Below are 115,343 nucleotides of genomic sequence, written 5' to 3' on the forward strand. Positions count from 1 at the left end.
TTGGTAAAACCATTACTTTGTCGGTTTTACATTGTCCGGGCCATACACCTGGCCATATTATTTTTGTTAATCACCAAAATAAACTTATCTCGATGGGAGATGTATTATTTCGTGAAAGTATTGGTCGTACTGATTTCCCTCGTGGTAATCATGCCGATCTGATTGCCTCTATCAAAAATAAAGTATTACCACTAGGTGATGATTATCTATTTATCCCCGGCCATGGCCCTATGTCTAATTTAGGTCATGAGCGTCAATATAATCCTTTCTTACAAGATGAAATGCCCATTTGGTAATTTAAAATAAAGCAAACTCTTTAAGCCCTTTATATTAAAGGGCTTTTTTATAGATAAAAAATTAAAAATGATATCGCTCATCGTCGGTAAAATTAAATATTTTTGCTGATACTATAACCTGATGTTCCTGCACAAATATGGTTCCAAGAGATACTTTCATATCGAATAGTAATATCTTCATAAGGCTGGGCATCTGCATGCGTCAGTGAATTAGGGTAATGTGCTGATATATTGGTAATGCTGGCTTTTGTTAGCTTAATGGTATAAAACTTTTCTTGATTGCCGTTTGAACTTGTTCTATAGAATTCTAGCTCGCACTCTAATAATTCATTATTTGTTATTGCAACCCCAAGTAAGGGTGAAGATTTATCTATAGGTTTTGAAATTACCACAGGAGAATGATTTAAATTTTGTGCTCGAGTTAAATCATAATCAAATGAATACACAAATATCTGATCTTCATGTCCGTGCTGATATTTATTGCCTATAGATCCTAAAGTAGAGCACCCTTTGGATATATCACCTTGAGATTTCCCTATTATCTTTAAATATATTGAATTAGCCATTATTTATAACTCCTTTTTGATATTTCTTCATATGATATTATCAACTTTATAAACACTTTTATTATGTGCCATAGTTAATACTACTAATTATTAAATCATTGATTTATAGCCCCTTAGTGGTGAGGGAGATAAATACCAAGTGGTGTTTTTCTGATCGTTGAGTGTAACTGACATTTCCAATAACATATTTTCAGATAAACAGAACGGGAAAAAATGGTAAAGATGTGTAGTAAAGACAAAAGCTTCACCTCTATTTTCATATTGTGTTTCGTCAATGAATAGCGATAAAGATAAACAACGATAGGGTTTACCTTTTAAAATATAGTCATATAAATGTGTTTTTAGTTCAACGAGTCCATTTAATAATCGCTCACATTTTCGAGTGATCTGCCTATCAGTATCTCGGTAAAGAATATAATCAGAAATCATATGTTTAATAGTATCTAATGACATTAACATTGAACCATTAGCACTGTAATGAGATAACAATTTCCAAAAATGGTGATTATTTACAATAGGTGGATAACAAGATGATAATAATGTGATATTTCCTGTTTTTACTGCATCAGGCATTTTTTCGCTGTGTTTATTTAATAGACCTAACTCATTTCTTTTATATTGTTCAAAGCCAATATAAACACATGCAAAATGTAAACTAGGCGGTGTGACCATAGGATCACCTTTATTATCAAAGAAATTCAAATAATAAAGTGTATGCCCAGTAATATTTTTCTCCATTGTTAATGAATAGAAAATGGCTTTATGAAATTGGGGCATTAAACGAGAGGCGGCGGTTAATTCTGTCGTAGGATAAAAATGACAGTATATGCCACGCGCTAGCTCATGAGGCTCTAGTGATAACTCAATTTTATCAAGATCGGCCAAATAGTGATGGGTTGGAATAGGGAGTAAATAACTTGATTTATTCTTTTTAAAATCAATTAAAAGTGTATGTTTTGCTTCACTATCAATCGCTGGAGCACAGTTTAAAAAAAAGCTCTGATTACACTCTTCTTGAGTTAAAGGAAGTTGCTGACTGAAATAGATATTCACAACAAACCGCTGCTGTTGTTTCCAATCTAATTGAGTCACTATTTGTGGTATATCTAACTCAATAAAATGGTGAACATGGGGTAAATAAAGACCTTCTAATAAACGTTGTGGTGCAGAAAATGAGTTATTTTTCTGTGGGAAGATTTTATAGTCATTGCCAATTTTGGGTTCAAAAGCATAATTAAGAGGATCGCCTTCATAACGTTCACCGTTATGTACCACCTCAATTTTTTCAAAATATTGACTAAATGCGAGTAATAAAATGTCTGAGGTGGTTTTATTTTCCCCTAAAAAAACATTAAGTGCATTTGTTTGAGTTAATTCCACATCACCACGATATAATATTTCAAGAGAGATACAAGAGCGGTTTGGATGCTGAGTAATTTTTCTATCCAAAATGCTATAAGGCATGATGGTGAAATTATGGCAGAAACTAAATTGTGCCCCGTTGTCGCCAATCACCAAATGTTTTTCATTAATCTCCATGGGATAGGGGAGAATTTCACTTTGGTCAATTTGGATAATTGTTGTTGATGGTAGGCCTTTAATGGCTTGGGAATTTAGTCGTTGCAGTAGGGGTAATGTGATCTCAGGAAAAGCATCATCAATTTTATCTTGTAAACGAGCAGATAAAAAAGCAAAGCCTTCTAAGAGATAACTTGTTTGTGGATCTTGAGGATCAAGTACGCTCGCTAAATGTGGCGCTTTATCTGCATACTCACTGAACAGTTTTTGTAAGTACTGCTTTTCTTTAATATATTTAATTTCACTCATGATCTAATCCAAAAGATGAATATGAGCCGGGTTTTAAACCTTGTTGTTCAGCTTGTTTTTGTAAATCATAATAACGAGCTAATAACCCATTAATTTTATTATCAATATTATTAAGAGTTGCAGGAGAAATAGGTTGCCCTGTTTCAATTTGTACAGCGAGTTGTCGCAGTTTTTCTTCGATTGGCTCAACTTTATTGTGCTGTTTTTGAATATCATAAATTGCCGTTTTTAGATAAGAGAGTGTAAAACTGCCTCTATTTCGTTCTTGCTGAACTATTTTATTAGAAAGTTGTTGTAATAATGTCGCGGTTTCAGACCAGCTATCATTAATTGGCATATTCTCTAAGCGCGTTTGATAAAGATTTTGCCAATTACGTGTAAAATAAATTTGCTCTGCATCTGTAGGCCAAGCGTTTTTGGCTTTTTCTTGCATCGTATCAATTAGCCGTAAATTAGAAAGAGGAGAACGTTTTTCTAATAATGCTAAATGATACTCGTAGCTATTTAACTGTGGTTTAAACAACCATTTGGCAGCCGCACCTTCAGGTATTGAAGTAATCGCATTCATCTCTTGTTTTAAATAGAGATGTACACCAAATCCGATAGCTAAAAACAGTATGCAACTGAGCACACAGCCCCATATAAAACCTCGGGTCGCACTCATTTTTTTTGCTACTACAGTGAAAGAAGAGGCGGGTTGAGGTGTTTCAATCACAAAAGTGGGGGCTGCTTTGTCCGTTGTTTTCGACGGTTGTTGAATACAGACTAATGGCGGTACGCTAACGGGTTCGGCACTATCTTGTTGCGTCTGTTTTTCTTGCTTTTCAATTTGTTTGGCTAAGTTTTGGAAAAACCACAGTAAGTTTTCAATTTTAGGCAGTTTTTCCCAAGTTGTTTTAGCCAGTTTATCGATTATTAACTGTAACGCGCGCTCTGAACGATAGATTAATCGTAGATCTTTTGCTTGATAGGATTGTTGTCTTAATAAAGCGCTGGCTTTGGTATTAAACCAGTTTAATACCTCTGTACGTTGATTTGGCTTTTCCGGCCACAGGCTATCCCAATAAGTCACAATAACATTTGCTAATAACTCACATCCTTCAGTAAAACCGCTTAAACCATGCTGTTGTAATCTTGCAATGGTATAGTAAGCACCGCTTTGTAGGTCGATACCATGATTTTTAAATAGGGATAAGCAAAGTGACTCAATAAGTGTCCAACTTATTTCTGGTCGAGCAGGGTGGCTCAATTTATTAAATTCGGTTTTCAGGGCAATAAATTCAGGGGTATCAAGTGGAGATCCCCCAATTTTAATCACTAAACTTTCTGATTTCATCGCACTCAACATCCTTTTATTCCCCCACTATAAAGTGGGGGAAATCACATTAATAAAGCGTTTCAGGTAAACGGAATTTTGTGAATAATCCACCGAAGAAAGGATTATTAGATTCATCAACTATAACTCGATAAGTCATATCACCACCGTCGATTGTGAAGCGAATATCGAATGAGTTAGATTTGATATTGATGAGTTTTGCATTATCAACTAATCGCATTTGTGCCCATGGCCCAGAGAAACTGATTGAACGTGGCGATTTATCACCGGAAAGAGGCACTAAAGTCAGTTTACTTTCAATATTGGAACGCATTGAGTTTGGCCATACCAAGTGTGTCACATGGCTGCGACTATGAGCGTAATCAATCAATTGTCCATCAAGATTTAAGATGCTACGACGCTTATTACCACTTAATGACAGTGGCTCAATAGCATATTGTGCTTCTAAATTACCTTGGGCATTAAAGAAGGTTTCTCTAATACGATTGGCTATTTCAATTTGTGCTAATACATCAGCGCGGATCAATGATTGGCTATCACTATCGTTAACTAAGTTATTCTCAACGAATAAACGCAGATTTTGTTGATAGAAGCTATCTAATGTTCCATTTGGTTTGAAGAAACGTTCAAATTCACTTAAAGGAACATCTTGTTTAGCTGCTGGGTTAAATGGATAGCGACCGGCAATATAAGTATTGTATTGTTTGACAACATTTTCATTCCATTCTACTTCCATATAACGAATAGCTTCTTTTTGGACCACATTCCATGCTTGCACTGATAACTCATCGACCCAGCGGTTAAGCGGCTCTGGTAATGTTTTCGCCATTTGTGATAGCTCAAAAATAGCGTCGCGATTATTATCGTTTAAGCGCATCGAAACTGCTTTAAGCGCCGCTTTCCCCGGCACTGGAGAGTTTTGGATCCCCAATAGGTAACGATGTAAGTCATTTAGTTTTTGATTCAGATTCTGTAAATTTTCCCCTTGGTTACTGACTAATATCTCAGTTTGAGGAGTAAATTCGCGATCTAAGCGGGTTAATAAACGGTAAGATGGCTCAGCCATCAGTGTTTTTTGTTCATCAAGTGGTAAATTTTCATCAATAGTTGGAATAACCGTGTTATCACGTAGAACTTGTAATGCTCGGCGTAATGGTTGTTCACCACTAATAATTTGCTCAAGAGCGGTAATTTCATCTTGTATTGAATCAAATTGACGAATTTCTAAATTGCTCATGGCATTACGCCATTGAGCCGTATAGTCACTAAGATATTGTTCACTGATTTGACGCTGAATTTCTTTACGATCACTTTCACTATATTGTGTGTTGGTGGTTAGATTAAGAACCCAAGCATCAAGTAATGTTAGCTCGACCAATTTATCATTTTGGCGGATAAAATAGTTTAATAACCCTGAGCGCGTTAAGAATTGTGGAATTTCTAATTTATCATCATCAATAGCCGTAAAGACCGTATTAAAACTTGGGCCAATTTGATGTTGTAAATTTAAAGGCGCTGAAAGCTCTTGATTAGCCTTTAAGCGTAAGGCTTGATATACACGCTGATAAAGTGACAATACACTTAACTCTGCTTGTGCATTTTTTATAGGTCCAGCAAAAGGCATAAAGGCTTTAGTGGCTGAAACAAATCCTTTTTCACGCTCTTGTTTCCAATCTGTGTGCTCAAGGGCATAGCGCAAATGGGCTTTTAGTTGCAGTTGTTTTTCACGTTGACCAGTGAACAGTTGGCTCCAATAATCGGCCATAAAATCTTCTACCATGCCATTATTACGGCCACTTTTATCTTCTAACATGCGCATAATACGCAATATCTCTAACTTATCTTCACTTCCTTTGTCGGCACTGTTAAGTTCATTTAACAACCCAGACATAACCGCAGGTAAAAAACGATCGGTGAGTAGTTGTAAATAGACTTGTTCAACTTGTGGGCCAACTTTTTGACCTTGGTAAAGACCCATATCAGAAAAGAGCACATTTTTATCACGATGATTACCATAAGCTAAGGTTGCTTCACGTAATGGATTGAGCACCGGTAATTGTAGGCTACCATCAGTATCTTTCTGAGCATTGTTCTCAATAGCACGGAATGCTTTTACCTCATTAAGAACGTTTTCTCCAGCACGATAGTTTTTGTCGTAATAGTGGCTCCAACCATTCCAAATTGCGATTAAGCCGACAAAGCTAACAGCAGTGGTGACTAATAGGCGAGTCCGATGTTTTTTAACCCAATAATGGTTTTCTGCTGCAATATTAGGCTCACTAAATAGCACTTGACTAAATAATTGGGTAGTAAAATAAGGGTGGCTATCATTAATTGGCCATGTAGTAAGAGGTGCTGTCGGTAAATGATATTGTTCGGACGCTGTTTGGCTAAACACATCATCGATTTGACCGATTTGCAATGCAGAAGTTAAATAAACCCCTCTTAAACAGATATTATGTTGCTCATTATTGATGAGCAATGCATCAATTAATGTGCATACAGAATGTTGTAACCCTTCAATTTGGCGCACGAAACTAAATAGATCACTACGCTGGTTACCTTCTGCTCTTTGTAGCATCATTTCTGGTAATGCGCTGTTCATTTGGCCTACCCATTGTGACCAAAAATGATTTAATTCCTTTTTCCAATTACTTTTTGCTTTCTGGTTGAAAGAAACACCTAGTACTTCATTACGTTGTTGAACATCTAATGATTGATACATTGAGTCAAAACCACGTAATAGATCTAGCTTGGTTAAGACGATATATAAAGGCAAGCGACTATTAAATGTCATGCGTATTTCTTCAATACGCATTTGTAAATCAGCAAGTAGCTGACTATTTTGCTCCTTACTATTGGTTAATAACGATAGGGTATCGACAGTTAAGACGATGCCATTCATTGGTTGTCTTGGGCGATTAGTTTTGATCCAATTGAGTAAATCGCCCCACAAACGGTGATAAAGTTGAGGTTTATCAGCCTGATTTGCCGGCTGGGTTAATAGATCACCATTAGGGACAAAAAGTACAGCATTGTCGGTTAATAGACATTGAATATTTAATGCAATATTTTGTTCGTTAACAATATTGTCGCTAGGCGCAATATCTAATGGGTTTACCGTATTTTTTAATAAGCTATGCTTTCCACTTTGGTTAGCACCTAAAACAAAATACCAAGGGCGTAAATAAACCGCTTTAGTATGACCATTTAAGTGGCGAATAAATTGTGATTTCCAATAGTTTAAATAACGTTTTTGAAAATCAAGATCTTGTCTTACCGGATCAACTACAGCCAATTCGACATCAAGTTTTAATGCTTCCAATTTTTTAACTCGACGCCATGTTGCTAGACCAATCCAACTCACAACAAGCAATACAATAACGACGGTTGCTAACCAACGTGTGGTGACCTCGCTAAACGGTATGGAATCTTGATAACGAAATGTTGGCCCCCACCACCAGATCCAAATAATGAGCAAAGCGGGAAGTAATGCCAATAAAAATAGCAAAAAGGAGGCAATTTTAGATTTATCAGCAAAAAAGAGTTTTTTTACCGAACTCGTAATGTTTGAAATGGAGAAAACCGGTAATTTCATTATTATTGATCCCTATCCATAGTCATTGTTATTTCTGTCTTTTTGTCTATTTTTTGCATGAGTTGTCGTATTAAGTTGGGTTCCCAATCTGCAAGTGAATAATGTGAGGCAGAGGTATTAAGTTGTTGGTATAACTGTGTAGCCATATAATCCATACCTGACAATTCAAATAGTTGTGCAGACAATAATTGTCCATAAAATCTATCTCTAGGCTCTGATCTGCTAGCAAGGTTTAATTCAATAAGCTTCAGGGCTGCTTCAAGACCTTGTTGCTCATAACATTGCAAGACCTCTTGCTCTAGGATTGCAGTATTCGTATTCGATGGTGGCAATTGACCGTTTTCAGTTTGGTTATATTGCTCTAACCACTGTTGTACACTTTCAGGAAAGAAGGGTGTCATATCCGAAAAGTGCAAGTTAACAAGTTCAGGAAGACGCGCTAAAAAAATACGTAACTCTTCAATAATGCCACTTTCTACTTCCCCATAACCTAATTTAGCTGCTACTTGTGCAGCTAACATATGGCCTTCTAACCAGTAAGGAGAGAGTGAGAGACTCTGTTCAATATTGTTTAATAGCGTAATGGACGCTTGAGTCAGTTGAGCTTTGTAATCCATTACACGGTCAATTGATACGGGGGCTAAAGGCGTTTTACCTTGAGCATTAGCTTGAGGTAAGACCGTAATAGCGTGCCAAATTGCATAACGCCGTATACGATATCCTACTGAACTTTCAGGGGCTTGTTGGCAGATAACATCAGCTACTTGAAGTAATGTTTGTTTCCATTGTCTTTCATCTTGATGGTTAACGTTAATAGTTGGTGTTAAGCTATTTTTTGTCGGTGTTTCTATAGACTCGCTAACCGGCGGAGTCTGTACTTTTTCTTCTTTCTCGACAGGTGAAGCAACAATAATCGGCGCATCGTTATTTTCAATACGATTATAATCTCTGCTTAAATCATCAATTTGTTCTGCAAGTGCCGGGCTTTGTTCATGCCAAAATTGCGCTAGAAAGGCGAACGAGCCTAGAATATCATCACGCATCGCGCTGTTGGCTGCATGACAAAAACTCTCACTCGCTGTTTCAAAACGTTTCAAAACTTGATTGGCTAAACGTGATTTCAATTTCATATTGGTTGGGTAGCAACTTTGCCAATATTGACGATTAAAATCAGTTAGGATCTGTGCTGCCAATACTAATTCTTTTGGCTCTCCAGCATGCTGTAAAGTACGTAATAAATGGACTAAGATCCGAAAATCTTTAGTCTGCGTTTCAAATAGGTGTAAACAGCGACGCTGGATCTCTTTAATATCTAATTGACCATGACTAAGTGAGCCGAACTTTATCATTTCACTGTCAATATATTCCCAGTCGGCATCATTATCATTGACAGCACTACTGACTTGCTGTTCATCAAGTGCTGTCAGTAGCTGTTGTTTCCATGCATAAGAAGTATTGTTCATCATGATTTCTACCAGTGGCAAGCCGCTCTTAAAGGGATTATTTGTTGTGAAATACCTGAAATATTGAAGGTGAGTTTTTCGTTATTAGATAATTTCAATGTCAATCTTTCAGCATTTAACAAGCGTTTAATTTCATCTATGCCCGGTATACCGCGGCTTGATTCCAATACATAACCGTTTTCACGTAAAAACCATTCTGCAGTAAATTGTGTTTTATCCGTTGAAACCATCACACTGCCAGCATCTTGTTTTGTTGGCAGGATAATTTGCATCCGAGTAATGTTATCAATACAGCTCAGCATTAAGATGGGGCGAGGCGGTTGAAAGCCAATCGCTGGAATGGTCATTAATACGGGATAATCACCGGTTTCTGGTACTGAGACGAGAAAACCTGCACTGTTTCCCGTCCGTTTCATTTCATGCTCTGTTGCTTGGCGCCATGTTTTACCCATTTGAGTAACATCAGGCAGTGCATTGGAGGAAGATGTTGAAGAAAGCGCAATTTTGTCATAACAATCTAAACGAATTAGCTGAGATGATTCCAAACGGCATTGAGTTAATTCCTCAATCATTTTCTGATTAAGATTATTTTCGGCCTTTCCCGGTGAAGTGAAGAGTAAAGGGAGTAATGTGCAGAAAAAGATTTTCAATACGTTCATTTTATACTCCGTATTTCTTCAATTTATATATTAACGCTCGTTTAGAAATACTAAGCTGTTCTGCCATGGCGTTAATATCTCCTTTCAATTCTTGCTGTTTATCTAATAAAATTTCTTTTTCATAATTTTCTATAGCAACTTCTAAATCATTAACTCCTTTGATTTGTATGGTAGGAAGTGCAATAGTCGCTACAGATGCGGTTAATTTATCTAACGTTTCATTAAGCGTGGTTTCTTTTTCCCTTTGTAATTGATTGATATATTGCAAGTAAGAGATTTTTTGTTGCATATTTGATAATTCAAAAAGATGCTTTAATTGATGATTAAATAGTTCACAATAAATAGGGAAAATACCTTGCTCGATATTTTCTAGCTCTTCAGCTTGCCCTAAAAGAATAATCGTGCCACATGCTTTATGGTTAACATCATAGATAGGCAAACTATACAATCCGGTGTTCACCGGAAGCTGTGAAATAAAACCGCGCATAGCAGCATTATTAATATAACTACCTTGTTGTAAGTTTTGCCAAAATACAGGTTCACCCTTAAATAGCAGTTGAATTAAAGGGTGATCTGCATCGGTAATATCGGTATCTAAAAAATGGCTTTGCACTTGAAGCGTTAAGTCGATATTCCAACTTTCCAATTTATTTTCAGCTTTATTCATTAACGAAATAATTAACCCACTCAGTGAGCTACGAAAAAAGCTATATTTTAGAAATTGAACAGCTAGCGTCTCTACATCATGACATTCTAGTAGTGCAAGCGCATTTTTTAGTCTCGCTTTCATTGCTTAATTAACCTCCGCAATAAACTCATCATTTTCAGTCGCTAAGCGGATATGAGAGATAGCTTCATTACGTGCACTATATTGTAGAAGTAATAAAGAAAGAGGCGGCAATAACGCACCATCAATAATAGATTCCAAAATACGCGCACCATTTTCAGCACGAGAAGCTCTGCGTAAAATTTCCGTAGCAACACTCTCTTCTACATTGATTTCTGCGTTGAAACGCTGTTTTAACAGGTTAATAAGACGAGCTAATTTGCCATCAACAATTTGTCGTAAAACCTCTGCAGGCAACGGTAAATAAGGGATCACTTCCATTCGAGCAAGTAATGCTGGTTTAAAGAAAGTTGTTAATTCAGGGTAGAGTGCATCTTCTAGTTCGTCCGGTTTATCCGCGTAAGCAGTAATGACATGGTCACCTAAATTAGAGGTGAGGAAAAATGCGATATTTTTACAATCAATGACTCGTCCTTCTCCATCGGCTATCTCTCCTTTATCAAAAGCTTGATAAAATAGATTTAGCACATCAGGATGCGCTTTCTCTACTTCGTCGAGTAAAACAACTGAGTAAGGTCTTTTACGAATAGCTTCTGTTAAGATCCCTCCTTCACCATATCCCACATAACCGGGAGGTGAACCAATAAGGCGAGAAACAGTATGTTTTTCTTGAAACTCAGACATATTAATAGTCGTGAGATATTGTGTGCCACCGAACATTAATTGGGCAATTTGGATAACCGTTTCTGTTTTACCCACGCCACTAGGACCTGCTAATAAGAACGCCCCCAGCGGTCGACCCGGTCGACGTAAATCAGCCCGCGCTGTGAGTAAATGTTTGTGTAAACATTGAATGGCTAATGATTGGCCTTTGATACTCTCTTCCAAGTAGGTAGGCAACTCAGTGACAATTGATAATGCATCTTGTGATAATCGATTTAATGGTACTCCGGTCCATTCAGCAATTACCGCCGCAATTTGTTTTTTATCGACGTGAGGCGAAACCAGTAAATGCGTGTCGTGTAACTGAGCAAGTTGTTTATCTAATTGTTGTAACTGTTGCTTTAATTCTTCAGATGAGCAGGGGGGCTGTGCTGCTATTTTTTCATCATTATCTTCAGCATCTTCTGCTTCACTATAAGTTCTTATATCACTTACCACTTCATTATTTGCAACATCATTTGCGACATCGTCATTAGTCGCTTCGGTAGCATTATTAAGTAATGTTGCTCGTAAGGTAATAATTTGAGATACAAGCTCTTTTTGTTGCTCCCATGCTTGCTGTAAATCAGTTGCTTGTTGCTCAATAGCACTTGCTTGTGAGGCTAACGTTTCAAGACGCTCAGAATGATCATCTAAACCTAAATAGTGTTCTCTTTGTAATACATCCATTTCCATATTGATTTGGTGGAGTTCTGTTTTCAAAGAGGATAATGCCTTTGGTGGCGAAGATAGATTAATCGCGGCTCTTGCACAGGCTGTATCTAATACATCAATGGCTTTGTCTGGTAATTGACGTCCAGAGATATAACGTTCACTTAATTCAGCACTGGCTCGTAGTGCTTCATCATCAATAAAGACATGGTGGGATTTTTCATAGATACTACGTAAGCCACGCATAATGATAATGGCTTCTGCAGATGATGGCTCTTTGACTTGCACTAATTGGAAACGGCGCGCTAACGCGGCATCTTTTTCAAAATATTTTTTGTATTCGCTCCAAGTCGTTGCTGCGATAGTTCGTAGTTCTCCACGCGCCAAAGCCGGTTTTAATAAATTAGAAACATCTAAGCCACCTTGCTGGTTACCTGCACCAATGAGGGTGTGTGCTTCATCAATAAATAGAATGATAGGGTGAGGAGATTGAGTGACTTCTTGCATAATGCCTTTAAAGCGTTTTTCAAATTCGCCTTTGACTGCAGCACCTGCTTGTAATGCGCCTAAATCAAGAGTAAGAAGTTCACAACCTCTTAATTTATCAGGAATATCTCCGGCAATAATACGTAGTGCTAGTCCTTCAATTAACGCACTTTTACCCACACCGGGCTCTCCGACTACTACAGGATTGTTTTTACGGCGACGGCACAGAATATCAATCATTAAGTCGATTTCATTATCGCGACATAAGACCGGATCTAACTCACCATTTCGCGCTTGTTCAGTCATGTTATGAGTAAATTTCGCTAACAATGAATCAGCGGCAAGGTTACCTTTTTCTGATACTGTTTTTTCGTTAAAAGGCGATTCAGCAGAGCCTTCAGTCCATTGATCAAAATTGAGTTTTAATTGGTCGCGGTTAATCTGCGCAAGCATATCGGCAACAGGTTTCGCAAGATAACGCAAAGGCATTTGTAGTAAAGTTAAAAACAATGCACCAGAGCGAAGTTCACTGTGATTTAGCTCAGTTGACGCTAATAGCCAGCTATCTTTCATCCATTCGACTAATAAGGGTGAAAAACTAGGATAACTTTGTGTAATAACTTGATGTGGCGGAATGTCGATATCTAATAACTCTGATAACGCATTAATATCTAATGCGCTTTTTTGACTGATCATACGAATGTCAGTTAATGGCGTTTCTATCAGTTTTTGTAGAAACTGAGCAATCGTAATTTCAGGTTGCTGGTGGCTTACACAGTAAGCGGCTGCACTTTCTAAGGCATGCTTAGCTATTGGGTGTAATCGATTAACGAGAGTAGAGAGATCAATTTGGATCATAATGCGTCCTAGCCAAGTAAAGTATTAAGTTGTTCCACAATACTGAGTGTTTGATAATTCAGTCTGGATGAATAAATGCTATAAATAATCAACGCGAATACCGCTGTACCTATGAGAATATAGCGAGCCCCTAAACGCTTACCTAAACGATAACGGCTTTGTTGGTTATCACCTTTTTCAAATAGAACTATTGGCTTAGCGTTACCTCTTAGCTGTTGGATCTGTTTTTGTAAGCGTCTTAATAAATGATTAAATTCATCATTTTGTCCCGCAGAGACTTTGTAGCGCCCGCGGTATCCTAGGCATAAACAAAGGTAGATAAATTCAATCAGATCGAGGTAACGCTTAGGTTCACCTAATAATCTTTCAATTAAGACAAAGACTTTTTCACCACCCCATGATTCATTATGAAAATGAACCAGTAATGATTGTTTTACCCAACCATTATCTTGATCCCAGCCTAATCCAAGGGCGGTTTCATCAATAAAAGTACATAGCACATAACGAAATGAAACAATGGCACCTGGCTCGTAACCTTGGATCTGTAATTGTTGCTCAATAGAGGTAATATCCATGACAACTTGTTGGTACAGCTTTTCTGAAAGTGGGGTTTCAGACATCGCTTTCATGCGCAATACCATGCCTAATAAAGGTGTAGCAGCATCTATCATTGGATTGATGTTGTTTCCTCTTAGCGGCAGTTGGTAATTTTTCTTTGTAATGCGCTCTTCATCATCATGATTCAGTAAAATATCATCAGTCATAGAGTGCTCCATCTCTTATTGCCCATAACTGAATATCGAGATCGGGGAAGTTTCCTGAAACGTGGAATGCGATGTTGCCATCCTGCTGGATCCCTTTCCATTCATTGCCTTGTTGATCAAAATGGAAATAGTTATATCCCGAGTGATAAGGTAATTGTCTTGGTGCAGCCGAAAGTGGTGATAAAGGAACACCCGGTATTTGCACACTAACCAAGCTGCGAATGTTATTGATTGTTGTCACCTTAGTTTGTTGTGGGAATTGGCGACGTAGTTGCTCTTGCGGCATTTGTGATTTCACCGCAATAATAAATTCAGCTCGTTGTAGCAGTTGTTTGTCATGAATGGTTGCTACACGAATACCATGCTCTTGAACTTGTAGCGGGATTGGGATCGCTCTTGGTGTTAAGACAACACTGAGTGCTTCGCGGATACTGGCTATTAATGGAATATAACTTTCTGTTAATTTAGCATGTTGATATTTGGCAATATTTTCAGGTAAACGTGAAGTATTCGTGAATGTTTGTAGTTCACCACAAAGCTCTAATAAATCTCGAAATAGTTTTTCAGGATGGATCACCGGCTCTTGAGCATAATGCGAATAGAGTGGATAAGTGCGATTAAGCACTTGTAACATCATAAATTCTGCCACATCCGCAACACCTTGCTGACCTGGGGCACCAATGCGAGAGGCAATTTGTTTTCCTCTTTCATATAGCGTTCCTTCAAGCTCGGTGAGAAATTGGCTCAATAATGTTGAGGCACGGATATTTAATAGGCTGGGAATATAATCATTATCTAGCGTTAAATTACCATTAGCATTACGCTCTCTAATACGACAGATAGGTAAAGCAACATAGGCATCTAAACCATGTTTACCTTGTTTGAGTATTGGTGTGAGCTGTGCAACATGAATAGCACTGATATCACCATTTTCAGTATGTAAATCACGAATATTTTCGGTGCTTTCGCTGTAGCGAGAAAGTAAACGACTACCGTTATGTTCAGTGGAAATTTCACTGACATTCTCGTTCATTAAAGGAAAAGCTAGATAAATAATACTGCTGTCACTATCAGTAATATTCGTTATATCAATAGGCTGTGGTAGTAAATCTTGGTTTGGTATAGAGAAAATGGTGCCGTCTGGCATAACACCAGAAGCTTCTTTAATACCAATACGACCTAAAGCATATAAATCGTCACTCAATTTTAAGGTACTAAATCCCCAAAAGTGTGAAAAAAAGTTATTTAAAATACTCACCGTCATATAATCTTGATGACGTTGTTGTTGTTGAAAATGTTGAGGTTTGATAAATAGCCCTTCACGCCAGATCACTCTATTTTTAGTTGACATATTAATCATCCTCTTCTTGTCTAAATTCGATTTCATTTTCCCTAATGTGCACTAATAGGAAGTAGTGGCGTCCTTTACCACGCGCTTTGACTATTTTCTTCCATTCTGCTTTATCAGGATCTGAGTAATAGGCAATAATGCCAATGTAACGGTTAGATGGGTCTAACGTCATAGTAGGGAAGGGTTTATATTGGCCAGGTAAAATGGTGTAGTCTTGATGGTCAATATAATTTTTCTTTAGAACTTTCTCTAAGTCACCCTCTTTTGCATCTATCTGATCATGATCAACAGAGCCAAATACTGAATCTTCGTTAAGATAAACAACTTGGATATTTATCGGCGCAGCTTCACCTTCCTGATTAGGATTAATATAGGGCTCCGCAAGGATGGTTAATGCAACGGTAGAGGGCTGATCTTTCGGTTGCCCAACAGGAGTTGAGGGATCTAATAAGATTTTCCCCATTTTACCCGCGGCTTCAAAAGGTTTACTACATCCACTCAATATTAAAAAAGAGCTAAATAACAGTAATATTGAGAAAGTTCTAAGCTGCATATTAAGCTTCCTCTATTCCTTTTCTCAGCGCTCTGTCATAAGCATGGCTGTATACTTCATAGAATAATTTTTCAAAACCCTGTTGCCGAGATGAAGAGAGTTCTTTGTAATAGTTGTTGTACATTTCCCAAGCCCAGCCATCATTCATTGGTGTGTTATCTGAAGCTCGTCGATACTGAGAAAAGCGGTTTAATAAATGTTCAGGAGAGAATGCTGCCAACATGGTTGATAGTGCGGTTGAAATAGCTTCTTGATTCGCTTGATAATGCAATTGGATGTTGTGCAAGCTTTCTGTTACTGCCGCAGGTGCTGAAAGATGTACAGGGCTACGTTCATCGGTAAACATCAACTTCATTGTCTCTTCATAGCCACTATTAAGACGTAGAGGATTATCTTCAATTGGGCGTAATTGCTTATCTTGTAAGCTTTCTTGTTGTTGTTGCAAAATCAGTAAACCTTCAATAGCCGCTTTGACGGTTTTACCCAGTTCAACAAGAAAATCATTAGCATGCTGTGTATTTGTTAAATTAAGGTGGATACCTAATCCCTTCATCAGAGGGTTAACCGCCACATGATCGACATCGGTCATATGTTCGTTTTCATTAGGTGTGATTTTAGGTAAATCAATAAATTCTTGGACCATAGTATTCTCTTGATTATCTGATGTCGGAAAGGCAGATGAATACGAGTGGGGGTCACTCAATAAAGGATCGTCTGAAGTAGCTTGTGTGTTTTTAGAAATTAAGCTTAGATTTTCGTTTTCTAAAGCCTGTAGTGGATCTGTTGTTAATGCACCCTGAACGGTTGGTACAAACGGAGGCTCTTTCCGCTCATTTTTGACTGTTGTATCAACATCAAATAATGAATCTAGCGGATTATGATCTTTTGCGATAATAGACTGAGGCGTCATCGCCATCATATTTTGTACCGGCTCTCCGGTAAGACTAATATTGGTGGCAATAACTAATTTACCCACTTTTATCTGATCACCTTGGGTCAGTCTAACGGCATCAAGATGCAATGGAATAATCGCATTATTAATGTAAACAGGACCTGAATTTACTTTTAAGCAAAAGTGTTGATCTTTCCAAAACACCGTACATTGCCGATCGGCAATAGCACCTTCATTATCTTGGATTTTCCAGTCACATTGATTGCCACTACCAATCTGTCCGCTACTTTGAGTTAAAGTCGCATTTGGCAGATAACCACTTTCTAGCTGTTCACTATTTTTGATGCTAAAAGAAATTGTTGGCTGATATTTATCCATCTCTTTATTCCAATACCGTAATGGTGACATCCGGTTTCTTTGCGGGTTGACCTAAAAAGCTTTGCCAGCCTAATTGGTTGTGTTGTTGGTGACCCAAACGGAACCCTTCGGCTTGCTTTTCAGCAATGCTAAGACGTAAATCCCAAGCTAATTGCTCATGAAAAATGTAAGAAACAAAGGCAACTAATGGTGCGAAATCACTGCCGTTAGGTAAAAAACGCATATAGCGTTCTAAACTTAATTCACTGATTTCGATGGTGCATTTTCCATTGCAGTCATATATGTGTGAGCCCAGACTAAAATTTTCCCCTAATAACATTCGTGGGCGAGATTTTTGTCCGGATTGATGAGAAATCGTACCTAACTTGTTTTGTTGTGATTCAGGAATAGGAACACGGCGTGTCTCCCAACCAATTACTTTTACATTTTCTAAGTCGAAACAGTGAGATATAAGACTACTAATCACATCAGAAGAGCGACTTGGACTCGCCAAAAGACCAGCATAAGCGAGCATTTTGCTATGGTTGATTTTGATCCGACCGCGATTAGCTCCATTACCTAATCCAACGAGAGAAAACATATATTGTGAAAATGAATCCTGACCTTCATTTTCAAAGCAAATGTAGTAACGATATTTGCGCCAGATCCGATAAAGTAACGCTATCAGACGATGATTGAAGATATCGAGAAAAGCGGAGATACCTTCTATCTGTTGTGCATCTTCCCAAGCAAACTCATCCAGATAATAGCCTGGTAGGGGGGACTGACTTCCTTGTAAGCCTAAAAAAGCGACTTCTAATTCATATTGTTCGACATTATTTTTTTCAATGGAAATGACATCTCGCGTCGGAAATGCAATATTTGAATAAGATTTAAAGCGAAGAATACCGCTGTCATCCTCCATCGAGTTGACATCTTGATGAATTATTTTATTTAACAATTCAACGAGTTGATAAAAATTATACTCTGTTACCGATGAGCCAGCTTGTTCCAGCCAACGATCGATTACTTCAGTATGTGCTGGTTGATTTGTGCTGGCCATCGATAAACTTCCTTATTATCAAGGTTAATAACTTCCAACTCATGAAACATATTAATGCTGGTATATAAGGTGAAAAATTGAGCGATAACGGTACAAAATAGGAATAAACTTCCTTCTGAAAGAAACGCATTTTGATGAACAACTAACGTTGTCTTCAGACCGCGAACAGGAAGGCCTTTGTAGATATGCTCAATATGCTCTGAATGTAAATCAACTAATGCATCTAGGCGTTTTTGTGATTGCCTTGCAACCTGTGTGTTATAAACAGACGGTAAATCATAGAGTTGTAATATTTTTTTTAATGAATCAAGATTGAGCAAAGACTGATAATTTAAAGATAAATTAGTTAATTCAGACCAATATAATGTTTTATCTAATAATGGATATAAAGGCAGTGTTGGTGCGAATAAATTCTTAGCAGATAAAGCCCCATAAGGCATTGATGCACTATCTAAATCGATAGAACGCGTCGATAACTGGGAAGCGATATAGCGGTTAGTACAGTTGAGTGCAACAGAAACGGTTTCTTCACACTGTTGTAACTGAGGCTCTTGCTGACGAACAAAAGAAAGTCGATGGGAATAGCCGTATAACTGTTCATTTTGACTTATCTTTAAACGGTAATAGCCATGATTTTGAGTCTGATGGTTTTGATGATAAAAACTTTCAAATGCTGTATAGGTGATCGGATAAGGTTTAGCATCATTAGGATAACGTAACCCTCTAACCTCATTAATCGAAAAAATATCAAAACATTCAGTAAGTTGGTAATTAGGACTTAAAACATACTCCTCACTTTTCCCCGTCAAATTTATTGCTTCACTATCAATAGGAAATAAATTCACAATAGGGGTGCAATTAAGTTTAATACTGTCGTCGTAAAGAATAACGCCATCAGGAATTTCTAGATCAAAATTGATCACCAGTTTGAATTGCTCTGCTTCGATAGCCAAAGGAATGTCATCCAAACCATGAATATCTAGAAAGAGAAAGGCTTCAGGAAAACAGAAAAACTCTTGCAGTATACGATAGCCATCATAGCTATTTTTCGGGTATGGAAGTAAGGCATCCTGCTTTTGAAAACCAACAGGCGTAACTGAAAAGTGAGTAAGAGGTAGCGTATGTACATCTGTGACTAAAGAGGCACTCTGCACATGCTGGCTTAATAAAAAATAGAGCTGATTTGTAGTAAATGGCGCACCATTTAAGTAAAAACACAATTTATCTAAGCCAATATTGGCAAGTGGCTGTTTTGTTGCTAACTCAAATGTTATTTCAATGGCGGTTGTTTGCTGCAAAATGTTACTGATTTTTGTCGGCATTAACCAGAGGTCGCGACTTTGACTAAATCGACATTGAAATAACGTCTCGTGGTTTGTTTCCTCACTTTGCACATAAAGTGGAGCGGCACTAAAGGGTTGTCCTGCTGAAATTTTTGTTGCGTGTTGGCACTGAGCATAATTAGGATGATATTCAACAATCGTCATGCTTGGCACAGGGCGTGCGTAGTTTGGCCAAAGCATATTGGCTAAACTATTAGTTAATTCAGGAAATTGTCTATCTATTTGCTGGCGTAAATTACCCGATAAATAAGATAGCCCATCCATAATCCGCGAAGTATCAGGATCTTTAACATTGTGCGAAAGCAAATTAACAAGTTGCGGTTTTTCTTTGGCAACTTGTTCAGTCAGCTCATTTAAGTATTCTGATTCATTGGTAAAGTAGGATTTTGATGACATATTAATGCTATTTAAGCTGATATCTACGGTTATTATCTAAATACACATTAAATTCAATAAGTTGCTGCTTATTTTCTAAATCAATAAAAGCATTAATATTAAATTGTAAAGATAAACTATCTGCATCTTCTTCAAGAAATTTCACTACAACTTTGCTGATCCGTGGTTCATACGCAATAATGCAACTACTAATGCTATCTTCTAGGTGAGATTTAAAATCAACCGTAGATTGAGTCGCATCATTTAAATCAGGGATCCCTAAGGGTGGCGTTCCTTGGCAACCATCAGGTCTAGCATTTAAGATGTAATTTAAATTCTGTTTTATTGATTCAATGAGTGTATTTGTTCGCGAACGATGGGAAAAACCTAAGTTTTTCCCTCGGATCCGTTCAAATAAGCTGGCGCCAGCATTAGCCTGCCAGCCATAATTGGATGCCATCACCGTTACTCTTTATCAAGACGACCAACAAGTGATAATTCAAAGTTTGCACCCATATATTTAAAATGTGGGCGAACTTGAATAGCGACTTGGTACCAACCTGGATCGCCATCAACATCAAGTACTTTGATTTCAGCTGAACGCAATGGACGTTTACTACGAACATCTGCTGGTGGGTTTTCTTGATCTGCGACATATTGCTTAAGCCAAATATTGAGTTCACGCTCCAGATCTTGACGCTCTTTCCATGAGCCAATCTGTTCACGTTGCAATACTTTTATATAATGAGCTAAGCGATTGATAATAAACATGTATGGCAATTGAGTTCCTAACTTATAGTTAGTCTCTGCCAATTTGCCTTCAGGAGTATTTGGGAAGACTTTTGGTTTTTGAACCGAGTTTGCGGAGAAGAATGCAGCATTATCACTGCCTTTACGCATGGTCAGCGTGATAAAGCCTTCTTCTGCTAGTTCAAATTCTCTACGATCGGTAACTAAAACTTCAGTTGGGATCTTAGTTTGTAATTCACCCATCGCTTCAAAAATATGCACAGGAAGATCATTAACTGTACCGCCGCTTTGTGGGCCAATAATGTTTGGACACCAACGATATTTTGCAAAACTATCATTAATACAGCTTGCTAATAAGAATGCGGTATTACCCCATAAATAGTGCTCATGGTCTTGTTTAACATTTTCTGAATAGTTAAACATTTTTACAGGGTTTTCTGTTGGAGAGTATGGCAAACGTAATAAGAAACGCGGTGCTGTTAACCCTAAATAACGGGAATCTTCTGCTTCACGCAGTGAGCGCCATTTAGTATGTGCAGGGCCTTCAAAAACAGATTTTAGATCTTTAATTGCCGGCAGTTCAGCGTAGCTATTAATACCAAAGAAATTAGGTGAAACAGATGATAGGAATGGCGCGTGAGCCATTGCACCAACAGTACTAACATACTGCATTAACTTCATATCTGGCGCAGTATTGTTAAAGGCGTAGTTACCAATAACTGTTGCAACAGGTTCACCACCAAATTGGCCGTATCCTGAAGAGTAGACGTGTTGATAGAAGCCTGATTGAACAATTTCTGGAGAAAATTCAAAATCTTCTAATAACTCTTCTTTAGTTGCATGAAGAATATTGATCTTAATATTTTCTCTAAAATCAGTGCGATCAACGAGTAATTTTAAAGAACGCCATGAAGCTTCAATTTCTTGAAATTTAGGCGCGTGAAGAATTTCGTCAACTTGAGTACTTAGTTTATTATCAAGTTCAACAAGCATTTTATCGATTAATAATCGATTGATCTGTTGGTCTTCAGATTCACTGGCGAAAATATTACTAATAAAAGCAGCAACACCTTGTTTGGCAATATCGTATGCTTCTGTTTCTGGAGACATACGTGATTGAGCCATAATTTCATCAAGTAAAGAGCCTGTAGATGCGGGGGCTTGTTGCTCTTGAGCTTCTGCATTTAGTGACATGAAATAATCCTCTATAAACATTATTTTTGATTAGCAGCAATATCGAGCTCTTTTAGAAGCTGTTCGCGAGTTTCTTGATTTTCAAGTAGTTCTTGAAGACGCTTTCTAAAAGCTGGGACATTGCCTAGAGGACCTTTTAATGCAACTAAAGCTTCACGCAATTCGAGAAGTTTATTTAATTCGGGCACTTGGCGAGCGATACTATCAGGAGAGAAATCCTGTAAAGATTTCACATCAAGATTAACATTAAGCTCTGAATCACTGCTTTCTTCTAAGGTATTGCGAACATTAATATTTAAATTAATGCCAGCACTTTCCATAACAGAATTGAAGTTGTTTTGATTGACTGAAATCGCTTTGCGATCTTCAATGGGGGTCTCTTCCGTTTTACCTTTCATATCCCCAACAATCAACATATTCAATGGAAGTTCGACTTCAGCCTGAGCTCCGCCAGTATTTGGCGTATATTTAATATTAATCCTTTCTTTAGGGGCAACACTACCGAGATTTTTCTTACTCATTTAAGTTAAGCTCCTTGTATGAGTATGCAATAACTTCTTAATTCCATAAATAAAATGCCTAAATTAAAAATTAATAATAAATTTAGAGCATGCACTTCCCTACACAGAACAAAACAGGCTCTGCGTTAAGAATTCTTTTCCCAGTAAGGTGTTTAAATATGTTTAATATTGTACAAAATTTATTTTTTAGTTTTGGTCATAATATACAAAATTAACTTAGGGTCAATAGGTAATTTATTATATGAGTTCTTATTTTTATATTAAATAAGCTGAGAGCAGTATCAATAGGGCATCTTATCGGGATAAGAAATAAGTTTGACTATAATTATGAAAGCTAACTTATTCGGTGGTTACTCTAATAATGAGTATCTAAATGATATAGCTAATTGCAATATAAATTAAACTCAATTTAATAAATATAGAATATATTAATTTATAAAATTCTGTGAGCTAAGTTCATATTTTACAATTAGTAATATAATTTCATCTTTTTCTAGCATAATTACTTATTTTATCTATTTTGCTTGAAAGGTTATTTCAATTTTAGGATAAGTTAGCTTTTACTCATTATATTTGTATCACGATGATGGATACATATTAAACAAGCCTTTTTGGATATTGGTGATGTTTTTATATTTTGCTTTATTTTCAATATCTTATGGTTTTTTAAGTTAAGGCGTTAATCTTGATTTAAGAGCAATAAAGAGGTTTTTTTGAGATATCAATTTATTCATAGGAATATAACGTGTTAGAAAATAAGAGGGAATAATAGGTTTTCAAGCCCTTTGTGACGCTACATATTGATATATTAAAAATAACATATATATAACGAGTATATGATAAAAAATAAAAACGCAATGAAACTATTTAGGTGTGAATTAGTTTTTTATGGCAACAGAATTGCAAACATAATACAGCTATATTTGGTTTAACTTAAGGGTATGGTCTGAAAAATATTCTGCTTTAATAAATGGATTTTTAATTTTTTAGTACGATGTATCTCTTATAGTGAGTAAGAAGATGGTGCTATAAGCCAAAAAAGACTAACCATAAATAGCTAAATAACTATAGAGATATCTTTATTGTTATCAAATAAGAGGATTACCTATTTCAATCAAGGATAAATACTAATATGGCTCAAATAGATCTTTACCCTAATATGATATGAAAAATCTTCTCTCAATATTGCTACTGTAATGAGTATCGCTTCTTAATTTATACTGGAATAACAGCATATCTTTATCATCAATAAGCAAAGACCAAGATAGTTAAACTAAAACTTTTGTGTCTCCCTATCCTTATTTTCTACTTGTTCATTGTATAGTTTTATAATTAGCCTCCATAAAATGAGTATTGGTACGTAAAAATAAGACTGAAATATACGCATATTGAGTGTGTTAAATAAAAATAGTGGCTTAATTAGCATGATATTTTAATTAAATTGAGCTTAACAGCTAAATATATTGACCAATTTGGACTGCTCATGGAGAAAGGACAGTATAATTCAATGTAATTGATTTTTAATACTTTAAAATCAATGGATTATATGCGCTATTTTTGATTTAACATTTCCGTTACAAAATATATTTTTATGTACATAGTGTTTCTTGGGTTGCGAGCAATTTGTCTATTTATTCATCATATTTTATGCTGATAAACACTTTTTATGACTGTTTTTACAGCATGATATAGCGATATTTCAACCAGTTTACGCTAAGTGACTTATCCTAGAGAGATACAAAAAAAACGGGCTGTTTACAGCATATTGATAAGATTTTATTATCCTTTACCGAAGTCTTACCGTGCGCACTGGCTAAGATGACAGACATGACTAACGGATTGTTTTTAAGACAATCATTTAATTTAATTTGTCGTTTTTGATAAAAGGATATTGTTATGCCAACTCCTTGCTATATTTCCATTGAAGGAAAAAATCAGGGCAACATCACTGCAGGCGCGTTTACTGCAGATTCTGTCGGCAACATTTATGTACAAGGTCATGAAGACCAAATGTTGGTACAAGAATTTTCTCACGTAGTGACGGTTCCGACTGATCCGCAATCAGGCCAACCTTCTGGCCAACGTGCGCATAAACCGTTTCGTTTTACCGTGGCATTAAACAAAGCCGTTCCTCTGCTGTATAACGCATTGGCTTCCGGCGAAATGCTGCCAAAAGTTGAGTTAAAATGGTATCGCACGTCTGTTGAAGGTAAACAAGAGCACTTCTTTACCACCACACTGACTGACGCGACGATCGTGAACATCGATTGCCAAATGCCTCATTGCCAAGATCCGGCTAAAGCCGACTTCACGCAACTTATCGAAGTCTCCCTCTCTTACCGCAAAATTGACTGGGAGCACACTGTTGCTGGAACGTCTGGTGCGGATGACTGGCGTGCGCCTCTCGAAGCGTAATACCGTTATGACGAGTCCTTGGGGGCTCGTCCTTATTTTGTATTGTTCCCTTTTCTTTATCCATTTTTGCATGGAGGCAGATTATGCTTAGCAAAGATCCGAAATCAACGCCCATTGACCCGGCATCCGTTTTAAAAGATGAAGCCATCAATCAAGTAAAAAATAGGGTGCAATCCAAAGTGAACGAAACGCTATCGACACCCACGCAAAAGGTGGCCGGGATGGCCTCAGCAGCGGCCTCGCTCACGCAATCAGCCAGCGCATCGGCCAATAGGGTGACGGCTCATCCCCTGATCCACGGTGGCGGTTTTACCGGTGGACAAACATTCGCTGAAAACCAAGCACTCCAAGCGGCCCATGGGGCGTTACTTGATGCATTAGGCATGGACAGCCTCGAAAGTGGTTTGGTGTTCACTTGCACCATTGGTGGATTGCCTGACGACACCTTTCAAGTCACCGAATTTAATCTTACCGAAGGATTATCCTCGCTATTTTCACTGTCCATCAGTGCGGTCAGTGCCTTACCCTTTATCGATTTTCAGCGCCATCTTGGCTTAGCCTCATCATTAACGGTCAAACGTGATGGGGTGTTGATCCGCAAAGTCAACGGTATCTTAGCCGGGGCAGTACAAGGCAATACCGACGGAGTGAAAACGTGGTATCACTTCGATATTCGCCCTGAAATGTGGGTGATGACCCTCAATCAAGACAGCCGTATTTTTCAACATCAATCGGTGCCGACCATCTTAAAAACCTTATTGGATGAGGCCCATGTTAAAGCGGATTGCCAATTCTACCGTGAAGATCTACACCCTGAACGTCTCTACACCACCCAAAAACGCGAATCGGCATTTGATTTTTGGTGTCGACTGGCGTTTGAAGAGGGCATTAACTTCTGGTTTGAAGAAGAACAACTGTTTTACAGCGATGAACATATGGGGATGACGGCGGGTATTCACCTCACCTATAACCCGCAGGCCGACACCGATATCAGCGATAGCACTGCCATGACTTGGCAATATGGCGAATATTTGTGTGTGGATGAAACTATCCATAAAGACAACAACTTTGTGCGTCCTTCTTATCCGTTGTCTCATGAAAACAAAATTGAGCAGGGGGGACAGCACAGTGTGTTTGAAAGTTATGGTCGTTTTCAATTAGACGATGAAGGTCGACCTCTGACACAGGTGCGCTTTGAGCAATTACGTAACGGCAGCAAAGTGGGGCAAGCGACAACAAACTGTTTTGCGCTGATGCCCGGCAAAATCTTCACCTTATCTCAGCATCCCCATCAGCCGATGAATGATCGCTGGCAAGTGATCAGCGTCAGCCATCATGGTGTACAGCCACTGGCGGACAATAGCGGGGGCGAAGGCACACAACTGTCGAATAGCGTCTCCTTTATTCCGGGCACGCAAGAGTGGCGTCCCCCTTATCGTTATAAACCGACGGCGGACGGCGATGAAATGGCGACGGTGGTAGGACCACCGGGGGAAGAAATCTACGTCAATGAATATGGCGCCGTGAAAGTGCATTTTCATTGGGATCGTCGGGGAAGTGCCGATCACAGTGCTTCATGCTGGGTGCGGGTTGCCATGGGTTGGAGTGGAAATGGTTATGGTTTTTCTGCGGTACCGCGCATCGGCACACAAGTGCTGGTCAGTTACCTGAATGGGGATATCGACAGACCGATAATTACCGGTTGTACCTATGATGGTCGTAACGCACCACCGATTAAGTTCCCAGAGAATAAGACACAAACCACTTTCCGTAGCCAAACCCACAAAGGGGAAGGTTTTAATGAACTGCGTTTTGAAGATGCGGGCGGTAAGCAAGAGGTGTTTCTTCATGCGCAGAAGGATATGAATACTAAAGTATTAAACAATAGAACAACGCATGTACTTGCAGATCATTTTGAAGTAGTCGAAAAAAATCAAATGATCAAAATTACACAAAATCAAGATGAAGAAGTGGGTGAAAATAAGAAGTTATTTGTTAATAAGGATTATCAGCAAAGAGTTGGCGCTAATAAAACATCTATAGTTAAACAAAACATTAAATATGTTGCTGGGGATTCATTTGAAATTGTATGTGGTAAATCAACATTACAAATGGATAAAGAGGGTTATATTCGGATCCGAGGACATGAAATCATAATTGAAACATCTGGAGATCAATATATTAAAGCCGATGGAGATATCACCCTTAAAGCCAAAACAATTTTAGGTAATTAATCATGACAAAATTATTAACTGATAATAAAATACCATCACAAAAATCATCCTTACTAGATGAGATAATCGAAAGGACAGAACCTCAACCTTTATCGGGTGAGCCTTCAATGCTTCCCTCTATCCAATTAGCAAAAATTGTTAGTAACAGTAACGAAGGTATTTCTATTACATTTAATGACAATGAACAACCTATTTTAGCATTGAGTTTAGCGCCAATCACTGAATCTGATGTAGGCAAAATATGTGCGATCCAGTTTATTAATGGAAATCAGAATAACCCATTGATCGTAGGGATGATTTATTCAAATAACTATTTAGATAAATTATCAAAACAAATAATAAATAATGCGACATTATCATGTGTTGAACAAGACCAATTACATATCCAAGCGAGTGAGTCTATTACGTTACAGTGTGGAGAATCTAGCTTAACAATGACTGCTGATGGGTTTGTTCAAATTAGGGCTCTTTATATTGATAACTATGCATTAGCCACAAATCGTATTAAAGGTGCATCAGTACAAGTGAACTGAAGGAAGATAAACACATGGAGTTGATAAATAATGCTAAACATACAGTTGCTAAAGCGACAGTAATGATTGATAAAGCTGGGTTCGAGTATCTGGTTGTTGTAATAAAAGCAACTTATCATATTCCAGAAAATAATCAGCTTCCACGTCCTATTATTCCATCTCAACCCCTAGTCTATTCAGATATATATTATGGAGAGGTGGGGAAATCTGCGCCAATTTATGATGCTGACTTTGTTTTAAAGAAACAAAAATGTGATGTAATTTTTAATGCTAAGGCATTTGCACCGCATAAAAAACCTATTAGCCAACTGATTATATCTGTTCAAGTTGGAGATATGATAAAAAAGATCGCAGTTTTTGGTCAACGTAATTGGTGTAAAGAAGGTGGCCTTTATAAACCTGGAGTCGCAGAGCCTTTTACTGAGGTTCCCTTACACTATGGGGTTGCATTTGGAGGAAAATATTATTACAAAGATGAGCAGATATCTCACTCTATAAATCCACTGGGAATAGGGTATTTTTTATCTCGAAAACCGAATAATAAAGAAATAAAAATGCCTCAACTAGAGTGCATTGATGAACAAATAAATACACCTGAAAGTCAAATTAATCCCATTGCATTATCCGTATTACCTCGCCATTATGGTGAACGGGTAAAATATGCAGGTACTTTTGATGAAAAATGGCGTAACGAAACAGCCCCCTTTTTACCAAGAGACTTTGATGAACGTTATTTTCAATCTGCACCAGCTGATCAACAAATTGATTTTCCTATTGGCAATGAAGTGATTGTTTTAAACAATATACACCCTTTGCGTTCGAAAATTAATTTTAAACTACCAAGATTAAATAATATCCCAGTAAGATTTTATCAGCGTCAAGGGGAAGTCGTGTTATTCACCCCAAGCGTTGATACACTTTATTTTGAACCAGAAAAGGATTTTTTTTCTGTAACTTGGCGGTGCCAATTACCTATTCAAAATATACTCGATATAGAGCAAATTCTTATAGGACCAAGACTAGATAGTTATGTTTCTCGTCAAACGTATCAATCTATTTGTAAGGGATAAAGATGAAAAATAAAAATTATTTATCCATTGTTGCTGCTGGGTTATGTACTCCCGTTGGTACAGATATTTATTCAGCAACAGCAGCCATTCGTTCAGGATTAGATCATTTCCGTGAAACTCATTTTCGAGATACGCTAAATCAGCCTATTGTTGGCTCTTTGTTATATGATTATCAGGTATGGGGACCTGCTCGATTAATTGCGTTATTAAATAAAGTCATTGATGATTCATTGGCGAATATTGCTATCAATAAAGAAAATATTGTTATCTGTTTACTTTTACCAGAAGAAGAACGTCTAGGTATTTTCCCACAATGGTTAAGTATAGTTACTGACGCTATATTGCCTCGCTTTCATAAAAGCTCTATCGCGTTATGTCGTGGAAAAGCAGGTATTGGGGAAGCGTTGCCTTTTTTACAGCGAATATTATCAGAAAAAACCACTCATATTGCATTATTAGTTGGTTGTGATAGTTATTTTAATGCAGAAACGATTCGATATTATACGAATACAAATAGATTATTGCATTCGGAAAATAGTGACGGTTTTATTCCAGGCGAGGGAGCGGCTTCTGTTGCATTTACATTAACAAGCAATAATAATAGTAAAGAATACGTTACTATTCTTGGTTTTGATACTCAATTAGAAGTAGCTCATATTTTGCAAACTAAATTGCCTTTAAGAGTGAAAAGTTTATCAAATGCTATTGAACAAGCTTGCCAACGGTCAAATCTTCTTTTACATGACACTCAATTTTGTATGAGCAATGCAAATGGTGAAGCTTTTTACTTTAAAGAAGTTGCGTTAGCTATTACGCGGACATTAAAAGAAAAAGTAGAACATTACCCCCATTATTTAATTGCTAAAAGTGTCGGTGAAACAGGTGCTGCGAGTAGTGTGATTATGTTAGCGATATTATCGGAGTGGATGAAGCACCCTGAAGGACCCGGGAATACTGGATTGATAATATCAAGCGCGGATAGCGGAGAACGAACAGCGATCATTTTACAATATCAAGAGGTAAAGTAGATGGATACGCGAGTTTATGTTAACGGACGAGAAATTTGCTCTAAAGCATCCGATGGTGTATCAACGGCCGCGTTTCCAGATCCTTGCTGGTCTCCTGGCCCCTCAGTGGTTCCTTATCCTAACACCTCTAGCGCAGATGCTTTATCAAATGGTACAGCGACTGTTTTTATCCGAAATAGTATGGTTGCACAAGAAGATCGTTCATTCTTTTCTATTAGTACAGGAGATGAGCCAGCAACTAATGGGTTAGCCAAAGGCGTGATAACAGGCGTTATTAAAGGTAAAGCCTATTTTCGGTCATGGTCACTTAATGTGAAGTTTGAAGGATATGGTGTTGCACGTCATCAAGATCTTATGTCACATAATCATGGCTCTTTTCCATCTAACACACCGACATTTCCGTATATTTCTCGAGGGGTTTTGGGCGGTATTAAAGATTGTAGCAAAGAAAATACACAGATTGAAAAGCGCTGTAAACCCGATAAGGATAACTCGGATGTCCAACAAGAGTTAAAAAAAGAAAGTGCGCTTAGAAAAGCATTAGCAAGAAGAAAAAAAATACAAAATAAAAAAAATAGCAATAAATGGCACTGGACGGAGGATCATTGTGCTGGGTTAGAAATAAAAATGTCAGGGAAAGATCCTAAAAAAGTTGCTAAAGAGTTTATGGATGATATTTCTGATTCGATAGACGCATTAAAAAGCGAATTAGATTATGTTAGTGCATTAAAAAGTAAACTTACTGATATGGCAAAGGATGCCGCATCAAAAGCATTCGGTAAGGTAATCACAAAGGCTGGAATAAAACAAGTAGCAGGTAGCTCAGTTCCAGGTTGGGGAAATGCGGCAATGGCCGCATGGACACTTGGTGATGCAGTCTATGCAGGTTTTGAGGTTAGCACTATTAAATCAGCTGCTGAAGAGGGACTAGAACAAGTTAAAGTCTTATCTGAAAAAGCGGATGATATAAAAAAATTGATCGAACAAACTGAAAATTATAAAAACTTATCACCTGAAGAGCAGCTAGAAAAAGCACAAAAATTGGCTGAAGATGCACAAGATATTCTTGCTAGCTTAAATGCTTGTGTTCGAGCAAGAAAATGCAATTTAGTCCCTTATTCTGTAAAAAATGCGATAAAAAAAGGTGCCAGAGGAAGTAAAGTAGAGACCGCGAAAAAAGGAGGATGTTGCCAAGGACAAACGGGGCATCATTTAATTTACTCTCATTTGTTAAGAGAGACATGTAAGAATTATGAGGAGTCCATAGCCCCTACTGTTTGTGTGGAAGGTACGTCTTGGCATAGTGGTAGTCATGGGCGTATTCATATGGCGATGGATGATGAAATTACTTATTTAGTTGAAAATAATCGATTAAATAATAACACTATGAGTATGCAACAAGCTATTGATGCTGCCGTTAATGCCCATAAAAAAACGTTTCCATATGCTGATTGTTCCAATAGATGTATTAGAGCTCAATTAGAAAGTTATTATTTATCAATATGCAAAGATGCAAGATTACCCGCGAAAGACTCGAGGGGTAATAACATAAAATATAACGAACTAGATAGGTGATTTATGACATATATAAAAGAAAAAACTTGGAAAGAGGTTCTGAAAGGTTGGATAATTACTGGTTGTGCAATCCGAAATAAAAATATTGTGTACTTTTGTTTGCGCAAAGATATTCCATACGAAAAGGCTCGAAACTTATGGAACAGTGAAATACCTAGTATGTTATTAGCTATCTATTTAGATACACCAGTCACACCTACAGGGTATGCGAGTATTACTGGATTTGATAATCCTAAAGTAGGTGTTTGCTTAAAACCGAAAGAACAAGGGATGCTTGCATCTAGAGGTGATGATGGTGTTGTGGTGTGTGTAGGCAGTGGTGCTAATTTGCCACCAGAAAAAGTTATGGATGGTGACTATGCAAACCCTAAAAATATTAAATGTGTTGGTGGATATGCTTATTATGTTGGCTCTGCACGCAAAATTTATAAACGTGTGGATATTGGGAAATGGCAGAGAATTCAACATGGGATACCAGGAGGAGAAACCAATACAGATATGGGGTTCACTGATCTCGATGGTTTTTCTGAGCAGGATATGTATGCCGTTGGCGGTGAAGGCGATGTTTGGCATTATAATGGCGAAATCTGGATCCCCTGTGGTTTTCCCTCTAATGAGCAATTAAGTGCAGTTTTATGTGCCCCTGATGGTTATGTGTATATTGGCGGTGAAGGGGGCAGTTTATGGTGTGGGCGTGAATATCAATGGGAAAAACTTTATCACGGCAGTTCGACTATTTTACTGAATCAGTTACGCTGGTTTGAAGATAAAGTGTGGGCATGTGATGACTACCGTTTACAGTGTTGGAATGGTAAAGAAATGGTCCGTCCCAAGGATGGTGATAAAAATGTTATCGCCTCAGGTCATATGGATGTCCGCGATGGGATTTTAGTTGTAGCTGATGATTATAATGTTGATCTGTATGATGGAACCGCTTGGCATAAGATAGTGAGACCTTATAAATAATAGGATTATTGAGTGGATAAATTATGTCAACAATTATGTTTCCAACCCCACCCCCGATAATTAGACAGCATCTGAACAATGCAATCTTTTATTATAAGACTTTGTATGAAAGTCGTTATTCGTCATTAATTAATGTGGATAAATTTAATTATTTTAATGCATTATTAAATGCTAATGTTGATGGCTTATGTTGTGCAAAAGAAAAAGGTTTAGATGAAGCTCGAATCGCACTATTACGTTGGAAAGGACATGAGGAAGCTTTTATCTATACTTTACTTTTTAATGAGTTAGATAGTGAAAAAGAGTTTGATCGTTTTTGGTTGATGATAAAAGAACTAGGATTTAATGCTGTTATTGGTTCGTTGGAGGCACTGCTCCGTGTTGAGATAAACGCTAGAACTGCACAATTAGCACTACTGAAAGAACGAGAGCCTGACATATTCATTGTCGCTTTATTAAAAATAAAAGCACATCATCAGGAGCTAATCCATCATGATAAATTATTATATTATTTAAATCTTCCCTCAAAAGAAATTAAAATCGCATTATGTTATTATGTAAAAAAAATGAAGCTAATAAGCTTTTCCGAAAATATTAGAATGTTAGTAAATAGCTCGACAGATATTGCTGTAAAATATGCTGCCATAGATGCGATGTGTTGGCTTTCAAATGATAATGAATATAATTATATAGCGTTATCTCAACTTTTACCATTATATTTGGAAGAGAATACACCTAAAGGAAATCAAAGCTTAATTCATTCTCAAAAAATAGAAAACTTAGTCCGTTTAATGGGATGTATATCGTCCACTAATAATAAATTAATAGCACCTCCGAGTTTGTATCCTGAATATTTGAATATTATTTATTATACTCATTCATGTCATGCAGAATATCTTCCTGATCTTATCAATTATTTAGATAACCCCGAATTATCGAGGCTGGCTTATAAGGGAATTTGTATTCTTACAGGTATTGATGTCAATTCGCCTGAATTAACATACTCTTCTCCTGAAAAAGTTGAATTAGCTGTGGATAGTCGAGTTCGTTTCCTTTCTTCAGGTGTTAATAATATTAATATTAAAAAGGTTAAAGAAACCATAAAGTTATTGAACTTAAAAGGAAAAATTATTCTTGGTAAACCAGTATCTATTCAACATTGTGAAAAGATTATTAAAAAGGGTTATCAGCTTGAAAGGCATATAGCAAATTGGCATTTATGTCATATGAATAAAGAAAATAAATATAATGATTTTTGTTTTTTTAATCGAATTAAAAATAAGGAGTTGATATGATTAATTATCCAGATTTAAATAAAGATAATATTCGCTATCAATCAGCTTTTGGAAAAAAATTAGTAATAAGCTTTTGTGCATCTTGGTGTAATAATTGTGAATCATGGAAAGATACTTTTACGCTACTCTCTGAAAAGTTTATTGATGACTGTTTTATTTGGATTGATATTGATGAATATCCAGAGTTAGTCAGTGAGATTGACCTTGATATAATCCCTGTTCTTCTTATACAAAAAAAAGAGGATATCCATTTTTTGGGCCCCATTAGGCCAGGATTGGAAACAATTGTGAGTATTCTAAATTCAGATAAAGTAATGAAAGTTGAATTTGATCCCGGAATTAGAGATTATTTAATTGCCCCCGACCTCCCTAAAAGGACGATATATTAATTTACTAAAATGAATAATAGGGGAAAGTAACCAAGTGATTGACAATTGACGACACGGGTAAAGGGCTTGAGAATGAAAATATTTATCCAAAGCACCGTAAAACCCCGTCCTTCAGGTCGGGGATAGGGGATATAAGGCGCGGTTTTTTAACTAACGAGGTGTTTCCTGTTGCTCAATGTACTGGCGGATAATGGATATTGCTGCGCCACCACAACTCCCCGCGAAATAACTTGGCGACCAAAGAACCCCCTTGTAGTAATCACGTTGGGCAATATCAGGACGATCACGTCGAAGTAATCGACTCGATACCCCTTTAAGGCTGTTAACCAGATTAGATATCGCCAGTTTTGGCGGGTAATTAATCAGTAAATGAACGTGATCCCGTTCCCCATCCATTTCAACCAGTTCAACATCAAAATCAGCACAAACACTGGCAAAGTAGCCTCGCAATTTTTCAATGGCATCCTGATCAAATATTTTTCGCCTGTATTTTGTGACAAAGACCAAATGGACGTGCATCAGGAATACACAATGTCTGACACGGCGAATATTAGTTTCATTTTTCATAGACCAAAGTATAATAGATAATATGAAACGTCTACAAGCCTTTAAATTCCAGTTAAGACCCAATGGTCAGCAAGAGCGTGAGATGAGACGCTTTGCAGGGGCTTGTCGTTTTGTTTTCAATCGGGCATTAGCACGTCAGAATGAGAATTACGAAGCAGGGAATAAATACATTCCCTATACAAAAATGGCTTCATGGCTCATTGAGTGGAAATCTGACACAGAGACACAATGGTTGAAGGAAGCCCCATCACAACCGTTACAACAGTCACTTAAAGATTTGGAACGGGCTTACAAGAATTTTTTCCAGAAGCGTACCGCGTTTCCTCGATTCAAGAAACGCGGTAAAAATGAGGCTTTTCGCTACCCGCAGGGCGTGAAGCTCGATCAATCCAATAGTCGTATATCATTGCCAAAGTTGGGATGGATGCGCTACCGCAACAGTCGTGAAGTCGTCGGAGAAGTAAGAAACGTCACGGTCAGTCAGTCATGCGGTAAATGGTACGTCAGCATTCAGACTGAGTATGAAGCGACAGAACCACAACATGAATCAACCTCAATAGTCGGGCTTGATGCAGGCGTTACAAAACTGGCCACGCTTTCAGACGGTACGGTATACCCGCCCGTCAGCAGTTTTAAAGTAAACCAGCGAAAGCTGGCAAGGCTTCAACGGAAATTAAGCCGTAAAATCCAATTCAGTGCCAACTGGCAAAAACAAAAGCGCAAAATTCAACGTCTGCATTCTCATATTGCCAATATCAGGAAAGACTACCTTCACAAAGTCACCAACGAAATCAGCAAAAACCACGCAATGATTGTCATTGAGGACTTAAAGGTCAGTAACATGTCTAAATCGGCAAAAGGTACGACAGAACGGCATGGACGGAACGTAAAAGCTAAATCTGGTTTAAACCGCTCAATACTGGAGCAGGGCTGGTATGAAATGCGCCGTCAGCTTGAGTACAAGCAGCTCTGGCGAGGTGGTCAGGTACTGGCAATACCTACACCAGTCAGAAGTGCGCTTGCTGTGGTCATACAGCAAAGGAAAACCGGCAGTCACAAAGTCAATTCGAGTGCCTTGAATGTGGATATACAGCGAATGCTGATATCAACGGGGCACGTAACATTTTAGCGGCAGGACATGCCGTGATTGCCTGTGGAGGGAGGGTGCAGTCAGACCGCCCGTCGAAGCAGGAACCCGCCGAGGTGATTCAGACATCAGTCTGAACGCAGTAGGGATCCACGTCCTTTAGGGCGTGGAGGATGTCAATATCATGACATGTCAGGGAGGCGTTTAGCGTTAGGAAAAATCGCCCTTGGACAGAAAGTGTTCTATCAAGATGAAGGCTTTACCGTCTATCGCACGACAAACAATCTTTTCCTTGTTGAATCGGCGGAAGGTGATTATCAACTTTTCGAAGCCAATCCACATAAAATCAATACACTGCGCTTAATGAAAAGTGCTGATCGTCATAATAACGCTTTACACTACCGCTATGCTAATGACGGTGAATTGGTACAAATTCATGATGATGCGTATCTGACCGATATCCGGTTACATTATGATGAAATCACCCAACGCTTACAGTCGGTGACCCGCCACCAAGGACAAGAAGAAAAAACGCTGGTCACTTATACTTATGATGCACAACAGCGTTTAGTGCAAGTCACTAATGCGGATAAGCGAGTGACTCGTCGTTTTGGCTGGGATGATGAATCGGGTTTAATGGCCATGCACCAATATGCCGCAGGGGTCAGTAGTCATTATCGGTGGCAACGTTTTGATGCCTTTACCATTGAAGACAATGAACCTGAGTGGCGAGTGGTTGAGCACTGGCTTAAAGACGGTAAACGCTGTTTAGAGCATACCGAACTGACGTATGATTTAGCTCAACGAACCCTCACCACCGTGGAAACGGGGGGCGAAACCACCTTCCGTCGCTGGAATGAACAACAGCAAATTATCGAATACACCAATGCATTGAATGAAACGTGGTGGTTTGAATGGGATACCAGCCGCTTATTAACGAAAGCAATAGCCCCAGATGGCAGTGAATGGGGGTATACCTATGATGAGCGCGGTAATTTAACCCAATCGACCGATCCCGAACAACAATCGACTTGCTATGATTGGGACAAAGATTTTGCGTTTCCCACGGCACAAACTTTGCCAAATGGGGCGGCTTGGCATTGGGAGTACAATGAGCACGGCGATATTCGTCGTGTGATTGACCCGCTTGGCCATATCACGCGCTTGGCGTGGGATGACCAAGGCCTGTGTCTGGGGCAAGTGGATGCTAAGGGTAATGAAACCCACTATCGCTATAATGCCCGCGGTCAGTTAATCGAGCAACGGGACTGTTCGGGTTACCCCACCACCTTGACCTACGATGATTGGGGACAACTGCGCTCGTTGACCAATGCACAGAATGAAACCACGACTTACACCTTTAGTGAAGCGGGGTTGTTGTTAACAGAGCGCTTACCGGATGGGACAGAAAACCGTTATGACTATGATGCCACCGGGCAATTAGTGGGAATAACGGATGCCGGAGAGCGCCATATTCTGTTGCGCCGTAACCGTCGTGGGCAAGTGATAGCCCGACGCGATCCGGCAGGGCATTGGTTGCATTTTCACTATGATACTTTCGGGCGTATGCAGGCGCTGGAGAATGAACAGGGCGAGCAGTACCGCTTTGAGTATGATGCCTTGCATCGTTTAACTGATGAACATGATCTTATCGGACAACAAAAGCACTATCAGTACGATGTGATGGGGAATGTCACCCAGATAAAAACCACCCCGGGGCCTTGCGTTGATACGCCGATACCCTTATCCCCGCAGGTGACCACTTTCGGTTACGATAAAGTGGGACGGTTGCTGTTTCGAGAAAACGCCGATTATCGCACGGAATACCTTTATCAACCTTTGAGTGTGACGTTACGCCGAGTCCCCATGGCGGTATGGCATGAAGCCGAACGCACCGGCACCACTGCCCGCGTAGAGTATCAAGACGCCCTGACCTTTACCTACGATAAAGTGGGGCAGTTGGTTCGAGAAGCCAGCGCCCGCGGTGATTATCAGCATCACTATGATGTGCTGGGTAATATCACTCGCACCGAGTTGCCCCATCAACGGGCATTTGAATACCTGTATTACGGCTCTGGGCATTTACAACAAACGCAATGGCGAGATAATGAGCAACTGACGGTATTGGCGGAATACCAACGAGACCGTTTACACCGAGAAACGTTGCGCACCAGTGGCGCCTTAGACAATGAAACGGGCTATGACTGTCGGGGACGTATTACGCACCAAGTGGCGCGCCAAATGAATACCTCACAGTTTGTGACCCCGGTGATAGACCGTCGTTACCGTTGGGATAAACGCAACCAACTTATCGAGCGCAGTGTCAGTTATGGTCAAACGGGCGAGGTTTTTACCGCCGGACATTGGTACTACCACAGTTATCAGTACGACCCACTGGGGCAGTTGACGGCGCATTTAGGGTCGGTGCAAACCGAACACTTTCTGTATGATGCGGCGGCCAATTTACTGACCCGTCCGCACACCGAAGCACCGCATAACCAAGTACAAGGTAGTGATAAATTTGATTATCGCTACGACGGTTTTGGTCGCATGGTCTCCCGCTATGAAAAAGGCAGTAGCTCGGGGCAACGCTATCACTATGACAGTGACCACCGTATTATCGCAGTGGATATCGACCAAAGGCTCTTAGGGTATCAGCGAGGGGAATACCGCTACGATATCTTAGGGCGCCGGATTGAAAACGGTTATGGAAAGCCAGTGCGATTGCCAATACAATGACCTATCACCAACATGAGCCGGATAAAGTGTACAAAAGGCTCTAGATGAGATCCTATAACAACTGAAAAAGGGAAAGAAAGATAATGGAGTATATAACTAATAAACATTGGGCCAAATATATCAAGGGATATATTTTTACTGGTTGTGCAATCCGAGATAAAAATATTGTGTACTTTTGTTTGCGCAAAGATATTCCATACGAAAAGGCTCGAAATTTATGGAACAGCGAAATCCCCTCACAGTTATTATGTATTTATTTAGACACACCAGATGACCCGATTGATTATATTAGAATTGAAGGGTTCGATAATCCTAAAGTAGGTATTTGTTTAAAACCGAAAGAACAAGGGATGCTTGCATCTAGAGGCGATGGTGGGTTTGTCAAGTGTATGGGCAGTGGATCTAAATTTCCGCTAGAAAAAGTTATGGATGGTGACTATGCAAATCCTAAAAATATTAAATGTGTTGGTGGATATGCTTATTATGTTGGTACTTCGCGCGAAATTTATAAACGAGTGGATATTGGAAAATGGCAGAGAATTCAACATGGGATACCAGGAGGAGAAACCAATACAGATATGGGATTCACTGATCTCGATGGTTTCTCTGAGCAGGATATGTATGCCGTTGGCGGTGCAGGTGATGTTTGGCATTATAATGGCGAAATCTGGATCCCTTGTGGTTTTCCCTCTAATGAGCAATTAAGTGCAGTATTGTGTGCCCCTGATGGTTATGTGTATATCGGCGGTGAAGGGGGCAGTTTATGGCGAGGGCGTGAATACCAATGGGAAAAACTTTATCACGGCAGTTCGGCTATTTTACTGAATCAGTTACGCTGGTTTGAAGATAAAGTGTGGGCATGTGATGACTATCGCTTACAGTGTTGGAATGGTAAAGAAATGGTCCGTCCCAAGGATGGTGATAGAAATGTTATCGCCTCAGGTCATATGGATGTCCGCGATGGGATTTTAGTTGTAGCTGATGATTATAATGTTGATCTGTATGATGGAACCGCTTGGCATAAGATAGTGAGACCTTATAAATAATAGGATTATTGTGAACATCAAGGCCTTATTGGAACTTACCCCTCCAGAGTTCTAAAGCCTTTTCACCGGAGGAAAAACCTCCAGCATATGGCCTATTTTGAGTGGTTCAGGTGCTGTCAGTTTCAATGTCATTCCTCTTAAGGGGATTTAGACATCACTGTTTTTCGTAATGTCTCGTTGCTTACAAGTGTTGCATCAAGCGGGTTGATAAATTCCTGATAAACTTCGGGATTAACATTTATGACTCGCAGATCTTTCAGTGTTTCTTCAGCTGAACGTCGAACGGCTTTCAAAACAAATTCAGTATGGTTTTTTCCCACAGCACGAATAAAACAATAAAAAACCCAACAACGTATCTAATTAAACGCTGTTGGGTTATAAAACGTGTTATTTAACTGTATGCTTTAAAACGATGAAAAAGCCATTAAAGTACAGCGACAATGGCTTCACACAATGGAACCATATTTTCCAGTGTTAAGCCTGCGACATTAATACGACCAGAGCCGACAATATAAATACCATATTCAGCACGTAGACGTTCAACTTGCTCTTTATTAAGGCCACTAAATGAGAACATACCATTTTGGTCAATAATAAAGCTGAAATCTTGTTTTGCGCCTTTTTCTTGTAAGGTTGTCACCAGCAATTGACGCATACGCTGAATGCGCTCACGCATTGTGGTGAGCTCTTCAATCCACTCTTCTTTTAACTCTGGGTTAGATAAAATAGTGGTCACCACAGATGCACCATGTGCCGGTGGATTAGAGTAGTTTGCGCGAATAATCGCTTTGGCTTGGCTAAATGCTTTCTCAGCAGTATCGCTCTCTTTTGCGACAATAGTGCAAGCACCTACACGCTCATTATAAAGGCCAAAGTTTTTTGAATATGAGCTTGCAACAATCAGCTCAGGATTGCTTTCAGCAAATAGGCGTAAGCCTTGCGCGTCTTCTTCAAGGCCATTAGCAAAACCTTGGTAAGCAAAGTCAAATACTGGTAACCAACCTTTCTCTGCGGATAAGGCAGCCAATTGACGCCATTGCTCTAACGTTGGGTCAATACCACTTGGGTTATGGCAACATCCGTGGAACAGCACAACATCACCTGCTTGTGCATTTTGTAGGCTAGCTAGCATACCTTCAAAATCTAAACCGTGGCTTTCGGCATCATAATAATCATATTGGCAAATCTCTAAGCCTGCAGTCTGAAAAATATTATTATGGTTTGGCCAAGTCGGGTTACTTATCCATACACGTTTAGCATTAGTTTGCTGAGCAATAAAGTCCGCAGCAATACGTAATGCCCCAGTACCACCCGGAGCTTGTGCTGTACGTGCACGTTTTTCTGTGATGATAGGGTGTTGTTCACCAAACAACAGTGCTTGAGTGACCGCACCAAACTCAGGAATACCGCTAATAGGAAGATAATTTTTAGTGGATTCGTTTTCTAATAAATATTTTTCTGCTTTTTTAACGGTGGTGAGTACAGGTGTTTTACCTGTTTCATCCTTATAAACACCAATCCCTAAGTTAATTTTGTTTTCACGAGTATCAGAACGGAAACTATCAGCTAAACCCAGAATAGGATCGGCTGGTGCAGCAATGATTTTCTCAAACATAGTGTAATTATTCCCTAAGCTCAAAACGAAGCCGAATTATGAGTAACAAGAGTAACGCTATAGAATCGGTTTGCCAACAGTTTGTAGAGAAATTAGCAAGAAGTTGTGAACTAAGTGAGAATAAATAGCAAAACAAGATGTAAATAAGTAAATCTTTCGTGATTACATTAACATGTAAATATAACCACTAAAAATAACCAATAGTTTAGTATAATAAACTGTTTATCTTGGTATTAGAAAAGGAGGAACAGAAAAGCGAGCAATATAAATAGGATAGGCAAATAAAAAAGCAACACCGAAGTGTTGCTTTTCAAATCAATTAACTTGACTGTTTAATTACCTTAAAGGGTAATTAGAACTGATAAGTCAGACCTAAACCAACTACGTTGTCAGTTGCAACGCCGTTAGCTTTAGTGAAGTCATCTTCATCTAACAGGTTGATTTTGTAATCAACAACTGCAGTCATGTTTTTGTTAAATTTGTAGAAAGAACCTACAGAGATATATTTAACTAAATCATGGTTGTTGTCTTTCAGACCGCCAACACCATTATTCAGATCTTTACCTTTAGATTGAACATAACCTAAAGATGGTTTGATACCTAAATCAGCAAAGTCATACTGTGCAGTTAACTCGATATTTTGAGTTTTGTTTGCAATTGCACCGTCACCATAGTAGTTCATGTTACGGGTTTCACCGTACATTGCTGCTAAGTAAACATTGTTAGCTTCGAATTTACCACCAACGTTCCATGCTTCAGCACGTTTACCAGTAGCATCACTCTTATGTTCTTGCCAGTTAGTACGAGCAGAACTTGAGTAACCACCACCCAGTGTTACGCCCCAGCCTAAGTTATAAGCTGTAGAGAAACCAAAACCGTCGCCATTTGCTTCAGCGTTGTCTTTACGTTTATTGTTGGTGTTTTCGTTATTTTTGCCTTGATATTGCAGAGCAAAGCTTAAACCATCAACATAACCGAACATATCGGTGTTACGGTAAGTTAATACGCCAGTAGTACGGCTAGTCATATAAACGTCAGTTTGCGCCATGGAGTCACCACCCCATAAAGGCAGAACGTCAGTCCATGCGTTGGTGTCATAAATTACACCGTAGTTACGACCGTAATCTAAAGAACCGAAGTCAGCAAATTTCAGACCAGCATATGCTAGACGAGTTTTAGCTTTGTTCTCGCCTTCAGTAGTGTTTGTTTTAACTTCGTATTCAAAACGACCGAAACCAGTTAAATCTTTATTGATTTGAGTTTCGCCTTTGAAACCGATACGTGCACGAGAAGCGTCACCGCTTTCATGATCGCCTTTAGTATCAGCATCAGCGAAGTAATGACGAACGTCAACTTTACCGTAGATATCTACTTTGTTGCCGTCTTTGTTGTACATTTCAGCTGCGTTTGCTGCACCAGCAAACATTAAAGCTGGGATTACCACTGCAAGAATATTGCGCTTCATCATTATTATTACCCTCATTGGTGTTATTCAGACACCTTTGCCACTGCCAGAAATAGTTTCTTAATTTTTATGGAACTATTTATGAGAGTTAAGTGTCGTCTGTGTCGGGTGACAGTGTTCCATTGGTAAAAAATTTTATCTACCCCGAATTTGCTACAAAATCGAAAAAAGTGTAACAAATTGTAACAATGTATTTCAAAGTGTGTATTTGGGGGAACTTTTCCATCAAATTGTAGCCATGCATAAAAAAAGCCAACCCTGAGGTTGGCTTCTGGTATAACTAAAGTTAGTACAATTAATCAGCAACACAAATGTTTTTTGTTGGCTACTAATTAATCAAACTATTAGAAATCGACATTTCTTGGTGTACGTGGGAATGGGATCACTTCACGAATATTTGTGACACCAGTCACATAAGCAACTAAGCGTTCAAAGCCGAGACCAAAACCAGAGTGTGGTACTGTGCCATAACGGCGTAAATCACGATACCACCAGTAGTCTTCTTTATTCATACCCATCTCAGCTAAACGTTTATCAAACATCTCTAAACGTTCTTCACGTTGAGAACCACCAATGATTTCACCGATACCTGGTGCTAACACATCCATTGCCGCAACTGTTTTACCGTCTTCATTCATACGCATATAGAATGCTTTGATATCTTTCGGGTAGTTCTTCACAACCACAGGGGCTTTAAAGTGTTTCTCAGCAAGATAGCGCTCATGCTCGGAGGAGAGGTCAACACCCCAATAAACTGGGTTTTCAAATTTCTGGCCGCAATTTTCTAACACAGTAATCGCATCTGTGTAGTCAATTTGTGCGAAATCAGAAGCGATAAAGTGCTCTAAACGTGTAATGGCTTCTTTATCAACGCGTTGAGCAAAAAACTCCATATCATCTCTGCGCTCAGCTAACACGGCAGAAAAGGCATATTTCAGCATTTTTTCTGCTAATCCGGCGATATCATTCAGATCAGCAAAAGCCACTTCAGGTTCAACCATCCAGAATTCAGCCAAGTGACGACTAGTATTTGAATTCTCAGCGCGGAAAGTTGGGCCGAAAGTATAGACTTTACTTAATGCAGAGGCATAAGTTTCGCCGTTTAATTGTCCTGATACGGTTAAGAAAGCTTCGCGACCAAAAAAGTCTTCGCTAAAATCAACTTCACCTTTATCAGTACGTGGCAGGTTGTTCATATCTAAGGTAGAGACACGGAACATTTCACCCGCACCTTCGGTATCCGCCGCCGTAATTAATGGCGTAGAAACCCAGAAAAAGCCTTGCTCATCGAAGAAACGATGTAGTGCTTGTGCCAAGGTATGGCGAACACGTGCAACAGCACCAATTAAGTTTGTGCGTGGACGAAGATGAGCAACTTCACGCAGATACTCAACGCTGTGACGTTTAGCGGCCATCGGATAAGTTTCCGGATCATCAACCATTCCTACTACCACAACTTTGGTCGCATGAATTTCAAAGTTCTGACCTTGACCCGGAGATTCAACAATTTTACCGGTGACTTCCACAGAGCAACCTGTGGTTAAGTGCAGCACTTCATCTTGATAATTCGGTAAATTATTATTAATGATGGCCTGTACTGGATTAAAGCAGGAACCGTCATAGACGGTAAGGAATGAGATACCAGCTTTTGAATCTCTTCTTGTACGTACCCAACCGCGAACGGTGACGTCTTCGCCAACCGCGATACGGCCTTGCAGTACGTCGACTACAGGCGCAACGATCATAAATAAATCTCTCTTCGTTTAATTAAAATAATTGTTTAGTAAATTCATTCTGCCCCTGTCGGACAGTTTTTCTATGTTACTTGCAATAGCGCAGGAAACAAGTAGGAAATTTCAGTTTAAAGAGGGAATCAGCAAGAGAAAAGCCTTTATAGAAAATATTTTGCTAAAAATAGGTAAAATCAGTCGAATAGTGGGGGTGATAGCAAAAAGAAAGGGCAATATTGGCCCTTTCTTTATAGATAGAATAGATAGAGTGAATAAATAGCGATTTAATCTTTATTAACAAGCTTGCCTAACAAGAGGAACATCAAAGGCTTTACGTAGCTTGTCGACAAACTCATCATCTTCACAAATGGTTTTACCTGGACTATCTGATAATTTAGCAACAGGTTTACCATTACACTCCACCAGCTTAATCACAATATTAAGAGGTGTAATATTCGGGATATTACAAGTCAATCTGGTGCCGATACCAAAAATTAAGCGGATACGCTTATGGAAATGCTTATAAAGTACTAAGGCTTTCTGAAAGTCGAGGCTATCAGAGAATACCAATACTTTACTCATCGGATCGATACCGAGCTTTTCATAATGAGCAATGGCTTTTTCACCCCATTCAATCGGATCACCTGAGTCATGACGTAACCCTTGATAACGGCTGGCGAATGGCATATCAAAGTCACGCAGGAATGCATCCATAGTGATACAATCAGTGAGTGCAATACCGAGTTGATCTGGGTATTCATCTAGCCATGATTGCAATGCAGCCCGTTGACTATTGGCAAGCTCAGGACTAATTTGCTGATGTGCTTGGAACCATTCATGGGCTTGTGTGCCTACGGGGGCCAGTTGCATACGTTCAGCAAAATGATAGTTACTAGTGCCGATAAGATAAGGGAAATGATTTTTTAATTCATCGACAATGGCACGTTGCACATCATAAGAAAAGCGACGACGAGTACCAAAATCCATCAATTTGAAATCCGCTAAATCAATCTGTTGTTCAGCCGCATCACGATAGAAAATATCGATAAGTTTGCGTAATTGAATAACGGCGTCATCAGCGGTGATTTGTGGCGAACGAGCACGGTGGACAATTTCACTCACCAATGCTAACAAAGGAACTTCCCATAAAATAACTTCACGCCAAGGGCCAGTTATCTTAATCGTCAATTGATTGTCAGCAGTGGTCGCGATATGCACTTGCTCGGGTTTAAAGCGAAAATGTTTAAACCATTGCAGATAGTCATTTTTAAAGAAAGGCAGGCTTTGAAGATAGCCAAACTCTTCATTAGTTAATGACAAGTCTGCCATCATATCCACTTGATGGCGTAAGGTTGTTGCATATTCACCTAGACGTTCATCACTCCGGCAGCGGAATTCAGCAACGACAGGAATATCACTATAATGATGGTAAACCGCCTGTTGCATGTGGAGCTTGTATGCATCGGTATCCAACAGTGATGTAATAATCGGTGTAGCGTCTAAAATCATAGCGCGTCAAGCATCCTCACGGAGCGTTTTTATGTCAGCTAAATCGTTAAGGTTGGAGAGTATACCCGAATATGATGATAATGCGTCACTATTCGTTAATATTTCTCTGCGACATAAAAACAAGCTGTAAATCTCTATTGAGTTTACCACGTTAAACATAATTTGGGAGTATGTTAGCATCAATTAGCAAATAAATTAGTTACACATATTAATACCCCATTAACATTCTATTGACTTTTAATGTGCTCAATTGAATATTCGACTAGCTAAACCGTTTTTTGACGAGTAAGCTTTGGTTATATAACCGTAAAATAGTCGTGTTAACTAAAAGGCTTTTTTCTATGACACAACAAAGAATTGCTAAATATCGTAAAGATTACCGCGCCCCAGATTACACCATCACTGATTTGCATCTTGATTTTATCTTAGATAAAGAAAAAACACAGGTTACTGCTATTAGCCAATGCAAGCGCTTAGCGACAACGGTAACGCCGTTGGTGTTAGATGGGGAAGATTTAACATTAAAATCTATTTTTGTTAATGATGTTGCTTGGACACACTATAAAGAAGAAAACGGCAAACTCATCATTGACCAATTGCCTGAACAGTTTACGTTAAAAATTATTAATGAGATTAACCCATCAGCTAATACCGCGTTAGAAGGGTTATATGTTTCTGGCGATGCGCTATGTACACAGTGTGAAGCGGAAGGTTTCCGTCATATTACTTATTATTTAGATAGACCGGATGTTTTAGCGCGCTATACCACCACGATCACTGCAGATAAAAAACAGTATCCTTATCTATTATCTAATGGTAACCGTGTTGCACAAGGTGATCTTGAAGATGGTTGTCATTGGGTGACTTGGGAAGATCCGCATCCTAAACCAAGTTATCTCTTTGCATTAGTGGCGGGAGACTTTGATGTATTACGCGATACATTTAACACTAAAAGTGGTCGTGAAGTTGCTTTAGAGTTATTTGTCGATAAAGGTAATCTTGATCGTGCTGATTGGGCGATGACATCACTAAAAAATGCCATGAAATGGGATGAGTCACGCTTTAATTTAGAATACGATCTCGATATCTATATGATAGTCGCCGTTGATTTCTTTAATATGGGAGCAATGGAGAATAAAGGGCTTAATGTCTTTAACTCTAAATATGTTCTTGCTAAAAGCGAAACAGCAACAGACAAAGATTATTTAGGGATTGAATCTGTTATTGGCCATGAATATTTCCATAACTGGACAGGTAACCGTATTACTTGCCGTGACTGGTTCCAATTAAGCTTAAAAGAGGGACTAACGGTTTTCCGTGATCAAGAATTTAGCTCTGATTTAGGCTCTCGCTCAGTTAATCGTATCAATAACGTGCGTGTTATGCGTACAGCACAGTTTGCCGAAGATGCAAGCCCAATGGCTCATCCAATTCGTCCAGATAGTGTGATTGAAATGAATAACTTCTATACCTTAACGGTATATGAAAAAGGGGCGGAAGTGATCCGTATGATCCACACGCTACTCGGTGAAGAGAAATTCCAAGCGGGTATGCAGATGTATATTCATCGTCACGATGGTAGTGCTGCGACCTGTGATGATTTTGTACAAGCGATGGAAGATGCCTCTAATGTTGACCTGACTTTATTCCGTCGTTGGTATAGCCAATCAGGTACACCGGTATTGACTGTACGTGATAGCTATGACGCACAAAAACAGCAATATACATTAACCGTCAGTCAAATGACGCCACCAACGGCAGATCAGGCGGAAAAACAAGTTCTACATATTCCGTTAGATATTGAATTATATAATCAACAAGGGGAGGTTATCCCTTTACGTTCACAAGGTCAGCCGGTTTCTAATGTATTAAATGTGGTGAGAGAAGAGCAGCAGTTTATTTTTGATGATGTTGCTCAACAGCCAATTCCTTCATTATTGCGAGAATTCTCTGCGCCAGTAAAACTTGATTATCCTTTTACGGATGAGCAACTCTCATTCTTAATGAAACATGCACGTAATGCTTTTTCTCGTTGGGATGCGGCGCAATCTTTATTAGGTCGTTATATTAAAGAAAACGTTTCGCGTGTTCAAAAAGGGCAACCATTAATTTTACCTGAAATGGTAATTGATGCTTTCCGTGCTGTATTGCTTGATAAAGATATCGATCCTGCCTTGGCGGCACTTATTCTGACATTACCTACCGATGTTGAAGCGGGCGAAGCTTTTGCTATTATCGATCCTATTGCTATTCATCAGGCCTTAGGTTTTATTCGTAAAACTTTAGCCACTGAAATGGCTGATGAGTTCTCTGCGGTTTATCACTCAATGCATATCGGTGCTTACCGTGTCGATCATGGTGATATTGCTAAACGTGATTTACGCAATGTCTGCTTGGGTTATTTAGCCGTTGAAAACCAGCAAACGGGTAATCAATTGGTTGAAGCGCAATATCACAATAGCGACAACATGACCGATGCACTCGCGGCCTTAAATGCCGCAGTAATGGCACAATTACCTTGTAAAGAGGCACTATTACAAGAGTTTGATGATAAATGGCATCAAGATGGCTTGGTAATGGATAAGTGGTTTAGCTTACAAGCAATGAGTCCGGCAACTGATGTATTACAAACAGTACGCAGTTTGCTATCACATCGCTCTTTTACTTTAGCTAACCCAAATCGTACTCGTGCTTTAATCGGTGCGTTTGTGAATAATAACCCTGTGGCTTTCCATGCAGAAGATGGCTCAGGTTATTTATTATTGACAGAAATTCTGACTGACTTAAATAGCCGAAATCCACAGGTTGCATCTCGTCTTATTGAGCCGTTTATTCGTTTGAAACGCTATGATGCTAATCGCCAAGAGAAAATGCGTGCCGAGTTATTAAAGCTAAAAGCCCTTGATAACTTATCAGGTGATTTATATGAGAAAATCACTAAAGCATTAGCGGATTAACACTATATCGCTATCACTAAGTAAGTGATAAGAAGGTATTAAGTTAGCATGATAATTAGATCCCCAGCATATTCTGGGGATTTTTTATGGTAAGTATTTCATACAAAAAATTATAATGGTTTAATAATATGTATTGAATAAAAGCTAAGGGGTTATGACTATTATTCAAATAATTTTTGGCGTTCTTTTTCTAATTGTAAAATTAATTCTTTTTCGCTTGGTAATTCAAGCATATATTTTGAAGCGAATAGCTGTTTACTTTCATTTAGAATGGAGTATTTGGCTACTGTGTGATTTTTTTCAGTGCAAAGAATTAGCCCTATGGTTGGATTATCATCATGACGGCGTTTTTTCTCTTCATACATGCGGACATACATATCCATTTGCCCAACATCTTGATGGGTGAGTTTATGCATTTTTAAGTCTATTAACAAAAAGCATTTTAAGTGAAAGTTATAAAAAACTAAATCAATATAGAAATCACCATCATTAGTACTAATACGTTGTTGTCGTTCGACAAAAGCGAACCCTTTTCCTAATTCGAGTAAGAATTCTTTTAGGTTTTCTATTAAAGTTTGTTCTAGTTTATTTTCTTGCAGGATACTACTAGGTAGTCCTAGAAAATCAAAAATATAGGGATCACGTAAATAATCTTTGACTGAAGTTGCGAGTTCAGTAGTTTTTTGTTTTCCTTCAGCTAATACAGGATAAATACTTTGCTGTTTCCCCTGTGTTGAAAGTAATCGTTCATAATATAATGTGCTAATTTGTCTTTCTAATGCACGGGCGGACCAAGATTGTGTAATTGCTTCATCTATATACCATTGACGGGCGAGTTCATTCTTTAGTTTTAGTAGCGTTCTATAATGAGTCCAACTTAATTCGTGACGCACTGCGTCACGAATTGGAAATGTGAGATAAAATTTCCTCATATATCGAAGATTTGAGGTATCAAATCCTTTACCAAATTCTTTTGTTAATTCAGCTGATAAAGTTTGTAAAACTCTTTTTCCAAATTTTGCTCGATTATCTCCATGTTGTTCATCTTCAACAATTAAACGACCGATTTCCCAATATGTTTGTACCATTATGCTGTTTACTGCTTGTACTGTGTTTTTTCTACCTTGTATCAAGAGGTTTCGAATATTCGTAAGTAAAGGGGTGTGCGTGTTAATGGTTTTTTTATCGTTCATAAAGTAGTTTCCATTTTTGAGTATAAAAGACTCTTTTACTCAATTTACTATCCAAGTTTAGCGCTACTGAATTGCTAGGATTTAACTAGTGTTATATTGCTCAATAATTGTAGAAAACTTTATTTATTGATAAATATGAAAAAAATCTTAAATATTGATTTTTTTAAGTTTTTTGAGATGTTACATCATCTTAATGAAAGGAGAATTGTGCGAGGGACATCATAAACTGGGGATTTTTTATGGTGAATTGTGCAATTGAAACGTTTACTTTTCGTGCTTTTATCTATATGATGCTCGACGCTTAAATCGTCGTAGACATATCATTCCTAATACCCGATATTCTCAATGGAGATCGTATGTATTATTCCTTAGTAAGGAAGGCATTGTTTCGGCTAGATCCTGAACGTGCCCATGATTTTACCTTTCGTCAGTTAAAACGCTTATCTCATTCCCCATTTCAATTTCTTATTCAACAATCACTTCCTGCCAAACCCGTTTCTTGTATGGGACTTTCATTTAAAAATCCTCTCGGTCTTGCCGCCGGCCTTGATAAAAATGGTGATTGCATTGATGCATTAGGGGCAATGGGGTTTGGCTTTATTGAAGTGGGTACTGTTACACCACGAGCACAAGTAGGTAATGACAAACCGCGTCTCTTTCGCTTAGTAGAAGCTGAAGGCTTAATTAATCGAATGGGGTTTAATAATTTAGGGGTTGATAACCTAATAGAGAATGTAAAACAATCTCAATATGGTGGTGTGCTGGGTATTAATATCGGTAAAAATAAAGATACCCCCGTAGAGCAAGGAAAAGATGATTACTTAATCTGTATGGAAAAAGTTTACCCTTATGCAGGTTATATTGCGATTAACATCTCTTCACCTAATACCCCCGGCTTACGGACACTCCAATATGGTGAAGCATTAGACGATTTATTATCTGCGATTAAAAATAAACAACTTGAGTTACAAGGGAAATATCAAAAATATGTGCCTGTGGCCGTTAAAATTGCCCCTGATCTTACTCATGAAGAATTAATCCAAGTTGCAGATAGCTTAGTGCGTCACCATATTGATGGCGTAATTGCGACCAATACAACATTAGACAAATCATTAGTGAGTGGATTAGATCACTGCAATGAAGCCGGTGGATTAAGCGGTCGTCCGGTTCAATCAAAAAGTACACAAATCATTCGACAACTAAATGAAGAGTTAAAAGGCGCTTTACCTATTATTGGGGTAGGGGGGATTGATTCATTGACTGCCGCACGCGAAAAAATGGATGCAGGTGCTTCTTTAATACAAGTCTATTCAGGATTCATTTATCATGGTCCTGCACTTATAAAATCTATAATTAATCATATTTAATTACATTCAATAATCAGTTAAGGGCTTTTCTTCTGCCCTTAACTCGTTTATATTGCCTCTAGTTGATTATTTTTTATTAAATGGCAGTGATTGTGCTTAATTAATAAAAAAATGAACCCTGTTTTTGTTAGGTGGTATTAAATATTTTATTTAGGTTATTTAATATTGAGTATCAGAGAAAAAAGCAGGTAATAAATCGAAGGGGGAATAATTAGTGATAATAAAACCCGATGATCGCTGGCGTTGGTATTTTGATGACGAGCAACAAAAGTTGATGCTCGATTTAGCTAATGGAATGATTTTTCGTAGTCGTTTTCCAAGTAAAATGCTAAGTGCAACTGCTCATCAATCATCACCTTTTACTGTTGATGATGCTGCTCTTTATTATGGATATGATGAGCAAATCCGCCAGATTGATATGCCTTCTGAGTCGCGAGCAGAATTAGCGTTAAACGCATTAATAGCCCATCGTTTTTTAAAGCCATTAATGCCTAAGAGCTGGTATTTTGAAGTGAGTCATTCATCAACCCGCCCTTATTTAGCTCAAGTGGTGGAAACCGCATTGAAAGATAGCAATGAAAAAGTGCTTTTTTTAGTGGCGGAAGTGGGAGAGCAAGCCTGTTTATGCTTATTAGCCCAGCCTCAGTTAGCATTATTTGATAGAACACTAACGTTTTGTGATCCACTAAAAATCATGAATGATCGGTTAAGTGAATATCATAAACAGTCTGAGCCAAGATCGTTTTTGTACGAAAAAGTCATCTAATAAAAGAGTAAAAAGGACTTACTCTTTTATTTTCACTTATTGTTTATAATATGCTAAAAACAATTGGCCTTAAACAACACTTCCTAAAATCAAATCTGCATTATTCTCTTTTTGCAACAAATTTATAAAAGTAAATAAAGTGAGTTTATAGTTAATTTAAAATTGGGTTATTGATGAGATAATTCTTAATCAGCAGAGCAGATCATGCAAAATAAAAAGAAGATAAGGACAGTTTACCTTCTTTTTATTTGTGATAAAGATAAGCGTTATTTTTTATTAAGTGAAAGTTTTACATTGCCTTTAGGAACACAACTACATGCGAGTATTCTGCCAGAACGTTTTATGGCACCTGCTTTTAATGCATTGACATCACCTTCATCTAATTGAATAACACAAGAGCCACAAATCCCCGCACGACAACTATAGGGAATAGCATAACCGTGATTTTCCAGTTGCTCTAACAACACCTCTTGATTATTCCCATCAAAGCTGATGCCATTAAATTCAATAGTGACAGCTTGTTTTGGCTCTTGAGCGGAGGCTGCTGTAACCGCATTGTCAGTTGCTGGTTCGGTTGTTTGCTCTGTTGTTTGTAAATAAGATTTCGCTTCTTTATAAGCTAATATTTCAACTTTATCCCCAACACGAATAATACCTGATTGGCGAATGATAATATTTTGACCAAAATCCACATCGCCTTTTTCATCTGTACGGAATGTTTGCAGTGTTGCTAACGGTTCTGTGGTAGGATGTTTAATGCCTTTATCGATACTGATAGTGGTCATAATGCAGCGACTGCAAGGCTTGACTAAGTCCATGACGACAGAGCCAATACGGATTGTTTGCCAGCTATCTTCTGCAAAAGGTTTTGCACCTGTGATGATGATATTACCGCGAAATTGCTCAATATTGATTGAAGCTGGGCAACGCTGTTGCAGAGACTGAAATGAGGCTTCATTAATCAATAGATAAGGGTAACCGTCAGCGAACGAAACCGCGGTTTCAGGAGATTTTTTTACTCGACGTGTTGATTTTTCACCCGTCCAGCGAAGTTGTACATCCATGCCTAAATAGCGGCTGAACCATTGATTTATTTCATCTGGGGCAACATAAGCGGTAAAATGATTTCCCCACACTTCAGTTGGTTGTAATGAAGATTGAAAATCCTGATAAGTAATGGCAATTCCTTCACCATCGGGTGCTTGAATATAAATACCATTTGTCATTACAGTGGGAATAAAACACAGCAACAAAGGGTATTTACGTGCGGTGATAAATGTCCCCTCAGGGGTCGTTATCATAAAATCACGATCAAACGTGAAGCCGCTTTCACGGGCAAAGGCTTGAGAAAGACGAGTCCCTTTCATTGATTTTACAGGGTGTATATAAAGGCGTGATACGTTGATCATCAGTGCTCCCAAAAAGGTTTTATTATTTTTTTATCGTCAGTAACTTTATGACAACGTAATACAATTAGCTATAATGCCCAACAATTTTATTTTAGGTGGTAACAATATTATGCGCTCTCTGTTTGCCAGCACAGGCCGAGGTCTGGAAGAATTATTAAAAACTGAACTTGAACACCTTGGTGCCCAGTCTTGCCAGATTACGCAAGGTGGTGTCTATTTCCGTGCTGATGATAAAACCATGTATCAGTCTTTGCTCTGGAGCCGTTTAGCTTCTCGCATCATGCTTCCGCTAAATGAATTTAATGTCTACAGTGATCTAGATTTATACCTTGGTGTGCAAGCAATTGATTGGAGCGAAGTATTTACAGTTAATCATACTTTTGCTATTCACTTTAATGGCACTAATGATGTGATCCGTAATAGCCAATATGGTGCATTAAAAGCGAAAGATGCTATCGTCGATTCATTCCAACGTAAAATAGGGCAACGACCGGATGTTGCTAAGCAATCACCGGATATTCGTTTAACTATACATCTACATAAAGAAAAAGCGTCATTATCTTTAGATCTCAGTGGCGATGGATTACATCAACGTGGTTATCGTGACTTAACAGGGCAAGCACCGCTAAAAGAGAATCTAGCAGCAGCGATTATTATGCGTTCAGGTTGGAAAACCGATACACCATTAATTGATCCTATGTGTGGCTCAGGTACTTTACTTATTGAAGCAGCAATGATGGCGACGGATTGTGCTCCCGCTTTAAATCGAGTCCATTGGGGTTTCCGTCATTGGTTAGGACATAATGAAGCGCTATGGAAAGAAGTCACTCATGAAGCATTTGCCCGCTTCCGTGAAGGTAAAAAGAATACTCAAGCGCGTTTTTATGGTTTCGATGTGGATAAACGTGTATTAGATATGGCAAGAGCCAACGCACGTCGTGCGGATGTGGCCGATTTAATTACTTTTACCCAAGGTGATGCAGCAAAACTGACTAACCCAGTATCCACGGGTGTTAAAGGGACGATTATTAGTAACCCGCCTTATGGTGAACGTTTAGAAAGTGAACCCGCACTCATTGCTTTGCATAGCCAGTTAGGACGTGCGGTAAAAGCCCATTTCCCAGGATGGCGATTATCACTTTTTAGTGCTTCTCCTGAATTGTTAAGCTGTATTCAGTTACGTGCTGAGCGTGAATTTAAAGCTAAAAATGGCCCGTTAGATTGTGTACAAAAAAACTATTTATTATCAGAAACACCTTCGACGATTAATACACGACTGGCGGAAGATTTTGCTAACCGTTTACGTAAAAATGAGAAAAAACTCGCAAAATGGGCAAAACAACAGCAAATTGAGTGTTATCGCTTATATGATGCTGATTTACCAGAATATAATGTTGCGGTAGATCGCTATGGCGAAAAAGTGGTGATCCAAGAGTATGCACCTCCAAAAACCATTAATGAACATAAAGCACGCCAGCGTTTATTTGATGTGATTAGTGCCACCATGGAGGTTTTGGCATTACGCTCTGATCAACTAATTTTAAAAACTCGTCAACGCCAAAAAGGTAAACAACAATATGAAAAAATGGCAGAGAAAGGGGATTTCTTTTTAGTTGATGAGTTTGGTGCCAAATTCTGGGTGAATTTAACCGACTATCTCGATACTGGACTGTTTTTAGATCACCGCATTGCACGCAAAATGTTAGGTGAAATGAGCAAAGGAAAAGACTTTTTAAATCTCTTTGCTTATACCGGTAGCGCGTCAGTCCATGCTGGGTTGGGGGGAGCTAAAAGTACCACAACAGTAGATATGTCACGAACTTATCTTGAATGGGCTGAGAAAAACTTTCAAGCAAATGGATTATCAGGTAGACAACATCGTTTAATGCAGGCGGATTGCTTACAGTGGCTAAGCCAAAGTAATGAACAGTTTGATGTGATTTTTATCGATCCTCCGACGTTCTCTAATTCAAAACGCATGGAAAATACCTTTGATGTACAACGTGATCATATTGAATTAATGAAACATCTAAAGCGTTTGTTAAGAAAAGGCGGAACAATTATGTTCTCAAATAATAAACGTGGTTTCAAAATGGATCATGAAGCATTAGCGAATATTGGGTTAACAGCAAAAGAGATAACACAAAAAACGTTATCGCAAGATTTTGCACGTAACCGCCAAATCCACAATTGCTGGCTATTAAATCATGCTGGTGAGGAATAATTTACAATGCCGTTAATTAGTTTGACTGGGGCTTATTTAGCGTTTAGTGATGCCCCTTTATTAGATAATACAGACTTGTTTATTGATGAAAATGAACGCGTTTGTTTAGTCGGTCGCAATGGTGCCGGAAAATCGACCCTATTAAGAGTGTTAGCCAAAGAGCAGCCCTTAGATGATGGGCAAGTGGTGTATGAACAAGATCTGGTGACTGCACGTTTACAACAAGATCCCCCCAGAGATATCGAAGGCACTATTTTTGATTTTGTCGCGCAAGGCGTTGCAGAAGATGCGCAATATATTACCGAATATCATCGTGTTTCAAAGGTAATAGAAACGGACCCTTCTGAAAAAAATCTTAATCGATTAGCTCAGTTACAAGAAGTGCTCGATAACCGTAATCTCTGGTTATTAGATAGCCGTATTGCTGAAGTACTGGAAAAATTAGGGTTAAATGGCGAAGCTGAGCTTTCCTCACTTTCTGGAGGATGGTTAAGAAAAGCCGCATTAGGGCGCGCATTAGTGAGCGCACCGAAAGTGCTCTTTTTGGATGAGCCCACCAACCATCTAGATATAGAAACTATCTTATGGTTAGAGAAATTCTTAAAGGATTTCCAAGGTAGCATTGTCTTTATTTCCCATGACCGATCATTTATTCGTAATATGGCAACCCGCATTATTGATTTAGATCGCGGAAAACTATCCTCATGGCCGGGAAATTACGATAAATATCTGGAAAGTAAAGAAGAGGCATTGCGTGTTGAAGAGCAACAAAATGCTGAGTTTGACCGGAAATTAGCGCAAGAAGAAGCATGGATACGTCAAGGGATCAAAGCTCGCCGGACTCGTAATGAAGGTCGTGTACGGGCATTAAAAGCATTGCGAGTTGAACGAAGTGAACGTCGTGAAGTATTAGGCAGTGCTCGTATGCAGGTCGAAGAAGCAACGCGCTCAGGTAAAATTGTGTTTGAATTAGAAGATGTTAATTATAGCATCGGTACGCGTAGGCTCGTTCGTGACTTCTCTGCAAAAGTGCAACGAGGAGATAAAATTGCCTTAGTTGGCCCTAATGGTTGTGGTAAAACCACACTACTCAAATTGATGTTAGGGGATTTAAAAGCAGATAGTGGTCGTATTCATTGCGGCACTAAATTAGAAGTTGCTTATTTTGATCAACACCGTGCCACACTTGATCCTGATAAAACAGTGATGGATAACCTTGCAGAAGGTAAGCAAGAGGTGATGGTAAATGGTCGTCCTCGTCATGTTTTAGGTTATTTGCAAGATTTCTTATTTCCACCAAAACGTGCCATGACACCTGTTAGAGCACTTTCGGGGGGCGAAAGAAATCGTCTATTGCTTGCTCGTTTGTTCTTAAAACCAAGCAATTTACTTATTCTTGATGAACCAACTAATGATCTTGATGTTGAAACATTAGAACTATTAGAAGAGCTGGTGGATGCTTATCAAGGCACTGTGTTGTTGGTTAGCCATGATCGTGAATTTGTTGATAATAGTGTTACGGAGTGTTGGATCTTTGAAGGTGATGGCGTAATCAATAGCTATGTTGGTGGCTATTATGATGCGCAGCAGCAGCGGGCACAGTCTGTTTCTCTTAAAAATGAAGCGAATAAGTCACGTAATGCACCAGAAAAAACTGAAAAAGAGACTAAACCAAAACAGAACGCCAAAAAGGCTACACGAAGTAACAATAAGTTAAGCTATCATTTGATCCGCGAGCTTGAACAACTGCCCGCTAAACTGGAACGTTTAGAAGAGGAATTAGGTTGTTTACAAGAAGAAGTGGCTGCAGCTGATTTCTTTACACGTCCTCATGAAGAGACAGAAAAAGTGCTAAAAGCATTAGCTGATAAGGAAAATGAACTTGAAACAGCTTTTGATAGATGGCAAGAGTTGGAGATGATGCAAAACGGTGAATAACGTATGCCAACTCATAACGGGGCATAATGCCCCGTTTTAGTCTCTATACTTATTGTTGTTTATTGATTATCAAATAAATGAGAGGTGCCGTTGTGTGTTCGGGTCAACATTCTTGTCATGAAGAACAACATGAGCAAATATTGTGCCCTCAGTGCGATCTGGTAGTGAGTGTTCCTGAATTAGCCCAAGGAACCAAGGCGACCTGTCCACGTTGTCACACTTTGCTAACAGCACGTTGGCGACAACCTTTTTATCAGCCTGTAGCCTTGGCGATTAGTGCATTATTTATGTTGTTAATGGCTTGCCAATTTACTTTTGTCAGTATGGAAGTGGCAGGAATTACCAATAACATTACTTTAATGCAGATCCCAACTGTGATGTTTAGCGAAAATTATGTTGAGCTAGGCGCTTTCTTTTTACTCTTTGTACAAGTGGTTCCTGCTTTCTGCATGATAGCGATTTTACTGCTTTGTACACCCATTAAGCTGCCAAGAAAATTACAAATTTGGCTATCACGAATTCTTTTCCAATTAAAATCGTGGTGTATGGCAGAGATTTTTTTAGCCGGTATTTTAGTCAGTTTTGTCAAGCTAATGGCGTATGGTGATATCGGCTTAGGGTTAAGCTTTCTACCTTATGTACTTTACTGCTTATTACAAATTCGTGCATTTCAATGTTTAGATCGTCATACATTATGGGAAAAACTAGAATCGCGACCCGCTTATCCTAAAATTGAATCAGGTAAAACAGGTTTAAAGCAAGGGGTAAGATTATGTCGTTCTTGCACTGCTATTTTACCGGCTGATCAATATGAATGTAGTCGTTGTGAAGTAAAAGGGTATGCGAGAAAACCTCATAGTTTGCAATGGACGCTCTCTTTCTTAATTACTTCTTTAATTCTTTATATTCCGGCTAACCTATTGCCGATTATGGTGACGGAATCGCTGGGTAATAATCTTTACTCAACCATAATGGCTGGGGTTATCTTACTTTGGGAAGATGGTTCATATCCTGTGGCAATGGTTATTTTTATTGCCAGTATTATGGTACCCAGTTTAAAAATGGTAGCTATCGGTTGGCTATGTTGGGATGCACATAAAGCCAAAGGAAAACGTGATCCGGCGAGAATGCACTTTCTCTATGAAGTGGTTGAATATGTAGGGCGTTGGTCAATGATTGACGTTTTTGTTATCGCTGTTTTAGCTTCATTAGTCAGAATGGGACGTCTGATGAGTATCTATCCCGATTTTGGTGTAGTGCTATTTGCATTGGTTGTCGTATTAACGATGTTCTCTGCAATGATGTTTGATCCTCGGTTAACATGGGATAAATGTACTGCCGATGATGATAAACCCATGATTAAGGAGCCTAAGGGTGACTGAAAAGAACGATACTGCTTTAACACAAGCAAAAATTAATAAACTGAAAAGCTGGTCTCCAGTTTGGATAATACCTCTTGTTACGTTATTGATAGGAGCTTGGATACTTTATTATCATTTCAGTCATCAAGGTCCTGAAGTCACATTAATAACCTATAATGCTGATGGTATTGAAGCAGGTAAAACTAAAATAAAGAGCCGCAGTGTTGATATTGGCTTAGTCGAAAGTGTGACATTAGATAGTAATTTTAGTCGAGTGATCATCAAAGCACGTCTCGATAATGAAATGAAAGAGCTACTGCGTGCTGATACCGCTTTTTGGGTGGTTAAACCACAAGTGGGAAAAGAAGGTGTCACTGGTTTAGGTACTCTACTCTCAGGTGCTTATATTGAGCTACAACCCGGTTTAACAGGTAAAGAGCAGGATGAATTTAATTTATTGGACTCTCCGCCACTGGCCTCTCCGGATGCAAAGGGGATACGCATTAATTTAGTCAGTGAAAGAGCAGGCCAGCTTAATGCAGGTGATCCGGTATTATTTAGGGGTTATCAAGTCGGCTCGGTTGAGACGAGTGAATTTAATATTGAAAGCCGAGATATGCACTACCAGCTTTTTATCAAAGCACCTTATGACAAAATGGTCACGTCGAATGTTCGTTTCTGGAAAGATTCAGGCATTGCATTTGATATGTCATCATCAGGGGTTCGTGTTGAAATGGCTTCGCTTTCCACACTGTTTAGCGGTGGGGTGAGTTTCGATGTGCCTACGGGGTGGTTACCTGGTGAAGCTATTGCCCCTAAAACAGAATTTAAACTTTATGATAACGAAAAGAGTATTCAAAATTCGTTATATACCGATTACCGTAGCTATATTATGTTTTTCTCTGATTCTATAAGAGGATTACAAGCCGGAGCGCCAGTTGAGTTCCGTGGTATTAGAATGGGTACGGTTGTTCAAGTACCCTATTACACCCAAGAAATGCAACAATCGTTAGATAAAGATTTCCGTATTCCTGTGCTTATCCATGTTGAGCCGGAACGTTTTGCGAATGATGTCGGTGAAAGTTTTGATTTCGTAAAAGAGCTTTCTTCTGCTGCTAAAAATGGATTAAGAGCATCGTTAAAATCAGGCAATCTATTAACAGGTGCGCTGTATATTGATCTGGACTTTTATCAAGATGTTGAACCTTGGAAAGGGCCACAAACTGTTGCAGGATTACCACAAATACCCACAGTCAGTTCTGGTTTAACGCAAATTCAGCAAAAAGTGATGACTTCATTGGATAAGATCAACAATCTTCCTGTTGAGCCAATGTTGAAAGAGATGACTGCGACATTAACCGAAAGTCAAAAAGCGGTTGCTGAAGCGAAGGAAACTCTGAAATCATTAAATGCTATGATTGGTAGTGATGACTTCCAAAAACTGCCTAATGATATTCAACAGTCATTAAAAGAGATCAATCGCAGTATGCAAGGTTTCCAACCTGGCTCACCGGCATACAGTAAAATGGTTGATAATATGCAACGCTTAGATCAAGTGCTCAGAGAGATGCAACCGCTATTGAAGACCTTAAACAATAAGAGCAACGCATTAATTTTTGAAGCACAACAAGGTAAAGATCCTGAACCAAAGAGGGCTGAAAAATAATGAAATATATTATTGGGATCGCGGTATTGATGCTGACGGCTTGTTCAAGTGTGCCTGATAAAGCTTATTATCAATTACCTGATGTTTATCAAGGTGCAAATAATAAGGTTGTTACAACTACTGAGAGCGCAAAGCAAGATCAGATTTGGGTTCAGCCTATCCGTTTATCTGATATGTTAGTTAACACGGGCATTGTCTATCAAACCAGTGATATCAATTATACCGTTGCTAACCAACATTTGTGGATAAACCCGCTTGATCAACAGCTACAGCAAAATCTGGTTGTGGGATTAGCAAAAGAATTCCCTAATCGAGTGGTTTCGACACAACCTATTGAAGATAAACTTGCTAAATTGACTGTCAATGTTAATTATTTTCAAGGTCGATATGACGGCAAAGTGATTATTGCTGGTGATTGGATCTACACTCAAGGCAATAAAGTGATTAGTCAGCCTTTTTCTGTCGCGTTAACACAAACGGAAGATGGCTATCCGGCTCTGGTACGTACGCTAGGGGAAGGATGGCAGAATGTCGTCGCTGAGATCGCAAAAACAATTAAATCACAATATTAATTGTTTTATACAGTAATATAAGAATAACCAATGCCTGACTAAAATCAGGTGTTGGTTTTTTATTCGAGATAACGAGAGAAAAATCTCATGCTGGAATTGATAAAAAAGAAATACCCTACAGCGATTTGTTGGTCTTTCGGGGATAATCCGCAGCTTGCTGATGAACTTGCACAACTTGTCGTTGAAAGAAAAAAACAGCAACATGTAGCTCATTAAGTGGTTTTTTTAGTGATCCAGTCACGCCAACAATTGGTGGTTACAATATTATTTTAAATAGCCATGGGGTTCCTATTTGTGTTATCAGAACACGCTCTTTAACATTGGTACGTTTTTCTGAGGTCACAGAACAGTTAGCGCGTAAAGAAGGTGAGGGTGATCTAAGCTTGTCATATTGGCAACAAGGACATAAAGAATTCTTTATGCGAGAAGGTACCTACTCTCCAGATATGGAATTAATATTTGAAGAATTTGAGTTAATAGAGGTTTTTTAGTTAACAGGCTTCATATTTGTCGATAACTTAAGTTATATCATTAATGTTGCTATGGTTATTTGGCATAAATTTTATTTTTACTACTGTGAATAGTAGAAAATAGGCAATTCTAATAGGATTGTTATATTGACATAAATTGAAAAAAATCGATTATTTATTTACAAGCTATTGTTTTTATTATTTAGGTCAGAAATCGGATCTTTAATATTATTTTTTTATAAAAATAAATAAAAATCAGCTTGTTATGATTTGCTTTATGTCTTTTATTAATAAATACAAATAGATATAAATTATTTAATTATATTAAATATAATTAATTGTAATCTAAGGTGATTTAAATAGGATCCAGCTTAGTATCACAAATATGACAATTATATTAATTTCTTTACTTGCTTAAATCCTCAATAAAGCGTATCAATTTATAGTGGTTGTATGAAAAACAATCATTATCTTTCCGCTTAAACTTAGAACGTGAGGGTTGTCTAAATATGAAAAGACAGAAACGAGATCGTTTAGCTAGAGCATTATCGAAAGGTTACCAAGCCGGTATGCAAGGTCGTTCAAAAGAGCAGTGTCCCTATTTTGCCATTGATGCACGTTCACATTGGCTAGGAGGTTGGCGACAGGCCATGGAAGATCGTCCTGGGCTTGCAAAATAAATAACCCGTCGAGGTGATACTGCGGACACCTGTGTTATCGCAAATATTATCACCAAGATTTAATTGATAATCAAAAGAGGGTTATTTATGCATATTCCTATGAATAACTTGAACATAGGACAATTTGAATATAAATAACAACTGTGAATTGGAAATAAAAAGGTCTACCGCGGTAGGCCTTTTTATGTTGTAAAGTACGGTAGGGCGAAAACTTGCCAAGTACTCTTATCTGAGATACCACCATACCACCATAAAAGAAAAAGCCTAATCTCATCGAAGAGAATAGGCTCTTATCTATCTATGTGTAATATTGACTTAAAATGCTGAGGTATCTTTAAATAAGCCGACTTTTAAATCTTTGGCTTCATAAATCAGTTTACCATCAACATAAACTTCACCGTCAGCGATACCCATAATAAGCTTGCGATTGATAACACGTTTGAAATCAATTTTATAGGTGACTTTTTTGGCTGTTGGTAGAATTTGCCCAGTGAATTTCACTTCACCCACACCCAAAGCTCGGCCTTTACCTTCACCGCCTAACCAACCTAGGTAGAAACCTACCAGTTGCCACATTGCATCAAGCCCTAAACAACCCGGCATAACAGGATCATTGACAAAGTGGCAATCAAAAAACCATAAGTCTGGCTTGATATCGAATTCTGCTTCGATAAAGCCTTTATTATGGGAGCCGCCATCTTCAGTCATTTTAATGATGCGATCCATCATTAGCATATTACCTGAAGGCAGTGGTGGGCCATCTTGGCCAAATAATTCACCACGGCCTGAAGCAATGAGGTCTTCTTTAGAATAAGATTCGCGTTTATCAACCATTGTTTATATAGCCTTTATCAAGTGTAAGGTAACAGAATAGCTTACACTTGTACGCTGAACAACTCCGATCACTTGAAACAGAATTATCTGAATAAGCGCAGGAACCAAGGTAATTTAGGCCTATCCTGATTATTCGCTTGTGTTATTCGATCATGAATAATAGCTAACAAGTGTTCATTTGATTGTGGATTTTCACATTGTTCTTCGTAATAAGGCTGATGTGTTAGCAAAGTAATTGCTTCTGCAACATGGACAACCGGCCAAATATGGAACTTATTTTCTTTGACAGCTTGTATCACGCTATCGTTTAAAACAAGATGTCGCACGTTCGCCAGCGGTATAATAACCCCTTGTGATCCTGTTAATCCTCTTTGCTGACAGATATCAAAAAAGCCTTCAATTTTTTGATTAACACCACCAATAGGTTGTACCTGACCAAATTGATCTACGGCACCGGTTACGGCGATTTGTTGATCAATAGGGTGTTGTGACAATGTACTGATTAGCGCACATAATTCTGCTAGTGAGGCACTATCACCATCTACTTCACCGTAAGATTGTTCAAAAACGACGGAAGCACTAAAAGGTTGTGGCTGATCTAATCGTAATTCAGAATTTAAGTAGGCTTGCATAATCATCATGCCTTTTGCATGGATATTGCCACCTAATTCTGCTTTTCGTTCAATATCGACCAGTTCGCCATCACCAATATGAGCCACACAGGTAATACGAGTTGGCTCGCCAATTAGATCGGGATAACCGGGATAATCTAAGACAGAAAGACCGTTTATTTGGCCTACCATTTCACCTTCAGTGTGAATAGTGACTTGGCCTTGTAATATTTCATCACGGCTTCGTTCTAATAAGTAGCTATGTCGCCATAAACGATTTTCTTGCGCTTTTTTAAGCGCCTCAGCACCAAGATAAGCGTCATGATTAAAACGCATGGCATAACGCAATTGGCGTAATATGAATTCAAGATCGAGAGATAAGATAAGCTGATCTTCATGCTCTCTTGCGCCCTGAGTCAGTAATACTTGCCAAGCATCAGCAGATAATGAAGGAAGACGATATTTTTGGCAAAGTCCATTAACAAAACCACACCATTGGCTCAGGGCGGTTTCATCTTCTAAATACATATCGTATTCATATTCGCCATATAGCGCCGTACTGCTGATATTAGGCTCCATAAACTCAAGCTCTTCTAAGCTTAGGCGATCGCCCACTAAAATAACACGCAAGTGAAGGGGCATGGCTTCAATAGGCAAAGGAAGTGCTTGATGGTCATTCCACACTAACCATTCAAAGCGTTGCTCTTCAACCATCTTTTTCAGTCGGAACCACATTAAAGGTTGTGCTAAGAGCGTTTTAATGGATAAGACTAAAATACCACCATTGACTTTATGCAGCAGTCCTGGGTTAACGAGGAGCTTATCTTTATGATAATAAAATGAACCAAAAAGTTGTTCAGGCTCTATCCATTGGCAACAAGCAATAGATTCTGATGATGAAAATGAACCTTCTACATTATCTTGCCAATAAATTTGATTAGACTCAGCTTGATAGGCACCTACAACAGGATAAGTTTTTATCTCTGCTTGTTGTAATGTATCAGCGAGTGTTTCGAAATAAGCAGTAGAATCTTCTGCTTTTAGCAGCATAAATTGGCCTGCTTCTGCATTATTTAGCCACTGTAAGCTTTCATATAAGCGAGGTTGAACCTCACGAAGTGAAGATGCAGGCAATTGCGATGCTGTTTGAAAGAAAGTTTGGTAGGAGGCGTAATCTGGGCGTAACGCCTGCCATTCTAATTCGTTGTTTTTCAAGGTTACCGTTTTTATTATTGAGTAGTGAACATGGAAGTTAACATAAAGCGTTAATAGCTGGTATCTATCCTGCAATAAGACAGCTATTGACAGTTATATTATGTCTATACTTTTGGCCGGGAATATACGTTGCCATTACTTTTGCTATAACCTATTAAATTGAATGTATTGTTTTATTATAGCGACGCACGATTCTATCACAACGTGGTTAGAAAACTATCCCTTCTGACATTTGTCGGTGGTAGGTAACAAAAACTACTTATCTTTTTTGGTGATAATTTAAGCAAAAATATTCGGTTTAAGGCAGTTTTTTGGCAAAATTGTTGATATGCTAGTATGTAGTTACGTTGTCACGGTGATTTGTATGAAATATCAACAGTTAGAAAATCTAGAATGTGGCTGGAAGTGGGCTTATTTGGTAAAAAAACATCGCGAAGGTGAATTAATCACCCGTTATGTTGAAAAGAGCGCTGCCGATGAAGTGGTTGAGCAACTATTACGCCTTGAATCTCAACCATTAAAAGTCCTTGAATGGATCAACTTACATATGAACCCTGAGTTATCGAATAGAATGAAGCAAACTATTCGTGCTCGAAGAAAGCGTTATTTTAATGCTGAACATCAGCATACGCGTAAAAAATCTATCGATTTAACTTTTAAGGTTTGGCAACGCCTATCAGCACTATCTCAGCGCCGAGGTTTGACATTATCAGAAACGATTGTCCAGCTTATCGAAGATGCGGAGCGAAAAGAGCAGTATGCACTAAAAGTACATAACCTAAAAGATGGCCTAATTGAGTTACTAGAACGAGACAAACAGAAAAAAGAGTAGATGACAATAGCGTTGTTTATTATCGAGAGATCATCAGTATAGCGTTAACTTAAGAGGTATAGAGAATATCTCTGCTAATCATTTAAAGTCATCATCAAAAGAAAAACCCTGCCGAAGCAGGGTTTTTTTAGAATTCATTACAGTAGATTTCTCTACTATTTGAATTATTGACCAGGTTGAACAACAACTTCAGTTGTACCTTGGATTTCGATTTCTACACGACGGTCTGGCGCTAAGCAATCGATCAGAGCTGCACGAGCTTTGATGTTGTCACAAGTGTTGCCAGTTACTGGGTTTTCTTTACCACGACCTTCTGCAGAGATGCTGTTTGCAGGAATACCTTTAGATACTAGGTAATCAACTACAGATTGAGCACGTTTTTCTGACAGAGGCAGGTTGTAGTTTTGAGAACCGATACGGTCAGTGTAACCGATAACTACGACACGACCTTGAGTTGGGTCGATGTTAGCTAATTCGTTGTACAGACCATTCAGTGCTTCTTGACCTTCAGCTTTCAGAGAAGATTTGTTGTAGTTGAACAGAACGTCTGAACGCAGAGTAAAGGTTTTGTTCTCAACAACTGGAGCTGGAGCAACTACTGGAGCTGGCTCAACAACTGGAGCTGGAGTTTCTTGGTTGAAACGGTAAGCAACACCAACACTCAGCATACCATTGTCTGGACGAGCGTTCAGAGTACCTTTATCACCGATGTTGTTGATCCACTGATACTCAAGACGAGTAGCAATGTTAGGAGTGATCGCGTATTCAGTACCTAATGCGAATACTGGAGAAACGCCAGTATCATTTTCAGAGAAACGTTTTTGAGTTCCTGCTGAAGTTGCATTAATAGTTGCAGTTGAATCTGCACGCCATACCATACCACCTAAACGTGTATAAACGTCTAAGTCATCCATTACTGGATAGCTTAATTTAGTGGTTAATTGGATACCTTGAGCTTTGAATGCACCGTTGTTGTATGAACCTTTATAAGCCATACGACCTAACCAGTCATAACCCAGTTCAAAACCTAAGTATTGGTTGTACTGATAACCAGCAAATGCACCAGCACCAATTTGGTCTTTGTGTGTGCTACCGTTACCGATATTCACGCCGTCCCAATTGTTACCAGTACTTTGATACTGAGACCAACCTAATTTACCACCGGTATACCAAGTATTGTCTTTTGGAGCTGCTTGCGCTGCAGTTGCGAAAGCTGCCACTGCCACTGCTAATGCGATAGCTGTCTTTTTCATTTTACGCCTCGTTATCATCCAAGTTAGGCATTTGGCTTTAAGCCTTATTATTTGCCCTTGGTTAAATTATTGTTAGGAATTCGATGCTTTCATCAAATGATGATCCCCAAAAACGGGATTTAAAGCATAACCTTAACGATATAAAGTCTACAATGAACTTAAAAAGTTACAAGTATCCCTTTAAAATTCGACTTAAAATTTTAAAAAGATCGGCCGTTATTCACAATAAGAATTATTCTATATTTTTGTTAAATTTCTTGTAACCATATGATTTAAGTTACAATTGATTATGACTTATCTTAAATGATAATGTTGCGTTATGAGTATTAGGAAAACTCTTAAATTTCACTAATGGTAGTGATTTGAATGAATTTTTATCGAGTTTAAATGTCGTTTAGAGGAATTATTGTTTTCTATTTGGATATGATTACTGTTTTGTTGTCGCATGATAAAACCTAACGCTTTACCGATGCTGGCAGCATATTCTAATCTTTTCATCTCTTCTGACGATATTTCTGGTAACCAACCTAATACTACACTGTAGTTTCCACTTAGTAGCGCTTTCTCCATTAATTCCACAGTATTAATTGAATCAACATGATTGAGTTGAATGATTTTATTCAGGGGTAAGCCGGTTTCTTTTAACCAACTACGATTTAATTTTTGTTGTGGACTTAACCACAGTAACCAACGTGATTCATGGCTATACTGTTTTAACAGAGGTAGTAAGATGTGGTTAATCATCAAGGGATTTTGGTAAAGCAGTTCACTTACCATGCCTTGTCTATTATCGGGCATTGTTGTTGTAATTGCATCGGAGGCCATAGAGAGAGGTAATACCTCAGTAGAGATCTCTTGGAAAAGGCCATTTTGTCTTGCCAAAGATGATGTTGAGAGTTTCATATTTACCTCGTTCAATATGTACTGTATGTATATACAGTATACCTGAGTTTCACTTAAATCAAGATCAATTTTTTGAAAGTTGCTCTCAAAATTTATGTAAATTCATATTTTTGAGCGGGTAACTATTGGCAAAAAAAGGACATTTATTTATTGTCTTAACCATCAAGAATACAGTCATATATTTGAATTTTAAGATAAAAAATATTTTTTGTGGTTTGGAGATCTGATGTCAATTTTACCTGAGCAAAGGAAGGCTCATTTATTATCGCGCGTAGCGGAATATGGAAAGTTAAGTAAGAAGTCTCAATTCGGCGGTTATAGCTTAATGGTTGATGAGGTTATCTTTGCGATTACTGCTGATAATGAATTTTATTTAAAAGGGAGTGGTTTTGTTGAAACACTCTATAAAGCAAACAACATGGATGCATACGTCTATCTAAAAAAAGGTATCCCCATTACATTGCGCTATTATCGTATTACGCAAGCAATATGGCATAATAGCGCTAAGCTCAATCAATATATCGATTTTGCATATCACTATAGTACTCAGGAGTTTTTAGGGCAGCAAAAGCAGCCTCGTCGTATCAAAGATTTACCCAATTTGGGCATAGCATTAGAGAAAAAGCTGAATCAAGTTGGGATTAACCGTATCGAGGAATTACGTACGATCGGTGCGAAGGCATGTTATTTAAAACTGATTGCGCAACCTAAGCAAGGAAATAGCGACTTATTGCTTGCGTTAGCAGGTGCTATTGTTGGCTGTCATCGGTCTGTGTTACCTAATCAATTAAAAATGGAATTGTTAAATTGGTATAAAGAGTTATCCGTTAAATCCTATTAAACTACAGTACTCGGACTTGAGTACATTAGAATGAACAGGAATAACGGAATAAGAGCAAACTTAAGCCAATAGAGTCTGTTATTTTCTCTAAGGTTCTAATAGAAATTAGAGAAAATAACTTTTTATCCATCAAGCTGTAGCTAATTTATCTTTATCGTTTTGCCATTCTGTTTGCTCAATTAGCTCAATGCAATTGACAATTTGTGGCAATAAATCCAGTAACAAGCGTATTTGCGTTAACACTAATTGAATACGGGCGTTATCTGAACTTGGTTGTGCATTAACACGTGCGATAAGTTGATCGTGAGATTGTATAAAATCATTATCTTGTGGTTTTTTACGTCTCAACGCTGAATCAATATAACAGACAGTATCATTAAGCAGGGTGAGTACCGCTTCATCTTCAATTTTGCAACGATGAACACCTAACGCTGAAATATAGCTCAGTAAAGTATGATTTAAACACAGTAATTTAAATGCTTCTTCTTGAGAGGTTTGAAAGCTTTTAGGCTCTGATGACATATTAGAAATTAAAGATGCTAACTCACCATCACTGCTATGTGCATTACGGCGTGCAATACGATAATTAACGCTATTATCTCTTCCTTGATAATACTGAATGAGGATCGCATCAAGATAGTAGCAGTTATTGGTCATGGTTTTTTGGATGAGCAATGGCAACTGACGGAACTTCCAATCCGGCCAAATAAAACTGACTGCGAACCAGGCAATGGCACATCCAATTAACGTATCAATGATCCGCGGTAGTGCGACATCATAGCCTTCACCTAATAAATTAAAACTCAATAAAACGAGTAGGGTAATAAACAAAGTGGCATGAGCGTATTGTACGGTTCGGAAAGCAAAAAAGAGCGTACCTGTCACAACAATAAGCACTAATTGACCTTCGATGGAAGGCACAAAATAGAGAATAGGGAAACCAATTAAAATACCAATAATAGTGCCACTGACCCGTAATGTTAATCGTCTACGTGTCGCATTATAGTTAGGCTGACAGACAAACAAACTGGTTAATAAAATCCAGTATCCTCGATGCAAATCAAAAAACTGGATGATCACATAACCTATACATAAGACAAGTGACATTCGTACCGCATGTCTAAATAGGGCTGATTTTGGTGTTAAGTGACCCTTTATTCTTAGCACGATATCTCGCCACCCAGTAAGCCCTTCATCAGATAACTGAGTTTCTTCTTTTTGGTCATGAGAGATTTGATATTGCTCTGTACTAATACTTTTTAATAAAGCATCGATGCCCTGTAAGTTTTGTAATAAATTATAGAGTGGCGCAATAATTTGTGGATCAGAAGTACTGTTTTTTACATTATTAAGTGCATTTTCTAAATGAGTGATTGCACGTTCAAAATGAGGATTATGTTGGTACTTTTTATGCCAAAGAATAGATTGAGCGACTTGTTCGCAGGCTCTTGCTTGCATTGACAGTAAGCGCTGAAAGCGGAAAAGGACATCACTGTGGCGTAATCTATCACTCAGTAATTGATATTGAATATGAGAAGAGCTGGCCCGTTCATGAATATCTTGAGCCACAAAGTAATAATGCAATGTGAAACGACTGCTACGCTGGCCCCTATCACCTTTTAAACGGCTTAGTAATGTTAGTTTAGTTTGGCTCATTGCCTCAATTAACTGATTATTAGCCAATGCCAAGTTATACAGTAATTGCTGTTGATCACCTTCAATATCGGGATCAAATAATGCGGCCTTGGCTTCTAGATAAGCGGAAAGCTGCTGATAATAACGCGTAAGGCTATCTTGAACGGGACGAATAGGGAAAAGTAGGTGACCAATTAAGGTAAGCAAATTATACCAAATTGCGCCTAAAAGGAGCCAAATAGGTTGTTCATGCCATTCTGGGAAAATCGGCATACCTAACATGGTATAAATAGCGATTAATAGCGCACCAAAGGCGATGGTAGCATAACGCTGACCCAAGGCGCCTAATAAAATAAACCCCCAAGTGGAGATAGCAAGACCACAAAAGAATAAAATAGGGTAAGGGTAGAGTAATCCGATAGATGTTGATGCTAATAAGAAACAACATAAGGTGATCACAAGGTTTCTTAAGCGGCCCACAAGCCTATCATCTAAGTCAGTTAATGCGGCTGCGACAACACCTAATGTAAGAGGTATAGTATATTTTGGTTCTTGTCCTAAAGCCCATGGAAATAAAGTCGTTCCCGTAAGTGCGATTATTATGCGAATATAATATAAAAAGTGGCTATTATAGATAAATCGGCGGGCGCCATTAAACAAATTGAACACAAAAAGCCCTTAAATAAACAAGATGGAGATAATTACCTCTTAGAATATAGGGTTTATTACAGATAAAAAAGAGTTTAACGACAGACTATTTGTTATTTATTGTAGGAATTACAGAATGGAACTGAAATCAACCCCAATGGGACAACGTTTAGCTCAGCATCCTTATAACAGGGTAAAATTGTTAAATGCGGGTATTGAGGTCAGTGGTGAAAAGCATCAATATTTAATTCCTTTTAATGAATTGATCGACATTTTTTGTAAAAAAGGCATTGTGTGGGGAGAGTTAGAGTTTTTACTGCCCGACAATAAAGTGGTTCGTTTGCATGGAACGGACTGGGAAGAAACGCAACAATTTTACCGCTATCTTTATCAAACTTGGCAAATATGGAGCCAAGAGATGAGTGAGATAACGGCGCAAGTACTTGAAAAGCAACTCTCTTCTATCCAAGATATAATTCAAAGCGATAAATGGATAAAGCAAAACCAGTTAGCCGCTATTCAACAGGCAATCCAAGAAAGTTTTTCTGCTCTTCCTCTTCCTCTGGAACGACTTGCTCAATTTGATAACTGTAAGGTGCATTATCAACGCTGTTTACAGTGGTTACAGCAAGGTAAGGCATTAATTGCGCAAGAAAATGAGCAATGGATCACCCGTATATTGACAGAGCATGCGGAGTTTTTTACTACCATTGAAACATCGCCTTTAAATGAATCGCAATGTAAAGCCGTTATCAACGGTGAAGATAATATATTGGTATTAGCGGGTGCTGGTAGTGGTAAAACGTCGGTACTAGTGGCAAGAGCAGGGTGGTTGTTACGTCGTAAACTAGCAACCTCTGAACAAATTCTACTATTGGCTTTTGGACGTAAAGCCGCTGAAGAGATGAACCAACGTTTATCTGAGCGCTTAAACGCTGATATTACGGCGAAAACCTTTCATGCATTGGCATTATTTATTATCCAACAGTCAACTAAAAAACAACCCAAGATCAGCGAATTAGAAATCAATAGTGAAAAGAGAAGAACACTATTGTTAACGCAGTGGCGTGAGCAGTGTCAGCAGAAAAAAGCACAAGCGAAAGGCTGGCGTGAGTGGTTATCTGAAGAGCTAGCATGGGAAATCCCTGATGGGGAGTTTTGGCATGATAAAAAATTAGAAAATCAAGTTGCCGTAAGATTAGAGCGGTGGATCAGTTTATTAAGAATGCAAGGTGGTAGCCAAAAAACAATGATTGATTCTGTGCCTGCAGAATATACGGATGCATTTAAAAAGTATTTAAAACTATTAGCACCACTGTTAAAGGCATGGAAAACCGCATTAAAAGAAGAGAATGCCATTGATTTTTCAGGGCTATTACATCAAGCCATTAATCTGATAGAAAAAGGGCGTTTCGTCAGTCCTTGGAAACATATTCTGGTGGATGAATTCCAAGATATTTCACCACTAAGAGCAGCACTATTAAATGCGTTAAAACAACAAAATACACAAACTTCATTATTTGCAGTTGGTGATGACTGGCAAGCTATTTATCGCTTTAGTGGGGCTGAATTATTACTAACAACAGCGTTTCATCAATCTTTTGGTGATGGTGCTGAGTGTGCATTAGATACCACTTATCGTTTTAATTCGACTATAGGTGACGTTGCCAATACATTTATTCAACAAAATCCTAATCAATTAGCTAAGCCTTTAAATAGCTTAACAAAAGGTAATAAAAAAGCCGTTGTATTATTGCCGGATGATCAATTAGAAAGTTTATTAAATAAAATGAGTGGTTATGTCAGTGACGATGAAACGATCCTTTTATTAGCGCGTTATCATTACTTACAACCTGATTTATTGAAAAAGGCGAAAACGCGCTGGCCCAAATTAAAATTACAGTTTATGACTTTTCATGCTTCAAAAGGTCAACAAGCTGATTATGTGATTATATTAGGTTTACAATCGGGTAAAGACGGATTTCCAGCTCCGGCAAGAGAGTCGATTATAGAAACCGCTTTATTACCCCCTGTTGAAGACTATCCTGATGCTGAAGAGCGCCGATTAATGTATGTGGCATTAACAAGAGCAAAAAAACAAGTATGGTTATTATTTAATAAACAACAACCATCTTGTTTTGTGTCAGAGTTAAAATCTCAAGGTGTCCCTACGCAAAAAAAACCATAAGGCATTATTTTAAACGTTCTTTTAAATAACCTTCATAGTCGGGAATTTTAATTTTTGACTCTTGTGAAAAAAGAGGGGACGAAATAAGAAAATTAGCCGTCGCACGATTGGTTGCTACGGGAATATTCCAAACTGTTGCTAGGCGTAACAGCGCTTTCACATCTGGATCATGAGGAACGGCATTGAGTGGATCCCAAAAGAAAATAAGAATATCAATTTTCTTTTCTGCAATCATTGCACCAATTTGTTGATCACCGCCCATGGGGCCACTTAACATCTGAGTGACCTCTAATCCTGTATGGTGATTAACCAGATTTCCTGTTGTTCCTGTGGCAAATAACTTATGGTGAGAAAGCTGTTCACTGTTGTTTTTAACCCATTCAAGCAATGAGCTTTTACAGTGATCATGTGCAACTAACGCAATATTTTTTTCTGTGGCGAGTGTGCGGTCAATTTGTTCCATTTGCTACCTTTAAAAATAAATACAGTTATTATTCCAGTTGTCAACATACCTTTTTTTTATCTTACAAGCTATGAGCGGAACAAGATACTATGATGTATCATAAGATTTTCAATCTTCCTGCTGATAACGGAGCATATAAATGGTTGATTCAGAGATTTATGACATTCTAAGAAGTGTCAAAACAATTGCACTGGTTGGTGCAAGTCATAAAGAAGATCGCCCTAGTTATAAAGTCATGAAATTCTTATTAGAGCAAGGCTATGAGGTGATCCCCGTTAATCCGGGTATGGCAGGGGAAACAATATTAGGCCAGCAATGTTATGGTCATTTGCAAGATATTCCTGTGGCGATTGATATGGTAGATGTATTTCGTCAATCATCAGTAGCGCTCGAGATTGCCAAAGAAGCGATTAAAATTAATGCTAAAGTTTTATGGTTACAGATAGGTGTGATCAATGAAGAAGCAAAAGCATTAGCTGAACAATCGGGGTTGCGGGTGGTTATGGATCGCTGTCCTAAAAAAGAGATAGAAGCCCACGGATTGCCTTGGTAATAGGCAGAGTAAAATCGCCGAAATGTATTCGGCGATTATCATTAAGGTTAAGAATGGAAGAAAATTAGTTTCTTAATCGCGGGGCCTGTAATTGGTTGCGGATTGATTGTGACAACTCATCCATTGAGTCATTATCTAAATGCTCATCTGAGAGTTCATAAGTTATTTGAGCTTCAGCTAAATAGGTATGAACCGGTTGTCCTTCATCATCTTCCATGACAACATGATACCAAGGCGCTGATCGCAAGGTCATATTAGATGCAATATCATCCTCGTTAGGTTGATCAAGGGAATATTCAGCATCCACATCAACAACTACACCTAAATAACCGAGTAGTTTATGTCTAACCTGCTGGCCTATTCCAAATTTGCTGGCGATCATCATTTATCACCTCCGTAAAACCTTGCTTTATTAATTTCTGTATATGAGGGCATAAAGTGAAATTTCAAGGTGTAACAAAATTAAACACGTCGTTATCCAGTGTAAATGCAAACCTCACAAAATCAGATTATCTATTGTATAAAGAAAAGACAACAATCTTATCGGAATTTTTGCGTCACATGTAAGTTTGGAGGGTAGGTAAATGAAGGTTGGTAGAGAATATATTATTCAAGGTCGTGTACAAGGTGTCGGTTTCCGCTTTCATACTTATCAATGGATGAAAAAGCAGCCTATTACGGGTTATGTGTGGAATCGTGATGATGGCAGTGTGGGGATCAAAGCTTTTGCTGAAGAGCAGGTACTGAGAAAAATAGAAGATTGGTTGGCTGCTGGAGGACCAATAGGGAGTAAGATTGTATTTTGGTCGGCAACACCATGCCAATATGAAGAAATGGCAGACTTTTCAATCCGCCATTATGCATCTTAGTATTAAATACATTTGACAGGTTTAGGTAAGCCCGCGAGCTTCGTTGCCTGTTTAGCAGGACCTTTAGGGAATAAGCGATATAGATAACGGCTATTGCCTTTTTCATCGCCATATTTTTGTGCTAATGCTTTCACTAACATTCGGATCGCCGGTGAGGTATTAAATTCTAAATAAAACTGGCGCACAAAACGGATAATTTCCCAATGTTGCTCTGTGAGTTCAATTTCTTCAAGTTCAGCTAATATTGGCACCATCTCTTCGGTCCATTCATTGCTGTTTTTTAAATAACCGTGACTATCTGTCTCGATTTGTTGTCCGTTAAATACAAACATGTGTTTCTAACCAATCAAAAATAATCATTTAATTTAGCAAAAATAACCGCAATACCCAAGTCTAATGCGTAAATCGTTGATAAATTAAGCTGTTAAATCAAAGGGCGTTTAAAATTACGCCAAACAAGACAATAAGGGCTTTACAATATAAGCGTGGATGTTTATATTGCTCCCCATTGCGGAGGGGTGGCCGAGTGGCTGAAGGCAGCGGTCTTGAAAACCGCCGATGGGAAACCATCCGAGAGTTCGAATCTCTCCTCCTCCGCCATCTCAATGTCTCCTAACATCTCCTAGCGTATCCTTAACTTCCTTTGATCCACTAAAAAATTTCCTAGTTAATAGTTTTATTCATAATTATTCAAATTTCTGTTTGTATAAAGAGTATTGAGCATTATTGTAACCTCTAAATATTTCGAATAGATTATGGTTGAATATATTTACGACTGGGGACAATCAATATGATGATTTATTGTTATGATGACAAAATAAGTGAAATTAAAATAGAACAACTCACCAAATTGTTATATAGATGTGTCCTTGGTGGGGCAAGTGTTGGGTATACTGACGCAGAAACTCAAGTAGATGATATGAGAAATTATTGGCTTAGTGTTAATCACTCATTATCAACAAATACGTTTAAATTAATTACTGCAGTGATTGACGGACAAATAGTCGGTGTTGTTGGTCTTGAATTATGCACTAAACCAAACGGCACACATCGTGGGGAGATTTGCAAACTATTAGTATCCCCTGATCATAGGCATAAAGGAATAGCACAGCAATTGATGCAAAAGGCTGAACAAATAGCATGGGAGAGAGGGATAACACTTTTAACTTTAGATACCATTACAAAAGGTATGACGGTGAGTCTATATCGCTTTCTTGGTTGGCAAGTTAGTGGTGAAATTCCTGAGTTTGCTCAAGCAGTTGATGGTAAGTTTGAGGCTACAACCATTATGTTTAAACTTAAGCCTGAGAGTAATAGTTAAATAAAAATAAGTTAATATCATTTTGCTATATATGATATTTTTCTAAATACACCAAAATAAGCCCCAGTCCTAGAGCTTATTTTTAAATTAACGATTAAAAAATTTAATTATTAACAATCGTTAATGTACTAAATGATGAATAAGATATTGTATTCATCATTTAGTAGCTTATTAACTCTATTTCCATTATAGAGTGTGATAGTGACTGCTTTAATTTGTTGATTAATTTTTAATTTACCAACCACAAACATTGGCTTCTTCATCCATATCATAACCACGGACGATATTGATTAAATCTTTAACCATTAGACTCGCCATATCAGGATCAAGTAAATCTTTTATCTCGCATTCTTTATCCACTGAAACACCATTATTTTTATTGGTGAGCGTTAAAGTCAGCGCTTGGGCTGAGAGATCTATTTTGCCCTTTAATTCGTTAGTTAATAACAAAATTTCTTTAGCGGCAACATCAGGAATATAAAGTATCTTAGGATTAAGGAAGATTTTCTCTACTTTATCATTACTGTTATCACAAATAAGTGTCAATAAATAACCTTTATTATCATTTTTCATAGTCATTTTTAACCTTCAGCAAGTATTTTGGGGTCAACATAAAAGTCGATATTAAACACGGTGTCTTCAGTTTGTGCTTCAATTCTGTGCCAAGTTTCTGGTGGAAATACACCAAACTCACCCTCCTTAATCACTAAGGTTTCGGTAGGTTTTGGGCTATATTGATCGGCATAGGCATAATAAATAATAGTGCCTTGCATCACGGATAATCTAGGGTATACCCCTTGCTGAGTGCCTTTGTCTAAATGTCTCTCCCAGATTGATTTAGGGGCTGTCTCCCTTGTCCAAAAAGGCGTTGTTCGTATATGAATATAGTTTGTGGGAATAATGATACGTTTCATTGCTTCTCCCTTATTATTGCCAGTTATTTTGTTGCTTTTTATCTTAGTGAAAATAAAAAACAGAGATAAATCACCTGATAAATTATTTCTTCTTTGACCAAAATTTACCGCCAATAAAGAAGTATTTCAAATGCAATTTAATGATACTTAGATGATAGTTATTCGATTTAGCTCTAACTATTTGTTTTTATTTACTTAAAAATATTTTAATAAATAAAAATTTTTTTAAGTTTAGCTTTCTAATAAGCTTAAATAGGGATTTATGAAACTTATTTGGGTTAACAAAAAAGCGTTCTCTGTCCTATAATCTATAGATGTAGGGTATTTAATGTTTAACATAATCGAGATATCACTATGGAATTAAAGGATTATTACGCCATTATGGGGGTAAAACCCACTGATGACATGAAAACAATTAAAACTGCTTATCGCCGTTTAGCGAAAAAATATCACCCAGATGTAAGTAAAGAGCCAGATGCTGAGGAGCGTTTTAAAGAAATAGCGCAAGCTTGGGAAATTCTTGGTGATGAACAGCGTAGAGCTGAATATGACGAACTTTGGGCTCACCGCAATGATCCGAAATTTAAACAATTTACACAGCACAACAATTCACATTCAAACCAACAAAGTTTTAGTCAGGAAGATTTTGACGATCTTTATGCTTCTTTCTTTGGTCAAGGTTCACCTTTTGAAGGGCGCCATTCACGTCAAGCACCTAGACAACGTGGACAAGATCTAGAAATTGAATTACCGGTTTTTCTTGAAGAAGCACAAGAAGAGCATAAGCGTACCATTAGCTATCATTTACCGGTTTATAATGTCTTTGGCATGATAGAGAAAGAAATTCCTAAGACCTTGAATGTCAAAATTCCTGCCGGTGTTGTTGATGGACAACGTATTCGTTTAAAAGGCCAAGGTACTGCTGGGGAGAATGGCGGAGAAAATGGTGATTTATGGCTAACTATCCGTATTGCACCTCATCCATTATTTGATGTAAAAGGGCATGATCTTGAAATTGTGGTTCCTATTGCACCTTGGGAAGCCGCATTAGGTACTAAAATTGCTATTCCTACACTTAAAGATAAAATTTTACTTACTATTCCTCCCGCTAGTCAGGCAGGTCAACGCCTGAGAATTAAAGGAAAAGGCTTAGTAAGCAAGCAAAAAAGTGGTGATCTCTATGCCATTTTGAAAGTCGTCATGCCACCTAAAGTGGATGAAAAAACACATTCATTATGGCAACAACTCGCCGAAGCCCAAGCCGATTATAATCCACGTAAAAACTGGGAGAATAAATAATGGCACAATTAACAACAATATTTACTATGACTGAGCTTTGTCATCATACTGGTGTTTCCAAAGAGGAACTTCAAGAAATTGTTGAATTAGGGGTTATTGAGCCTGTAGAAATCACCACCCAGGAGTGGTTTTTCAATGATGATGCAGTTGTTGTTGTACATCGGGCGTTAAAACTTCATCGAGAGTTAGCATTGGATTGGCATGGTATTGCAATCGCCTTGACATTGTTGGATGAAAATGAACGATTAAAGCAAGATAATAAACAACTTCGACAACAGCTTATGCGCTTTATTAATAATGAATAAAGTGTCAGATAATATATCGCTAATTGCTTGAGAAAAACTAACTATAAAAATATAGAAATAATTTTTTAAAGCAATTAGCGTATATATTATATAATAAGAGTGATTCGTTATTAGGTTATTATTCACTCGTTTCTAAGGTCAATAATGAAAGCCACCTCAGAAGAAGTCCAAGTTTTTATTGCAGTGGTTGAAAGTGGTAGTTTTACACGTGCTGCAGAAAAATTAGCATTAGCCAATTCTGCTGTTAGTCGTACAGTAAAAAAACTTGAGTCAAAGCTAGGCGTTAATTTATTAAATCGGACTACGCGACAATTGAGTTTAACGGAAGAGGGGGAGCATTACTTTCATCGTATGCAAGTTATCTTGCAAGATATGAAATTAGCTGAAGATGAATTAATTAATACACAAAAAACACCACAGGGTCTATTACGTATTGATGCCGCAACGCCGGTTGTTTTGCATCTACTGGTGCCTTTTATTAAACAATTTCAGCAAAAATATCCTCAAATCACCCTCTCTTTAGTTTCATCTGAAACATTTATCAATCTTATTGAACGTAAAGTAGATATCGCGATTAGAGTCGGTAATTTAACGGATTCCAGTTTACGGGCAAAACCACTATTGAATAGTTATCGGAAAATCGTTGCGACCCCGGACTATCTCGCCCGTTATGGACAGCCTAAAATCGCAGAAGATCTGCTTGACCATACTTGTCTAACTTTTACTGAACCAGTATCACTAAACACATGGCCTATTGAGCGAGAGAATGGACAATTATTAGAAGCTCCTATGGGAATATCGTCGAATAGTGGAGAAACGATAAGACAATTGTGTCTCGAAGGTAATGGTATTGCTTGCCTTTCCGATTTTATGGTGGTTAATGATATCGAAAATGGTCGATTTATCGAATTATTCCCCGATAAGCTGCGACCTATAGCTATGCCTTTTAATGCCGTTTATTATAGTGAAAAAGTGGTTAGCCAACGCATCCGTGTATTTATTGATTCTCTGAGTGAGTATATTGCTAAAAAAGTAGGTTAAAACATATAGGTGATAAAAATAATATCACCTATATTACGATTTAAATTGGTTAATCTTAATCCCAATGAGGCGCTAAACCTTCTGGGCTAACTAAACGATCATGACAATCTAACTTTGCAATCGCTTGTTTATCTTCACTATCCAATTTGATATTTACGCTGAGTAAATTACTGGCTAAATTTTCACGTTTTGTTGAAGATGGAATAACAGAATAACCTTCATTCATAGCCCAAGCTAAAATGATTTGTGCTGGTGTTGCATTGTGTTTTTTAGCAATGGTTTGTATTGTTTCATCTTTTAATGCTTTGCCGTAAGCTAGAGTCATATAAGATGTAATATGAATGCCATGCTGTTTAGCCCAATTTACCACTTTATGATTTTGTAAATAAGGTGATAATTCGATTTGGTTTGTTGCGATATTTTCAACACCAACGGCAGCAATAGCTTGTTCCATTAATGGAATGGTAAAATTTGAAATACCAATTTCTCGCGTTAATCCCATCTGTTTCGCAGCTAATAACTCTTGCATAAATTCTTTAACAGAAACTGCATCATTTGGTGATGGCCAGTGTACTAGAGTTAAGTCAACATAATCTGTTTGTAAATCACTTAAGCTTTGTTTCAAACTAGGAATTAATTTATCTTTACTTAAATTTTCTACCCAGATTTTTGTTGTGATGTAAAGCGCGTCGCGAGATATACCACTTTCTGCAATAGCTTGTCCTATAGCAGATTCATTTTCATAAATTTGTGCTGTATCAATAGCACGATAACCTAGTTCTAGTGCAGTTTTTACAGAATTTATAACCGCATCGTCTTTTAAACGAAAAGTACCAAGACCTAAAACGGGAACACTCATACATCTCTCCTGAAAGGTAATAACAGTAGGGGAATTAAGTTGATATTTGTGACACCTTATTGGGTGCCTCATCGTCATGGTGGACAGTATAGTCTTTTTTATTGTTCTAAAAACAAGCTATAAAGCAAAAGACTTTTGTGATAAAAGCAATAATCAAATATATCAGTTTATAGGGAATAAAAAGTTCTTGGTATAAACATAATTAAAAATAAAATAATAAATTTATAATTATATTTTAGGTAAATAAATACGTTTTTTTATTAACGATATATCATATGATTATATTTTAATACACAATTCAACCAACATAGTTTGCGATATTTTTTAATATTTGACTACATCATATAATATTATTTGATTTTATATGCACTATAAAAAATGGTTGTTAGGCTGATGCGATTTTTATTTTTTAAATAGTTAATCATTGAGATGTTAATCACGGTAATTGATTGTTTCTCATTGCTAATATTCTGCAGACCAAAAAATATCAAGTTTTTTACTCTAAAATAGAGATAATTAATTGAGATATAAATTATAAATAACAAGCAAATGAGGCATTATATGTTTTTATTTAAAAAAGCTGTTATCGCTTTGTCAATTAATATCGCATTAGTTTCTTCGGCTCTGGCCTGCACAACGTTATTAGCAGGGAGTGAAGCAACTAATGATGGCTCTTTGATTGTAGCTCGTAGCGCAGATAGTGATGCTTTAAAAGCACAACATTTTGTTATTCATCCAGCCAAAAATAATCAGACTGGTATTTATAGCACTCAAGCCCATCATGGCGCTAATAGCTTTACTTATCCACTACCTAAACACTCATTACGTTATACCACTGTACCTAATTGGAAAACTCAATTGCATGGTGCAACGGGTTTTAATGAGCTAGGCGTTGGGGTGAGTGGTACAGAATCCATTTTTGCCTCACCTAAAGCATTGGCGTTCGATCCTTATGTTGAAGATACGGGGATCACTGAAGATGATATTCCAGATATTTTACTCTCAAGGGCAAAAACTGCCCGTGAAGCAATTGAATTACTGGGAAACATCATCGAAACACAAGGTGCGGGAGAAGGATTTGGGGTTGCCGTCGTTGATAAAAATGAGGTGTGGTACCTAGAAACAGGTACAGGTCATCAATGGATGGCGCAAAAACTACCAAAAGATAAATATTTTGCAACGGGTAATCAAGGGCGTTTACAGGCTTACCATACAGATAGTAATGATAATTTAGGTTCTAAAAACTTAGTTGAGTTTGCAATAGAAAAAGGACTTTATGATCCTGCCACTGATGGCGAATTTAATTTTTCTAAAGCCTATACGCGTGATGATGAACGTGATCTCACTTATAATTACCCGAGGGTTTGGGTTATCCAGCAACAATTTAACCCTTCTCTGAAACAGAATGTGGCAGATGGTCGTCAATTTGCGCCTATGCTGACACCGGAGAAAAAAGTATCAGTAGAAGACGCCAAAGCGATGTTACGCAACCATTTTGACGGTACAGAACATGATCCTTATACCAATGGATTGAATGGCAATGAACCATGGCGACCAATAAGTGTGTTTCGTACTTATGAATCTCATGTGATGCAAGTAAGACCTGAATTACCGCAAGAGATTGGTGAAGTGACTTATGTTGGTTTGGGAATGGCTGATCTAACCGCTTTTGTTCCTTATTACAGTGGATTAAAAGCATATCCGCAACACTATGCTATTGGAACAGATAAAGCAGATAATGACTCTATCTATTGGAAATATCGTAAGTTACAAACATTAGTAATGACAGATTATCCTCAATTTGCTCCTATTGTTAAAAAAGCATACCAAGAATGGGAAGCTAAAACAGCATTAGAACAAAAAGAAATGGAGGCTAACTATTTGTCAATGAGTAAAAAGAATAAAGCAGCAGCGGATAACATGCTGAATGAATTTAACTTACGTGTAATGGCTGATGCAGAGCAATTAACTGAAAACTTAACTAATCAACTCTTTACTCTTAAAACTAAAAATATACAAGATGAGATCTTTTTTGCTAATCAATCTAAAAAAGATTAATTACTTTAACATATTATAAATATTAAAAAGATCTCAAGATGCGTAATCAGATTGAGATCTTTTTATTTCTATTAGCGACTAAAGAACAGGAATATAGTAACTAATTTCTTGTAGATGCTGCTCACTATGGCCGATTAACTTATCATAGCTAACCGATTGTTTTAAGGTATAACGCTCAATATCAGGACCAGCTCGACGTAGCAAATTCATCTTTGGCAATACTTTGGTATATACAGTATAAATAATATCATCATACCCGGTGAGGGAATCTAAAATATTATCCATCTCGAAAGTAATAACTAAATATTTCCCATTGGGTAATTCTACGTTAGACATAGTGGAAATATTAGCAGAGCTTGTTAATTGTTCTTTACTTACTGCTGTTGTATAAATATAAGTCGTATCATCTAGCGAGCCTGCAGAAGCACGATGTGTGGCATACATTTCTGTAGGGATGGTATGTATTTCTTTTAAAAACTTCTTCCAAAATTCTTTTCTAAATTTTTTCTTATCATAATTCCATGCTGAAATATTTTTATTGTATTGATGAGCCATACCTATCAACTCTTTAGAAGGTAAGGTCATTACTTCATATTTTGCTTTAAGTTCAACCGTTTCTAATGCTGGAAAGATAAGCTCACTAATATCCCAACCTTGCTTTTTCCTGTATTCAGAAGGGGTGATATTAAATTGTTTTTTAAACGCACGACAAAACGTTTGTTGCGAATCAAAATGGTATTTTAAAGAAATATCTAAAAGGCTACTACGAGTGATCCTCAACGCATAAGCGCCACAAGATAAACGGCGTGCTAGGACATATTTGCCTAAAGATATTCCTGTATATGCTTTAAATAAGCGCTGGAAGTGCCACTTGGTATAGCCTGATTTTTCAGCAATAATATCTAATGATAAACGTGAATCTAAGTTTTGCTCGATCCAAACAATGATATCTTTAACTACATTTTCTTGAAGCATTGATCTTCCCACTATTTCACTTTATCGATATTATTAGATTAATCTATTGAAAATTAATCAAATTATTATTTTACAATAATATCATATTAGGCAGATTCTGTTACTCTAATTATGGTAAAAGTTAATAACAATAATGTAAAGTTATGTATTTGAGTTGGTTTATTCTTAAAAATTAAGCTAGTAAAACTAATCTAGACTATTATACAGTGGGAAATAATTGCTTAGAAAATCGCTTATTTCTTTATATTCCCCCTATAATTAAATACGGAGATATCTTATTTTTTATTTTAAAAAAGCTATCTAACCTAATTGGACTAACCATAGTTACTTTAATTATTTTAGGAGATGTAAATGCGTAAATTACTTTCTATCTCTGCAATTGCTTTATTAACTTCAATTATTGCAACACCTGCATTAGCTGCTAAAACAGAAACTTACGACTGTGAAGGGCAAAAAATCAGAGTTTCTTTCCCTAATGATGATTTGGCCGTAATGGATTATAATGATGAATTAATCGTGTTAAAATCTGCCGTCGCTGCAAGTGGTGCGCGTTATGTTGGAGAAAGTTTCCAACTGTGGGGTAAAGGTAGTGAAGAGTTCAATTTAGCGACGATGTCAGAAGATGAAATAGTTAATGATCTTATTGCTGAAGATACAGGGCGTACTTGTAAAATAGTAAAATAATTTAATGATTATTTATTGAGATAAAGGCGAGCTAGACTCGCCTTTATTTTTAAGTCATTATATATTTTTTATCGGCAGTTTGTTAGGATATCTAAATATCGATTATTTTATCTCAGATAAAATATAACTGTATAAATCAATGCATACTGAGAGTTAAAATGAAATCTTATCCTTAGCTAGTTTCAATATTAATTTTAATATCAGTTTTAATAAGAAACTGAAAAATAATTATTATATCTATCATTTTTTAATGACGGGTATTCTATCTATAAATTAATTTTGGATACAGTCTAATGAAAGTTACAAGTGCCGAAAAACATGCATTGTTATTACCAGATAATCGAACGTTAACTTGGTATGAATCTGGCCCATCAGATGGTCAACCGGTATTATTCTGCACAGGTGCAGGGATGAGTGGGCTATTAAGTATGGATGCTGATCTGTTAACTAAGTTAAATATTCGACTTATTACACCGACTCGTCCTGGTTTAGGTGAATCAACTTTTGATCCTAAAAAGACATTAAAATCGTTTTCTAGCGATGTATTATTCTTATTAGCATATCTTAATATTAAGAATATCAGTGTGATAGGATCCTCTCAAGGTGCTGTTTTTGCAATGGCCATTTGTTACTATGGTAAAGTGGATAAGCTGGCAATTGTTGCTGGTCAAGATCAACTAGATTATCCTGAAATAAAAAAACTGTTGTCCAGTGATGTGGTTAATATGCAACAACAGGCATTATTCGATCCTGATGGATTAAAGACCTGGATCATTGAAAATATCACCGCTGACTGGTTAATGGATTTTATTTTGAATTATAGTGCTGATGTTGATTTGGCTCTTTATCAAGAAAATAAATTTTTTCCTGTTTATCAAGCTTGTATGAAAGAAGCATTTAAATATGGAAATAAGGGCTATGCTCAAGATTTATTAATCACGATGCAACCTTGGGGATTTACTCCAGAAATGATTAGCACACCTACAACATTATGGTATGGACTAAAGGATACGAGTACTGTTCACTCGCCTGATTTTGGCAAGTTATTGTCTCAACGTTTTCCCCATGCACAACGTTATGTCTATGATAATGAAGGTGGCTCTTTGTTGTGGACTAAAACATCACAGATTTTAACTAATCTTATTAGTTAATCTGAGCAAATAAGCAATAAAAACAGTAGATGGTATAAATATATCAGTAGATATTGATTGTTTTGTAAAATTATCAGTATCTACTTTGAGTAGGCTTATTCCCAATAAATAGCTATCTATTTGTAAAGGTTAACAATTTCATGGTAAATAAATCAAATAAAAAATAAATTTACACTTCTATAAAAAATAAAAGTGAAAATAGTTTGCTATAAAATAAATTCTATGACTTAATAGCGTCATTGGTTTGGAAGTACAGACCTATTTATGTTAGTCCAGTTTTTAGTAGTTCACCGTTTAGCGCTATCCTTGATACCTCTTCGTTGCGAATTCCTTCAAATAGTACCCATAAGTAAAAATCCGAAATCAAACCGCAATTAGCCTTATGGCATAACTAAATTTATTAAAGGAAATTCTATGTCTAATACAATGACTGGTACAGTTAAATGGTTTAACGACGATAAAGGCTTTGGCTTTATCACACCTAAAGATGGTAGCAAAGATGTATTTGTTCACTTTTCAGCAATTCAAAGCGATAGCTTTAAATCACTGAAAGAAGGCCAAGAAGTATCATTCTCTATTGAAAATGGTGCAAAAGGTCCAGCAGCTGCTAATGTTATCGGTCTGTAATAATTATGGATTATTGCGTCTAAGACTTAAAGACACTTATATAAGTGTATCTTACTAGACGAAATAACTTAAAAACCTCACTGATGTGAGGTTTTTTTATATCTATTATTTGCTAATAAAAATAAATTTTATTCTAACTGATATTATTAAAGTTTGGTAAATATTCACCATACATAAAAAAAGAAAATAAAAATAATTTTACTTACTTTGCTATTACATATTTTTCCAAAAAGATTAGAATAAAAGCAATCAGAAAATAAAGCTATGACTGGTAGTTTTTTTTTAAGAAAAGAATAGGAAAAAGCCGTTTAAAATAAACTTATATAAGATAAATGGTAAATTTTATTAAGTGGTATTCACTAAGTAACTTATCTTAAATAACTGTTGTCTAAATTAACTTAAGCTTAAAAGAAGTCTTTTAAGTGACGAAAGGACAAATCTTGTGTACGCTAAAAATTCTTTTTCACTACATCTGTTACACCCTAAATATTTTCTTACTTGGCTAGGCGTATTTATTCTTTTTTTATTAGTACAATTACCTTACACGTGGCTTTTATTCTTAGGAAAACATTTAGGATTACTATCGCGTTTTTTTATCAAAAGAAGAGTTTCGATAATAAAGAAAAATTTAGAGTTATGTTTTCCGAATAAGAGTAAAAAAGATATCGATAAGCTAGTTATGGAAAATTTATCAGCATTAGGTATCGCTTTATTCGAAACTGGCATGGCATGGTTTTGGAGCGATAACAGACTGAAAAATATCTATCAAGTCGATGGAATAACAAATTTTACTGAGGCTAATCGAAAGCATACCGGTATTTTGTTGATTGGTATTCACTCCATGTCGTTGGAGCTAGGAGGGCGTATTATGGGGTTGTGCTTCCCTGTAAACGCAATGTATCGGCCTCATAATAATAAAGCGATGGAGTTTATTCAAACTAGGGCAAGATGCCGTTCTAATAAAGGTATGATTGATAGACGTAATTTAAAGTTTATGGTCACTGAATTAAAAAAAGGGAAAGCCATTTGGTTTGCACCAGATCAAGATTTTGGCTTAAAAGGAACCACCTTTTCACCATTTTTTTCGGTGAAGGAAACGTCTACTTCAAAAGGCGCTGTTATATTAGCAAAGTTATCAGGAGCTCCTTCTTTAACGGTAACATTGGTACGTAATCATGGTCATGATAATAAAAAATATAGCTTAATTATAGGTAAAGAGCTTCATAATTATCCAACAGAAAATATTCAAAATGATACAGATAGAATGAATCATCTGATTGAAATTGAGATTATGCGAGCGCCAGAGCAATACTTATGGGCTCATAGACGCTTTAAGACCAGACCCAAAGGTGAAGCCAGTTTTTATTAATAAAAAAAGACCAACACATTAAGTGTTGGTCACAGTAAATACTGGAAGCAATGTGAGCAATGTCGTTGCAAATAGTTTAGTAAAACACTCAACTATTCACGAGTTAAAAGATAATCATTCTCAACTAGATTGTCAACCTTAAATTTTATAAGGGGATAAGTAGTGTGAGGGTAATGTAAAGGCCTACTCTAGATGCCTTGGTGCCTTGTATAATTTTTTCTTTTTAATAAGATACATAAAAATTGGTACAGACTAAGGGATATTATGCAGAGTTATCACTCTCTATCGGCTCAAGTTTATCAATTGGATAAACCGATAGGATGCAGTTTCGGCGATGTTGAATACTATCAACAGCGATTAAAAGATGTTAAAGGTAAAATTTTAGAGCCGGCAGTAGGAACAGGACGTATCCTTATTCCTTTATTGCAATCAGGTTTTAATATTGAGGGATTTGATCTTTCCGAAGAGATGCTTGAATTTTGTAAGAAAAATCTAATCGAGCATGGATTTACAACCAACTACGTAACTCAAAATAATTTAGTCACTTTTGAAGTTAATACCCCTGTCGAGGCTATTATTATTCCTACAGGGACATTCCTCTTATTAAATACGCAACAGCAGGCGATCCAAGCCTTAAAACAGTGTTATCAAGCGCTTGAGTTTGGTGGGCGCTTATTGGTTGATATTAGTCTTGCCCATCATTTTGTTAAAGGTGAATGTACTAGTCGCCAATTTAATACACCAGAAGGCGATCTAATTACCTTACAGATAATTAATGCTGAAATTGATTATATAAATCAGTTAACTACTTCACACCATCGTTATGATAAATGGCGAGATGGCAAGATCATTGAAAGTGAATGGGAAGTTTTCAGCTTAAAATGGTTTGGTGTGTCTGAATTTGAACAAATACTACGCTTGATTGGTTTTAAACAGATCACAATATCAGCCGATTACCAGTATCTGCAAACCCCCAGTAATACGACAGAAATTATGACTTTTGAAGCGTATAAAAAATAGCATTAAATAATAAGAGGCTGTATTTAAAGCTAATTTTTTATAGCCTCATTTATTTCGCCTTTCTAAAGTTAATCAGAATATTGGCAGTTGTATTTTTATGTGTGGAATTATAACGTTGTAAGGCGTCCTTTTAAGGAATAACTCACATGAAAACACCCACTTTATTAAAGCATGGCTTAATAGCTACTTTGACCTTTATGGTTTCTTTGAATTCCTTCGCCGATCCCGGAAAGGGTAAAGGTAATGGAAACGGTAACGGTAATCCTCATAGTCATCAAAATCAAAGAGGTAACAACGGTTTTAATAAAGGACATCAGAACGTAAACCAACAAGATGGATTTTCTTCACAACTGCGTATTGATAGTCGAGGAGGGCTCTCTGTCTCAATCACTTATGATGATGCAAGAGCATTAGCAATAAAGAACAATCTAACTGGATATAAAGGCCTTCCTCCGGGAATAGCAAAGAATTTAACAAGAGGTAAGCCATTACCTCCAGGTATTGCGAAAAAAGCCGTACCCAGCATTATGCTAAGTCAGTTACCGCATTACGATGGATATGAATGGCAGATAGTGGGTAATGATTTGGTGTTAATCGCAATAACCACATCAATTATTGCCTCTGTTATTAATAATGTTTTTGATTAAGGTAAAACATAGCCTCATTTTAATGTCATGTTATATCTGCTTCAAAACTATAAAACCTTCCTACTAACAGGGAAGGTTTTGTGTTTATTGAAAGGCAAAAATAAAAAAAAGACCAACGCTAGGAGAGTTGGTCAATAAATACTAGAAGCAATGTGAGCAATGTCGTTGTGAAAGACCGAGTAACGCACTCAACTATTCACGAGTTAAAAGATAATCATTATCATTTGGGTTGTCAACCCCACTGAAATTGTGACTACTATTTTTTGATATAAAAAACCAAGTGCTTAGCTATTTTATAAAAACAAGTGTTGGGTTTTTATTAATAATAACAAGTAGATCTGCTTCTTTATTACAATTAATCGCCTTTTCTATGGCACGCATTTTTTTTATCTTTTTTGCTAAATTCTTAACATGTTGAGAGCGTAATGACATTGTTGGTTTAACCATGATATTTCTCCTTAGTAGTAGAAGAGATAACAATAGTAGGGATATTGACTAAATGCAAATGATAATTAATATCATTTGATAGCTATTAATACCCTCACTTATTAAATGTGATCTGTATGGAGCGTTTTTATTGCAATTTTTCTTGTTTTTTCCCGTCAATAGACTAAAAAATAAGGATAAAGTACTTGAGATAAATTTTTTATCAGAACTACCTTCTGCAAATATTCTATTTAGTGCTATAAATCTCAATAATTAATATTAAAAATTACTCCGTAAATATAGAAGTATTATATTTTGTATAATTTATATTTTAACCATACTTCATTTGAAATTTTTTATATAAGTAGTATGGTAGTTAGCAGCTATTAAAAAATAGCAAAGAAATAAAAAATTTATTTTTAATAAATCTAAGAGGAACCCATTTACTCTAAAATAATTGAGGAAAATAATAATGGATAATAGTGATAAGTTTTTTTCTAACGATATATGTCCTAAAACTGCTTTATATGGACAATTTTATGGGAATGATCAATACGCAGGCCGTGAACACGAAAGAAAAATATACTACGGCAGAAAATTTCCTAAAACTAAAAAAGGTTATTATTTTAAAAAGCTAATGAATTTTTAATAATAAAAATCATTATATTAAATAATATATTTTCGAAGTATTTATAAGATGGGTAGTCTTATATAAGGTTATCCATCTTGGATGAATTTATATATTTATCTGTGGATATTATATAAATATAATAATTTAAAAGGTATAGTCCGTTTAGACTATACCTTTAGTGTTATTTTATCGAGCAATTAATGCAAATACCCCCCAGCCTAAGTATTCTCGTGTAAAACTAACATGACGTTTAGGGGCTATGGTCAATTCCGTTCGAATTTCTTGAGCAAAATCATCGGCACTATTTTTGTCAAGCCAACGGCGCATAGTCATCCATTTAGCAGCTTCATATCTATCCCAACCCTCTTGATCTGCCAGTACCATTTCGACTAGATCGTATCCTTGATTGTCGAAAGAAATAACAAGCTCAGATAAAGTTAAAAAATCTGATATGGATGAAGCACCACAAGCTTGTGCTATCTCTTGTGTTGTTGGAATTTGTCGCCAATATGGTTCTCCGATAAGAATAAGCCCACCTGTTTTAATACTTTTTGCTAGTAGCTCGATAGTTTCAATTACACCACCAGCAATCCAAGTTGCTCCTATGCATGCTGCTATATCACATTTTTTATCACTAATATAATCTGAGGCATCATGATGGATAAAATGTACTCGATGGCTGACGCCTAACTCTTCTGCTCTAGATTTTGCTTGTAGAGTAAACAACGGGCTTATATCGATGCCAATACCTGTAATATTGTAATCGTGAGCCCAAGTACATAGCATTTCACCAGAGCCACTTCCGAGATCAAGAATTTGCCAGTTTTCTTTCATTCGTAATACTCGACCTAAGGTGGCATATTTCTCTGGTGTGAAAGGGTTATGAATACGATGCTCACTTTCGCTAATAGTGAAAATACGAGGAATATCCATTTTAATTTCCTTTAATTGTTATAAAAGAGAGTGTGGACATTATTAAACCTAGTAATATTATTGATATAATATTACTATCTAACTGATTTAATTTGCTTTTTAATTTTTTTAGAAAGGTAAGCTTATACGTTAGGACATCTAGATTTTGGCAATAATCTTTAATAAGAGTGATACAACTAGCTATAGCACCAATAAACGTAAATTGGGTAGAAATAAGTAAAGAATAGTATTTTTGATGTGATGGATCCATACTAGAAAACCTGTTTAATCATCATATGCAATATAAGCAAACATATTGTGGTGCTTGCATGAGAATACAGCGCATTGAAACCAGCTATTCGCCCTAAAAGGTCGAAATAGTGGTTATTAGATGATTACATTTTCCAGCATCAAAGCCTCAGATAGGAATTAAAAGTTGTTTACACTAGGACATTTTCATCGATTTTTTAGATTTGTAAATGCGTAAGTCTGTAAAGTGTGAGCCAGATGATAGTTTTATTTTGGTTGAGCCATCTATTTACAATATATCAAAGTAAAAGATAGTGAACAGGGGGAACCCCGAACCTTGGCCGACGCTTATCTTGCAGACCAAACTATTTCATGCGGTGTTTTATCAGGTGTATCGTAAAACCTTGTCCTCAGTGAAGAGAGTAGTGCAGAAGCTATGTTTAATAAGAATACAAAATAACTGGTTATAAAAACAGTACTTGCTTGTGTTGTGTCCGTGATTATCTTATTATTTTTAAATCGTGGGTGACTTATTACTTACCATACTAAATTTTATCAATACCTAGGGTATACAGGTATTAAACTTATTATTTTGATAATGTGTATCTATATAGGAGGATGAGTGAAAGGCAAAAGAGTTGTTATTGTTCATGGCTATACTGCATCTCCCAAGGATAATTGGTTTCCATGGTTGAAAGAAGAGCTTGGATCATTAGGATATGATGTCAGTATACCTATGATGCCTGAGCCTAATCATCCTAACCCTAATGAGTGGCAACAAAAACTTGCCGATGAAAACATAATACTTGATAAAGATACTATTCTTGTTGGGCATAGTCTGGGATGTATAACTTTATTACGTTTTCTTTCTGAACAGGCTTGTGAAGATATAACAATAGGCGGGTATATTTTAGTCGCTGGTTTTAATAGTGAACAAAAAACTTTACCTGAGTTGAACTCTCATATTTATAATAACCTGAATTATAGTAAGTTAATTAAAATATCGGATAAAAGGGTATCATTAATATCATCCAATGATTGGATTGTGAGTCCTGATTCATCCAAAAAATTAGCTAGTCAATTACAAACTCAAATTGTTATTGAAGAAGATGCGGGACATTTTCTTGATAAAGAAGGCTATATTAAATTGCCAGTCATGCTTGATATTTTTAAATATATGCTGAATCAATATAAGCTATAAATACAATATCAGAATATTCGTCAATTGGTTTTTATCAGTCATTTAAATAAAAGAAAGAAAAGTCGCCTTTACCTTTATAAAAGGCGACTGTTTACTCAGCGTGTGGTGTTATTTAATGGCTTTTCTGTGAAACTAAAAGCCCAATCCCTGCACTAGCTAATAAACTTGAGCACATACGATTGAACACTTTTTTAGCATGTGGTTTTTTTTGCAACTTTTTCATGTGTAAGCCTAACCAAGCGTAGAGCATTATTGCAATAAACTCGAGTAACAAGAATAAAGAACCAAGTATTAGAAACTGGGAACTAGCCGGTAATTGTGGGCTAACGAATTGCGGAAGAAAGGCCGTAAAGATAAGTATTGCCTTTGGATTTCCTGCTGCAATAAAAAACTCTTGCCTTGCTAATAAGGTTATTACTCGTAATTAAGATGAAGCACTTGGAATGGTTGCACAGCATTTAGGTATGTTGAAAAAATAGAATTAACTGGTGCCGATGGTGAACCAATTCAAGCAACTGGGATTGGCCTAGGGCACCTAAGTTTTGAATAACTAATGAAGTTGAGGAGTAAAGATAGAAATTAAATGGGCAGCATTATTAAAAGCTCCGTTCCTGATGAAGTTATATCAGTAACACCTGCTTTTTTAGCTTCTTCACGTAAATTTGTAGAGGCCCAATTACCGCAGAAAATGAAAATTGGAGTTTGAATTTTAAGATCTCTTATTTTTTTGTAAGAGTTATGCTAGCTCGATCGTCTTCGGGTCTCCCCATATCTGATATTATAACATCAAAGTTATTGCTTTTTATTTTTTCAATGGCATCACTTGTTGAAAGTGAAGTATCTACATCTATATGATTTATTTTTAGTGTTTCAATCAAATAGCTATTATTTGAAGGGTTATCATCAACCCATAAGACCTTTTTTTTCATTGGAATATTAGGCAGTGAAATTTTTTCTGAATTAGGATGTAATGTGTGTATTTTCTTTCCCATTTCAACAAGTTTAGATTGTAGATCTAGAATAATGTGACCTTGTTGTATTGAATTTTCTTTCAAATTTAGTTCAAATCCTGAAATTTTTATATTTAACTTGCCATCAAAGAAAGTATCTATTAGCTTTAATAGATGCTTTCTAAAATAAAAAATTAAAAAACATACAATCAATGGCCATAATAAAGAAGATATTACCACATTCCCGTTTTCTGGCCATGACGCAAGCATTACGCGATTTATATCAGAAGAAAAAAGGTAGTTTCTTTACAACTAAAAGATGATAGAGATTACCTCGCCTATACAGGCGAGGCTTATAACTATTATTAAATATTCTTTTGGAGTTCTTTACGGGTTGCTGTGGCAATAAATCCGCTACGACTCCCATATTCAGGATTTGTTTTTACGATAGTATCGATGCGACTCAATAATCGATGTGGCAATGTGATATTAATACGCTCTGCTCGTCCGTCGTATTTATCCATATCAACATCAACTAAAAGCCATATTCCATTATTGTAATCACCACTAGAATTAATTAAATGCTCTTGTTGAGATTTTGGAGAGGGGATATCTAAACCCTTCTCGCTTAACAATTCAAAATGGGCATCAATAGCGCTCCTCGCATCTGCGTGAGCTTCTTCAATACTGTCCCCCGCAAAGATGCAACCATCAATATCAGGGAACCAGCCACTTGCGCTACCATCTTCATCAATTTCAATAAAGGCTGGATATAACATAATTTCATCTCCATAAAGAGCGCGCCCTATATGAGCGCATTCTTAATTAATTTTTCAGTTTGGCACTTTTAATAATTTGATTTAATGTTCCTTTTTTTAAATCTTTTCTTGGATGCGGTACTGTTACAACAAAAGAAAAATCAGGGTGAGTAAATTGATGATGACTTCCTTTTATTCTATCAAGTATCCATCCGTTTTTTTCTAACAACTTAATCAGTTCCGAACTTTTCAAACTCCCTCCATTCCGTCAACTGATATACACACTATACACACTAAGACGTAGGCAATCAAATATTTTGTGTGTATGGTGTGTATTTTATTATCTATAATAAAAGATTTGCCATGTAGCCGTTTAAAAGAAAAAATTGCAGAGCAGATTTCACCGCCACAGAGGTCAGCATTCACAACTGACTTATATCCTGCGCTGGCGCGAGAACAAGGCTTTGATGGGATTGATTTACCCCAGCCCACAATTGCAGGTGTTGCGATGGATAGCATTGATAGCTATGTGCCCTCATTTAAAGGGGAACAAGTTTACGGTGTGCCAGAGTCACAGGCCTCATGGTATGCCTCACAAATGTTTATCGGCAACAATATGTGTGCGGTTATCGCTAAACACTGGCTGGTGGATAAAGCCTGTAATATGCCCGCGCGTGATGCGATACGTCAGGGTTACGATATTGATTGTGATAACGACGATGATCGTGCTATCAGTAAAAAGCATCGCAAACGAGATAAAAATACCGCATTACACATCAGCTTAAAGAGCAGGTTCACTTTGGGCATGTATACGGTGATCGTTTAGCATTATTCGTTGTGGAGACATCAAATCCGAAAGAGTGGTATGAAAACCCGTTTAATATCGATGGTGTGACCAAAGGCATGTACAAGGGGATTAAACAGATTGATCCACAATGGGTAACACCTGATTTAACGGACGCCAATGTTCAAGATCCTGCCAGCATGGATTTCTACGAACCAACCTATTATGTGATTGGTGGGCGCAAGTATCACAAATCTCACTTTATTAAGTTTGTACCGTTTCCTGTGCCGAATGTCTTGAAACCAATGTACAACTACTTTGGTGTTTCTGTTCCTGAGCGCATTTATGAGTGACACACTATGCAACGGCTGGAAGTAGCTACACAAAAGAGGAAAGTGACGGGCGTTATCAAGGTTAGGGAAATTATCAACTAGCGGGCAATTATGCGCTAGTAGGTGCTTCGTATACTAAGGCTGAGTCTGACGGTAAATATCAGCCTAAAGGGAATTATGTCCCAGTAGGCAGTAGTTATACTAAAAATGAATCTGATAATCGATATGAAAAACTAGGTAATTTAAAACAGTTTAAAAAGCCTACCTCAACAGTTAATGCAGATAAAACAATAGTTAAATTCGAATCAAATGTGATTGGTAAACAGCTTTTTGCTATTGCTAGCGATAATAGGGCATATCCTTTTACTGTGTTACCACCTCCTTATAAATCTCTCATTTTGTGGTATGGTGGTAATCAGTTCTGGGGATCAACCGTTACTGCATCTAGTGATGGAAAAACACTAACGATACATCATCCAGGCTATACAGGGCCTACAGATATGTATGTCTTGGAGTAAGACAGAATTACTTAAAATTTTTATCATACGGACACCGATAGAGTGTCCGTTATTGAGAATTATAAATTAAGTAATTTACTTTTTTGTTCTTGGAACTCTTCTTCTGTCAGTACGCCACTTTCTTTTAGTTTTCCTAATTTTTCTAATTTTGATAGCAAGTCATCACCACTGTTATTTGAAGATTGCGATGAAGAGTTATTTTTTTTAGATAGGATAATATCAACTAGTGGTTGTACTGAGTTTTTTTGTAGTGTACCAATTTCATAAATAGTACCAGGAGTATTTATTTTTATTTTACTCCTGTCAATCCGGAAGATGAGTCAATAGAAGTAATTGCATCATAGTTTACTGAAGATAAATCAACTTTTTTATGGAAAATCCCACTTTTTTTATGCAGAAAAATAATTCGTTTATTTGTAGGTATGATCAACCAAATATTAGATTTTACGATTCCGCTATTAACACATAAAACTGTTTCATCATTATTTAATAATTCAGGTAATCTAGTAAATATATCAAAAACACCCATTGTTGATTTATAACTTGTTAATGCTGTAAGTCGATTAAACTCTTCTTTTAATTGTTTTTTATCGCATTGTTTTAAGTCCATTATAATCTCTCTTTTTATCTAAACACTAAAGAAAATTTAATAGAAATAGATACTAACAAACTCCTAAGTAACAAGCGAGAAAGATGGTTTTAAATTACTCAAACTACATAAGTTTTTTATGTTTTTTGATGTTAGTACCATATTTTTATGATTGAAATACCTCCCCAACTTCTCAAACAAATCCCTCGCCACAGCCTCCGTCATATACGTCCTCATCGGTTCCCTACGAACATTCTTCATTTCAAACGTATTCTTATCAAACCTTGGATCAGAAAAGACAATATCCATAAACAGATAGCCACGAGGGTTATCTACAGATAAACGAGCTTCTTCTAACTGAGCAATATATTCCGTATTATTGATTTCAAGCTTAATCATAGTATCACCTATTTAACTGTGTTTTTATACAGTAATTTATATAAGCAATGAATAGAATAGCAAGGAGAAAAGGGCAATTTTATGAGCTAAAGAAAGGGGGATTTTGAGAGATGATCTGTCGTCGTTTTACCAGAGTTTTACCAGAGTTTTACCAGTGGCAAATTCCAGACATAAAAAAACCAACCGTAAGTGGTTGGTTTTCTTAAATAAAAATGGTCGGCATGATAGGATTTGAACCTACGACCCCTGACACCCCATGACAGTGCGCTACCAGGCTGCGCTACATGCCGATTGTGCTTAGTATATTACTGTTTTTTACTGCTAAAGCAACCCCTTAGATACTTAACTGCTGTATTTTTATTCATTATAGTGACGTCAGTTGTTATTAACTTTTTACTTATAGTCTTTTTTTAATACTAACGCTCAATAAATCGTTTTTGCTCAGCAAGTACTTGCAATAATAGGCGTAAATCAGGTTTGGCGGATTGGATCTCTTTGCCTGATTTATCAAACAAAGCATATCTGCCATGTTTATCTATCATTAACGTATTATCTTGTAAAAAGACCACTAGAGTTTCATTATCACCAGTAAAAATCCAAGGGTGATTACGCGTATTAGCAAATAGATCTTCGCCTTGAGAATAGTTATCTGCAGGGCTAATAACACCTAATACATGTTGCATTAGCGTTGTCATTATATCTTGGTGGCTGGTTAGTTTATCTAGTTTTTGTGGTGTAACATTAGGCCAATGTATTACCAGTGGAACCTGCGATTGGCTTAAGTTAAAAGTGTCTTTGTTAACAAGCCATTGGCTATCTTGTTTATCATTGTTCTGATGATAATTTGACGTTACGACCACAACGGTATTATCAAGTATGTTGCTTTCTTTTAAAGTAGTAAAAATGGTCTCTAATTGACTATTTAACTGTGCTTGAGAAGCTGATGTATGCTTATCACCGTTGATTTGTAAGAAAGAGAACCAAGGTGTGCTTTGTTTATTTTTTAACAACCATGAACGCCAACTATTAATCGTTGTGTCGTTATCCTCACTACGTGAAGTAGGTAGTGAGTAATCAGCCAGCACCGCTTGTGTAAATAATGGCGATTTAAATCCGTTAGTTGAAAATAGTGCTAATTGATAGTGACGATAATTTAAAGCGTCAAAGAGCGCTGAGTTTTTGCGGCTACTTAACACACTATCTAAGTAAGACGGTGAAATGCCATAAAATAATCCAAACAGCGCCGTTTCGTTATTTATGCCTGCTGAATAGTGCTGAGAGAAAGAGAGGTTATTATCAGCAAATTGTTGCAAGCTCGGTAGTTTGGCAACGTCTTCATTACCTAATCCATCAACCACAATCATAAGTAAGTTATATGAGCTTTCATCTTTAGAATAATCAAGAGGTGTAAGCGGGTAGGTGATACTCTGTGCCGCAGGATTACCCTCGCTCATTAAGCGCTGCTCATACTCAGATTGATTAATAAAACCATGCCGTTCAAGGAATTTACGTGCAGTCATTGGGTAAGACAGTGGTAAGTTTGCACGTTGCATAGTAATAGGGCGATAAAAATTAGCATCTGCCCAAATAGACATAGAGTGGGATAAAATAAAGCAACTAATAAATACACAGGCTAATGGTTTTCCCCATCGCTGGCGGTTTAAGCTGCGCAGCTTTTGCCAACTCCATGTAGCAAATAGCATTTCGATAAGAAAGATAATGGGGATGCCAATAAAGATAAGTTGCCATTCTCGCGCCATTTCACCTTCATCTGGATTGATAACCAAATCCCAAACCAACTGGGTCAAATGAAGTTGAAATTGCTGGTAAACAGCTATATCAAAAATAAGTAATGTCAATCCTGCGCTAGCTAAGGCGCAGGATATCACCCTAAGTAATCGTTGCGAAACTACCACAAAGGTCAACGGAAAAAGAATAAGGATATAAATAGCAAACACGATAAAACTAAAATGGCCCATCCAACTGACAATAGCGTAAAGACGACCTGCAAAGGTACTTGGCCAATCAGCAATAAACAGGTAACGGCTCCCAAGCAAAAGGCTTAGAATAATATTAAACAGCGCAAACCAGTGACCCCAACTGATCATTTGGGATACTTTTTCACGATAGGACTGATTTCTCGTTACCATGTCTATAAATATTTCTGTGTTTATTAGTGAATATTGCCTTCATCAATTGAAGCACGTAAAGCGTGAACAAAAGAGTCTGCAATCAGCATTCGTTGAGCAGGGGCAATACTTGTATTGATTAAGTTTGTCACCATGTTCCCCAACACCATCAAAGAAAGATCTGTAGGAGTATGATGTTTTTCAAGAACGCTGACAAGTTCTGCAAGTAATTGCTCAACTTGTTCATCACTATAACGGGATTTTTGTGGCATAAAATCTGAATTCCTACTAAATGGATAAAACGCTATATGTTACCGCAAGGCGTGTTATTTTTCTGCTATTAAATTAATTATTTTGCGGTTATACCCCTTGATAGTAAAAGTAGGGGATGTTTGAATACGCGCACAAAAAGAATCGGGATAAAGGAGGGCGCCCATGAGTCTAGATATTAACCAGTTAGTCTTGCACCAACTTATTAAGCGTGATGAGCAGACATTAGAAGTGGTACTTCGTGATTCACTCTTAGACATTGAGCCGGTTGTTCAAGAGATGGTCGAAGAGTTACATCGTGTTTATAGTGCAAAAAGTAAAGCCTATGGTTTATTTAATGAAGAGAGCGAATTAGCTCAAGCATTACGTTTACAACGTCAAGGTGAAGAAGAATTTTTAGGTTTTTCTCGTGCAGCGACGGTTAGACTTAAAGATGAGTTAGCGAAATACCCTTTTGCTGAAGGGGGAACGGTTCTTTTTTGTCATTATCGTTATCTCGCGGTGGAATATTTATTAATCGCTGTATTGAATAGCTGTAATAGCATGTGGGTCAATGACAGTCTTGATGTATCTTCAACACGCTATTTAGATATTCCTCATGCAGATATTATCGCTCGTATTGATTTAACTGAATGGGAGACTTCACCCGATTCTTTACGTTATTTAACCTTCTTAAAAGGGCGTGTAGGACGCAAAGTTTCAGATTTCTTTATGGACTTTTTAGGGGCGCAAGAAGGTTTAAATACTAAAGTACAAAATAAAGGCTTATTACAAGCGGTTGATGACTTTTGTGAAGCATCAGACATGAATAAACAAGAGCGCCAAACTTGTCGTGAACAAGTCTACAGCTATTGTAATGAGCAATTGCAATCGGGTGAAGAGATTGCATTAACTGAACTTGCACAAGAGTTACCGCCATTAGGTGATCAAAACTTTGCACAGTTTACAGAAGAAAAAGGGTATGAATTAGCGGAAACTTTTCCCGCAGATCGCAGTACATTACGCCAATTAATGAAGTATTCAGGAAGTGGTGGGGGGTTAACGGTTAATTTTGATGCGAAACTGTTGGGGGAAAGAATTTTTTGGGATCCCGCTACCGATACACTGACGATAAAAGGAACTCCACCTAATTTACGCGACCAGTTACAGCGTAGAGTCTCAGAAAAATAGGCAATAGATAGAAACAAATAACGCCACATTAAGTGGCGTTACATGCTCGGCGTCCCGAAAAATAAAGCTCGAAGGTTGGCTTATTAAGCGCGCAGGAAGTCAATATGAGTAATTTTTGGCTTATACTCGTGACGTTGCACTGCTTTAACTTTAACTTTAGTTGCTTTACCATCGATAACGAGGTTAACGAAATCAGCGTAGAACTCAGATTTGTGTTCTTGGTTGATAACTTCGTTGTGATCTAAATCGATAGCGATTGGCTCTTCATTTCCGCCATAAACGATAGCTGGAAAACGGTTAGCCACACGCAGGCGGCGGCTCGCACCCTTACCCTGCTCTTTACGTACTGTTGCATTAATAGTTAACATCTTTTTTCTCTTATGAAAAAGAAAATACATACTTGTTACAGGCGACCCAGCAACAAGCTCGAGATTTGGTTTATCTAAAAACAGATAAAGCGGGGCGCATTTTAACGAAAAAGCACTCTAACAGCAAATATAAATCGACTTTAATATAAGGTATCTGCTTTACGAAAGCGTCCATGATAGTCAAATAACTTATTACGAATTTGCCAAAAGCCGTCTTTTTTATTTTTTTGTGCCACAATAAAATCAGGATAACGTAATAAATCAAACTGATTAATAATATCTTGAGCGTTATGCCATACCAAAGGAACGCCAGGGGCGCGCTGGTGTTCGTGTAAAAACTTGAGTTCAAATACTTTACGTTGGGCAGGCGTTTTTAAACGAAATCGTTCTGAAACAGAAGTACCTTCTTCATCATAATAGTTGATTTTAAGCCACTCACCTTTTTCATCTTGACCACTGAGTAATTGCATTCCTCCACAGCGAAGGATAAGGGCGCCTTTTAGCTTTAAAGCGGCTTTGAGCATATCATCAGGATCAACTAGGATTTCATTACAGTGCACACAACGCCGTGCGGCGATATCATTTTCTTCATTACAGTGTGGGCATAATTTAAAACGAAAGCGATAATCACACTGTTTTTTTTGTCCTTGCTCATCAAGCTCCCAACCTTGGCAACGTCGCCCATAGTGCTCAATAATATCGCCATCTGCATCAACTATGCCCCAGAAAGTGTTAGCGAATTGACAGAGAGGACAAAACACTTGTACCGGTTTGCTATTTGGATTGGGCTTTTTACTACCCACTTCAGGAAGATAAAGGTCGTGAGGGTTACCTGCATAATCTAAGATTAAACATTCTGTTTTTCCTGCAAATAACCTTAATCCTCGTCCTACTATTTGTTGATATAAACTGACGGACTCCGTTGGACGTAAAATAGCAATTAAATCAACATGGGGCGCATCAAAGCCTGTGGTTAATACAGCAACATTAACCATATAACGTAGCTGTTGCTGTTTAAACTGTGAAATTAATGCGTCACGCTCAGAAGAGGGGGTCTCAGCACTGACTAACGCGGCTTGTCCTTGGGGTAATAATGTGAAGATTTCTGTCGCATGTTCGACTGTTGCCGCAAATATCATCACACCACGGCGTTGTTCACCGTATTCAATTATCTGTGACACAATATGGGGTGTAATACGCTGTTGTTTTTTTACTTCGCGATTGAGATCTTCTTGATTAAAAATACCATTTTGGCTAGTTCTAACTTGGCTAAAGTCATATTGCAAAATAGGCATATCTAAACGTGTTGGTGGGACTAAGAAATGGTGACTTATCATGTAGCGTAAAGGTAATTCATAAATACAGTCACGAAAAAAGCAATTGTCATCTCCTTTTACCATACCGTGATAGTGATATTGGTAAATCCAACCAGTCGGTAAACGATAAGGAGTAGCCGTTAATCCTAAGATGCGTAGTTGGGGGTTAATGGTTTGAAGTTGTTTGATCACTTGTTGGTATTGGCTATCTTCAGACAGACTAATACGGTGACATTCATCAATAATTAATAGAGAAAAAGCATGCTCAAACTGCGATAAGTTACGTGCTACCGATTGTACACTGCCGAAAACAACCTTGCCTCGACTCTCTTTTTGCTGTAATCCGGCGGCATAAATATCCGCAGATAGACCATAGGCTTCATATTTGCTATGGTTCTGCTCTACTAATTCCTTTACATGTGCTAGAACCAATACCCGCCCACGTGCTCTTTTAGCAAGTTCGGCAATGACTAAGCTTTTTCCAGCACCGGTAGGTAATACAATAAGTGCTGGTGTTTTATGTTGGCGAAAATAAGTGATTGTCGCGTTAACCGCGTCAAGCTGATAAGGTCTAAGTGTAAAAGCCATAACCATACATCAAAAGCAAAACAGAGCACCAGCGTAGCACTTTTTAGCGATGAGTGCGAACAGAAAGACTGTAATTAAATACAGTGAAAGGCTAAATGATTTAAGGGTAAATTAATTAGTTGTTTTATTGTTAATATTCATTTTTAATAGATGCCTCATATCAGATGGTACTCTTCCATTTTTCAGAGAAATTCATGCGATTAGATAAATTTTTATCCCAGCAATTGGGGATTAGCCGTAATTTAGTAGCTCGTGAACTTAGAGCGGGGCTCGTGACTATAGATGGTGAAATGGTAAAAACAGGTGCGACTAAAATCACACCTGAACAAGAAGTTGCTTATGATGGCAATGTGTTGACACAAATTTTAGGCCCGCGTTATTTTATGTTGAACAAACCTATTGGTTATGTGTGTTCAACGGATGATCCTGTTAACCCCACCATTCTTTATTTTATTGATGAGCCACTAGCACATAAATTACATGCTGCGGGGCGTTTAGATATAGATACTACAGGGTTAGTGTTATTAACCGATAATGGTCAATGGTCTCATCGTATAACGGCACCTAAACATCACTGTGAAAAAACGTATGTCGTAACGCTGGAACAGCCTATTGCTACGGATGTCGCTGAGAAATTTAAAACAGGTGTCCAGTTAAATGGCGAAAAAGAATTGACTAAGCCTGCTACATTGGAAGTAATAACACCGACTGAGGTAAAACTGACCATCAGTGAAGGGAAGTACCATCAAGTTAAACGTATGTTTGCTGCGGTGGGTAATCATGTTGTCGCGTTACATCGAGAGCGTATCGGTGATATCACATTAGATGATGCTTTAGCGCCAGGAGAATACCGACCGCTAACAGAAGAAGAAATCAATAGCATTCATCTACCTAAATAATAATTATATTTTGTCGTTTTTTGGAGTTTAACTGCGTGCAAGAGCAACGTCCGTCGTACTTTAGCCTCATTTTAATATTGGGGCTTATTTCCATGCTTATGCCACTGGCTATCGATATGTATCTGCCAAGTTTACCTACTATAGCACGGGATTTTGGCGTGCCTGGTGGCCAAGTTCAGATGACATTAAGTAGCTATATCTTTGGTTTTGCTATTGGACAAATGGTCTATGGGCCGATGGCAGATAGTCTAGGGCGTAAACCGGTTATTCTAGGTGGTGTGATTGTTTTTGCATTAGCATCGAGCGCTTGTGCATTATCTGACTCGATCGATATGCTAATTGGTATGCGTTTTCTACATGGATTTGCTGCCGCCGCTGCAAGTGTTGTCATTAATGCTTTAATGCGGGATATGTTTTCAAGAGATGAGTTCTCAAGAAGTATGTCATTTGTTGCATTAGTCATGACGATTGCCCCATTATTAGCGCCATTACTTGGTGCTTGGGTGATGAACTGGTTCTCATGGCATGCTATTTTTTGGAGTATCGCTATTGCGGCGATCATTGCTGCTGCATTAATTGCGCTCTATATACCGGAAACTTTGCCCAAACAGCACCGCCAACGCTTTAGTCTACGAGTGACATTTAGTCAATTTATTAGCTTATTTAGAGCACGTCGAGTACTTTGCTATATTCTGGCATCGGGATTTTCTTTTGCAGGGATGTTTTCATTTTTAAGTGCAGGGCCTTTTGTTTATATCGAACTACATGGTATTCCATTCGACCAATTTGGCTTGTACTTTGGTTTTAATATTATTTTCTTGATTGTCATGACCAGTATCAATGGGCGCTATGTGCGCCGATTTGGTGCACTGAATATGTTACGTTTTGGGTTAACTGTGCAGTTTTTAATGGGCATATTCTTAATATTGGTGGTTGCCCTTAATTTACATTTTTACTTCCTTGTTGTGGGAGTGGCTATGTATGTTGGTGGGATAGCCATGATAACCTCAAATGCGATGGCCGTTATTCTTGAAGATTATCCACATATGGCGGGTACGGTATCTTCTTTAGCCGGTACTATCCGTTTTGGTGTGGGGGCTTTAGTTGGAACCGCTATTGCAATGTTACCCGCTAAAACTGAGTGGCCGATGGTGAGTTCGATGGCATTTTGTGTTATTTGTGCCATGAGTTTCTTGTTACTTGCTCGTCGTTATAAATAAGAATATCACGCTATAAATACACTATATTTATAGCGTTTTCCTTTCTATTTATCTTTAAAATGTCATTATCACCATGTTTTTCACTAAATATTTCTCTAAATTCTCTCCCTTCAATGTAACTTATTTGATTTGCATCAACACTTAATGTTGTGTTTTTGTTAAATTAACTAGGGTTTATTTTAATAATCATCTATTATTGTTTTAGTAATATGAAATATCATGATAAAAATTGATAGATTGTTTTACTTAAATGCGTAAAATTTTATGCAATTATTTTATATAGTTGATAAAATGTTAAATAAATGAAAGAATAATTGAAAAGGGTAATCAGGGCTGATATGAAGGTTGATAAAGGTTAAGCGAAATAAACAGCTTAAAATACCTCTCTTTTTGTAAGATTATTGTAACGTTCATGCTTTATTTTTAACAATATTTTAATATGTGTGTGAGCAAGTCAGTTCAAACTCGTATTGATGATGTATTAAATTAACGTGTTGATGAAACAGGATTGATTTGTGGAAAATGTACAACTTTCGGTGGTTCATAAGCTGCCGCTGAGTTATCGGTGGCTAGCAGGCTTTACAGGAACAAGGGTAGAAATTCTACCTGAGAATGATGCTAGTAGACAAAATACCTTGATTGGCTTAAAACTGTTAAGTCATGATGGTATGACTTTAGATGAGGCAATACAGAACTTACAAAAGTATCTGAATAATCTCAATATTGAAAATGTGATTATTGAGTGGGATGGCGTACCTTGTTTATTTTTACATAGTGATGATGAGTGCGCAGCACTTTGTTGCTTAAAAAATGCTGGGGTTGCAATTGCTGAGCCATTTCCAACAGACTACTCTTATCTGTAGTTCTTTTTTGTTCTTAATGGGTATTTCTCTACGACATATGCACAATCTATAGCTATGTACTTAGATAAAAATACTCACTAACGATGGCTATATGGCTCTGTTATGCAAGAAAAAACAACATAAAAAAGCCCCATACTCAATAAGTATTGGGGCTTTTTTATTGCGATAAGATATAAGGGAAAATTTTATCTTAATGACGCTTGAGAATAGTTATCAGCAAGACTTGTTGTTGTATTATTATCAATGATCCGACGTGCTGTATAGAAACGGTTTTTCCAATAGACATTGGACATTTCAGAAACGATAACACCACTACTGGTTGACGCGTGAACAAACTTATCATTACCGATATAAATACCAATATGACGCATAGTGCGACCAGTCTTAAACAGTACTAAGTCACCCGCTTTTAAGGTTGAACGATTAACTTTGGTACCGGCAAATTGCTGATCGGAGGTTGAACGAGGTAATTCGACACCAAATTGATCACGAAAAGTTCTTTGGACAAAAGCGGAACAATCAATACCACTTTTTGTATTGCCACCTAAGCGGTATGCAACACCTTTCCAGTCTGCATATTGGTCAAGTATCTTAGATTTTATATCGAGATTCTTCACCAATGATTCAAATTCATCTTGAGATGCTTGGGAAATAGATGTGCTTGAAGATTTATTAAGTGGGGCAGTTGTTGAATTAGCTAAGCGTGAAGACGCGTTTTGTGAACTACAGGCTGATAACGTAGCTACGACAATAAACGCCGGTATGAGCTTAAGCATTCTCATAAACGGTTTATTTCTCATTGTGACAGATTTCCCTTACATCCTTATGTGCCAGATGAGCACATGAATATTCACCAAATAACCAGAGAATATAGTGTAATTTAACTCTGGCAACCCTATTTCGCGAAAAACGTGCTCTAAAGCACGTAAATATCCACATTAAACAATAAATAATGTGGAAACGTAAAAAGTTTACATAAAGAAAAGTCAAATGGCGAGAGGAAAGAGGCTTAATTTACAAAACATTAGATAATAAAGAACACATACTAAAAATGATTATCTTTTTGTTATAAAACTATCCTTTACAGATAAAAAAATAAGCGCTCAGTAGGGCGCTTATTTTTACTTTTACTTATTTTTTATACTTAATTAGCTAAATGCTTTTTTGCCTTTAAAAGGGAGATGTTCATCTAGCCAATGAATGATGATATCGGATGCAGGGGTTATTAATAACCAGCTTGTTGTGACTAAAGTGAGCGAGATAGAGCCAACTAAGATATCAGAAGCCCAATGTGCGCCAGCCATAACACGAGGTAATGAAAAAATTACCGTAATTAAAAGAGCGCATAAAAAAGAGCGAAATGAAAGATAACGTAATATAAAGCTACAAAAGATCAGTAGCATCAAACCATGATCGCCAGGAAAGCTATCACCTGATGCATCTTTAGTCGGTATTCCTGTCACTACACCTACGCGGTGTACATCGTGAAAATGAAGTGTTGGGCTAGGTCTTTCGATAGGAATATTTTGTCCAATCTGATTAATTACGATTGCACTTAGCACCATAACTATACCCACAATAATGAGATGGCGTTTGCCCTGATAATCTTTCTGACGAAAAGTATGGTAATACAACCCTCCCATCGCCAGCAGAATAATCACATCGAATGCTCGATTATTGACATAAGCCACAAACATAGCAAAAGAAGAGTCTGGCAATAGTTGCCGATTAAAAAAATAAAAGATATGTGTATCTATTGAAAGCCAAAAGCCATGTTGTGCGGGAAGATACCAAGATAAAAAAAGAGTCAATCCAACCAAATTTAACAGCAAGATAAGAGACAATTTTTGTTTAGCAGTAGAAAGTTTCATAAGGATAATTAAAAAATTCGTTGATTAATTGTGATCTAAATCACAAATATTCCAAGTTTATGGCAGGGACTATAGCCAAAATAAAAAAAAATATCTTTGCAATTAATTGCTAAGGCAAATGTTATCTTTTTGTTTCAGGCTTGTTAGCTTCTCTTATCTTGATATAAGTCAAATATAGAATATTTTTTATTGATAGTCTTAATTTGAGTATTTTATAATTTCTTTCTAAACTTTAATCAAAGATAAAAGTTAAATAAATAAAGTTACTAGCCGATATTAGTTATTAGTTTAATAGCATATTGGCTCGTGGACATTCTGTACTTAAATAAATGAGAGGAGGTTTATTTTGAAAAAGATACCGATAGTTTTAGCATGTCTAGGTCTATTATTAACGGCACCTAGTTTAGCACGTGAAAGTAAAGTGTTAGGTTCAACAACAATTACTTTTGTTGGTGCTATTGTCGAAGGCGGATGTTATGCATCATCAGAAGAAAATACTGTTAAAACAAGTTGTTGGAATGGTAAGGAGATGAAAGACTTCCAATATAAACTAGATGCTAATCAGCAATTTAACTCGCAATTAATTAATAATAAAGGTTTTATGGATATCGAATGGATTAACGATCATTTAGCAGTAATGAATATTGTTTATAATTAGTTAATTAATACTAATAATAAAATAAAGTGTGTTAATTAAATAGAAAGTTGATGTTTAAATAATTAGGTTATTAAAGTTATGAATATTTGACTTAAGCTTAAATCAACGTTGATTTTTTATTTATAAATAAAAACCACTCATATTTGATAGACATCAAACATTCTTATTGTGTCTATATGAATGTCATATTTTATTGCTATGATAAAAGTATGTCGAGTAGGCGTGATCCTCATACCTACTGCGCAAACAAGAAGTGAGGTCGTTATGAAAAAATATCTGACCATTTTATGCAGTCTTCTCGTTTCCAGTTCGATATCATTTGCTTGGGCGTCAACAGCACAGCAAACCACAGGACAGATTTATGTACGAGGAGCGATTGTTGATCCAGCTTGTGAAATTAATTTCACACTCGATCAAGCTGAGTACCAATGTTACAAAAATAACAAAGTCTTTACATCAACCCAGTCTATTTTCCCTACCTCTTTTGAACAATCATCATCAATTATACTGCCTCAAAATATGGGGAAAGCTGAAATCCGTTGGATGGATGGCGCTGAAAAAAATGGATTGATTAATGTGCAATATTTTTAATTGTGTATTGACAGGGAATGATTAGGTAAACAAGTCAAATAATCGTTGTCACAGTGGGTTTCTTACGATTATCTGACCTATTTAGCATCACATCAGTAAAATATTACTTTGTGAGGGAGGTTTTTGGCGGTTAATTAATCAGCACGCCCCATATAGCGACGTTCAGCAATATGAATACGGATTTTATCCCCTGTAGAAAGATATTCAGGGACTTGAATGACTAATCCAGTAGGTAAAGTCGCAGGCTTAGTACGAGCGCTCGCTGACGCGCCTTTAATGCCCGGTACTGTTTCGATAATTTCCATATCAACAGTTTGCGGTAACTCTAAAGCTAAAACTTGTCCATCCATAGTTAAAACCTGCATCCCAGCTAAGCCTTCTTCTGGAATAAACAGCAGCTCTTCTTCAATCTGATCTTTTTTGAAGGTGTAAGGTGTATAATCTTCATTGTCCATAAAGACATATTCATCACCATCGATATACGAGAAACTGACTGCACGGCGTGTTAAGTTGATAGTATCGAGGATATCATCCCCTTTAAAACGTTCTTCTACTTTTTGGCCTGTACGAATATCAGTAAAGCGCATTTTATACAAAGTACTTGCACCGCGAGCACTTGGCGCTTGGATGTCGATATCTTTTACCAATAATAATTTATTGTTATAACTGATAGCCATACCGCGCTTAATTTCATTAGCTTTTGCCATAGGTAACCTTCTATAAATAGCATTGACGATAATGGCGACAAAATTACTCGTAGTACTGAAACTTGGCAAGTATTTCGCAATATTTTTTTGGCAGAAGAAGGTTCAAGCCAGCATATTGCTGGCTTGACGGAAGATCAGCGGTAAATAGGTAGGAGATTAAAGTTTGCTAATATGTGTGCAATCGCATTAATTGCACCAAATAAGATCACAAAGATAATCATAAAGGTGCCACCAGGTGCTTTAAAGCTTTGTTGCTGATGACGTTGGCGACTGGCTTTTGCCATTAATGCTGGAATAATCGCCGCCCAAATAGTGGCTGCAAGTCCTGCAAAGCCAATAGCATACAAGAAGCCATCAGGAAAAATAATCGCTAGAATGGTAGGTGGTACAAAAGTTACGATGGCTGATTTTAAACGTCCTGTCCCAGTATTTGAGAATTTAAAGAAATCAGCTAAATAATCAAATAACCCTAAAGACACGCCTAAAAATGAACTCGCTAATGCCATATATGAGAACAAGTCTAATAAGAATGAAACGGAAGTATTTGCTGTATTGATACGCATTTGTGCCAGTAAGTTACCAATATTTCCGCCTTCAGCAATGACTTGTTTAAAGCCTTCACGAGGAATATTACCTTGTACAACAAACTGCCATAAAATGTAGATAGCCAGCGAAATCAAGGTACCAATTAATAGACTTTTCATCACGGCTTTACCGTCTTTACGGTAGTAGGTGACTAATCCAGGAATATTGCCGTGATAACCAAAGGAGGTTAATAAATAAGGTAATGCGGCTAGTGCATAAGGTAAATAACTGGCATGGCTTTCTGTTGTATTAAATAATACTGGCATTTTCACTTCGGTAAATAATCCACCGATAGCAAATACAAAAGCCACAATCATACCGCCAATTAATATGGTACTTAAGCGATCAACGGCTCGGGTTGATAACCAAACGAAGAAAGCAACAACAAGGGCAAATACTAAGCCTGCAACGGCTTGTGGCAAGCTAACCACATTAGCAAAATTTTGCACAATGATGGAGCTACCTGCAGAAATATAGGCATAAGTTAAAATATAGAGAACAAAAGCAATAGAAAGACCATTAATGGTACTCCATCCCTTACCTAATAAATCTTTGGTAATAGTATGAAAGCTTGATCCTAGGGGGTAGTGAAGATTAACTTCTAAGATCATTAAGCCAGACATAAATAGGCAAAACCAAGTATAAATGAGTAAAAAGATAGAGCCGGTAAACCACACACCGGAAGTCACAATAGGGATGGAGAACATACCGGCGCCTACCGCCGTACCGGCAATAATCATCGCACCACCGAGTATAGATGGGCGTTTAGCAATGGATGTGACTTCTGACATAACATGTCCTTATAAAAAATGACTCAATGTACTAGCTTGATAGTGTAGAGAATACACGCTTGATCTGAGGGTGTAAATAGAGCACTTCCTTGTTTATTAAATAAAAAATGAATAAAAATAGTACAATAAGTTTTTATCTTTATATAAATCAATGGGTTAAATCATTTGCACTCAAAAATAAGCCAAATATAATAAAGGACATTAAACAGAAAAAAGATCACGTTGAATAATAACTAAGTAGGGGAAAAACATTATTCTGAATAAAGAATATTCAGAATAATGATGAAGAGTGTTAATTAAGGTTGATAGAAACGTTTACTTTTCCATAAAGCAATAGAATTACGGCTCGCTTCAAAATGGGGTTCAGGTAAATCATCAGGTGAGCACCAGCGTAGTTCAGAACATTTATCTGGCTCCATTAACTTAGGCTCGCCACCTTGATATTGCGCTAGCATACAGATAGATACGGTATGTTTACCTTCTAATTGATAAGTTTGTAGATTGTTGCTGATCCCAATCACTTCAGGAGTAGGGATGGTAATGCCAATCTCTTCTTCAATTTCACGAATAGCACATTGCTCAAAGGTTTCCCCCGGATCAACATGGCCACCAAAAATTGACCAATAAGGAGCGTGTTTACCACAGCGTTTACCTAATAATACTTCACCTTTTTCATTGACGATGATCACTCCAACACCAACGACTACAGACATGAGAGACTCCAAAATAGCATACGGATAAAAAAATAGAGGCTTGCGATTTTAGTACATCAAATCGCAAGTAAAAAAGAAATAAGGTTATTGAGTTTGTTGTGATTTTAACCAAGCTATTTCTTCTGGCCAAATATCAGGATTAATTGTTTCTAAGATAAGTGGGATCCCATCAAAACGGATATCTTGCATAATATAAGTAAAGGGTACTTTGCCAATATTGCCTTGGCCTAAACTATGATGGCGATCGACACGACTAGCCAATTCGCTTTTAGCATCATTTAAGTGCATGGCTTTTAAATATTGAAAGCCGACAATATTATCAAATTCAGCAAAGGTCTTTTCACAGTCTTCAACGGTACGTAGATCATAACCTGCAGCAAAAGTGTGACAAGTATCAATACAAACGCCCACTCGAGATTTATCTTCTACACCATCGATAATAGCGGCGAGATGTTCAAAACGATAGCCTAAGTTAGTGCCTTGTCCAGCGGTATTTTCAATCACTGCGGTCACATTTTGGGTTTTATCTAAGGTGATATTAATTGATTCAGCGATGCGTTGCAGACATTTATCAACATCGATTTTTTTTAAATGGCTACCTGGGTGAAAATTAAGTAATTCAATGCCTAATTGCTCACAGCGTTGCATCTCATCGAGAAAAGCGGCTCTTGATTTTTCAAGGGCTTCTTCTTCTGGATGCCCTAAATTAATCAGATAGCTGTCGTGTGGTAAAATTTGTGCTGGACCATAGCCATAGATTTCACAATTTTTTTTAAATTTATCAATCGATTCAGTTGATAACGGGGCTGCTTTCCATTGGCGCTGATTTTTAGTAAAAAGAGCAAATGCCGTTGCTTTGATCTCATGAGCTCGTAATACAGCCTGATCAACACCACCTGCAGCACTGACATGTGCGCCAACAAATTTCATCATAGTTCTCCTCTAATCTCATTTCACACTACGATAACAAATCGTGGGCTTATTGACATCTGAATATGAGGAAATATAAAAAAGCGCAACTTAAACTAGAATAAGTTGCGCAATACGGAGGTACATACTCAAGGATAGATTAAACAATCAAATCAACACAGATTGGATAAAGATATTAATAGCAGCACCACCTAACGTTAGCCAGAAAAAGAGAAATAAAGCTAGCAGTAGTGGTTTTACACCCGCTTGACGTATCGCACTAATATGCGTTGTTAAACCTAATGCCACCATCGCCATTGCCAATAAAATAGTATCAATAGTGACGATATGGTTCACAATAGCGGCAGGAATTAAATTAAATGAATTAAAACCAGCCATTAAGATAAAGAACACAGCAAACCAAGGAATAGTTATCGGACTTTTTTCTGTTGTCGCACCTACTGTTTTACGGCCCTTTTTACTAATATAAGTAGAAAGGATAATTAAGAAAGGTGCCAGCATCATCACGCGGATCATTTTACTAATTACGGCCGCATTTTCTGCATCTGGACTAATTGAATGACCCACCGCAACAACTTGAGCGACTTCATGTATGGTTGAACCAGCGAAGATACCAAAAGTTTCTTCACTAAAAGGTAACCAACCCGCAAAAGCGTTAAGATGGAAAAACCATGGGTAGAGGAAAATACCGATAGTTCCAAAAATTACGACAGTGGATACAGCCACCGCAACTTGGCTCGCCTGAGCTTTGACAACAGGCTCTGTTGCCATGACCGCAGCCGCACCACAAATACTACTACCCGCACCAATTAACATGACGGTTTGATCATCAAGACCAAAATATTTTTTCCCCACCCACATTGCAATGAGAAAAGTTGAGGTCAACATAATAGCGTCAATAATTAATCCTGTTGCGCCTACATCTGCAATTTGCTGAAAAGTGAGTCTAAATCCGTATAGGATGATCCCCGCACGTAGTAAATAGTGTTTAGCAAACTTAACGCCTTCATCACTATAAGGTTTAGCGATGGGATAAACCGTATTACCCGCAATAATGCCAAATAAGATAGCCAGTGTAAGAGCACCTAACCCCATACTGGAAAACCATGGAATATCACCTACGTAAATAGCGAGGGCGGTTAATATACCTGTTAGCAGCAAGCCGGGGAGCCAGCGATAAACAGGAATAAAACATTTTTTAGCCAATGTGGTTGTTTGACTTTGCTCTGACATAGAAAAACCTTGCTCATGTAAATTTTGCATAAGCATATAACAGATACTATTATTTATTAAATTCATTATTTTTATAATAATAACCACTAAAACTAATATAGGTATATTTTCACAATTGTTCTTGGTATGTTATTGGTTTGTGGATAGTATGTTATTACTATGACAGCTAAAAGGTGGGATGGACATGCGTATTACATTGCGACAACTGGAAGTATTTACTGAAGTACTTAAAAGTGGTTCTACAACACAGGCTTCACAACAGTTGGCATTATCTCAATCCGCTGTGAGTGCTTCTTTAACTGATCTAGAAAATCAGTTAGGAGTACAACTTTTCGATAGAGTGGGGAAGCGCTTAGTGACTAATGAACACGGGCGATTATTATATCCAAGGGCACTCTCTTTACTTGAGCGTGCTACTGAAGTAGAGCAGTTATTTCAAGCCGGAAATGGTGCTTTACGTATTGCTGCAAGCACCACTATTGGTAATTATATTTTGCCACAAATGTTGGGTAATTTTCATCGTAACTACCCCGATATTCCACTTGAAATGAGTATTGGCAATACGGAAGAAGTCGTCAAATCAGTCAGTGAGTTCCGTGTTGATTTAGGCCTTATTGAAGGGGCTTGCCAAAGCTCTGAATTGATCAGCCAAAAATGGCTACTGGATGAAATGGTCATATTTTGTTCCCCTGAACATCCTTTAGCTAAGGCGAAAACAGTGACATTAGCCGATCTTCAATCCGCGCCGTGGATCCTACGTGAAAACGGTTCTGGGACGCGAGATGTACTCAATCATCTGCTGTTTGCTTCATTACCCGGATATCGAATCGAAATGGAATTAGGTAATTCAGAAGCGATAAAACATGCTGTAATGTATGAAATGGGGATTAGTTGTTTATCTCGCCGAGTGATCCAAGATCAAATAGAGAGTGGCTCTTTAAAAGAGATAAAGGTCGAAGGTCTAAAATTACAACGTACTTTATATTTGGTCTATCATCGCCAAAAACATGTCTCTGATGCCCTCAAAAAATTACTTTCATATTGTAATGCTGAACATTTAATCGACAACGCTTGATAAGTTACTAATAATTGAAGCCCGATTATGAAGGTATCTTATAATCCTAGATCCTTGCTATTCACCACAGCCAGATTTGTTACAATTGATGCTAGGAATATGAATATAACCGTGGAATGATAATGTCAGAACAACAAACAGATACCGCAAAATCGGGTGCGGTACGCACTTTGCGTCGAGAATTAAAGGCGCGACATTTAGCGATGATCGCTATTGGTGGTTC

Annotated in this window: 104 protein-coding genes, 2 tRNA genes and 4 pseudogenes (2 of these 110 running past the window's edge); 52 read left to right on the forward strand and 58 right to left on the reverse strand. The window is 37.5% G+C overall.

Annotated features, from left to right (window positions below; translation table 11 throughout):
• A protein-coding gene (locus tag PMI_RS03600; protein WP_012367717.1) for an MBL fold metallo-hydrolase crosses the window boundary here: on the forward strand, positions 1–296 show its 3' portion. 355 nt of this gene lie to the left of the window's left edge; 296 of the gene's 651 nt are visible here — the last part of the coding sequence; its start codon lies off the left edge, out of view; the stop codon is at positions 294–296.
• 92 nt (positions 297–388) lie between these two features.
• Here PMI_RS03600 and PMI_RS03605 read toward each other — a convergent pair whose 3' ends face one another.
• The 17 genes from PMI_RS03605 to tssB form a co-directional block, all read right to left on the reverse strand.
• Positions 389–862: an Hcp family type VI secretion system effector gene (locus PMI_RS03605; RefSeq protein ID WP_004244607.1), complete on the reverse strand. Its 474-nt coding sequence runs from the start codon at positions 860–862 to the stop codon at positions 389–391.
• 90 nt (positions 863–952) lie between these two features.
• Positions 953–2,689 carry a type VI secretion system baseplate subunit TssF gene (locus tag PMI_RS03610; protein WP_012367718.1) on the reverse strand — a complete coding sequence of 579 codons (1,737 nt, stop codon included), beginning with the start codon at positions 2,687–2,689 and terminating at the stop codon, positions 953–955.
• A complete protein-coding gene (locus PMI_RS03615) occupies positions 2,682–4,025 on the reverse strand; it encodes a VasL domain-containing protein (protein WP_232504903.1) in 1,344 nt (447 codons plus the stop codon). Before PMI_RS03615 ends, PMI_RS03610 begins: the two co-directional genes overlap by 8 nt.
• 49 nt (positions 4,026–4,074) lie before the next feature.
• Entirely contained in the window at positions 4,075–7,623 is a 3,549-nt protein-coding gene (gene tssM, locus PMI_RS03620; protein ID WP_004244610.1) for a type VI secretion system membrane subunit TssM, read from the reverse strand.
• A 2-nt stretch (positions 7,624–7,625) separates the two neighbouring features.
• Positions 7,626–9,089: a type VI secretion system protein TssA gene (gene tssA / locus PMI_RS03625; protein WP_012367720.1), complete on the reverse strand. Its 1,464-nt coding sequence runs from the start codon at positions 9,087–9,089 to the stop codon at positions 7,626–7,628.
• Between the two features lie 5 nt (positions 9,090–9,094).
• Complete coding sequence (vasI, locus tag PMI_RS03630) at positions 9,095–9,745, reverse strand: type VI secretion system-associated protein VasI (RefSeq protein ID WP_004244612.1); 651 nt, start codon at positions 9,743–9,745, stop codon at positions 9,095–9,097.
• Position 9,746: 1 nt separating this feature from the next.
• Complete coding sequence (locus PMI_RS03635) at positions 9,747–10,535, reverse strand: helix-turn-helix domain-containing protein (protein WP_004244614.1); 789 nt, start codon at positions 10,533–10,535, stop codon at positions 9,747–9,749.
• Positions 10,536–10,538: 3 nt separating this feature from the next.
• Positions 10,539–13,250 (reverse strand): type VI secretion system ATPase TssH, encoded by a 2,712-nt coding sequence (gene tssH, locus PMI_RS03640; RefSeq protein ID WP_012367721.1) that lies wholly within the window; start codon positions 13,248–13,250, stop codon positions 10,539–10,541.
• A gap of 8 nt (positions 13,251–13,258) precedes the next feature.
• Positions 13,259–14,014 carry a type IVB secretion system protein IcmH/DotU gene (icmH, locus tag PMI_RS03645; protein ID WP_004244617.1) on the reverse strand — a complete coding sequence of 252 codons (756 nt, stop codon included), beginning with the start codon at positions 14,012–14,014 and terminating at the stop codon, positions 13,259–13,261.
• On the reverse strand, positions 14,007–15,365 hold the full coding sequence (gene tssK, locus PMI_RS03650; protein ID WP_004247647.1) for a type VI secretion system baseplate subunit TssK: 1,359 nt from the start codon (positions 15,363–15,365) through the stop codon (positions 14,007–14,009). The genes icmH and tssK overlap by 8 nt, the downstream gene beginning before the upstream one ends.
• Before the next feature lies 1 nt (position 15,366).
• The gene (tssJ, locus tag PMI_RS03655) at positions 15,367–15,918 is read right to left on the reverse strand and encodes a type VI secretion system lipoprotein TssJ (RefSeq protein WP_004244619.1); all 552 of its coding nucleotides are present in this window, start codon (positions 15,916–15,918) and stop codon (positions 15,367–15,369) included.
• A gap of 1 nt (position 15,919) precedes the next feature.
• Complete coding sequence (gene tagH / locus PMI_RS03660; protein ID WP_012367722.1) at positions 15,920–17,188, reverse strand: type VI secretion system-associated FHA domain protein TagH; 1,269 nt, start codon at positions 17,186–17,188, stop codon at positions 15,920–15,922.
• Between the two features lie 4 nt (positions 17,189–17,192).
• The gene (gene tssG, locus PMI_RS03665) at positions 17,193–18,230 is read right to left on the reverse strand and encodes a type VI secretion system baseplate subunit TssG (protein WP_004244621.1); all 1,038 of its coding nucleotides are present in this window, start codon (positions 18,228–18,230) and stop codon (positions 17,193–17,195) included.
• Positions 18,194–19,969: a type VI secretion system baseplate subunit TssF gene (tssF, locus tag PMI_RS03670; RefSeq protein WP_012367723.1), complete on the reverse strand. Its 1,776-nt coding sequence runs from the start codon at positions 19,967–19,969 to the stop codon at positions 18,194–18,196. Before tssF ends, tssG begins: the two co-directional genes overlap by 37 nt.
• 7 nt (positions 19,970–19,976) lie before the next feature.
• Positions 19,977–20,408, reverse strand: a complete 432-nt coding sequence (gene tssE, locus PMI_RS03675) for a type VI secretion system baseplate subunit TssE (protein WP_004244624.1) — start codon at positions 20,406–20,408, stop codon at positions 19,977–19,979.
• Positions 20,409–20,413: 5 nt separating this feature from the next.
• The gene (tssC, locus tag PMI_RS03680) at positions 20,414–21,892 is read right to left on the reverse strand and encodes a type VI secretion system contractile sheath large subunit (protein WP_004247652.1); all 1,479 of its coding nucleotides are present in this window, start codon (positions 21,890–21,892) and stop codon (positions 20,414–20,416) included.
• 20 nt (positions 21,893–21,912) lie between these two features.
• Positions 21,913–22,413, reverse strand: coding sequence for a type VI secretion system contractile sheath small subunit (gene tssB, locus PMI_RS03685; RefSeq protein WP_004247653.1), 501 nt, complete (start codon positions 22,411–22,413; stop codon positions 21,913–21,915).
• 1,896 nt (positions 22,414–24,309) lie between these two features.
• Between tssB and PMI_RS03690 the strand changes: the two genes are divergently transcribed.
• The 9 genes from PMI_RS03690 (at position 24,310) to PMI_RS03730 (ending at position 33,918) form a co-directional block, all read left to right on the forward strand.
• Entirely contained in the window at positions 24,310–24,828 is a 519-nt protein-coding gene (locus PMI_RS03690) for an Hcp family type VI secretion system effector (RefSeq protein WP_012367724.1), read from the forward strand.
• Between the two features lie 83 nt (positions 24,829–24,911).
• Positions 24,912–27,062 (forward strand): type VI secretion system Vgr family protein, encoded by a 2,151-nt coding sequence (locus PMI_RS03695; RefSeq protein WP_012367725.1) that lies wholly within the window; start codon positions 24,912–24,914, stop codon positions 27,060–27,062.
• 2 nt (positions 27,063–27,064) lie between these two features.
• The gene (locus PMI_RS03700) at positions 27,065–27,595 is read left to right on the forward strand and encodes a DUF6484 domain-containing protein (protein ID WP_004244630.1); all 531 of its coding nucleotides are present in this window, start codon (positions 27,065–27,067) and stop codon (positions 27,593–27,595) included.
• 14 nt (positions 27,596–27,609) lie between these two features.
• Entirely contained in the window at positions 27,610–28,665 is a 1,056-nt protein-coding gene (locus tag PMI_RS03705) for a DUF2169 family type VI secretion system accessory protein (protein WP_004244631.1), read from the forward strand.
• Positions 28,666–28,667: 2 nt separating this feature from the next.
• Complete coding sequence (locus PMI_RS03710) at positions 28,668–29,693, forward strand: 3-oxoacyl-ACP synthase (RefSeq protein WP_012367726.1); 1,026 nt, start codon at positions 28,668–28,670, stop codon at positions 29,691–29,693.
• A complete protein-coding gene (locus PMI_RS03715) occupies positions 29,694–31,268 on the forward strand; it encodes a PAAR-like domain-containing protein (RefSeq protein WP_012367727.1) in 1,575 nt (524 codons plus the stop codon).
• Positions 31,269–31,271: 3 nt separating this feature from the next.
• A complete protein-coding gene (locus PMI_RS03720; RefSeq protein WP_012367728.1) occupies positions 31,272–32,234 on the forward strand; it encodes a hypothetical protein in 963 nt (320 codons plus the stop codon).
• A gap of 23 nt (positions 32,235–32,257) precedes the next feature.
• A complete protein-coding gene (locus PMI_RS03725) occupies positions 32,258–33,529 on the forward strand; it encodes a hypothetical protein (protein WP_012367729.1) in 1,272 nt (423 codons plus the stop codon).
• Positions 33,526–33,918: a thioredoxin family protein gene (locus tag PMI_RS03730; RefSeq protein WP_004244639.1), complete on the forward strand. Its 393-nt coding sequence runs from the start codon at positions 33,526–33,528 to the stop codon at positions 33,916–33,918. The genes PMI_RS03725 and PMI_RS03730 overlap by 4 nt, the downstream gene beginning before the upstream one ends.
• Positions 33,919–34,068: 150 nt before the next feature.
• Here PMI_RS03730 and tnpA read toward each other — a convergent pair whose 3' ends face one another.
• Positions 34,069–34,485, reverse strand: coding sequence for an IS200/IS605 family transposase (tnpA, locus tag PMI_RS03735; protein WP_012367730.1), 417 nt, complete (start codon positions 34,483–34,485; stop codon positions 34,069–34,071).
• 22 nt (positions 34,486–34,507) lie between these two features.
• Here tnpA and PMI_RS03740 point away from each other — a divergent pair.
• The 3 genes and pseudogenes from PMI_RS03740 to PMI_RS03750 all read left to right on the forward strand — a co-directional run bounded on the left by PMI_RS03740 (position 34,508) and on the right by PMI_RS03750 (position 39,357).
• A pseudogene (locus PMI_RS03740) lies at positions 34,508–35,709 on the forward strand (RNA-guided endonuclease InsQ/TnpB family protein).
• A gap of 52 nt (positions 35,710–35,761) precedes the next feature.
• Positions 35,762–38,311 (forward strand): RHS repeat domain-containing protein, encoded by a 2,550-nt coding sequence (locus PMI_RS03745; protein WP_012367732.1) that lies wholly within the window; start codon positions 35,762–35,764, stop codon positions 38,309–38,311.
• 83 nt (positions 38,312–38,394) lie between these two features.
• Positions 38,395–39,357 (forward strand): hypothetical protein, encoded by a 963-nt coding sequence (locus PMI_RS03750; protein ID WP_012367733.1) that lies wholly within the window; start codon positions 38,395–38,397, stop codon positions 39,355–39,357.
• 137 nt (positions 39,358–39,494) lie between these two features.
• Here the strand turns inward: PMI_RS03750 and PMI_RS19755 are convergent, their stop codons facing one another.
• The 4 genes from PMI_RS19755 to asnS form a co-directional block, all read right to left on the reverse strand.
• Positions 39,495–39,677, reverse strand: coding sequence for a type II toxin-antitoxin system TacA family antitoxin (locus PMI_RS19755; protein WP_004244661.1), 183 nt, complete (start codon positions 39,675–39,677; stop codon positions 39,495–39,497).
• Positions 39,678–39,781: 104 nt separating this feature from the next.
• Positions 39,782–40,972: an amino acid aminotransferase gene (locus PMI_RS03755; protein ID WP_012367734.1), complete on the reverse strand. Its 1,191-nt coding sequence runs from the start codon at positions 40,970–40,972 to the stop codon at positions 39,782–39,784.
• A 352-nt stretch (positions 40,973–41,324) separates the two neighbouring features.
• Positions 41,325–42,440: a porin gene (locus PMI_RS03760; RefSeq protein WP_004247675.1), complete on the reverse strand. Its 1,116-nt coding sequence runs from the start codon at positions 42,438–42,440 to the stop codon at positions 41,325–41,327.
• A gap of 341 nt (positions 42,441–42,781) precedes the next feature.
• Entirely contained in the window at positions 42,782–44,182 is a 1,401-nt protein-coding gene (gene asnS / locus PMI_RS03765; protein WP_004244664.1) for an asparagine--tRNA ligase, read from the reverse strand.
• Between the two features lie 73 nt (positions 44,183–44,255).
• Here asnS and PMI_RS03770 point away from each other — a divergent pair, with 73 nt between their 5' ends.
• Positions 44,256–44,447: a hypothetical protein gene (locus PMI_RS03770; RefSeq protein ID WP_004244665.1), complete on the forward strand. Its 192-nt coding sequence runs from the start codon at positions 44,256–44,258 to the stop codon at positions 44,445–44,447.
• 14 nt (positions 44,448–44,461) lie between these two features.
• On the opposite strand, the gene pncB is transcribed toward PMI_RS03770, so the two are convergent.
• A complete protein-coding gene (gene pncB / locus PMI_RS03775; protein ID WP_004244666.1) occupies positions 44,462–45,676 on the reverse strand; it encodes a nicotinate phosphoribosyltransferase in 1,215 nt (404 codons plus the stop codon).
• Positions 45,677–46,017: 341 nt separating this feature from the next.
• Between pncB and pepN the strand changes: the two genes are divergently transcribed.
• Positions 46,018–48,633, forward strand: a complete 2,616-nt coding sequence (gene pepN / locus PMI_RS03780; RefSeq protein WP_012367735.1) for an aminopeptidase N — start codon at positions 46,018–46,020, stop codon at positions 48,631–48,633.
• A gap of 161 nt (positions 48,634–48,794) precedes the next feature.
• Here pepN and PMI_RS03785 read toward each other — a convergent pair whose 3' ends face one another.
• Complete coding sequence (locus tag PMI_RS03785; protein ID WP_004247678.1) at positions 48,795–49,826, reverse strand: PDDEXK nuclease domain-containing protein; 1,032 nt, start codon at positions 49,824–49,826, stop codon at positions 48,795–48,797.
• Between the two features lie 356 nt (positions 49,827–50,182).
• Between PMI_RS03785 and pyrD the strand changes: the two genes are divergently transcribed.
• Positions 50,183–51,193 (forward strand): quinone-dependent dihydroorotate dehydrogenase, encoded by a 1,011-nt coding sequence (pyrD, locus tag PMI_RS03790; RefSeq protein ID WP_004251935.1) that lies wholly within the window; start codon positions 50,183–50,185, stop codon positions 51,191–51,193.
• A 214-nt stretch (positions 51,194–51,407) separates the two neighbouring features.
• Positions 51,408–51,959: a cell division protein ZapC gene (locus tag PMI_RS03795; RefSeq protein ID WP_012367736.1), complete on the forward strand. Its 552-nt coding sequence runs from the start codon at positions 51,408–51,410 to the stop codon at positions 51,957–51,959.
• Positions 51,960–52,225: 266 nt separating this feature from the next.
• Here PMI_RS03795 and PMI_RS03800 read toward each other — a convergent pair whose 3' ends face one another.
• Positions 52,226–53,368, reverse strand: coding sequence for a YcbX family protein (locus PMI_RS03800; protein ID WP_012367737.1), 1,143 nt, complete (start codon positions 53,366–53,368; stop codon positions 52,226–52,228).
• A gap of 109 nt (positions 53,369–53,477) precedes the next feature.
• On the opposite strand from PMI_RS03800, the gene rlmKL reads away from it, so the two are divergent.
• The 7 genes and pseudogenes from rlmKL (at position 53,478) to rmf (ending at position 62,279) form a co-directional block, all read left to right on the forward strand.
• Positions 53,478–55,592 (forward strand): bifunctional 23S rRNA (guanine(2069)-N(7))-methyltransferase RlmK/23S rRNA (guanine(2445)-N(2))-methyltransferase RlmL, encoded by a 2,115-nt coding sequence (gene rlmKL / locus PMI_RS03805; RefSeq protein WP_004247681.1) that lies wholly within the window; start codon positions 53,478–53,480, stop codon positions 55,590–55,592.
• 6 nt (positions 55,593–55,598) lie between these two features.
• Positions 55,599–57,530: an ABC transporter ATP-binding protein gene (locus tag PMI_RS03810; protein WP_004244674.1), complete on the forward strand. Its 1,932-nt coding sequence runs from the start codon at positions 55,599–55,601 to the stop codon at positions 57,528–57,530.
• A gap of 92 nt (positions 57,531–57,622) precedes the next feature.
• Positions 57,623–58,912, forward strand: a complete 1,290-nt coding sequence (pqiA, locus tag PMI_RS03815; protein ID WP_012367738.1) for a membrane integrity-associated transporter subunit PqiA — start codon at positions 57,623–57,625, stop codon at positions 58,910–58,912.
• Complete coding sequence (pqiB, locus tag PMI_RS03820) at positions 58,905–60,557, forward strand: intermembrane transport protein PqiB (protein ID WP_004244676.1); 1,653 nt, start codon at positions 58,905–58,907, stop codon at positions 60,555–60,557. Before pqiA ends, pqiB begins: the two co-directional genes overlap by 8 nt.
• Positions 60,557–61,129 (forward strand): membrane integrity-associated transporter subunit PqiC, encoded by a 573-nt coding sequence (gene pqiC / locus PMI_RS03825; protein WP_004244677.1) that lies wholly within the window; start codon positions 60,557–60,559, stop codon positions 61,127–61,129. The genes pqiB and pqiC overlap by 1 nt, the downstream gene beginning before the upstream one ends.
• 87 nt (positions 61,130–61,216) lie before the next feature.
• A pseudogene (locus PMI_RS03830) lies at positions 61,217–61,620 on the forward strand (ASCH domain-containing protein).
• A 488-nt stretch (positions 61,621–62,108) separates the two neighbouring features.
• Complete coding sequence (gene rmf / locus PMI_RS03835) at positions 62,109–62,279, forward strand: ribosome modulation factor (RefSeq protein WP_004244679.1); 171 nt, start codon at positions 62,109–62,111, stop codon at positions 62,277–62,279.
• Positions 62,280–62,594: 315 nt separating this feature from the next.
• Here the strand turns inward: rmf and fabA are convergent, their stop codons facing one another.
• Together fabA and PMI_RS03845 are read right to left on the reverse strand one after the other, a co-directional pair.
• Positions 62,595–63,113, reverse strand: coding sequence for a bifunctional 3-hydroxydecanoyl-ACP dehydratase/trans-2-decenoyl-ACP isomerase (gene fabA / locus PMI_RS03840; protein WP_004244680.1), 519 nt, complete (start codon positions 63,111–63,113; stop codon positions 62,595–62,597).
• Positions 63,114–63,196: 83 nt separating this feature from the next.
• Positions 63,197–64,939, reverse strand: a complete 1,743-nt coding sequence (locus PMI_RS03845) for an AAA family ATPase (RefSeq protein ID WP_012367739.1) — start codon at positions 64,937–64,939, stop codon at positions 63,197–63,199.
• A gap of 364 nt (positions 64,940–65,303) precedes the next feature.
• On the opposite strand from PMI_RS03845, the gene matP reads away from it, so the two are divergent.
• Entirely contained in the window at positions 65,304–65,771 is a 468-nt protein-coding gene (matP, locus tag PMI_RS03850) for a macrodomain Ter protein MatP (protein ID WP_004244682.1), read from the forward strand.
• 164 nt (positions 65,772–65,935) lie between these two features.
• Here the strand turns inward: matP and ompA are convergent, their stop codons facing one another.
• Positions 65,936–67,024, reverse strand: a complete 1,089-nt coding sequence (ompA, locus tag PMI_RS03855) for a porin OmpA (protein WP_004247686.1) — start codon at positions 67,022–67,024, stop codon at positions 65,936–65,938.
• A gap of 348 nt (positions 67,025–67,372) precedes the next feature.
• Positions 67,373–67,927, reverse strand: a complete 555-nt coding sequence (gene sulA / locus PMI_RS03860) for an SOS-induced cell division inhibitor SulA (RefSeq protein WP_004247687.1) — start codon at positions 67,925–67,927, stop codon at positions 67,373–67,375.
• Between the two features lie 226 nt (positions 67,928–68,153).
• On the opposite strand from sulA, the gene PMI_RS03865 reads away from it, so the two are divergent.
• On the forward strand, positions 68,154–68,768 hold the full coding sequence (locus PMI_RS03865; protein ID WP_012367740.1) for a TfoX/Sxy family DNA transformation protein: 615 nt from the start codon (positions 68,154–68,156) through the stop codon (positions 68,766–68,768).
• A 129-nt stretch (positions 68,769–68,897) separates the two neighbouring features.
• Here PMI_RS03865 and yccS read toward each other — a convergent pair whose 3' ends face one another.
• Positions 68,898–71,072, reverse strand: a complete 2,175-nt coding sequence (yccS, locus tag PMI_RS03870) for a YccS family putative transporter (RefSeq protein ID WP_004247689.1) — start codon at positions 71,070–71,072, stop codon at positions 68,898–68,900.
• A gap of 115 nt (positions 71,073–71,187) precedes the next feature.
• Between yccS and helD the strand changes: the two genes are divergently transcribed.
• Positions 71,188–73,239: a DNA helicase IV gene (gene helD, locus PMI_RS03875; RefSeq protein WP_012367741.1), complete on the forward strand. Its 2,052-nt coding sequence runs from the start codon at positions 71,188–71,190 to the stop codon at positions 73,237–73,239.
• Between the two features lie 4 nt (positions 73,240–73,243).
• Here the strand turns inward: helD and PMI_RS03880 are convergent, their stop codons facing one another.
• Positions 73,244–73,702 (reverse strand): methylglyoxal synthase, encoded by a 459-nt coding sequence (locus PMI_RS03880; protein WP_004244689.1) that lies wholly within the window; start codon positions 73,700–73,702, stop codon positions 73,244–73,246.
• Positions 73,703–73,841: 139 nt separating this feature from the next.
• On the opposite strand from PMI_RS03880, the gene PMI_RS03885 reads away from it, so the two are divergent.
• The gene (locus PMI_RS03885) at positions 73,842–74,255 is read left to right on the forward strand and encodes a CoA-binding protein (protein ID WP_004244690.1); all 414 of its coding nucleotides are present in this window, start codon (positions 73,842–73,844) and stop codon (positions 74,253–74,255) included.
• A 64-nt stretch (positions 74,256–74,319) separates the two neighbouring features.
• Here PMI_RS03885 and hspQ read toward each other — a convergent pair whose 3' ends face one another.
• The gene (hspQ, locus tag PMI_RS03890; protein WP_004244691.1) at positions 74,320–74,640 is read right to left on the reverse strand and encodes a heat shock protein HspQ; all 321 of its coding nucleotides are present in this window, start codon (positions 74,638–74,640) and stop codon (positions 74,320–74,322) included.
• 199 nt (positions 74,641–74,839) lie between these two features.
• Here hspQ and PMI_RS03895 point away from each other — a divergent pair, with 199 nt between their 5' ends.
• Complete coding sequence (locus PMI_RS03895; protein ID WP_012367742.1) at positions 74,840–75,124, forward strand: acylphosphatase; 285 nt, start codon at positions 74,840–74,842, stop codon at positions 75,122–75,124.
• Between the two features lie 2 nt (positions 75,125–75,126).
• On the opposite strand, the gene tusE is transcribed toward PMI_RS03895, so the two are convergent.
• The gene (tusE, locus tag PMI_RS03900) at positions 75,127–75,456 is read right to left on the reverse strand and encodes a sulfurtransferase TusE (protein WP_004244693.1); all 330 of its coding nucleotides are present in this window, start codon (positions 75,454–75,456) and stop codon (positions 75,127–75,129) included.
• 180 nt (positions 75,457–75,636) lie between these two features.
• Between tusE and PMI_RS03905 the strand changes: the two genes are divergently transcribed.
• Positions 75,637–75,724: transfer RNA gene (locus PMI_RS03905), tRNA-Ser, on the forward strand.
• Positions 75,725–75,914: 190 nt separating this feature from the next.
• Positions 75,915–76,445, forward strand: a complete 531-nt coding sequence (locus PMI_RS03910; RefSeq protein ID WP_012367743.1) for a GNAT family N-acetyltransferase — start codon at positions 75,915–75,917, stop codon at positions 76,443–76,445.
• Positions 76,446–76,679: 234 nt separating this feature from the next.
• On the opposite strand, the gene PMI_RS03915 is transcribed toward PMI_RS03910, so the two are convergent.
• Positions 76,680–77,024: a DUF1869 domain-containing protein gene (locus tag PMI_RS03915; RefSeq protein WP_004247008.1), complete on the reverse strand. Its 345-nt coding sequence runs from the start codon at positions 77,022–77,024 to the stop codon at positions 76,680–76,682.
• 2 nt (positions 77,025–77,026) lie between these two features.
• Positions 77,027–77,359 carry a TehB family protein gene (locus PMI_RS03920; RefSeq protein WP_004247785.1) on the reverse strand — a complete coding sequence of 111 codons (333 nt, stop codon included), beginning with the start codon at positions 77,357–77,359 and terminating at the stop codon, positions 77,027–77,029.
• 354 nt (positions 77,360–77,713) lie between these two features.
• Between PMI_RS03920 and cbpA the strand changes: the two genes are divergently transcribed.
• The 3 genes from cbpA to yafC all read left to right on the forward strand — a co-directional run bounded on the left by cbpA (position 77,714) and on the right by yafC (position 80,004).
• Positions 77,714–78,658, forward strand: a complete 945-nt coding sequence (cbpA, locus tag PMI_RS03925) for a curved DNA-binding protein (protein WP_004247010.1) — start codon at positions 77,714–77,716, stop codon at positions 78,656–78,658.
• Complete coding sequence (cbpM, locus tag PMI_RS03930; RefSeq protein WP_004247011.1) at positions 78,658–78,963, forward strand: chaperone modulator CbpM; 306 nt, start codon at positions 78,658–78,660, stop codon at positions 78,961–78,963. Before cbpA ends, cbpM begins: the two co-directional genes overlap by 1 nt.
• Positions 78,964–79,107: 144 nt before the next feature.
• Positions 79,108–80,004, forward strand: a complete 897-nt coding sequence (gene yafC / locus PMI_RS03935) for a DNA-binding transcriptional regulator YafC (RefSeq protein ID WP_004247012.1) — start codon at positions 79,108–79,110, stop codon at positions 80,002–80,004.
• A 55-nt stretch (positions 80,005–80,059) separates the two neighbouring features.
• Here yafC and dkgB read toward each other — a convergent pair whose 3' ends face one another.
• Positions 80,060–80,863, reverse strand: a complete 804-nt coding sequence (dkgB, locus tag PMI_RS03940) for a 2,5-didehydrogluconate reductase DkgB (protein WP_012367745.1) — start codon at positions 80,861–80,863, stop codon at positions 80,060–80,062.
• A 561-nt stretch (positions 80,864–81,424) separates the two neighbouring features.
• Between dkgB and PMI_RS03945 the strand changes: the two genes are divergently transcribed.
• On the forward strand, positions 81,425–82,921 hold the full coding sequence (locus tag PMI_RS03945; RefSeq protein ID WP_041707082.1) for a C69 family dipeptidase: 1,497 nt from the start codon (positions 81,425–81,427) through the stop codon (positions 82,919–82,921).
• Between the two features lie 78 nt (positions 82,922–82,999).
• On the opposite strand, the gene PMI_RS03950 is transcribed toward PMI_RS03945, so the two are convergent.
• On the reverse strand, positions 83,000–83,896 hold the full coding sequence (locus tag PMI_RS03950) for an AraC family transcriptional regulator (protein WP_004247018.1): 897 nt from the start codon (positions 83,894–83,896) through the stop codon (positions 83,000–83,002).
• A gap of 351 nt (positions 83,897–84,247) precedes the next feature.
• On the opposite strand from PMI_RS03950, the gene PMI_RS03955 reads away from it, so the two are divergent.
• From PMI_RS03955 to PMI_RS03980, 6 genes are all read left to right on the forward strand, one after another.
• Entirely contained in the window at positions 84,248–84,580 is a 333-nt protein-coding gene (locus tag PMI_RS03955; RefSeq protein WP_012367747.1) for an MliC family protein, read from the forward strand.
• Between the two features lie 293 nt (positions 84,581–84,873).
• Positions 84,874–85,731 carry an alpha/beta fold hydrolase gene (locus PMI_RS03960; protein WP_004247020.1) on the forward strand — a complete coding sequence of 286 codons (858 nt, stop codon included), beginning with the start codon at positions 84,874–84,876 and terminating at the stop codon, positions 85,729–85,731.
• 414 nt (positions 85,732–86,145) lie between these two features.
• Entirely contained in the window at positions 86,146–86,358 is a 213-nt protein-coding gene (gene cspE / locus PMI_RS03965; RefSeq protein WP_004247021.1) for a transcription antiterminator/RNA stability regulator CspE, read from the forward strand.
• 442 nt (positions 86,359–86,800) lie between these two features.
• Positions 86,801–87,727: an LpxL/LpxP family Kdo(2)-lipid IV(A) lauroyl/palmitoleoyl acyltransferase gene (gene lpxL / locus PMI_RS03970; protein WP_004247022.1), complete on the forward strand. Its 927-nt coding sequence runs from the start codon at positions 86,801–86,803 to the stop codon at positions 87,725–87,727.
• Between the two features lie 264 nt (positions 87,728–87,991).
• On the forward strand, positions 87,992–88,747 hold the full coding sequence (locus PMI_RS03975) for a class I SAM-dependent methyltransferase (protein WP_004247023.1): 756 nt from the start codon (positions 87,992–87,994) through the stop codon (positions 88,745–88,747).
• A 146-nt stretch (positions 88,748–88,893) separates the two neighbouring features.
• The gene (locus PMI_RS03980; RefSeq protein ID WP_012367748.1) at positions 88,894–89,394 is read left to right on the forward strand and encodes an anti-virulence regulator CigR family protein; all 501 of its coding nucleotides are present in this window, start codon (positions 88,894–88,896) and stop codon (positions 89,392–89,394) included.
• 288 nt (positions 89,395–89,682) lie between these two features.
• Here PMI_RS03980 and PMI_RS19415 read toward each other — a convergent pair whose 3' ends face one another.
• Positions 89,683–89,841 carry a hypothetical protein gene (locus PMI_RS19415; protein ID WP_004247025.1) on the reverse strand — a complete coding sequence of 53 codons (159 nt, stop codon included), beginning with the start codon at positions 89,839–89,841 and terminating at the stop codon, positions 89,683–89,685.
• A 451-nt stretch (positions 89,842–90,292) separates the two neighbouring features.
• On the opposite strand from PMI_RS19415, the gene PMI_RS19420 reads away from it, so the two are divergent.
• Positions 90,293–90,469, forward strand: a complete 177-nt coding sequence (locus PMI_RS19420; RefSeq protein ID WP_004247793.1) for a hypothetical protein — start codon at positions 90,293–90,295, stop codon at positions 90,467–90,469.
• A 168-nt stretch (positions 90,470–90,637) separates the two neighbouring features.
• Here the strand turns inward: PMI_RS19420 and PMI_RS03985 are convergent.
• Positions 90,638–91,384: pseudogene (locus tag PMI_RS03985) on the reverse strand (SAM-dependent methyltransferase); the annotation flags it as partial.
• 850 nt (positions 91,385–92,234) lie between these two features.
• Between PMI_RS03985 and PMI_RS03995 the strand changes: the two are divergent.
• Entirely contained in the window at positions 92,235–92,813 is a 579-nt protein-coding gene (locus PMI_RS03995; RefSeq protein WP_012367750.1) for an RBBP9/YdeN family alpha/beta hydrolase, read from the forward strand.
• A 112-nt stretch (positions 92,814–92,925) separates the two neighbouring features.
• On the opposite strand, the gene PMI_RS04000 is transcribed toward PMI_RS03995, so the two are convergent.
• The 4 genes from PMI_RS04000 to PMI_RS04015 form a co-directional block, all read right to left on the reverse strand.
• Entirely contained in the window at positions 92,926–93,228 is a 303-nt protein-coding gene (locus PMI_RS04000) for a LysE family translocator (protein WP_223293454.1), read from the reverse strand.
• A 304-nt stretch (positions 93,229–93,532) separates the two neighbouring features.
• Positions 93,533–94,033 (reverse strand): response regulator, encoded by a 501-nt coding sequence (locus tag PMI_RS04005; RefSeq protein ID WP_041707083.1) that lies wholly within the window; start codon positions 94,031–94,033, stop codon positions 93,533–93,535.
• A gap of 95 nt (positions 94,034–94,128) precedes the next feature.
• On the reverse strand, positions 94,129–94,542 hold the full coding sequence (locus PMI_RS04010; RefSeq protein WP_004247034.1) for a type II toxin-antitoxin system HicB family antitoxin: 414 nt from the start codon (positions 94,540–94,542) through the stop codon (positions 94,129–94,131).
• A 46-nt stretch (positions 94,543–94,588) separates the two neighbouring features.
• Positions 94,589–94,774 (reverse strand): type II toxin-antitoxin system HicA family toxin, encoded by a 186-nt coding sequence (locus PMI_RS04015; RefSeq protein WP_004247035.1) that lies wholly within the window; start codon positions 94,772–94,774, stop codon positions 94,589–94,591.
• Positions 94,775–94,846: 72 nt separating this feature from the next.
• Between PMI_RS04015 and PMI_RS19815 the strand changes: the two are divergent.
• Positions 94,847–95,655: pseudogene (locus PMI_RS19815) on the forward strand (anti-CBASS protein Acb1 family protein); the annotation flags it as partial.
• A 559-nt stretch (positions 95,656–96,214) separates the two neighbouring features.
• Here PMI_RS19815 and PMI_RS19760 read toward each other — a convergent pair.
• The 6 genes from PMI_RS19760 to PMI_RS04045 all read right to left on the reverse strand — a co-directional run bounded on the left by PMI_RS19760 (position 96,215) and on the right by PMI_RS04045 (position 99,544).
• Positions 96,215–96,313, reverse strand: coding sequence for an SHOCT domain-containing protein (locus PMI_RS19760; RefSeq protein ID WP_223307227.1), 99 nt, complete (start codon positions 96,311–96,313; stop codon positions 96,215–96,217).
• A 131-nt stretch (positions 96,314–96,444) separates the two neighbouring features.
• Positions 96,445–96,765, reverse strand: a complete 321-nt coding sequence (locus PMI_RS19555; RefSeq protein WP_223307228.1) for a PH domain-containing protein — start codon at positions 96,763–96,765, stop codon at positions 96,445–96,447.
• Positions 96,766–96,828: 63 nt separating this feature from the next.
• Positions 96,829–97,143, reverse strand: coding sequence for a hypothetical protein (locus tag PMI_RS04030; protein ID WP_012367751.1), 315 nt, complete (start codon positions 97,141–97,143; stop codon positions 96,829–96,831).
• Between the two features lie 213 nt (positions 97,144–97,356).
• Positions 97,357–97,433: transfer RNA gene (locus PMI_RS04035), tRNA-Pro, on the reverse strand.
• 126 nt (positions 97,434–97,559) lie between these two features.
• Complete coding sequence (yejM, locus tag PMI_RS04040) at positions 97,560–99,293, reverse strand: LPS biosynthesis-modulating metalloenzyme YejM (protein WP_012367752.1); 1,734 nt, start codon at positions 99,291–99,293, stop codon at positions 97,560–97,562.
• 23 nt (positions 99,294–99,316) lie between these two features.
• On the reverse strand, positions 99,317–99,544 hold the full coding sequence (locus tag PMI_RS04045; RefSeq protein ID WP_004247042.1) for a YejL family protein: 228 nt from the start codon (positions 99,542–99,544) through the stop codon (positions 99,317–99,319).
• Positions 99,545–99,707: 163 nt separating this feature from the next.
• On the opposite strand from PMI_RS04045, the gene yejK reads away from it, so the two are divergent.
• Positions 99,708–100,712, forward strand: a complete 1,005-nt coding sequence (gene yejK / locus PMI_RS04050) for a nucleoid-associated protein YejK (RefSeq protein ID WP_004247043.1) — start codon at positions 99,708–99,710, stop codon at positions 100,710–100,712.
• A gap of 83 nt (positions 100,713–100,795) precedes the next feature.
• Here yejK and rplY read toward each other — a convergent pair whose 3' ends face one another.
• Both rplY and radD read right to left on the reverse strand, forming a co-directional pair.
• Positions 100,796–101,080 (reverse strand): 50S ribosomal protein L25, encoded by a 285-nt coding sequence (gene rplY / locus PMI_RS04055; RefSeq protein WP_004247799.1) that lies wholly within the window; start codon positions 101,078–101,080, stop codon positions 100,796–100,798.
• Between the two features lie 140 nt (positions 101,081–101,220).
• Positions 101,221–102,984, reverse strand: a complete 1,764-nt coding sequence (gene radD, locus PMI_RS04060) for a DNA repair helicase RadD (protein WP_041707123.1) — start codon at positions 102,982–102,984, stop codon at positions 101,221–101,223.
• Positions 102,985–103,178: 194 nt separating this feature from the next.
• On the opposite strand from radD, the gene rsuA reads away from it, so the two are divergent.
• The 3 genes from rsuA to PMI_RS04075 all read left to right on the forward strand — a co-directional run bounded on the left by rsuA (position 103,179) and on the right by PMI_RS04075 (position 105,966).
• Complete coding sequence (gene rsuA / locus PMI_RS04065; protein ID WP_004247801.1) at positions 103,179–103,883, forward strand: 16S rRNA pseudouridine(516) synthase RsuA; 705 nt, start codon at positions 103,179–103,181, stop codon at positions 103,881–103,883.
• 35 nt (positions 103,884–103,918) lie between these two features.
• Positions 103,919–105,103 (forward strand): Bcr/CflA family multidrug efflux MFS transporter, encoded by a 1,185-nt coding sequence (locus PMI_RS04070; RefSeq protein ID WP_004247802.1) that lies wholly within the window; start codon positions 103,919–103,921, stop codon positions 105,101–105,103.
• Between the two features lie 515 nt (positions 105,104–105,618).
• Positions 105,619–105,966, forward strand: a complete 348-nt coding sequence (locus tag PMI_RS04075) for a YejG family protein (RefSeq protein ID WP_004247049.1) — start codon at positions 105,619–105,621, stop codon at positions 105,964–105,966.
• A 185-nt stretch (positions 105,967–106,151) separates the two neighbouring features.
• Here the strand turns inward: PMI_RS04075 and mepS are convergent, their stop codons facing one another.
• On the reverse strand, positions 106,152–106,766 hold the full coding sequence (gene mepS, locus PMI_RS04080) for a bifunctional murein DD-endopeptidase/murein LD-carboxypeptidase (RefSeq protein ID WP_004247050.1): 615 nt from the start codon (positions 106,764–106,766) through the stop codon (positions 106,152–106,154).
• A gap of 348 nt (positions 106,767–107,114) precedes the next feature.
• Positions 107,115–107,837 carry a phosphatase PAP2 family protein gene (locus tag PMI_RS04085; RefSeq protein WP_004247051.1) on the reverse strand — a complete coding sequence of 241 codons (723 nt, stop codon included), beginning with the start codon at positions 107,835–107,837 and terminating at the stop codon, positions 107,115–107,117.
• Between the two features lie 346 nt (positions 107,838–108,183).
• On the opposite strand from PMI_RS04085, the gene PMI_RS04090 reads away from it, so the two are divergent.
• Complete coding sequence (locus PMI_RS04090; RefSeq protein ID WP_004247804.1) at positions 108,184–108,495, forward strand: YmdA family protein; 312 nt, start codon at positions 108,184–108,186, stop codon at positions 108,493–108,495.
• Between the two features lie 264 nt (positions 108,496–108,759).
• Positions 108,760–109,086, forward strand: a complete 327-nt coding sequence (locus PMI_RS04095) for a YmdA family protein (protein ID WP_004247806.1) — start codon at positions 108,760–108,762, stop codon at positions 109,084–109,086.
• 134 nt (positions 109,087–109,220) lie between these two features.
• Here PMI_RS04095 and yeiP read toward each other — a convergent pair whose 3' ends face one another.
• The 5 genes from yeiP to PMI_RS04120 form a co-directional block, all read right to left on the reverse strand.
• Positions 109,221–109,793 (reverse strand): elongation factor P-like protein YeiP, encoded by a 573-nt coding sequence (yeiP, locus tag PMI_RS04100; RefSeq protein ID WP_004247807.1) that lies wholly within the window; start codon positions 109,791–109,793, stop codon positions 109,221–109,223.
• A 134-nt stretch (positions 109,794–109,927) separates the two neighbouring features.
• Positions 109,928–111,169, reverse strand: coding sequence for a tryptophan permease (gene mtr, locus PMI_RS04105; RefSeq protein WP_004247056.1), 1,242 nt, complete (start codon positions 111,167–111,169; stop codon positions 109,928–109,930).
• A gap of 296 nt (positions 111,170–111,465) precedes the next feature.
• Positions 111,466–111,882, reverse strand: coding sequence for a nucleotide triphosphate diphosphatase NUDT15 (locus tag PMI_RS04110; protein ID WP_012367754.1), 417 nt, complete (start codon positions 111,880–111,882; stop codon positions 111,466–111,468).
• Between the two features lie 84 nt (positions 111,883–111,966).
• Positions 111,967–112,812, reverse strand: a complete 846-nt coding sequence (nfo, locus tag PMI_RS04115) for a deoxyribonuclease IV (RefSeq protein WP_012367755.1) — start codon at positions 112,810–112,812, stop codon at positions 111,967–111,969.
• 147 nt (positions 112,813–112,959) lie between these two features.
• Positions 112,960–114,045: a YeiH family protein gene (locus PMI_RS04120; protein WP_012367756.1), complete on the reverse strand. Its 1,086-nt coding sequence runs from the start codon at positions 114,043–114,045 to the stop codon at positions 112,960–112,962.
• Positions 114,046–114,229: 184 nt separating this feature from the next.
• Between PMI_RS04120 and yieE the strand changes: the two genes are divergently transcribed.
• Positions 114,230–115,120, forward strand: coding sequence for a DNA-binding transcriptional regulator YeiE (gene yieE, locus PMI_RS04125; protein WP_004247811.1), 891 nt, complete (start codon positions 114,230–114,232; stop codon positions 115,118–115,120).
• 122 nt (positions 115,121–115,242) lie between these two features.
• On the forward strand, positions 115,243–115,343 hold the 5' end (the start) of the coding sequence (locus tag PMI_RS04130) for an amino acid permease (RefSeq protein ID WP_004247812.1). 1,387 nt of this gene lie beyond the right edge of the window; only the first 101 of its 1,488 coding nucleotides appear in the window; it begins with the start codon at positions 115,243–115,245; its stop codon lies off the right edge, out of view.

It is taken from the genome of Proteus mirabilis HI4320, assembly GCF_000069965.1.
In the GTDB taxonomy this organism is placed as follows: Bacteria; Pseudomonadota; Gammaproteobacteria; order Enterobacterales; family Enterobacteriaceae; genus Proteus; species Proteus mirabilis.

Bases quoted from the DNA above. Each gene is read 5' to 3' on its own strand.
- PMI_RS03865 (WP_012367740.1), top strand. From the start codon at position 68,154: ATGTCAATTTTACCTGAGCAAAGGAAGGCTCATTTATTATCGCGCGTA.
- matP (WP_004244682.1), top strand. From the start codon at position 65,304: ATGAAATATCAACAGTTAGAAAATCTAGAATGTGGCTGGAAGTGGGCT.
- PMI_RS03750 (WP_012367733.1), top strand. From the start codon at position 38,395: ATGGAGTATATAACTAATAAACATTGGGCCAAATATATCAAGGGATAT.
- PMI_RS04005 (WP_041707083.1), bottom strand. From the start codon at position 94,033: ATGCTTGCGTCATGGCCAGAAAACGGGAATGTGGTAATATCTTCTTTA.
- tssG (WP_004244621.1), bottom strand. From the start codon at position 18,230: ATGGCCAGCACAAATCAACCAGCACATACTGAAGTAATCGATCGTTGG.
- cbpM (WP_004247011.1), top strand. From the start codon at position 78,658: ATGGCACAATTAACAACAATATTTACTATGACTGAGCTTTGTCATCAT.
- PMI_RS03895 (WP_012367742.1), top strand. From the start codon at position 74,840: ATGAAGGTTGGTAGAGAATATATTATTCAAGGTCGTGTACAAGGTGTC.
- PMI_RS04010 (WP_004247034.1), bottom strand. From the start codon at position 94,542: ATGTTATATCCAGCCTTTATTGAAATTGATGAAGATGGTAGCGCAAGT.
- PMI_RS04030 (WP_012367751.1), bottom strand. From the start codon at position 97,143: ATGATTAAGCTTGAAATCAATAATACGGAATATATTGCTCAGTTAGAA.
- vasI (WP_004244612.1), bottom strand. From the start codon at position 9,745: ATGAACGTATTGAAAATCTTTTTCTGCACATTACTCCCTTTACTCTTC.
- PMI_RS03720 (WP_012367728.1), top strand. From the start codon at position 31,272: ATGACATATATAAAAGAAAAAACTTGGAAAGAGGTTCTGAAAGGTTGG.
- PMI_RS03710 (WP_012367726.1), top strand. From the start codon at position 28,668: ATGAAAAATAAAAATTATTTATCCATTGTTGCTGCTGGGTTATGTACT.
- fabA (WP_004244680.1), bottom strand. From the start codon at position 63,113: ATGGTTGATAAACGCGAATCTTATTCTAAAGAAGACCTCATTGCTTCA.
- asnS (WP_004244664.1), bottom strand. From the start codon at position 44,182: ATGATCGTTGCGCCTGTAGTCGACGTACTGCAAGGCCGTATCGCGGTT.
- cspE (WP_004247021.1), top strand. From the start codon at position 86,146: ATGTCTAATACAATGACTGGTACAGTTAAATGGTTTAACGACGATAAA.
- tagH (WP_012367722.1), bottom strand. From the start codon at position 17,188: ATGGATAAATATCAGCCAACAATTTCTTTTAGCATCAAAAATAGTGAA.
- PMI_RS03695 (WP_012367725.1), top strand. From the start codon at position 24,912: ATGCTTAGCAAAGATCCGAAATCAACGCCCATTGACCCGGCATCCGTT.
- PMI_RS04120 (WP_012367756.1), bottom strand. From the start codon at position 114,045: ATGTCAGAGCAAAGTCAAACAACCACATTGGCTAAAAAATGTTTTATT.
- tssA (WP_012367720.1), bottom strand. From the start codon at position 9,089: ATGATGAACAATACTTCTTATGCATGGAAACAACAGCTACTGACAGCA.
- PMI_RS03635 (WP_004244614.1), bottom strand. From the start codon at position 10,535: ATGAAAGCGAGACTAAAAAATGCGCTTGCACTACTAGAATGTCATGAT.
- tnpA (WP_012367730.1), bottom strand. From the start codon at position 34,485: ATGAAAAATGAAACTAATATTCGCCGTGTCAGACATTGTGTATTCCTG.
- PMI_RS03755 (WP_012367734.1), bottom strand. From the start codon at position 40,972: ATGTTTGAGAAAATCATTGCTGCACCAGCCGATCCTATTCTGGGTTTA.
- PMI_RS03745 (WP_012367732.1), top strand. From the start codon at position 35,762: ATGTCAGGGAGGCGTTTAGCGTTAGGAAAAATCGCCCTTGGACAGAAA.
- PMI_RS03730 (WP_004244639.1), top strand. From the start codon at position 33,526: ATGATTAATTATCCAGATTTAAATAAAGATAATATTCGCTATCAATCA.
- PMI_RS03690 (WP_012367724.1), top strand. From the start codon at position 24,310: ATGCCAACTCCTTGCTATATTTCCATTGAAGGAAAAAATCAGGGCAAC.
- PMI_RS04095 (WP_004247806.1), top strand. From the start codon at position 108,760: ATGAAAAAATATCTGACCATTTTATGCAGTCTTCTCGTTTCCAGTTCG.
- PMI_RS03615 (WP_232504903.1), bottom strand. From the start codon at position 4,025: ATGAAATCAGAAAGTTTAGTGATTAAAATTGGGGGATCTCCACTTGAT.
- pncB (WP_004244666.1), bottom strand. From the start codon at position 45,676: ATGATTTTAGACGCTACACCGATTATTACATCACTGTTGGATACCGAT.
- icmH (WP_004244617.1), bottom strand. From the start codon at position 14,014: ATGACTGATGATATTTTACTGAATCATGATGATGAAGAGCGCATTACA.
- PMI_RS03885 (WP_004244690.1), top strand. From the start codon at position 73,842: ATGGTTGATTCAGAGATTTATGACATTCTAAGAAGTGTCAAAACAATT.
- tssM (WP_004244610.1), bottom strand. From the start codon at position 7,623: ATGAAATTACCGGTTTTCTCCATTTCAAACATTACGAGTTCGGTAAAA.
- pqiC (WP_004244677.1), top strand. From the start codon at position 60,557: ATGAAATATATTATTGGGATCGCGGTATTGATGCTGACGGCTTGTTCA.
- PMI_RS04045 (WP_004247042.1), bottom strand. From the start codon at position 99,544: ATGCCACAAAAATCCCGTTATAGTGATGAACAAGTTGAGCAATTACTT.
- PMI_RS03610 (WP_012367718.1), bottom strand. From the start codon at position 2,689: ATGAGTGAAATTAAATATATTAAAGAAAAGCAGTACTTACAAAAACTG.
- tssK (WP_004247647.1), bottom strand. From the start codon at position 15,365: ATGTCAACTAAAAATAGAGTGATCTGGCGTGAAGGGCTATTTATCAAA.
- tssJ (WP_004244619.1), bottom strand. From the start codon at position 15,918: ATGCAGCTTAGAACTTTCTCAATATTACTGTTATTTAGCTCTTTTTTA.
- mtr (WP_004247056.1), bottom strand. From the start codon at position 111,169: ATGTCAGAAGTCACATCCATTGCTAAACGCCCATCTATACTCGGTGGT.
- PMI_RS19420 (WP_004247793.1), top strand. From the start codon at position 90,293: ATGGATAATAGTGATAAGTTTTTTTCTAACGATATATGTCCTAAAACT.
- PMI_RS03950 (WP_004247018.1), bottom strand. From the start codon at position 83,896: ATGCTTCAAGAAAATGTAGTTAAAGATATCATTGTTTGGATCGAGCAA.
- dkgB (WP_012367745.1), bottom strand. From the start codon at position 80,863: ATGAGTGTTCCCGTTTTAGGTCTTGGTACTTTTCGTTTAAAAGACGAT.
- PMI_RS03770 (WP_004244665.1), top strand. From the start codon at position 44,256: ATGTTACTTGCAATAGCGCAGGAAACAAGTAGGAAATTTCAGTTTAAA.
- PMI_RS03705 (WP_004244631.1), top strand. From the start codon at position 27,610: ATGGAGTTGATAAATAATGCTAAACATACAGTTGCTAAAGCGACAGTA.
- tssE (WP_004244624.1), bottom strand. From the start codon at position 20,408: ATGGCATCCAATTATGGCTGGCAGGCTAATGCTGGCGCCAGCTTATTT.
- rmf (WP_004244679.1), top strand. From the start codon at position 62,109: ATGAAAAGACAGAAACGAGATCGTTTAGCTAGAGCATTATCGAAAGGT.
- tssB (WP_004247653.1), bottom strand. From the start codon at position 22,413: ATGAGTAAGAAAAATCTCGGTAGTGTTGCCCCTAAAGAAAGGATTAAT.
- yieE (WP_004247811.1), top strand. From the start codon at position 114,230: ATGCGTATTACATTGCGACAACTGGAAGTATTTACTGAAGTACTTAAA.
- PMI_RS03800 (WP_012367737.1), bottom strand. From the start codon at position 53,368: ATGATCAACGTATCACGCCTTTATATACACCCTGTAAAATCAATGAAA.
- PMI_RS03975 (WP_004247023.1), top strand. From the start codon at position 87,992: ATGCAGAGTTATCACTCTCTATCGGCTCAAGTTTATCAATTGGATAAA.
- PMI_RS19555 (WP_223307228.1), bottom strand. From the start codon at position 96,765: ATGGACTTAAAACAATGCGATAAAAAACAATTAAAAGAAGAGTTTAAT.
- sulA (WP_004247687.1), bottom strand. From the start codon at position 67,927: ATGAAACTCTCAACATCATCTTTGGCAAGACAAAATGGCCTTTTCCAA.
- PMI_RS03605 (WP_004244607.1), bottom strand. From the start codon at position 862: ATGGCTAATTCAATATATTTAAAGATAATAGGGAAATCTCAAGGTGAT.
- tssF (WP_012367723.1), bottom strand. From the start codon at position 19,969: ATGTCATCAAAATCCTACTTTACCAATGAATCAGAATACTTAAATGAG.
- rsuA (WP_004247801.1), top strand. From the start codon at position 103,179: ATGCGATTAGATAAATTTTTATCCCAGCAATTGGGGATTAGCCGTAAT.
- yafC (WP_004247012.1), top strand. From the start codon at position 79,108: ATGAAAGCCACCTCAGAAGAAGTCCAAGTTTTTATTGCAGTGGTTGAA.
- PMI_RS03955 (WP_012367747.1), top strand. From the start codon at position 84,248: ATGCGTAAATTACTTTCTATCTCTGCAATTGCTTTATTAACTTCAATT.
- nfo (WP_012367755.1), bottom strand. From the start codon at position 112,812: ATGAAATTTGTTGGCGCACATGTCAGTGCTGCAGGTGGTGTTGATCAG.
- PMI_RS19415 (WP_004247025.1), bottom strand. From the start codon at position 89,841: ATGGTTAAACCAACAATGTCATTACGCTCTCAACATGTTAAGAATTTA.
- tssC (WP_004247652.1), bottom strand. From the start codon at position 21,892: ATGTCACTAAATGCAGAAGCTCAAGAGCAACAAGCCCCCGCATCTACA.
- mepS (WP_004247050.1), bottom strand. From the start codon at position 106,766: ATGAGAAATAAACCGTTTATGAGAATGCTTAAGCTCATACCGGCGTTT.
- PMI_RS03725 (WP_012367729.1), top strand. From the start codon at position 32,258: ATGTCAACAATTATGTTTCCAACCCCACCCCCGATAATTAGACAGCAT.
- PMI_RS03700 (WP_004244630.1), top strand. From the start codon at position 27,065: ATGACAAAATTATTAACTGATAATAAAATACCATCACAAAAATCATCC.
- PMI_RS03785 (WP_004247678.1), bottom strand. From the start codon at position 49,826: ATGAACGATAAAAAAACCATTAACACGCACACCCCTTTACTTACGAAT.
- cbpA (WP_004247010.1), top strand. From the start codon at position 77,714: ATGGAATTAAAGGATTATTACGCCATTATGGGGGTAAAACCCACTGAT.
- PMI_RS03910 (WP_012367743.1), top strand. From the start codon at position 75,915: ATGATGATTTATTGTTATGATGACAAAATAAGTGAAATTAAAATAGAA.
- PMI_RS03715 (WP_012367727.1), top strand. From the start codon at position 29,694: ATGGATACGCGAGTTTATGTTAACGGACGAGAAATTTGCTCTAAAGCA.
- PMI_RS03810 (WP_004244674.1), top strand. From the start codon at position 55,599: ATGCCGTTAATTAGTTTGACTGGGGCTTATTTAGCGTTTAGTGATGCC.
- rlmKL (WP_004247681.1), top strand. From the start codon at position 53,478: ATGCGCTCTCTGTTTGCCAGCACAGGCCGAGGTCTGGAAGAATTATTA.
- pepN (WP_012367735.1), top strand. From the start codon at position 46,018: ATGACACAACAAAGAATTGCTAAATATCGTAAAGATTACCGCGCCCCA.
- tusE (WP_004244693.1), bottom strand. From the start codon at position 75,456: ATGTTTGTATTTAACGGACAACAAATCGAGACAGATAGTCACGGTTAT.
- radD (WP_041707123.1), bottom strand. From the start codon at position 102,984: ATGGCTTTTACACTTAGACCTTATCAGCTTGACGCGGTTAACGCGACA.
- helD (WP_012367741.1), top strand. From the start codon at position 71,188: ATGGAACTGAAATCAACCCCAATGGGACAACGTTTAGCTCAGCATCCT.
- rplY (WP_004247799.1), bottom strand. From the start codon at position 101,080: ATGTTAACTATTAATGCAACAGTACGTAAAGAGCAGGGTAAGGGTGCG.
- ompA (WP_004247686.1), bottom strand. From the start codon at position 67,024: ATGAAAAAGACAGCTATCGCATTAGCAGTGGCAGTGGCAGCTTTCGCA.
- PMI_RS03960 (WP_004247020.1), top strand. From the start codon at position 84,874: ATGAAAGTTACAAGTGCCGAAAAACATGCATTGTTATTACCAGATAAT.
- PMI_RS03945 (WP_041707082.1), top strand. From the start codon at position 81,425: ATGTTTTTATTTAAAAAAGCTGTTATCGCTTTGTCAATTAATATCGCA.
- PMI_RS03760 (WP_004247675.1), bottom strand. From the start codon at position 42,440: ATGATGAAGCGCAATATTCTTGCAGTGGTAATCCCAGCTTTAATGTTT.
- yeiP (WP_004247807.1), bottom strand. From the start codon at position 109,793: ATGGCAAAAGCTAATGAAATTAAGCGCGGTATGGCTATCAGTTATAAC.
- PMI_RS03920 (WP_004247785.1), bottom strand. From the start codon at position 77,359: ATGAAACGTATCATTATTCCCACAAACTATATTCATATACGAACAACG.
- PMI_RS04110 (WP_012367754.1), bottom strand. From the start codon at position 111,882: ATGTCTGTAGTCGTTGGTGTTGGAGTGATCATCGTCAATGAAAAAGGT.
- pyrD (WP_004251935.1), top strand. From the start codon at position 50,183: ATGTATTATTCCTTAGTAAGGAAGGCATTGTTTCGGCTAGATCCTGAA.
- PMI_RS04085 (WP_004247051.1), bottom strand. From the start codon at position 107,837: ATGAAACTTTCTACTGCTAAACAAAAATTGTCTCTTATCTTGCTGTTA.
- yejK (WP_004247043.1), top strand. From the start codon at position 99,708: ATGAGTCTAGATATTAACCAGTTAGTCTTGCACCAACTTATTAAGCGT.
- PMI_RS03980 (WP_012367748.1), top strand. From the start codon at position 88,894: ATGAAAACACCCACTTTATTAAAGCATGGCTTAATAGCTACTTTGACC.
- PMI_RS03880 (WP_004244689.1), bottom strand. From the start codon at position 73,702: ATGGAACAAATTGACCGCACACTCGCCACAGAAAAAAATATTGCGTTA.
- PMI_RS03915 (WP_004247008.1), bottom strand. From the start codon at position 77,024: ATGACTATGAAAAATGATAATAAAGGTTATTTATTGACACTTATTTGT.
- tssH (WP_012367721.1), bottom strand. From the start codon at position 13,250: ATGATCCAAATTGATCTCTCTACTCTCGTTAATCGATTACACCCAATA.
- yejM (WP_012367752.1), bottom strand. From the start codon at position 99,293: ATGGTAACGAGAAATCAGTCCTATCGTGAAAAAGTATCCCAAATGATC.
- hspQ (WP_004244691.1), bottom strand. From the start codon at position 74,640: ATGATGATCGCCAGCAAATTTGGAATAGGCCAGCAGGTTAGACATAAA.